Source organism: Campylobacter sp. W0014 (assembly GCF_020135975.1).
Classification (GTDB): Bacteria; Campylobacterota; Campylobacteria; order Campylobacterales; family Campylobacteraceae; genus Campylobacter_D.
In genome coordinates this window covers 1-83,891 of record NZ_JACHTR010000005.1, presented here as the reverse complement: position 1 = coordinate 83,891, position 83,891 = coordinate 1, and the positions used below count along the sequence as shown (strand labels likewise).

82 protein-coding genes, 5 tRNA genes and 6 pseudogenes are annotated in these 83,891 nt (G+C 29.5%); 37 read left to right on the top strand and 56 right to left on the bottom strand.

Translation table 11 applies throughout. The features are described from left to right. The 32 genes and pseudogenes from H2277_RS02925 to nspC all read right to left on the bottom strand — a co-directional run. A pseudogene (locus H2277_RS02925) lies at positions 1-626 on the bottom strand (hypothetical protein); the annotation flags it as partial. 37 nt (positions 627-663) lie between these two features. Further along, entirely contained in the window at positions 664-4,530 is a 3,867-nt protein-coding gene (locus H2277_RS02920) for a hypothetical protein (protein ID WP_337200883.1), read from the bottom strand. 211 nt (positions 4,531-4,741) lie between these two features. Next, entirely contained in the window at positions 4,742-7,507 is a 2,766-nt protein-coding gene (locus H2277_RS02915; RefSeq protein ID WP_337200882.1) for a RecB-like helicase, read from the bottom strand. Next, positions 7,504-9,867, bottom strand: coding sequence for a PD-(D/E)XK nuclease family protein (locus tag H2277_RS02910; protein ID WP_337200881.1), 2,364 nt, complete (start codon positions 9,865-9,867; stop codon positions 7,504-7,506). Before H2277_RS02910 ends, H2277_RS02915 begins: the two co-directional genes overlap by 4 nt. After that, a complete protein-coding gene (locus H2277_RS02905; RefSeq protein WP_337200880.1) occupies positions 9,864-10,385 on the bottom strand; it encodes a FixH family protein in 522 nt (173 codons plus the stop codon). Before H2277_RS02905 ends, H2277_RS02910 begins: the two co-directional genes overlap by 4 nt. After that, positions 10,378-10,968 carry a hypothetical protein gene (locus H2277_RS02900; protein ID WP_337200879.1) on the bottom strand — a complete coding sequence of 197 codons (591 nt, stop codon included), beginning with the start codon at positions 10,966-10,968 and terminating at the stop codon, positions 10,378-10,380. The genes H2277_RS02905 and H2277_RS02900 overlap by 8 nt, the downstream gene beginning before the upstream one ends. Further along, positions 10,965-11,066, bottom strand: a complete 102-nt coding sequence (locus H2277_RS02895) for a hypothetical protein (RefSeq protein ID WP_137623043.1) — start codon at positions 11,064-11,066, stop codon at positions 10,965-10,967. The genes H2277_RS02900 and H2277_RS02895 overlap by 4 nt, the downstream gene beginning before the upstream one ends. Next, positions 11,063-11,284: a DUF4006 family protein gene (locus tag H2277_RS02890; RefSeq protein WP_337200888.1), complete on the bottom strand. Its 222-nt coding sequence runs from the start codon at positions 11,282-11,284 to the stop codon at positions 11,063-11,065. Before H2277_RS02890 ends, H2277_RS02895 begins: the two co-directional genes overlap by 4 nt. Beyond that, on the bottom strand, positions 11,281-12,147 hold the full coding sequence (gene ccoP / locus H2277_RS02885) for a cytochrome-c oxidase, cbb3-type subunit III (RefSeq protein WP_337200878.1): 867 nt from the start codon (positions 12,145-12,147) through the stop codon (positions 11,281-11,283). The genes H2277_RS02890 and ccoP overlap by 4 nt, the downstream gene beginning before the upstream one ends. Further along, on the bottom strand, positions 12,147-12,410 hold the full coding sequence (locus tag H2277_RS02880) for a cytochrome c oxidase, cbb3-type, CcoQ subunit (protein ID WP_337200877.1): 264 nt from the start codon (positions 12,408-12,410) through the stop codon (positions 12,147-12,149). Before H2277_RS02880 ends, ccoP begins: the two co-directional genes overlap by 1 nt. A 4-nt stretch (positions 12,411-12,414) precedes the next feature. Beyond that, positions 12,415-13,080 (bottom strand): cytochrome-c oxidase, cbb3-type subunit II, encoded by a 666-nt coding sequence (ccoO, locus tag H2277_RS02875; protein WP_337200876.1) that lies wholly within the window; start codon positions 13,078-13,080, stop codon positions 12,415-12,417. A 12-nt stretch (positions 13,081-13,092) separates the two neighbouring features. After that, positions 13,093-14,559, bottom strand: a complete 1,467-nt coding sequence (gene ccoN, locus H2277_RS02870; RefSeq protein WP_337200875.1) for a cytochrome-c oxidase, cbb3-type subunit I — start codon at positions 14,557-14,559, stop codon at positions 13,093-13,095. Positions 14,560-14,744: 185 nt separating this feature from the next. Continuing rightward, the gene (locus H2277_RS02865) at positions 14,745-15,416 is read right to left on the bottom strand and encodes a sulfite exporter TauE/SafE family protein (protein WP_337200874.1); all 672 of its coding nucleotides are present in this window, start codon (positions 15,414-15,416) and stop codon (positions 14,745-14,747) included. Next, on the bottom strand, positions 15,413-16,531 hold the full coding sequence (gene carA / locus H2277_RS02860; RefSeq protein ID WP_337200873.1) for a glutamine-hydrolyzing carbamoyl-phosphate synthase small subunit: 1,119 nt from the start codon (positions 16,529-16,531) through the stop codon (positions 15,413-15,415). The genes H2277_RS02865 and carA overlap by 4 nt, the downstream gene beginning before the upstream one ends. A gap of 3 nt (positions 16,532-16,534) precedes the next feature. Continuing rightward, a complete protein-coding gene (locus H2277_RS02855; protein WP_337200872.1) occupies positions 16,535-17,086 on the bottom strand; it encodes a DUF507 family protein in 552 nt (183 codons plus the stop codon). A gap of 57 nt (positions 17,087-17,143) precedes the next feature. Next, positions 17,144-17,662 (bottom strand): MotE family protein, encoded by a 519-nt coding sequence (locus H2277_RS02850; protein ID WP_337200871.1) that lies wholly within the window; start codon positions 17,660-17,662, stop codon positions 17,144-17,146. Then, positions 17,655-18,083 carry a flagellar export protein FliJ gene (locus H2277_RS02845; RefSeq protein ID WP_337200870.1) on the bottom strand — a complete coding sequence of 143 codons (429 nt, stop codon included), beginning with the start codon at positions 18,081-18,083 and terminating at the stop codon, positions 17,655-17,657. Before H2277_RS02845 ends, H2277_RS02850 begins: the two co-directional genes overlap by 8 nt. After that, positions 18,080-19,330: an adenylosuccinate synthase gene (locus tag H2277_RS02840; RefSeq protein ID WP_337200869.1), complete on the bottom strand. Its 1,251-nt coding sequence runs from the start codon at positions 19,328-19,330 to the stop codon at positions 18,080-18,082. The genes H2277_RS02845 and H2277_RS02840 overlap by 4 nt, the downstream gene beginning before the upstream one ends. A gap of 27 nt (positions 19,331-19,357) precedes the next feature. After that, positions 19,358-19,452, bottom strand: a tRNA-Sec gene (locus tag H2277_RS02835). A gap of 45 nt (positions 19,453-19,497) precedes the next feature. Beyond that, on the bottom strand, positions 19,498-20,973 hold the full coding sequence (putP, locus tag H2277_RS02830) for a sodium/proline symporter PutP (protein ID WP_337200868.1): 1,476 nt from the start codon (positions 20,971-20,973) through the stop codon (positions 19,498-19,500). A 40-nt stretch (positions 20,974-21,013) separates the two neighbouring features. After that, positions 21,014-22,036: a selenide, water dikinase SelD gene (selD, locus tag H2277_RS02825; RefSeq protein WP_337200867.1), complete on the bottom strand. Its 1,023-nt coding sequence runs from the start codon at positions 22,034-22,036 to the stop codon at positions 21,014-21,016. A gap of 8 nt (positions 22,037-22,044) precedes the next feature. Then, positions 22,045-22,617, bottom strand: a complete 573-nt coding sequence (gene yedF, locus H2277_RS02820) for a sulfurtransferase-like selenium metabolism protein YedF (protein WP_337200866.1) — start codon at positions 22,615-22,617, stop codon at positions 22,045-22,047. Between the two features lie 78 nt (positions 22,618-22,695). Then, the gene (locus H2277_RS09280) at positions 22,696-23,136 is read right to left on the bottom strand and encodes a methyl-accepting chemotaxis protein (protein ID WP_407928553.1); all 441 of its coding nucleotides are present in this window, start codon (positions 23,134-23,136) and stop codon (positions 22,696-22,698) included. Between the two features lie 1,008 nt (positions 23,137-24,144). Then, positions 24,145-24,570 (bottom strand): annotated as a pseudogene (locus H2277_RS09275) (methyl-accepting chemotaxis protein); the annotation flags it as partial. A 319-nt stretch (positions 24,571-24,889) separates the two neighbouring features. Continuing rightward, positions 24,890-25,621 (bottom strand): winged helix-turn-helix domain-containing protein, encoded by a 732-nt coding sequence (locus H2277_RS02810; RefSeq protein WP_337200864.1) that lies wholly within the window; start codon positions 25,619-25,621, stop codon positions 24,890-24,892. Beyond that, positions 25,614-26,396 carry a formate dehydrogenase accessory sulfurtransferase FdhD gene (fdhD, locus tag H2277_RS02805; protein ID WP_337200863.1) on the bottom strand — a complete coding sequence of 261 codons (783 nt, stop codon included), beginning with the start codon at positions 26,394-26,396 and terminating at the stop codon, positions 25,614-25,616. Before fdhD ends, H2277_RS02810 begins: the two co-directional genes overlap by 8 nt. Positions 26,397-26,416: 20 nt before the next feature. Further along, the gene (locus H2277_RS02800; protein ID WP_337200862.1) at positions 26,417-27,313 is read right to left on the bottom strand and encodes a formate dehydrogenase subunit gamma; all 897 of its coding nucleotides are present in this window, start codon (positions 27,311-27,313) and stop codon (positions 26,417-26,419) included. Then, a complete protein-coding gene (gene fdh3B / locus H2277_RS02795; protein WP_337200861.1) occupies positions 27,310-27,951 on the bottom strand; it encodes a formate dehydrogenase FDH3 subunit beta in 642 nt (213 codons plus the stop codon). Before fdh3B ends, H2277_RS02800 begins: the two co-directional genes overlap by 4 nt. Beyond that, positions 27,948-30,746, bottom strand: a complete 2,799-nt coding sequence (locus tag H2277_RS02790; RefSeq protein ID WP_337200860.1) for a formate dehydrogenase subunit alpha — start codon at positions 30,744-30,746, stop codon at positions 27,948-27,950. Before H2277_RS02790 ends, fdh3B begins: the two co-directional genes overlap by 4 nt. Further along, positions 30,746-30,934 (bottom strand): twin-arginine translocation signal domain-containing protein, encoded by a 189-nt coding sequence (locus H2277_RS02785; RefSeq protein ID WP_337200859.1) that lies wholly within the window; start codon positions 30,932-30,934, stop codon positions 30,746-30,748. The genes H2277_RS02790 and H2277_RS02785 overlap by 1 nt, the downstream gene beginning before the upstream one ends. Further along, positions 30,921-31,604, bottom strand: a complete 684-nt coding sequence (locus H2277_RS02780; RefSeq protein WP_337200858.1) for a molecular chaperone TorD family protein — start codon at positions 31,602-31,604, stop codon at positions 30,921-30,923. Before H2277_RS02780 ends, H2277_RS02785 begins: the two co-directional genes overlap by 14 nt. A 277-nt stretch (positions 31,605-31,881) precedes the next feature. Continuing rightward, the gene (nspC, locus tag H2277_RS02775; protein ID WP_337200857.1) at positions 31,882-33,027 is read right to left on the bottom strand and encodes a carboxynorspermidine decarboxylase; all 1,146 of its coding nucleotides are present in this window, start codon (positions 33,025-33,027) and stop codon (positions 31,882-31,884) included. Between the two features lie 116 nt (positions 33,028-33,143). On the opposite strand from nspC, the gene H2277_RS02770 reads away from it, so the two are divergent. From H2277_RS02770 to H2277_RS02755, 4 genes are all read left to right on the top strand, one after another. Next, positions 33,144-34,685 carry a multicopper oxidase family protein gene (locus H2277_RS02770; RefSeq protein WP_337200856.1) on the top strand — a complete coding sequence of 514 codons (1,542 nt, stop codon included), beginning with the start codon at positions 33,144-33,146 and terminating at the stop codon, positions 34,683-34,685. Then, positions 34,672-34,893 carry a MoaD/ThiS family protein gene (locus tag H2277_RS02765; protein ID WP_337200855.1) on the top strand — a complete coding sequence of 74 codons (222 nt, stop codon included), beginning with the start codon at positions 34,672-34,674 and terminating at the stop codon, positions 34,891-34,893. Before H2277_RS02770 ends, H2277_RS02765 begins: the two co-directional genes overlap by 14 nt. Then, positions 34,893-35,336: a molybdenum cofactor biosynthesis protein MoaE gene (locus H2277_RS02760; protein ID WP_337200854.1), complete on the top strand. Its 444-nt coding sequence runs from the start codon at positions 34,893-34,895 to the stop codon at positions 35,334-35,336. The genes H2277_RS02765 and H2277_RS02760 overlap by 1 nt, the downstream gene beginning before the upstream one ends. A gap of 193 nt (positions 35,337-35,529) precedes the next feature. Then, positions 35,530-36,720 carry a molybdopterin molybdotransferase MoeA gene (locus tag H2277_RS02755; RefSeq protein WP_337200853.1) on the top strand — a complete coding sequence of 397 codons (1,191 nt, stop codon included), beginning with the start codon at positions 35,530-35,532 and terminating at the stop codon, positions 36,718-36,720. On the opposite strand, the gene H2277_RS02750 is transcribed toward H2277_RS02755, so the two are convergent. The 5 genes and pseudogenes from H2277_RS02750 to purM all read right to left on the bottom strand — a co-directional run bounded on the left by H2277_RS02750 (position 36,710) and on the right by purM (position 40,492). Continuing rightward, positions 36,710-38,059 carry a hypothetical protein gene (locus H2277_RS02750; protein WP_337200852.1) on the bottom strand — a complete coding sequence of 450 codons (1,350 nt, stop codon included), beginning with the start codon at positions 38,057-38,059 and terminating at the stop codon, positions 36,710-36,712. The two genes, H2277_RS02755 and H2277_RS02750, sit on opposite strands and share 11 nt — an antisense overlap. Before the next feature lie 63 nt (positions 38,060-38,122). Beyond that, a pseudogene (locus H2277_RS09270) lies at positions 38,123-38,274 on the bottom strand (SAM-dependent DNA methyltransferase); the annotation flags it as partial. Between the two features lie 52 nt (positions 38,275-38,326). Continuing rightward, the gene (locus tag H2277_RS02745) at positions 38,327-39,283 is read right to left on the bottom strand and encodes a glycosyltransferase family 9 protein (protein WP_337200851.1); all 957 of its coding nucleotides are present in this window, start codon (positions 39,281-39,283) and stop codon (positions 38,327-38,329) included. Between the two features lie 79 nt (positions 39,284-39,362). After that, complete coding sequence (locus H2277_RS02740) at positions 39,363-39,506, bottom strand: hypothetical protein (protein WP_337200850.1); 144 nt, start codon at positions 39,504-39,506, stop codon at positions 39,363-39,365. Next, the gene (gene purM, locus H2277_RS02735) at positions 39,503-40,492 is read right to left on the bottom strand and encodes a phosphoribosylformylglycinamidine cyclo-ligase (RefSeq protein WP_137623076.1); all 990 of its coding nucleotides are present in this window, start codon (positions 40,490-40,492) and stop codon (positions 39,503-39,505) included. Before purM ends, H2277_RS02740 begins: the two co-directional genes overlap by 4 nt. A 60-nt stretch (positions 40,493-40,552) precedes the next feature. On the opposite strand from purM, the gene coaE reads away from it, so the two are divergent. From coaE to H2277_RS02720, 3 genes are read left to right on the top strand one after another with little or no spacing between them, the layout of a single operon-like run. Then, a complete protein-coding gene (gene coaE, locus H2277_RS02730; RefSeq protein ID WP_337200849.1) occupies positions 40,553-41,164 on the top strand; it encodes a dephospho-CoA kinase in 612 nt (203 codons plus the stop codon). Beyond that, positions 41,161-41,910, top strand: a complete 750-nt coding sequence (dapF, locus tag H2277_RS02725) for a diaminopimelate epimerase (protein WP_337200848.1) — start codon at positions 41,161-41,163, stop codon at positions 41,908-41,910. The genes coaE and dapF overlap by 4 nt, the downstream gene beginning before the upstream one ends. Beyond that, the gene (locus H2277_RS02720) at positions 41,885-42,640 is read left to right on the top strand and encodes a glucosaminidase domain-containing protein (RefSeq protein WP_337200847.1); all 756 of its coding nucleotides are present in this window, start codon (positions 41,885-41,887) and stop codon (positions 42,638-42,640) included. The genes dapF and H2277_RS02720 overlap by 26 nt, the downstream gene beginning before the upstream one ends. On the opposite strand, the gene H2277_RS02715 is transcribed toward H2277_RS02720, so the two are convergent. From H2277_RS02715 to tupB, 7 genes are all read right to left on the bottom strand, one after another. Next, positions 42,637-43,674: an ATP-binding protein gene (locus H2277_RS02715; protein ID WP_337200846.1), complete on the bottom strand. Its 1,038-nt coding sequence runs from the start codon at positions 43,672-43,674 to the stop codon at positions 42,637-42,639. The two genes, H2277_RS02720 and H2277_RS02715, sit on opposite strands and share 4 nt — an antisense overlap. A 39-nt stretch (positions 43,675-43,713) precedes the next feature. Then, a complete protein-coding gene (locus tag H2277_RS02710) occupies positions 43,714-44,616 on the bottom strand; it encodes a lipase family protein (RefSeq protein WP_337200845.1) in 903 nt (300 codons plus the stop codon). Next, complete coding sequence (locus H2277_RS02705) at positions 44,604-45,053, bottom strand: Dps family protein (RefSeq protein WP_337200844.1); 450 nt, start codon at positions 45,051-45,053, stop codon at positions 44,604-44,606. The genes H2277_RS02710 and H2277_RS02705 overlap by 13 nt, the downstream gene beginning before the upstream one ends. A 127-nt stretch (positions 45,054-45,180) precedes the next feature. Next, a complete protein-coding gene (locus H2277_RS02700) occupies positions 45,181-46,401 on the bottom strand; it encodes a glucose-6-phosphate isomerase (protein ID WP_337200843.1) in 1,221 nt (406 codons plus the stop codon). Then, positions 46,395-47,219 carry a UTP--glucose-1-phosphate uridylyltransferase GalU gene (galU, locus tag H2277_RS02695; RefSeq protein WP_337200842.1) on the bottom strand — a complete coding sequence of 275 codons (825 nt, stop codon included), beginning with the start codon at positions 47,217-47,219 and terminating at the stop codon, positions 46,395-46,397. The genes H2277_RS02700 and galU overlap by 7 nt, the downstream gene beginning before the upstream one ends. Positions 47,220-47,322: 103 nt before the next feature. Next, entirely contained in the window at positions 47,323-48,303 is a 981-nt protein-coding gene (gene tupC, locus H2277_RS02690) for a tungstate ABC transporter ATP-binding protein TupC (RefSeq protein WP_337200841.1), read from the bottom strand. Beyond that, positions 48,304-48,990, bottom strand: coding sequence for a tungstate ABC transporter permease TupB (gene tupB / locus H2277_RS02685; RefSeq protein WP_337200887.1), 687 nt, complete (start codon positions 48,988-48,990; stop codon positions 48,304-48,306). 95 nt (positions 48,991-49,085) lie between these two features. On the opposite strand from tupB, the gene tupA reads away from it, so the two are divergent. Next, positions 49,086-49,895 carry a tungstate ABC transporter substrate-binding protein TupA gene (gene tupA, locus H2277_RS02680; RefSeq protein WP_337200840.1) on the top strand — a complete coding sequence of 270 codons (810 nt, stop codon included), beginning with the start codon at positions 49,086-49,088 and terminating at the stop codon, positions 49,893-49,895. 18 nt (positions 49,896-49,913) lie between these two features. Here tupA and H2277_RS02675 read toward each other — a convergent pair whose 3' ends face one another. Beyond that, positions 49,914-50,495 carry an NAD(P)H-dependent oxidoreductase gene (locus tag H2277_RS02675; RefSeq protein WP_337200839.1) on the bottom strand — a complete coding sequence of 194 codons (582 nt, stop codon included), beginning with the start codon at positions 50,493-50,495 and terminating at the stop codon, positions 49,914-49,916. 131 nt (positions 50,496-50,626) lie between these two features. On the opposite strand from H2277_RS02675, the gene H2277_RS02670 reads away from it, so the two are divergent. Then, on the top strand, positions 50,627-51,073 hold the full coding sequence (locus tag H2277_RS02670; RefSeq protein ID WP_337200838.1) for a lipocalin family protein: 447 nt from the start codon (positions 50,627-50,629) through the stop codon (positions 51,071-51,073). On the opposite strand, the gene H2277_RS02665 is transcribed toward H2277_RS02670, so the two are convergent. Then, on the bottom strand, positions 51,074-52,150 hold the full coding sequence (locus tag H2277_RS02665; RefSeq protein WP_337200886.1) for an NAD(P)-dependent alcohol dehydrogenase: 1,077 nt from the start codon (positions 52,148-52,150) through the stop codon (positions 51,074-51,076). It abuts the gene before it with no gap. 147 nt (positions 52,151-52,297) lie between these two features. Here H2277_RS02665 and infA point away from each other — a divergent pair, with 147 nt between their 5' ends. From infA to rplQ, 7 genes are all read left to right on the top strand, one after another. After that, positions 52,298-52,516 (top strand): translation initiation factor IF-1, encoded by a 219-nt coding sequence (gene infA / locus H2277_RS02660; RefSeq protein ID WP_002781436.1) that lies wholly within the window; start codon positions 52,298-52,300, stop codon positions 52,514-52,516. 167 nt (positions 52,517-52,683) lie between these two features. Then, positions 52,684-52,797: a 50S ribosomal protein L36 gene (gene rpmJ / locus H2277_RS02655; RefSeq protein ID WP_002781429.1), complete on the top strand. Its 114-nt coding sequence runs from the start codon at positions 52,684-52,686 to the stop codon at positions 52,795-52,797. Between the two features lie 2 nt (positions 52,798-52,799). After that, the gene (gene rpsM / locus H2277_RS02650; RefSeq protein ID WP_002779545.1) at positions 52,800-53,165 is read left to right on the top strand and encodes a 30S ribosomal protein S13; all 366 of its coding nucleotides are present in this window, start codon (positions 52,800-52,802) and stop codon (positions 53,163-53,165) included. A gap of 9 nt (positions 53,166-53,174) precedes the next feature. Next, positions 53,175-53,567 carry a 30S ribosomal protein S11 gene (gene rpsK, locus H2277_RS02645; RefSeq protein ID WP_002779544.1) on the top strand — a complete coding sequence of 131 codons (393 nt, stop codon included), beginning with the start codon at positions 53,175-53,177 and terminating at the stop codon, positions 53,565-53,567. A gap of 27 nt (positions 53,568-53,594) precedes the next feature. Continuing rightward, on the top strand, positions 53,595-54,221 hold the full coding sequence (gene rpsD / locus H2277_RS02640) for a 30S ribosomal protein S4 (protein ID WP_137620237.1): 627 nt from the start codon (positions 53,595-53,597) through the stop codon (positions 54,219-54,221). A gap of 12 nt (positions 54,222-54,233) precedes the next feature. Next, positions 54,234-55,247, top strand: a complete 1,014-nt coding sequence (locus H2277_RS02635; protein WP_337200837.1) for a DNA-directed RNA polymerase subunit alpha — start codon at positions 54,234-54,236, stop codon at positions 55,245-55,247. Between the two features lie 3 nt (positions 55,248-55,250). Then, positions 55,251-55,604 (top strand): 50S ribosomal protein L17, encoded by a 354-nt coding sequence (gene rplQ, locus H2277_RS02630; RefSeq protein ID WP_134237776.1) that lies wholly within the window; start codon positions 55,251-55,253, stop codon positions 55,602-55,604. 106 nt (positions 55,605-55,710) lie between these two features. On the opposite strand, the gene H2277_RS02625 is transcribed toward rplQ, so the two are convergent. Beyond that, positions 55,711-56,871 carry a tetrahydrodipicolinate N-succinyltransferase N-terminal domain-containing protein gene (locus H2277_RS02625; protein WP_337195410.1) on the bottom strand — a complete coding sequence of 387 codons (1,161 nt, stop codon included), beginning with the start codon at positions 56,869-56,871 and terminating at the stop codon, positions 55,711-55,713. 180 nt (positions 56,872-57,051) lie between these two features. Between H2277_RS02625 and cas9 the strand changes: the two genes are divergently transcribed. From cas9 to cas2, 3 genes are read left to right on the top strand one after another with little or no spacing between them, the layout of a single operon-like run. Then, positions 57,052-60,054: a type II CRISPR RNA-guided endonuclease Cas9 gene (gene cas9 / locus H2277_RS02620; RefSeq protein ID WP_337200885.1), complete on the top strand. Its 3,003-nt coding sequence runs from the start codon at positions 57,052-57,054 to the stop codon at positions 60,052-60,054. Beyond that, entirely contained in the window at positions 60,044-60,937 is an 894-nt protein-coding gene (gene cas1, locus H2277_RS02615; RefSeq protein WP_337200836.1) for a type II CRISPR-associated endonuclease Cas1, read from the top strand. Before cas9 ends, cas1 begins: the two co-directional genes overlap by 11 nt. Then, a complete protein-coding gene (gene cas2 / locus H2277_RS02610; RefSeq protein WP_337200835.1) occupies positions 60,934-61,359 on the top strand; it encodes a CRISPR-associated endonuclease Cas2 in 426 nt (141 codons plus the stop codon). The genes cas1 and cas2 overlap by 4 nt, the downstream gene beginning before the upstream one ends. 419 nt (positions 61,360-61,778) lie before the next feature. Here the strand turns inward: cas2 and H2277_RS02605 are convergent, their stop codons facing one another. Then, the gene (locus H2277_RS02605; RefSeq protein WP_337200834.1) at positions 61,779-62,792 is read right to left on the bottom strand and encodes an aldose epimerase family protein; all 1,014 of its coding nucleotides are present in this window, start codon (positions 62,790-62,792) and stop codon (positions 61,779-61,781) included. Positions 62,793-62,920: 128 nt separating this feature from the next. Beyond that, positions 62,921-64,027, bottom strand: a complete 1,107-nt coding sequence (locus H2277_RS02600) for an Mrp/NBP35 family ATP-binding protein (protein ID WP_337200833.1) — start codon at positions 64,025-64,027, stop codon at positions 62,921-62,923. A 130-nt stretch (positions 64,028-64,157) separates the two neighbouring features. Here H2277_RS02600 and H2277_RS02595 point away from each other — a divergent pair, with 130 nt between their 5' ends. From H2277_RS02595 to prfA, 6 genes are all read left to right on the top strand, one after another. Beyond that, entirely contained in the window at positions 64,158-65,273 is a 1,116-nt protein-coding gene (locus tag H2277_RS02595; protein WP_337200832.1) for a bifunctional 2-C-methyl-D-erythritol 4-phosphate cytidylyltransferase/2-C-methyl-D-erythritol 2,4-cyclodiphosphate synthase, read from the top strand. Further along, positions 65,270-66,154, top strand: a complete 885-nt coding sequence (locus H2277_RS02590; protein WP_337200831.1) for a hypothetical protein — start codon at positions 65,270-65,272, stop codon at positions 66,152-66,154. The genes H2277_RS02595 and H2277_RS02590 overlap by 4 nt, the downstream gene beginning before the upstream one ends. Next, positions 66,135-67,292 carry a sulfate adenylyltransferase gene (locus H2277_RS02585; protein WP_337200830.1) on the top strand — a complete coding sequence of 386 codons (1,158 nt, stop codon included), beginning with the start codon at positions 66,135-66,137 and terminating at the stop codon, positions 67,290-67,292. The genes H2277_RS02590 and H2277_RS02585 overlap by 20 nt, the downstream gene beginning before the upstream one ends. A gap of 9 nt (positions 67,293-67,301) precedes the next feature. Beyond that, complete coding sequence (locus H2277_RS02580; protein ID WP_337200829.1) at positions 67,302-67,802, top strand: phosphatidylglycerophosphatase A; 501 nt, start codon at positions 67,302-67,304, stop codon at positions 67,800-67,802. A 78-nt stretch (positions 67,803-67,880) separates the two neighbouring features. Then, entirely contained in the window at positions 67,881-68,144 is a 264-nt protein-coding gene (gene rpsT / locus H2277_RS02575) for a 30S ribosomal protein S20 (RefSeq protein ID WP_137621647.1), read from the top strand. A 12-nt stretch (positions 68,145-68,156) separates the two neighbouring features. Then, complete coding sequence (prfA, locus tag H2277_RS02570; protein WP_337200828.1) at positions 68,157-69,224, top strand: peptide chain release factor 1; 1,068 nt, start codon at positions 68,157-68,159, stop codon at positions 69,222-69,224. Between the two features lie 11 nt (positions 69,225-69,235). On the opposite strand, the gene H2277_RS02565 is transcribed toward prfA, so the two are convergent. Beyond that, positions 69,236-69,991, bottom strand: a complete 756-nt coding sequence (locus H2277_RS02565; RefSeq protein WP_337200827.1) for a HugZ family heme oxygenase — start codon at positions 69,989-69,991, stop codon at positions 69,236-69,238. A gap of 186 nt (positions 69,992-70,177) precedes the next feature. Here H2277_RS02565 and H2277_RS02560 point away from each other — a divergent pair, with 186 nt between their 5' ends. The 4 genes and pseudogenes from H2277_RS02560 (at position 70,178) to H2277_RS02545 (ending at position 74,805) form a co-directional block, all read left to right on the top strand. After that, entirely contained in the window at positions 70,178-72,298 is a 2,121-nt protein-coding gene (locus tag H2277_RS02560) for a TonB-dependent receptor (protein WP_337200826.1), read from the top strand. Further along, positions 72,286-73,264, top strand: a pseudogene (locus tag H2277_RS02555) (FecCD family ABC transporter permease). Before H2277_RS02560 ends, H2277_RS02555 begins: the two are co-directional and overlap by 13 nt. Then, positions 73,264-74,028 carry an ABC transporter ATP-binding protein gene (locus tag H2277_RS02550; protein ID WP_337200825.1) on the top strand — a complete coding sequence of 255 codons (765 nt, stop codon included), beginning with the start codon at positions 73,264-73,266 and terminating at the stop codon, positions 74,026-74,028. The pseudogene H2277_RS02555 and the gene H2277_RS02550 overlap by 1 nt, the downstream one beginning before the upstream one ends. Continuing rightward, positions 74,025-74,805, top strand: a pseudogene (locus H2277_RS02545) (ABC transporter substrate-binding protein). Before H2277_RS02550 ends, H2277_RS02545 begins: the two are co-directional and overlap by 4 nt. On the opposite strand, the gene H2277_RS02540 reads toward H2277_RS02545, so the two are convergent. Then, positions 74,789-75,640: an SPASM domain-containing protein gene (locus H2277_RS02540; RefSeq protein WP_337200824.1), complete on the bottom strand. Its 852-nt coding sequence runs from the start codon at positions 75,638-75,640 to the stop codon at positions 74,789-74,791. The pseudogene H2277_RS02545 and the gene H2277_RS02540 sit on opposite strands and share 17 nt — an antisense overlap. Next, positions 75,637-76,680, bottom strand: a complete 1,044-nt coding sequence (mutY, locus tag H2277_RS02535; RefSeq protein WP_337200823.1) for an A/G-specific adenine glycosylase — start codon at positions 76,678-76,680, stop codon at positions 75,637-75,639. Before mutY ends, H2277_RS02540 begins: the two co-directional genes overlap by 4 nt. A gap of 81 nt (positions 76,681-76,761) precedes the next feature. Between mutY and H2277_RS02530 the strand changes: the two genes are divergently transcribed. The 7 genes from H2277_RS02530 (at position 76,762) to H2277_RS02500 (ending at position 79,480) form a co-directional block, all read left to right on the top strand. Next, the gene (locus tag H2277_RS02530; protein ID WP_337200822.1) at positions 76,762-77,514 is read left to right on the top strand and encodes a hypothetical protein; all 753 of its coding nucleotides are present in this window, start codon (positions 76,762-76,764) and stop codon (positions 77,512-77,514) included. Between the two features lie 52 nt (positions 77,515-77,566). After that, positions 77,567-77,641, top strand: a tRNA-Gly gene (locus H2277_RS02525). Between the two features lie 8 nt (positions 77,642-77,649). Next, a tRNA-Leu gene (locus H2277_RS02520) sits at positions 77,650-77,738 on the top strand. 17 nt (positions 77,739-77,755) lie between these two features. Next, positions 77,756-77,829, top strand: a tRNA-Cys gene (locus tag H2277_RS02515). Positions 77,830-77,850: 21 nt separating this feature from the next. Further along, positions 77,851-77,938: transfer RNA gene (locus H2277_RS02510), tRNA-Ser, on the top strand. A gap of 74 nt (positions 77,939-78,012) precedes the next feature. Next, complete coding sequence (gene ribD / locus H2277_RS02505; RefSeq protein WP_337200884.1) at positions 78,013-78,996, top strand: bifunctional diaminohydroxyphosphoribosylaminopyrimidine deaminase/5-amino-6-(5-phosphoribosylamino)uracil reductase RibD; 984 nt, start codon at positions 78,013-78,015, stop codon at positions 78,994-78,996. Further along, complete coding sequence (locus H2277_RS02500) at positions 78,974-79,480, top strand: hypothetical protein (protein WP_337200820.1); 507 nt, start codon at positions 78,974-78,976, stop codon at positions 79,478-79,480. The genes ribD and H2277_RS02500 overlap by 23 nt, the downstream gene beginning before the upstream one ends. Before the next feature lie 11 nt (positions 79,481-79,491). Here the strand turns inward: H2277_RS02500 and H2277_RS02495 are convergent, their stop codons facing one another. From H2277_RS02495 to H2277_RS02480, 4 genes are all read right to left on the bottom strand, one after another. Next, entirely contained in the window at positions 79,492-80,856 is a 1,365-nt protein-coding gene (locus tag H2277_RS02495) for an L-serine ammonia-lyase (RefSeq protein WP_337200819.1), read from the bottom strand. A 6-nt stretch (positions 80,857-80,862) separates the two neighbouring features. Then, a complete protein-coding gene (locus H2277_RS02490; RefSeq protein WP_337200818.1) occupies positions 80,863-82,137 on the bottom strand; it encodes an aromatic amino acid transport family protein in 1,275 nt (424 codons plus the stop codon). Between the two features lie 232 nt (positions 82,138-82,369). Next, positions 82,370-82,786 (bottom strand): PepSY-like domain-containing protein, encoded by a 417-nt coding sequence (locus tag H2277_RS02485; RefSeq protein ID WP_337200817.1) that lies wholly within the window; start codon positions 82,784-82,786, stop codon positions 82,370-82,372. Positions 82,787-82,850: 64 nt separating this feature from the next. Further along, the gene (locus tag H2277_RS02480; protein ID WP_337200816.1) at positions 82,851-83,588 is read right to left on the bottom strand and encodes a DUF4261 domain-containing protein; all 738 of its coding nucleotides are present in this window, start codon (positions 83,586-83,588) and stop codon (positions 82,851-82,853) included. 164 nt (positions 83,589-83,752) lie between these two features. On the opposite strand from H2277_RS02480, the pseudogene H2277_RS02475 reads away from it, so the two are divergent. Further along, positions 83,753-83,891 (top strand): annotated as a pseudogene (locus tag H2277_RS02475) (TonB-system energizer ExbB); the annotation flags it as partial.

Genomic DNA, 83,891 nt, shown 5'->3' with positions numbered 1-83,891 from the left:
CCATATTTGATCAAAATTTCCAAACAAGTTCCAATAGGTTTTTTCTCAGATCTTGCAGCTATATGTAAAAGAGTTTCCCCGGCATCGATATAACTGTGTTCATGTTCTGTTTCAATCCTTCTCATATTTACATCAGCACCAAATTGTAAAGCCACTTCTAAAAAATTTACAGACTCAGAATCACCAAGCAATATCCAAGAATGCAAAGGGGTGGCACCTTTTTCATCATAAACTTCAAATTTACATCCTTTTTTAAAAAAATAATCAATCATTTTTTTATTTTTTCCACCCACTCCAATATAATCAGTAAGGGCATTATTTCCTAAACACTCATCATCAGCTTTAAGTCCTAAACTCTCAAAATACTCCATCATTTCAAAACTTTGACTCTTATCATAAGCGATCCCTGCCCAAGCTAAAGTAGAACTAGGATTAAAAAAAGGTATAGGATGATTACACCAATATACCTTACGACGTTTCTCTAAAAATACTTCAGGCACGGGATAATCTTTTAAAAACTCTTTAACTTCTTTAAGTTTATTATTTTTAACAAGTCTAAAAAATTCCCAACCTAACTCCCTTATAGCTTCTTCATCCATAGCTTGCATTTCTTCTAAAGTTTTCATTTGTTTTTCCCTTTTTGCATTTTTAAAATGTTACCTTCTATTTCTTAAAAAAAGATGTAATTTTATCCAAAAATGATAATTGCTTGTTTTCTTGTAATGTAAATACATTATCAATCCAAACAACATCGCAATCTTGATGTGCGCTACTAAAAGACACTTCAAATTCTTTATAATTTTCATCATAAAAAAAATGTTTAAAAGCATTATTTTGCTCTATAAATTCGAAAATCTTTTTATTTCTTATTTCATGATCTTGATAACTAAGCTCCAAATCTTCCAATTCCTCCACTTCTTCTAAGCCCGCAAATTTTACAAATTCGCCTTCGTTGTCGAGGCTAGAATAAGATTGAGATTTGAATTTAGATTCGCTAGTTTTACGAAATTTGATAACCATATTCAAACTACCCGCTATATATTCATCTTCAAGGAAAGTTCTAAATACTTTCTCAAAACGAAAGCTAATATAACCTCTTTTTGATTCATCATGAATACTTATATCTATCTCAAATTCTGTATATTCCTTATCTTCTTCTTTTAAAAATTGCATAGGGGTTAAATAAATTTTCTTAAATTCTTCATAAAATTTTAAAGCATTTAATCCATCAAAAGGTTTTAAATTATCATACAAATTTTTAGCCAATTTTGCACTTTCTAAAGAAATAAAATTTTCAGATTCAAATTCATTTTTATTAATCTTTAATTTTTCTATTTGAAGCTCTTCTTGTATATAAGACGTTTTTAAACCGCAAAATGCATAAGGACTAGTAGAATAAAATTTAAATTCCTGTGTGCAAAATGGAAAATATTTTCTTATGACTTTATCGATATATTTAAAATCATATTCTAAGCTAGAATTAGTATATATCTTTTTATCTTTGCAAAACATAATATAAAGCACATCATCCTTTTCATGAACAAAAAGACTACTGCAAAAATTTGTATAAAAATCAATATAAGATGGAAATTTTTCATCAAAATAACATTTAAATTCTTCATATTCTTTTTCATCATATTTTTCTTCATATTCTTCTCCATCGTATTCATATTTTTCGCTTAGCTCTCTACCCATATAACCAACAACGATTTTTTTCAAATCACTTCTTAAATATTTTGAAAAATAATCCTCGCAAAAAGAAAAAATATGACCTATATATCTGTCGATTTCTATAAATTCATCTTTATATTTTAGAGTATAACGACCCTGATAAAAACAAGAATTTAAAGCCATTGCCCCATCTATTTCAACATATAAATTGGCCATAAATGGAAGGGCATTTTTATTAATTTTTTTCTCTCTTATAAATTTCAATATTCCAATTTCTTCAACACTAGCACCAATCAATAAAGCTGTTTTTAAATTTTTGTTTTGCTCATTTTCTATAACAAAAACTTGTAGCTCTGTGTCTGTATTTTTGAGACAAAAATTAAAATTTATCTTAAATCTTAATATTCTAAAAACTTTACTTAGATAATAAAAAATTTCATTACTATCACGGATAAAAACGATATTAAATATTTCTTCTTTCTTTAAAAATTCATCTAAACTTTGATAAAAATTCGTATTTGCATGAAATTGAGGACTTTTTATTATATTAACATCTAAAATATTATCAAATTCAGATTCTTGCACCATATTTAAATAATCTAAAATCATAATGAGAGCAAATTCTGCTTCATTTTGTGAAAATCCTTCAAATAATTCTACCGCTTGCTCTTCTATTTCTTGCTCATTGCAATCTATTTGAGTATGAGCAAGCAAACGGATCTCCGATTTTGGTTTTCGGTTTTCTTTTTTGCTATTGATAAATCGCATGCTATTGTTATATTTTGTTTCTACTTTGTCATAAATAAAAATTTCATTATTTTCATATTCCCAATTCTTAAAATCATAATTTTGTAAAAATTCTTCTTTTTGTGATGAATTTAAGTCTTTTATTTGAGTTAGAATTTCTAAAATTTGTTCTAACATTACAAAGCGTGGATGGCTTTGTAAAAAATCTTCCAAATCATCTATTTTTCTTAAATCATTTAAACAAATAAGGCCGCCTTTTCTTGTAGTACATTTTTGTCCTTTATGGATGTGCAAATATTCATTAAAGATTTTAACATTTAATTTATGCAATAAAGCAAAAAGATCCTTTGCTTCTTTTAATTGCTTTAAATGTTTTTCTGTAATAACCACGCCACATTTTAATAAAGTTTTAAAAGAATCTTGATTCAATTTAAAGGCAATGCGTTTGTCTTCAACTTCCAATGTGTAATATCTTTCATCTTCTTTTGTTTTAAAAACAGGCATAAAAGTAAGGATATTGATCTTTTTAAAAGTATTTTTACTCACACTTTTTCCCATTACAAATTCAAAAATTTGATCATGGATTAAATTATACATAGTGTCATCATCTAAAATACTATTTGCCAATGAACTCTCGCCGCACAATCTTTCAAATATATCAGAAAAGATTTTATTTATAATCTTTTGGTGGAAACTTTCAATATTTTTACTTTCATCTAAATTCAAAATTTCTCTTATATTTTTTTGTTCTTCAAAACTTAAAGGAATGAATTTAATATCATCGTTTTCATCTTTGGAATCTGAATTTTGATTATCTTCATTGTCTAAATTTATATCTTCATTATCTTTAAGCGGATCTGGATCGCTTTCTTCTTGAAAACGTTCGCTTAAAAAAGTTTCTATTGTATCAAAATTAAATTTCTCTCCAAATTGCTTAACTTGTTCTTTAAAAATATCGATTTTTTGGTTTAGTTCTTCTTCGCTTAAATTTAAATCATATACATCATAGGCTATAAGTTTTCTTCCATTTTTATTATCTGCTATAAAAACTTCTATATATTCTTCTTTGTCCCAATCTTCATATAAATCTTCAATATCATCAAGCATTAAAATACGATTTTTACCTCGTGTTACCAGACAGCCTTGCAAAGCCAAATTAACTTTATTTAAAATTTTATAATTAGGCAAAGAGGAGCAAAAATCTTCAATTAATTGATTATTAAATACTGAAGCTTTCTTTTTTTCATTGTATTTCTCACAAAGCTCTCTTTGTAAAAAATAATAAATATGTGATACTGTTGCAATCCTTTCAGAATCTCTAGCATATACAAATGCGCCAGCTTTTAAAAGATCAAAAAAATACTCTTTAATGTTTTTTGTAATAGAATTTTTAGATTTTATGAAATTTGTTTCAATATTTAATTCTTGCATTAAAGGTTTTACTTTAAACACCGTCAAATCAGCATCATCTATTTTGCAAATATCAAGATGCTTTAAAACATCCTCTTGCAAAGCTTCATCGATATAGTCTTGCACTCTTTTGAAATCTTTTGAAGAAAGTTTGATAAATTCCTCTTGAGTAAGATTTAAAGCACCTATTAAAGCATTGTGTTTATGATTTTCTAGATAATTTCTTAAAGATTTTTCCTTAGGATCCATTTCTTCATTTTGTTCAAATTCATCTTGATAATAATTCATCATCTCATCCATTTGTCTTGCAAGCTTAAACATGTCCTTTAAGTCAATGCTATGTAAATGAGTTGGCCCATGAAATTCTTTGAAATTATCAACATCACTGTAATTTTCATTTTCTTCATTATCTTGTTCATCATGTATTTTATTTTCTTCTTCGAAAATTATTTTGTAATTTTCCAAAGCAAACTCGATTGTACCTTTAGCAAAAAGTGATGACTCTGCAATAATGATATTTTTTTTATTTTCATAAAGCCAAGTAATTTCAACGGAATTGATTGTTAGTGTATTTTCTCCTTCTTTATGCACATTAAATACACTTTTTTCACTCATAAGCTCCAAAAAATCTTCAAATAGATTATCCCCTTCTATCTCGAAATAAAGCTTACCATTTTTTTCATGCATGGTATAAAAATCCATATTCATCCTTTTTTCCAATTCAATTTTTACTCATTATTTAAGATTTCAAATAATTCATATAAGATTTATTCTATCATCTTTTTCTAATTATTTTATAAGTTTTAAAATCATTTTTTATTTATATTTAAATGATATTTAACTTTAAATTTGAAGTATTAATGTGGCTTCGGAAAACTTTTAATTTTTCAATCAATTTTAAAATATGGATATTTTAGTTTTTAGCAAACTCTTTAATTAAGATTTTATCTTTTAAACAATAAACAACAAAAGCTCTTGAATTTTTTTTCAAGATTTCATCTACAGCAAGTTTGTATTCACAAATTTGCTCTTTGTGTTTATCCTCCATTGCAAGGCTTGTTTTATAATCTATAATTATCGCTTCCTTATCATCTAAAGCAAGTAAATCTAGTCGTTTGATTTCTCCTTGAAAACTCAATGTTTGTTCTTTGAAAAGTTTTTTATTTTCAAGGAGGTTTTGAAATTCTTTGTTATTGAGTAAATTTTTAATTATTACAAACAATGTTTTAAATTCTTTATCATCTAAAAAATACCTAAATTTACTCTTAGTATTTTGATAAGCTGATTCGATATTTTCTCCATATGGTAGTTTTAAATTTTGCATAAAAAAATGAAAAGCGTTTCCAAAATAAATTTCTTTAGAATCTAATTTTTCATTATGATCAATTTCTTGCAAACCAACCTTTTCAAATTCTTTCAAAGCAGGAGGCAAAATTTCCTCTTTTTGCTCATATAAATCTTGAAATTCTAATGTTCCAATTTCTTGCTCATTGATTTCAAGCATTGAATTTAAATAACTAGGATAACTCCCATGTTTAAATTCACTATTTCTTTTAATGACAATCAAAGAATCTCTGGCCCTAGTAAAAGCCACATAAAGTTTGTTCATATCATCTTCATAATCAGCCTTGGTTATATTGTCTATAAAAGCTTGATAATTATGCTCTTTGGTTAATTTGCGTATATTATCTCTTAGATGAAGTTGCCAACCTTGATTGATATCATATTCTAGCATGATATTATCGCTATTTGTATTATTTTTTGAAAGACTGTCTATCAAAATAACGTGCTTAAATTCCAAACCTTTGGATTTATGCACAGTCATAATGCTTATCCCCATATTTTGTTCATTGATAATTTTTAAAGGACAAGGTTCAAATAAAAGTTTTAAAAAATCCTCTTTTTCTCTAGCATATTCTATAAATTGGATTAAAGCAATATCGCTAAGATCAAGTCTTAAATTTTTAATCAAATAAAGTAAATTTTCTATAGCACTTCTTGCTAAATCAAGATTTAATCTCAAAGGTTCAAATCCTAAAAATTCTTTTAAAAAATGCAAATAAAACTCATCCCCAAAAATACAATATTTTGCATATTCTAAAACAACCCTCACGCTAGCTTTATTTTCAAGTAAAATATTGCTTTGTGTAAATGCTTGAATTTTGTGTTCTTGTAAAAATTCTAAAATCATATCTGCATCATTATTTTTCCAACATAAAATACAAATATCATTCAAGGAAACATTTCTATCTTTTAAAAAATAAATTTGCTCTAACAAAGTTTCAAATACTTTTTCTTTTATTTCTTGAAACTGATCTTTAGCTTTAGTTTCTTTTGTTTCAACAACGCGTACAAAGCCTCCTTTTTTATCCTCCAAAGAAAGCTGTGGCGTATAATCTTTTATTTTATTTTTAAACACTTCATTGACAAAATAAACCAAATTTTCCTTAGAACGATAATTGACTTTAAGTTGATCTTTTTTGATTTGCTTAAAATCAAACTGCAATAAATCAAAAAGCTCTTTTTTGCCTTTTCTAAAACGATAAATACTTTGTTTTTTATCTCCAACGTAAAAAAAAGTTCTATTTTTTTTCACACCTTCGCCTGAAACTAATTCAGCGATCAAAGGATATAAAATCTTATATTGTATAACGCTTGTATCTTGAAATTCATCGATAAGCAAATGAGAAATATATCCGTCCAAGCGAAAATAAATCATATCCTTAAAATCACTTGTGATTAAATCAAAAACTCTTCGACTAATATCACTAAAACTTAAAACATTTTTTTCTTTTTGTATAGAATTTTTTGCCTTACTATAATAATTTAAAAGATTCATTAAATTAGCAATTTTATATTGCTCAAGCTCAATAGCATAATCATTTAAAGCATTGATAAATTCTTCTCTTTTTAATTTAAATTTTGTATCCTCATCGTTTAATTTTTGCAAATATTCCGTTTCATCAAATTTTGACATAAAACTTGTTTTGATAAATTCATTTAAATCCAAAGTTTCATTTTTAAAATTTTGTATTAAATTTGTATATTTTTTAACATGGGTTAAACTTAAACAATACGTTCTTAAATCATTGTAAGCTTTATTTATTTTTGCTTTTGATGGATTTGGAATTTTTACACAATCTTTATGGTAAGCGTTTTCATAAAATCTTTCTAATTCATTATAAAAATCTTGATTTTCTTCTATATTGACCAAATAATAGGCTAAATCTTTTAATTCTTCTCTATTTAAAAGCCTTAAAAAAACAGCCTTAATATCAAGTTTTTCTTCGCTAATATTAAAATCACTACTAAGCCCCAAATTTAAAGCAAAAGCTCTAACGATCTTGCTAAAAAAAGCATCAAAGGTGCTGATTTTTAACTCTTGTCTTAAAAATTCTTTTCTTTTAGCATCTCTTAGGGCTATAAGTTCTTTTTTCTCCACATCTAAAAGTCGGCATAATTCTTGAGATTCACTCTGCTTTTCTTCACTTTCTAAATTTAAAAAAGTATCAATGATTCTTTTTTGCATTTCATTAGCAGCTTTTTTGGTAAAGGTTAAAGCTAAAATTTCATTTATTTTTGCATTTTTTAAAATAAGAGCTATAAAACGAACACTCAAAGCAAAGGTTTTACCGCTACCAGCACTTGCCTCTAAGGCTAAAAAAGGTTCAAAAGTCATTTCACTTCCTTTTTATAAATCAACCTATAAGGGCAATATTCATCTTTTTTGTTTTCAAACTCCATTTCTTCTTTACTTTCATCTAGTAAATTTTTTAAACTTTCTTTCAAATCAGCCAAGCTTTTAGCCTTTTCTTTTGTAAATTTCATACATTTTAAATCATAAAAAAAAGCTTGAGCATTCTCATCATAAAGAGCTTGATAAAAGGCTAACTGATAAGAATTTGTAGGAATTTTTCCACTTTTATAATCGATGATAAAATTTTCACCCATACAATGATCAATTCTATCAATAACTCCTATTAATTTTATAAATTCTTGTTTAAAATTTAAAACTTTAGAAATAGACAATTCTAGTTTATCAACCTTATATCCTTCATCAAAATGCTTTTGTTCGTTTTTGTAAAAATTTTCAAATCGTATTTTTAAAATTTCTAGTTCCAAATCACCAATGCCATATTTTGAACTTTCCCTTTGTAATAATTTATTAAAAATACTGCAATCAAAATAATTTTTTGAATTTTCTTTATAGTAAATTTCTAAAATCTTATGGATAAAATTACCCTCATTTTTAAAATTGCTTTCATAGCTTAAGGCTCTAGCTTCTTTTAAATTTAAAATATAACGATAATAATAAGTTCTTTTTTGATTTAGGAGTAAGTTAAAGCGAGTAAAAGATAAGGGTTTTTCAAACGAATCGTGCTTTAAAATAGGAGCTTTAATAGGCTCTAAATTTAATCTTACACTCTGATAATCAAGCTTTAATGCATCTAAATAAGTTTTAGAATTTGGTTTTTCATAAAAATATTTTATATTAAGATCATCTAAAAAACGTGATTTTCTTTGCTCTTCATTTTCAACATAAGAAATGCTTACTCTTTTGGCATTCTTGATTAAGTTTTCATAATAAAATCTTTGCAAATTCTCTCTTCGTTCATAGCTGATTAGTCCTGCTTTTTTGCGAATTTCATTGTTTAAAAAAAGTTCATTAATACTTCTTTTAGGAATCACATCTTCATTAAAATCTACAATTACAACTCCATCAAAATGAAGTCCTCTGCTTTCTAAAAGCCCCATAACGGTAATTTTTCCACCACCAACATAACTTAAATTTAAATTTGAAATATGTATAAAAAAAAGCTGGAGCAATTCTTTAAATTTCAAAGACTGATTTTTTAACAAATCCTTGATAAAATACAATTCTTTTTGGATGATACTGATAAGTTCTGGTTTTTCATTTTCTAAAAACTGAATTATTAAATTTTCAAACTGCTCAAAATTAAATTGTTGATCAAATTGACTCTTAAAATTTTCAAAATCAAGATTTAAATAATGCAAAAAGGTATTATGATAATCAAAAATTGTATCTTCATTTAAAAAATAATCTTCTTGCTTTTGGTAATAAAATGATTCAGAAATTGCAGAATCATAAAGTATTTTTAGTTTTTGATAAAATAAACTCTCTTTGATATTAATACCACTAGCAAAATTAAACATATTGTTTTTATCAAACAATCTTAAAAGATCACAAAAGCTTTCATCTGGTGTTATAATAACTATATTTTCAGGCTTTAATCCTTCCCTTAAAAAATGAGAAACTTCATCCATTGCAAAGGCACATTGCAGACTTCTAATTTCAAAGGATTTGACTTTAACTTGTGAATTTTGAGTATAAATTTTCTCTTTTTTAAGAATTTTTCCTTGACTTAAACTCACTTCATAGTAAAATTCTACTTCAAGATCTATCTCTTTTAAAAAATCAAATTTGGAAAAATACTCATAATTAAACCGGCTCACTCTAAAACATAAAATCACTTCTTTATAATTAGCAATTTGTAAAAACAAATCTTCTTCAAATTTACTCAAAAAACCTTCTAAATCATAAATAACAACATCATATTCATCTATAAAATCAAAATTAATCAAGTAATCTTTCACTAAAGATAAATCATCATGAAGATTATTCTTTTTAAGCAAAGTAAGATAGTGATCAAATACTTCTTTTAAAATTTCTAAATGCTCGTTATAGCTTGCATAATAATCATTATTTTTAAGATCATCAATACTTTTTTTCTCTAAGCTTAGCTCTTTAAAGAAAGAAAATAAATATTCATTATTTTTTAAAAAAGTAAAAAAATCAGTACTAATTCCTAATTCTTTCTCTAAATTTTTACTTTTTAAACATGCTTCTTGCATTAAAAGCAAACTCTCATAAGAACTCGCCTTATGAGAATTAACTAAACATATTCTCTCTAGAAAATCTTGTATGCTTATAGCATTATCAAGCAAAGCATTTAAAACTTTACTTTGCTCGTAATATTCTTTAATCTTTCTAGTGGAACCAAATATTCTAAGCTTCATTTAGCATATAATTCATAGTTAAAAAAGCCTATTGTTTGAGGATTTTCAATCAGCTTAAATTTTAATTGCCATCTACCTTCTTCGATTTTAGAAGGAAAAGTGATGCTTAAAATTCCTTGTTTTATTTGTCCTTGTAATTTTTGATCATCTTTTTTTGTATGAGGTCTAGTAAGTAAAATTTCATATTTTAAATTTTGAACATCTGCCTTTCCTAAAGATTCTATTTTAAAATTAGCTACATAAGAATTAGAATCGATAGTATAAACAGGAATTTTCCTAGCACCTAGCAATTGTAAATCTTTATTTTCAAAATCAACCTTAAAAAGTTTATTAAAATTGTCTTGCTGCTTTTGAATTTCGTTATAGTTATTTTCTACATTTTGATAAGAGTCAAAATAAAAATCATCTTCATATACAGGATAATCGCTTGAAATTACAACTGTGGCAACAGAAGCTCCTATAATCAATAAAAAAGCAATCAATAAACCATAAGGCCAAAAAGTTTTTTTCTTATCCATTTCTTTTCCTTTTCATTCTTCTTTGCACATAATAAAGCAAAGCAAAGCAAATGAAACCATAAATTAAAATTCGTAAAATATTTATTGTATTGCGATTTGCATTACCTATGGAAGAATTTAATGTAATTCCTCTAGCTTGGGTTATACGATCGACTATATCAGCATAGCCATTTAAAACAGCAGCATTATAAATATCGCCTTTTTGTGTCGCTAAAATTGGTAAAATCGAACCTGTTCCTGGATAAGGACTTAATACAGCCTCTTTATCGATCAAATTAAGAACACCTTTAGAGCCAACTATATCAACTCTATGCGATTTTTTAGATAAAATAATAAGAATATAAGACTTTGGTAGTGTTTTTTGCATATTAAACAAAGTTTCAAAATCTGTACTATCGCCTACAACCACTCCTGCAAAAATTTGACTCTTTTCTTCTAACTCTTTGCCTATTAAATTAATTTCTTGAACAACTTTTGGACTCAATACACCTTCATTAAAAACCACATGATCAAGAGCAAAAACTTTCAAAGGAAAAAACAAAAAGATAGCTAAAAATAAGCTATCTCGTAATATTTTTTTCATCCTATATGCAAGTGATTGGCGGTTAATACTGACCAAGCGGTAATTACCGCAGTAGTGATAAGCCCAATAACAATTAAATACTCTAATGCTTTACTCATTGCACATCCTTTATAACTCTATGATCTTGCTCTTTTGAACCTAGCATTTTTACACTTTGAATATCTTTAAGGCTATAAGGTTTTTGCATCACTTCTTGTTGAGCTTTGATACCAAAAATAGTTAGTACTACTAAAATAGCAATCAATAATACAGTCGCAATAAGCATTCCTGTAATACCTGAAAAAGAAGATACGCATCTATTTGTGTTTTCCATTATTTACCCCTTGAAAGAGAAATTACATACTCACTAACGGCTTCTTTTTGCACGTTATTTAAAGTAGGAAATGCTGGCATAGTTCCTATAAAACCTTTTTTACCTCTATTTAAAACATCCACTACAAATTGCGCTGAACCATATTTTGTAAGATCAGGAAACATTCCACCTTCTCCTCCTTTTCCATCAGCTCCATGGCAAGCAGCACAAGTTTCATAAACTTCTTTTCCTCTAGCCACTAACTTTTCATTTTTAGTTTGTTTAATAGCTGAAATTTCTTGTGCAACATAGGCAGCAACTGCCGGAATATCTTCTTTTGCTATACCTAAAGCAGATGCATCTGGCATTTCTCCACCTTCATAATTCATCCCTTTAGAACCATGCACAATTGTATTAATAATTCCTTCTTCGCTACCCCAAATATTTAAATTTTGAGCTTTACCATTGATTCCATCAGCGGTAATGCCGTGGCAAGCAGAACATTGAACTAAAAAAATATTTTCGCCCATATCTTTTTTATCATCAGCAGATAAATTTTTAAATGTTTTCTCAAATTTAGAGTTATAAGCTTGGACTTCTTCATTGTATTGACCTATACTTGAAAAAGATCTTAAAGGATATCCCCACAAGAAATACCAAATTGCCCAAACAATAGTAAGACAAAAGACAATAGCCCAGCCTAAAGGAATAGGATTTTTATACTCTCCTATTCCATCCCATTCGTGTTCACTAAGCTCAGCTTCACCTTTTTTTTCTTTCATTTTGCTAAACATTCTGCTTACAATTATAAGCGTGATTAGAACAATAAGAACAGCTCCAATCAAAGACAATAAATTAGTATTATCTTTTAAATTTAACCATTGCATCAAGCACTCCTTTTATTTTCTAAAACACAATCATTGATATTATCATCTAAAACAAGATTTGCGTATTTTTCGTAATTTCTTTCGCCTTTTTTCTCTGCTTTGTAAAGATGATATAAATATGAATACAAAACCAATGACAAAAACACAACAAGCAGGAAAAATCCATAACCTTGAAAAATTTCCCACTCATGTTTATTAATTTCACTCAAATTAAGAGTAGTTAATTTTTTAATCACATCTAGTAAAATTAATAAATGTTCCATCATCTTACTTCAAGCTATTTAAATAAGCGATCAAAGCAACTATTTCTTTAATTTCACCTTTAGCAAAAGCTTTTTTCACTTCTTCATTTTTCATCTCATCAACTATAGTTTGTGCTTCCGCTTTTACTTCTTCTTGAGCATCTTTCCAAGAACCAAGTTTTACGCCACCTGGCACATCATAAGGCACATTAAAAACTTTTTTTACAGTCAAAGCTTCAGCATAAGCTGTTTCTATATCAGCATCATTTTTAAACATATGCTTATAAGCTGGCATAATAGAATGTGGAACTACTGAAGTAGGCTCCCACATATGATTTTCATGCCAATCAGTTGTTCTATAACTTCCTACACGCATTAAATCAGGACCTGTTCTTTTTGAACCCCATAAAAATGGTCTATCATAAGCAAATTCGCCACTAACTGAATACATTCCATAACGATCAGTTTCAGATTTAAACGGACGTATAAGCTGAGAATGGCAAGCATTGCAACTTTCTTTTATATAAATTTGACGCCCTGCAAGCTGTAAAACAGTATAAGGTTTTTTTCCTTCGATAGGTCTTGCATTTTCAGCAAAATTAGGCAAAACTTCAACAATACCAGCATAAGCAATTACAACAAAAACAGCCACAGCAAAAAAGAATGGATTTTTTTCTAACCAACTAAACATTTTTCCTCCTTTTTACACTGCCATAGGTGAAGCACTTTTTGGCTCTTTATCTAGCACTCTTCCGCAAGCAATTGTTTTATAAATATTATAAGTAAATATAAAGAAACCAATAAGGTACAATAAACCACCAATAGCTCTAATCCAATAATAAGGTATTATAGACACAACTGTATCGATAAATGAATAAAGAAGATTACTGTATTTATCAACTGCGCGCCACATCATACCTTGTGTAATACCTGCAATCCACATTGAACTGAAATAAAGCACTACGCCTGTAGTTTGGATCCAAAATTGAATTTCCATTAAAGATTTGCTATAAAGTTCTCTTTTAAATAATCTAGGTGTCATATGATAAAGCGCAGCCATAGTCATAAAACCTACCCAACCTAAAGTTCCATCATGAACGTGACCTGGAATCCAATCAGTAAAATGCGCTAAAGCATTAACAGATTTTATAGAAAGAATAGGTCCTTCTAATGTTGAGAACATATAAAAAGTTGATGCCAAAATCATAAATTTAATCAATGGACTTTCTCTAAGCTGACTCCACTCGCCTCTCATTGTAAGCATAATATTGATCGCTGATCCCCAAGAAGGTAAAATAAGTACTATTGAAAATACAGAACCCATAGTTTGCATCCAATCAGGAACAGTTGAATAAATTAAATGGTGTCCACCTGCCCAAAGGTATACAAACATTAATCCCCAAAATGCAAATAAAGAAAGTTTATAAGAAAAAATTGGTTGACCGCTTTCTTTTGGTAAAAAGTAATAAATTTGAGCAATAATACCAACAGTGAAAACAAAAGCAACCGCATTGTGTCCATACCACCATTGAACTAAAGCATCATTGGTTCCTGCATACATTGATACACTATGCCACCATTTTCCCATACCGGCAACAAAATAAGTTGGAACTTCCATATTGTTGAAAAGATAAAGCATAGCAATACCTAAAAAAGTTGCTATATAATACCAAAGAGAGATATAAAGAGTTTTTTCACGTCTGATTCCAATAAGACCAAAAATACTCATACCCCACAATACCCAAACAATAACAACCAAGATATCTAAAGGCCACTCAAGCTCTGCATATTCTTTAGAAGTTGTAATTCCTAAAAATAAAGAAATAACAGCAACAATCATCGTAAACATATAAAGCCAAAAATGAAGCTTTCCTACCGCCATTAAAAATTTTGATTCAGCCATACTTACCTTAAGAACACGTTGTCCTATATAGTACCAAGTGGCCCAAATTCCAGAAAGCATAAAACCAAAAATAACCCCTGAGGTGTGAAGAGGTCTTAATCTTGAAAGGGTTGCATACTCTCCTGCTAAATAATTTAAATCAGGATATGCCATTTGAAAAGCTATCAAAGTTCCTATGGCCATACCAATAATACCGAACAATATAGTCGCAAACATAAAATATTTAGCAACCGTATAGTCATAACTTAATGCATTACCTGGATGCATAGTTTTTTCTCCTTAAAATTTTTAGTTCATTAGTAGTATTATAGACTATTAATTATACATTTTTTCTTAAAAGAGATAATTTTATTTATCGTATTCTAAGAATAAAGAATTTATAGATATTTAAAACGTTTTAATTCAAAAAATAAAATAAAATTTTGTAATTAAATTAAAGAATATAAATAAATTTATTTTATAAAAGTAATAAAACCTATATAACTAGCATGCAACCCATATACAATAATAATAATATAAGCCACATAATTAAAAATAATTTTTAAAAATTCGCTTAGAATTTGAGATAATCTAGCAAAAAATAACATAGCAGGAAGCGTTGAAATTCCAAAAATAAACATAATAAACATACTTTCTAAAATATTTCCCCTTTTAAGGGTATCCGTTAAAAAAAAATAAACTAAACCACAAGGAACAAAGCCGTTGGCAAATCCTAACATCAATGCAGATTTAACACCTTTAAACTTCATCGATTTTTGTACTACAAATTTAAACAAAGAATGAATGATTATATTATTTTCAAAAAAAGCTAAAAGATTACCTCTAAAAATTAAAGTACAACCTAAAATAGCCATAAAAATACCAATAATAAAAAATGAAAAACTTTGAATTTTGGAATTAATCGCTAAAATATTTCCAAAAATCCCACAAAGTATTCCTAAAAAAATATAGGCTAAAATTCTTGATAGTTGATATAAAAAGGTTAGCAAAAATAAATGTTTGTGTGAAGCATTTAACCTCATAAAAGCTAAAGTAAAACCTCCGCACATAGCATAGCAGTGTCCAAAGCTTGATAAAAAAGCAACACTTAAAATAACAAAAAAATCAATATTTAGCAAAATCACATCAAATCAACAAATTCTTTAAAAATATATTTGCTCTCATGAGGACCAGAAGAGCTTTCTGGATGATGTTGCACTGATATAATAGGATAATCTTTATACTTAACACCCTCTACATTATCTCCAAAAAGATTACGATGAGTAATATAAGCAACTTCACAAAGTTCTTCGGGAACATTATAATTATGATTTTGCGCTGTAATTTCAACGCTTTTATTGTTTGAATTAATAACAGGATGGTTTGAACCATGCTGACCAAATTTCATTTTATACGTTTCATAACCAAAAGCATTACTTAAAAGTTGATGTCCTAAGCAAATTCCTAATATAGGAATCTTTGCTTTAGCCATTTTTTGAATTTCTGTAATTTCTTGTTTTAAAATTTTTGGCTCTCCAGGGCCATTAGAAAGAAATATTCCTTGAATTTCGCCTTTTTTATAAAGATCTATAAGTTCTTGCGCTTTAACATTATAAGGATAAACCTCTACTTCTAAACCAGCTTCAACAAGCTCATTTAAGATATTGATCTTGACTCCATAGTCGATAACTGCTACTTTTTTCGCGCTTCTTTTAGCTTCATTGTAACCTTGAGTTGTATGATTCCAAACACCTTGTTTATGAATATAAGATTGTTTTGTGCTGACTTCTTTAACAAAATTAACTTCATCAATTTTTGCTGATTTTTCCAAAGCACTTTTTAATTCTTCTTTGTTTGAAATTTCAGTTGATACAACAGCTCTTAAATTTCCAAAATCTCGAATTGTTTTCACTAAAAACCTTGTGTCAAGATTACATATCCCTATTTTTCCATGTTTTTTTAAATACTCATCCAAACTTTGCTTGGCGCGGAAATTGGAAAAAGTAGAACTTAATTCTCGTATCAAAATGCCGCTAGCAAAGACTTCTTTGCTCTCATTATCATAGTCATTAGTTCCTACTATACCGATCTCTGGCATAGAAAAAATGATAAATTGCCCCGCATAAGAAGGATCTGAAATAATTTCTTGATATCCAGTTAAAGAAGTATTAAAAACCAACTCTCCAAAGAAAGTTCCATTCTTACCAAAAGCTTCAGCAGTTAAAAAAAAATCATTTTCTAAATAAACATAAGCTTTCATAATTTAAAACATTCCTCTTTTTCTAAGTTCTTCTTGATAAAGTTTTTCAAAGATTAATTCATATTCTTCACTACCTGGAATTGGCTTAGTTTTATAATTGCTTATTTTTTCATACACTTCATCTTCTAGATTTTCATAAATTTTAAGATAATTATCAATACTAGAAAAAATTAAATTTTTCACTCTATTTTCACTCACGATAAAATTAATAAAATCATTTTCTATAAGTTCTTCTAAAATTCTATGTGCTAAACGGTTATGTCGATCTTCCAAATTTAAAATAACATCAAATTGAGGAGCGAGTTTTTTCTTCACAAGCCAAAACATATTTTTTCTATCAACTTGCATAAGCTCCATTTCATCTTCTTGTTCTTCTAGAAGTTCTTTAGCTTTTTCATCTAATTTTCTTTCACTTAAGACATCATTTTCTAAGATCTTTGCGACACAAGGGTTAAGCTCTTCTATAGTGCTTTTAATTTCAACAAAAGAAGAATTGGCTAAATCTAATACTATTTTATTTGTGATATAAGGTACATGTGGTAATTTTATACGCATTTTCAAACCTTTAAATTATAATTTAAAATAATAATATATTTATGTTAAAAAACAAATTTAATGAGTCTTATTATTATCCAAATTTTTTAACAATAAGGTTAATTCACTTGCTTTTTTAGGATCCATTTTAGAAAGAACTCCTGAAATTTTACGCGAATCAAGTGAAAACATAATTTTGCTAGCATCATCAGCATCCATTTGACTTAACACATCAGCTATAGCTGTATCTTTCATTTGAGAATAAATTTCTTTGACTCTGCCTTCTGTTTTTTTATTGATGGAATTTAAAATTTTTTGCTGCTCCTCTAAAAGTTTGGCATTTTGATCTTTTAAAGATTGAATTTGTACTAAAGTAGCATTTACTTCCGCTTCTTTTTTTACCAAAGCATCCATTCTTTCTTTTTGCAAAGCCTCAAAAGAAGCTTTATAAGCCTCCAAAGATTGTCTAGCTTCATCAAATTCTTTTGTTTGTAATTCTAGTTGCGCTTTTTTGGATTCAAAATATTCTTCGCAATTTTGATCAGCTCCAAAAAGCGCAGTCAAGCAAAAAATTAAAAAAATACATTTTTTAGTCATTTTTATCCTTTTTAAAAAAGCGACTGATTGCAATTTCATCGAGAAATTTTTCTTCAATTTTGGCAAGTGCTTTTTTCTTCTGTTTGATTTCTTCAGCCTCTAAGACCTTCATTTTTTCATAATCTAAATGAGCTTTTTTATACAAAAACTGATAATGCATCATTTCTTTTTTAGAAAGCTCTACTTTTTCTTTAGCTCTAGACATTGCTTCTCTGCCAATTTGTCTCATTGATAAATTAGATCTTAATTCATTTACAGATCCTGATTTTGGCAAAACGCTTAAATTTTCACATTCCTTTCTTGAAAGCTCTAAAAGTCTTTCATTTTCAAGCTGTCTTTGCTTGGCTTGATTTAAATTAGATTCAGCCTTATCAAGTTGCTGTTTTTTGACCTTGACAACAGAATTATATTTGCTTTTCATAAAACAATCGTATCTTCTCTTTCTGGACTTGTAGAAATGAATTTCACTTTAACCCCACAAAGCTCTTCTAATCTAGCAATATATTTTTTGGCATTTTCTGGCAATAAATCATAATCCCTGATTCCAAAAACTTTATCCCAACCATCCATTTCTTCATATATAGGTTTAGCATTTTCTAAATCACTTGGCATATAATCAATTTCCATTCCATTATACTCATAAGCACGGCAAATTTTTACTTTTTCAAAACCATCTAAAACATCAAGTTTCATTAAAGATAAAACATCCAAGCCATTTAACCTTGCTGTATATCTTACCGCTACAGCGTCAAACCATCCACAACGCCTTTTACGTCCAGTGCTTACTCCGATTTCTTTTCCAATACGCGCAATTCTTTCTCCATCTTCGCCTTTATCTTCAGTAGGAAAAGCTCCATTGCCTACTCTAGTTGCGTAAGCTTTTACTATACCTATGATATTTCCTATTTCTTTAGGATTTAAACCAAGTCCGATTAAAGCACCGCCTGAAATTGTGCTTGAGCTTGTCACATAAGGATAAGTTCCATGATCAATATCAAGCATAGAGCCTTGAGCTCCTTCTAAAAGGACTTTTTTATCCTCATCTAAAGCTTTCCAAAGCATTCTAGTTGTATCTGTAATATAAGGGGTTAAAATTTCACTAAATCTTTTAAGATCGTTTAGCAAATCATCACTATCAGGAATTTCAACACCTAAAAATTCTAAAAAACTTTTATTTAATTCAAAATCTTTCATTAAAGCATTATGAAGTCTTTGAGGATCTAAAAGCTCTCCAACCCTATGTCCTGTGCGGTTAATTTTATCTGCATAAGAAGGACCTATTCCTTTCCCTGTTGTCCCTATAGCATCTTTACCTTTAAGCTTTTCTTTTGCAATATCTATCAAAGAATGATGCTTTAAATTAAGATGCGCTCTATCACTTATATATAATCTGCCCTTTAAATTTTCAAATTGTGCCATTTCTGCAATTAAAACTTCAGGAGAAACGACAACACCATTACCTATAATATTAATACACTTTGTATTTAAAACACCACTTGGCATTAAATGAAGCGCATATCTTACACCTTGAACCCAAATGGTATGTCCTGCATTATGTCCGCCTGCACTTCTGCAAACAAAATCATAATTTTCACATAATTTATCAACTATTTTGCCTTTGCCTTCATCGCCCCATTGGATGCCAACAATAATATCTGCTTTACTCATGACCCTATTCCTTCAATCTTTAAACGGCGAGAAGATGAGAGAATCGAACTCCCCAAAGAATAGCCAGCTACCCTTTCATCTGATTTGAAGTCAGTGGCGATCACCAGATACGCTAATCTTCCAAGAAATTCTAATTATAGCGATTTTTATTAAAAAATAAAATAAATTTAAGATTGGGGAATTTCATTAATCATTTTTTCATAAGCTATTTTTGAGCCAGAACTTACCTCAGTCAATAAACTCCCAAAAACAATAACTAAAGAAGCTGTTAAAAAACCAGGTATCATTTCATATAAATTAGAATCAAAACAATTTTTCCATAATACCACCACTAAAGCACCTGAAATCATACCGGCAATAGCGCCAAATTTTGTCATTCTTTTCCAAAAAAGTGAAAAAATAATAACTGTGCCAAAACTACTACCAAAACCAGCCCAAGCATAAGAAACTATATTTAAAACACTTGAATTTTTATCCATAGAAATAAAAAAAGCAATCAAAGCCACAGTTAAAACACCTATTTTTCCCAAATTTAAAACCACTTTACTAGATGCATTTTTCTTAAAAATTTTTTTATAAAAATCTTCAGCTATAGTCGAACTTGATACTAAAAGTTGCGAACTTGCAGTACTCATAATGGCAGCTAAAATCGCAGAAAGTAAAATTCCAGCCACCCAAGGATTAAACAAAAGCTGAGACATGAGTATAAAAATTTTCTCAGGATCTTGCAAGCTAAGTTGAAATTTATAAATATAAGCAATACCTAAAATCCCTATCAAGCAAGCACTAAATAAACACAAACTCATCCAAAAAATTCCTATAAAGGTGGCAACAGGAATATCCTTGACAGATCTAATTGACATAAAACGCACTAAAATATGAGGTTGTCCAAAATATCCAAGCCCCCAAGCAAGGGCAGAAATAATACTTACAAAACTCACATGATTTATAGATAAAGCTTCAGGTTTAATTTCTTTTACAATAGTAAATGCCTTAGAAACACCTCCTAAATGATAAAGCATAACCGATGGCACGACGATTAAGGCTCCAAGCATCAAAAGTCCTTGAATCATATCTGTCCAACAAACTGCTTTGTAGCCTCCTAAAAAAGTATAAATAACAATAATTAGCGTTCCAGTAATTAAAGCATAATCATAACGAATTTGAAAAACACTTTCGAAAAGTTTTGCCCCGCTCACAAGACCTGAAGAAATATAAAAAGTAAAAAAAACTAAAATAACAATAGCACAAATCACACGTAAAACGTGTTTATCATCATCAAAACGAGTTTCTAAATAATCAGGAATCGTCAAGGAATTTGCAACAATGCCTGTATAAATTCTTAATCTTTTTGCTATAAAAATCCAATTTAAAGTTGCACCAATAATCAAGCCTATCATAATATAAAAATTGATCAAACCACCAATATATAAAGCTCCTGGTAAACCCATTAAAAGCCAACCACTCATATCAGAAGCACCCGCACTTAAAGCAGAAAGAGCAGGTCCTAAAGATCTTCCACCTAAGAAATAATCCTCAGAGCTTTTGTTTTTTCTATAAAAATAAAAACCTATATAAAGCATTAAAAAAGTATAAACTGAAAACATTGTTATAATAGCCATGTTTATATGAACAACTTCCATCTTTTTCCTTAAAAATATTAAACTTAATTATTACATTAATTTAAACAAAAATAAATTTCTTTTCTGAAGCTAAAACACACTGAGCAACAATGTTTGCCTCAATACCTTCATCCCTTAACTCATTAAGGCAATGCAAGGCTTGATTTTCATCTATAGCAATCAAAAGTCCTCCTGAAGTTTGAGGATCACAAAGCAATAAATTTTCCTCATTTAAATCAGAATCCATCTCTTGAACGAATTCTAAATTTTTATACGCTCCAGCTGGAATTAAACCCATGTTATAATAATTCAAAGTTCCATCTAAGTAAGGAATTTTTTCCTTAAAAATTTCAAAACCAATTTGATTATTTAACATTTCTCTTAAATGTCCTAAAAAGCCAAATCCTGTAATATCAGTCATGGCATGGACTTTAAATTTTAAAGCAATTTGACTAGCTTTAAAATTTAAAGACATCATACTTTCAACCATAGAATTTAAATGTTTTTCTTCTAAAAAATCTGCCTTTAGAGCAGTGCTTAAAATTCCAACTCCTAAGGGCTTGGTTAAAATGATTTTATCTCCCAATTTTGCACGATTATTAGCAATAAAACGATCAGGATGGACTTTTCCGGTAACACTGAGCCCAAAAAATAATTCCGAACTTTCAATTGTATGTCCACCAACAATCAAACCCTTACATTCATTTACCTTATCATTAGCACCCTCTAACATCTCCTTTAGTATTTCTAAAGAATAATTTTTAGTATCAAATCCCACTATATTTAAGGCATTTATCACTTCAGCTCCCATAGCAAATACATCGCTAAGGGCATTAGCTGCGGCAATAGCACCAAAATGGTAGGCACTATCGATCACAGGAGTGATAAAATCAAGAGTTTGAACAAGAGCTAAATCGCTACTAAGTTTATAAACACTCGCATCTTCATTATTGCCGATATCGCTAAGTAAAGCTGGAGATTTTTGCATAAAATTTAAAATTGTTTTAAGGCCACCCGGGCTTATTTTTGCTGCTCAACCTGCCGCTTTTACAAAATGGGTTAAATTTTGTTTTTTATACTCCAAATTTTATCCTATAAAGTAATGATTTTTGCTTTTCCAAAAAGTTCATTAACGATCTCATAAGCATTTCCAATGGAACCAATTTTTAATTCTTTAGTTTTTCCAAAAAATTCCAAACAAGCTCCACAACTTATAATTTCAACTCCTAAATTTTCCAATTCTTTCATTATTTTATGTGCTTTATGATTTTCATCAGTATTTACTAAAACACTTTCATTAACGCAAATAATTTTATCAGGAATATTTTCAATATCTTTTAAAGTATCTAAAAAACCGACAAATAAATTTTCTCCTAACTCTCCATGACCTACTTTATCGGTTTTTAAAAACAAAACACTATATTCATTAGGATTAGTTTTATTTAAATCAACTTCTTTTTTTTTAACACAAATGATAATTTCATCCTGATATTCTTTAAAAGTCGGATTTAAATTTAAAGAGTTTAAAAATTTCAAAACATTATTTTTAGAGATAATGGAATTTAAAACAATTTCTAAGTTTTCTTCATTATTTAGATTCTCAAGAGCTTTTTTTGTTTCAACGACAGGTTTAGGACAATCAAGATCTTTACAATCAATTCTCATTGCTTTTCCTTAATAAAATTATACTTAAAAAATTAAGTATAATTTTATTTAGATAATCTTGTAATTACTCTTAAATTTTTAAAATTTCTTTTTATTTACGTCTTCTAAAATAGCACCAGCTATATGATTAACCTTACTTGTAATTTGATTAGTTGCATTAGCAATTTCAGCATTTTCTTTTGTAACAGCTTCAAGTTGCATGATGGTGTCGTTAATTTGAGTGATTCCAAGGGTTTGTTCTTTTACAGACTCTGCAACTTCATTGATATTTTGAACCAATATATTAATATTTGCCTCAATTTCATTCAACGATTTTGCAGTTCTTTCAGCAAGTTGTCTTACTTCATCAGCTACAACAGCAAAACCGCGTCCATGTTCTCCAGCACGTGCAGCTTCTATAGCTGCATTAAGTGCCAAAAGATTCGTTTGCTCTGCGATATCTTTAATAACACCAGCTATATTTCTAATATCATTAACTTGACTTGTAACTTCTAAAGTTCTACCATTGATATTTTGCATAGAATGGCTTATTTGTTCTATAGTTGCAGCACTTTGCTCAAGTGACTGCGCTTGAGTATCTGAACTTTCTGTTAATTTTTGCATTGAAGCTTTTAATTCTTCAGATTGAGAAGCCAATTCTTTAGAAAATTGCGAAGACGTTATAAGCATTTTTCTAATTTCTTCCCCTAAAATATTTGTTGTCAGTTCAACTTGTCCTTGAGCATTATCCACTGAAATGCTAAAATCAAGCGCCTTATAGCTATCAAAGACTCTATTAATTTTATTCATATCGGAACCAATTTTATTTTGCAATACATCGAGCATTCTATTTAAAACATTTTTAAGTTCGACTAATTGAGGGTTAATAGGAATTTTAGAAATTCTTGTTCTAAAATTTCCACCCTCAATTTCTTTAACAGTTTGAACAGATTCATCAACTGCTTCTTGATCTTGCTTTAATGAATTGCGAGTTTTTTCAACATTTTCATTAATCATTCTTCCCATAGAACCAATTTCATCATTAACATAAATTTCTATAGGTTTAAGTTCTATTTTTTCATAATTTAAAAATTTAAAGAATGATTCTAGGGATTTTAAAATAATTGGAAGTCTAATTCCAACAATTCTCCTAACACAATAATACACTACAGCTAAAACTATAAGAACAAAAGCTACAGAAGATCCAATAATAAGCATTTGAAGTTTTCTTAAAGGCGCAAAAATAGAATCTTTTGGTGCTGTTACCATGATACTCCAGGTAGAATCTCCGGCCTTAAAGCTGCTTAAGCTTGCGTAAGAGTCATCATTTGTCGAAGCAACATAATTAAAAATTCCATTTTTTCCCTCAGATAAAGCTCTATAAACTTCTTCTGTTTGTTCTCCTCTATTGTTAACCTTTATAAGATTTTGAAGAATTAAATTTTTATTAGGATGTACGGCTATATAACCTTTAGAATTTAATAAAACATTTAATTGTCCATTAAAAAGGAATGATTTCTTATCAAGTAAATAATTTGCGATATTTTCAAAATCTAGAACTAAACCTACAACACCTACGAGTTTATTTTTTTTGCCAAAAATTGGCATAGCCAAATTCATACCATCAAAAGGTTTACCACTTAAATTCATTTTTATGGCCTGACCGATATAAATTTGATCTTCTCCATATTTAGCATTTTTTATAATATCTTGCACCACAGAAAAATTTACAATATCATCTACAGATTGTAAAACTTCAATTCCTCCACGTTTTTTAATATCTTCATCTGTATATAAAATAACAAAATTACCATTTTTGGTATTAAAAAATTTACTTTCATCTTTAAAGTATGCTGGTGGATCTAATAAATAAAGATAAGTATAGCTTGCATAAGCACTATTATCAAAAAGATTAATAAGAACATTTGTGATGCTATCGATATCCCAATCATCTTTATCAGTTGATTTAAACATATCTGTTAATGTATAAGCTTCACTTTTATTCAAAGCTATCATTTCATTAAATATACCTTGAGTATGGGTGGCATATTCTTTAGAAGTTGCAGAAATAATGCTTTCAGTATTTTTAGCAATATTCTGACTTACTTGATCTGTAATTAAAAAAATTAAAAATATTAAACCTAATATCACAACAATTGCAACTGACAAAATAAGTTTTGAAGCAATATTTAAAGACTTAAACATTTGATTTACAACCTCATCTAAATTATATTTAAAAATTTATAGTTAAATTATATTATTTTTTATAACAAAATAAGCTTAAAAGAAAAAATTAATTTTTTTTATGTTTTAAAAATAATTCCTTAAAACGTTTATTAGCATATTCTTCTATATCTTTTTGCAAAAGAGCAAAATTCTCCATCAGTTCTATAGCCCTAGGAGTTAATTTTGTCCCTGATTCTTTCGATCTTCCTTGTCTTGTACTTACTAAAATTTCTTGAGAATTTTTTTGCAAAACCTGTAGATGCATCCATGCTTTTTTATAATTTATTCCCATCAGTTTAGAAGCATGCAATAAACTTCCCGTTTGTCCTATTAGTTCCAAAAGTTCAGTTTTTCCTTTACCAAAAAGCAAGTCTCCGTCTGAATTTTCAATCCAAGTTTTAGTTCTAATAATAAATTGCTTCCCTTTTTTCTCCTTGAAACAACCGAGTTTGCAATATTTCACATCAATTTTATATGCCTTTAAAGCCGAACGCATGCTTTTTAAACCACAACTTTTTTGAGCAATATCTCTAGCTTCTTCACAAAAAATTCTTCTTTTATGATCAAGCTTTGGTTCTAATTCTTTTAAGACTTCAATTTTTCCTTTTTCAAAATCCAAATGTCCAAATTGACCCAATTCACAATTATCAATTCTGATATTATTTTCATTGGCAAGTTTGCCTATTTCTTCAATATTTTTTGAGAATTTTTTTGCTATTTTAAAAGCTGTTCCGCAATCTAATTTTTCATTGCTATTTAGCATTTCTTTCATATAAGAGAGTATTTTTTTATCATCCATGAATTCGAAAATCTCCACTATAAATATTGATCTTATCTTCTCTTGCAAAACCACAAAGGCTTAAGTCAAATTTTCTTGCTATCATCACACCCAAGCAAGTAGGAGCCGTTCTTGAAACCAAAATCGGTACTCTATGCATAATCGTCTTAGCAACCATTTCAGAACTCAAGCGACCGCTTACCATTAAAAAACACTGATCAAGATTAACTCCAGCCAATCTTGCCTTTCCTAAAGCCTTATCTATGGTATTATGCTGAGCGATATCTTCTCCGATAAAAAACGTTTTTTCATCAAAAAAAAGCTTAGCTGTATGCACACATCCTGTTTTTTCATATAAATCACATTGAGTATAAAATTGACTCATTTGTTTTAAAATATAATCTTTACTAAATTGAGCTTTAGAAGATATTTTCATGGCTTCAATATTTTCTATATCAATATTAGCTGTATGTGCTCTCCCGCAACCACTGATCACAACTCCTTGGGAATTGAGTTTAGCAAGATTTTCTTGATCAATTTTTGCTTCAATATATACACTCATGCCATCATCTTTACTTTCAATTTTTTGAATATCCTCCACTCTAGCAATGATGTTTTCACTCATCAAATACCCAACCGCTAAGGCTTGTTCATCAACAGGTGTTGCCATTAAAGCACCGATTTTTTCACTATTGATAAAAATTTCAAGCTTGATTTCACGTACTAAAGTATCATCACAAGTAAAAGCTTCATCGCCTTTGTATTTTAAAATTTGAGTTGTAAATAAAGGTTCCATCAATACTCCATAAAAAATTATCAAACTTTCTTTTTATCCTCAAGTTCTTTATACCAATAATGATGCAAAATATAAACCTCTTCTTCTTCCTTATAACCAGTGATCATAGAATGGATACTTCCTTTGATTGCAAAAACAGCCATGTAAATATGCACTCCAAAAAATACTACACATACAATGCCTAAAATATTATGCACTATAGCAGAAATCCTTAAAAGTTCTATTTGAGTTAAACCTAAAAAATTTTGAATCACAACAGAGTCAAAATCCACAAAGTACATAAACAAACCTGTAACAATCATCAAAAGGCCGCCAAATACAGCAATATAATACCAAGTTTTTTGACCAAAATTAAACTTACCTGCAGGAATTGGCTTTTTAACTTTGCTTAAATAACCCCCAACAATCATAAGCCATTTAATATCATAACTTGCGGGAAGCATTCTTCTAATCCAGCATAAAAACATTGGAATGATAGAAATGATAAATAAAATCATCGCCAAAGCATGTAAATTTTTACAAATTCTAACAAAATTTCCGCCCCCAAAAGTAGATCCAAACATCATAATTAGCCCAGTAGGGATTAAAATAATCCAAGAAAGAGCCGCAATAAAATGAAAAATTCTTTCAAATAAGCTAAAAGTGTAAATTTTCTTCCTATTATGAGAAAATTGCTTTGGTCCAATCACCATATAATGCAAAGCAAAAGCACTCAAAGCAGCGATAATGGCAATTAAAGCAATCGTTGCAATATATTCTCCTTGTAAACTCGTCCAAAATTGACCAAAAGTATGATAATTTGGAATATTACTGATTCGATGATGATCCCATATTTGTGTATCTTGTCCCATTCTTTCTTCGCCATAAGCTAATAAATTTACAAAACAAGAAAAAAGCAAGATAAACATTTTTTTCATAAACGTTCCTTTCCTATATAGGCGATTTTCCATTCTATACTTTCTTTAGGTGAAGCAATGCCATAGTTTCTATTATTAAGTCTATTTTGATAAATTTCTTCGATTTTTGAACTTTCGCCCACCAATAAAGCCTTAGTTGAACACATAGCTGCGCACACCGGTACTTTACCTTCTGCGATACGATTTTGTCCATAAAGCTCTCTTTCTTTTTGTGAATTTGTTTCTTCTGGACCACCTGCGCACATTGTACATTTATCCATGATGCCTTTATTGCCAAAAGCACTATCTTTTGGAAACTGTGGAGCACCAAAAGGACAAGCATACAAGCAATAACCACAGCCTATACAAATTTCTTTATCGTGCAAAACAATACCATCAGCACGTATATAAAAACAATCCACAGGGCAAACAATAGAGCAAGGTGCATCATCACAATGCATACAAGAAATAGAAGTTGAAACTTCTTTTCCTTGCACGCCTTCATTAAGAGTGATCACGCGGCGGCGGCGGATATTAATAGGAAGTTCATGAGCCTCATCACAAGCAACCGCACAACCATTGCAATCAATACAACGTTCATTATCGCAAAAGAATTTTAAACGATCTTTTTCTAAATTTATAAAATTTTCTTTACTCATTTTCCATCCTTAGAAATGCGACAAAGTCCGCCTTTGGTTTCTGGAATTTGACACATAATATCATAACCATAATTTGTAATTGTATTGGCACTCTCTCCGCTCACATAAGGCTTAGTTCCTTCAGGAAAATTATGGGTTAAATTCACCCCTTGCATTACTCCAGTAAAATGAAAAGGTAAGAAAATCATTTCTTTTGCAATACCTGGATTGAGCTTCACCCTAACATGAATTTTTGTTCCCTCTGGAGAATGAATCCAAATCATATCCCCTTTTTGGATATTTTTTTCTTTTGCAAGCTCTGGATTGATCTCACAAAACATTTCAGGCGTTAAACGTGAAAGATACATAGAAGCTCTATTTTCCATACCCGCACCATTTAGATTAACAAGTCTTGCTGTGATAAGATTGAGTGGAAATTCCTTAGAATAATCCTTAGCCTTTTGCACAGAAATAAATTTTGTATCCACGCGATAAAGTGCCTTTTGATCTTCAAAAGTAGGATATTTTTGCACCAAATCATTTCTTGGAGAATGAAGAGGTTCTCGGTGAAGTGGAATTTTATCTTTAAAAGTCCAAACAATAGCTCTAGCTTTAGCATTACCATAAGGAACTATGCCTTTTTCCATACATTTATTTGCGATAATATTACTATCATCATAAGACCAAGTTGCGCCCATTTTTTCTTTTTCTTCAGCACTTAAAGTAATTCCTAAAATTTTTTCAATATTTTCTTTAGTGATTTGTGGATAACCTGTATCAATTGGAGAATTTAAAGGTGCATTTTTAGCCAATAAACTCTCACCTTCGTATTCAAGCCCAAAATTATTTCTAAAGCCCATACCGCCTTTTGCTACTTCAACATCTACATTATAAAGTACAGGAGTTCCTGGGTGTTTATCACTCCAGCAAGGCCAAGGAAGTCCGTAATATTCACCATCAACCTCATCTTTTCCCTCTAAAGTGACTTCGTTAAATTTATCCCAATTTAAAGTATGTTTTTTAAGTCTTTCAGGACTCCAACCATTTAAACCTATACTTCTAACCGCTCTAGCAATTTCTTTTGTAGCATTTTCAGGCCAAACAATCTCGCCTTTTTCATCTCGCAAAGTTTTAGTGAAATCTTCATAAAAGCCAAGCTTTTTAGCAAGTTCAAATAAAATTTCTTGATCTTCCATGCTCTCATAAAGTGGATCAACAACCTTAAATCTCCATTGCGCACTACGATTAGTCGCAGTTACACTTCCACTGGTTTCAAATTGAGTTGCAGCCGGTAAAAGATAAATTCCATCTTTTCTTTCTGCGATAATACCTGCTTCATTTACAAAAGGATCTGCTAAAACCAAAAGTTCTAAAGCCTCTAAACCTTCTTTGACTTTAGCTTGCTGTGCGGTTGAAGTGATACCATTTCCCAAAACAACTAAAGCTTTTAAAGGCGTTTCTGCATTATCAACTTTATCATTTCCATCTTTGCCATTTAAAGCTGCTGCCCACCATCTAGCAAGAGAAAGTCCGGTTTTATGCATCCAATCTTTGCTGACAAAATTTCCTAAAAGCCATTCATAATCCACGCCCCAAATTTTAGCGTAATACCTCCAAGTCGCTTCATTTAAAGGATAATAACCTGGTAAATTTTCACTCAAACAAGCCATATCCGATGCACCTTGAACGTTATCATGACCACGTAAGATATTAACCCCGCCGCCAAATTTACCTATGTTTCCAAGTACCATCTGTAAAATAGGAGCTAAACGCGTATTTGAAGTTCCTACAGAATGTTGAGTTAAACCCATGGCCCATACTAAAGTAGTCGGTTTATTTTTAGCCACTTCATGAGTGATCTCTACCAAAAGCTCTTTAGAAATTCCTGTGACATTTTCAACTTCTTCCGCTGTCCATTTTGCAGCTTCTTCACGAATTTTATCGATTCCAAAAACCCTTTCATCGATATATTTTGTATCCTCTAAACCCTCATCAAAAATAATCTTTAACATTCCATACATAAAAGCTATATCAGTTCCTGGACGAATTCTTGCGTAAATATCCGCCTTTGCCGCACTTTTTGTAAATCTAGGATCTACAACAATAAGCTTAGCACCCTTTTCTTTAGCTTTTAAGAAATGCCTAAAACCTACTGGATGATTAACCGCAGGATTTGCGCCAATAACAATAATGCACTTACTTTTTTGTATATCTCCAAGATGGTTTGTCATAGCGCCATAACCAAATGTATTCGCCACACCGGCGACTGTTGCGCTGTGTCAAATTCGAGCTTGATGATCTACGTTATTGGTTCCAAAAAATGCTGCAAATTTCCTTATATAATAAGCTTGTTCGTTATTGAGCTTAGCAGATCCCAAAAACATCACGCTTTCTGGATTTTCTTTACGATAAGCGGCAAGTTTTTCTCCGATCTCACTTAAAGCTTGTTCATAAGAAATGCGTTTCCACTCTCCATTTTCTTTTTTCATAGGATATTTTAAACGCACATGAGAACGTACCATATCAATCATATCAGATCCTTTACAGCAGTGCCCGCCTAAACTTATTGGATGATCTTGAGCGATTTCTTGACGCACCCAAACTCCATTTTGCACTTCAGCAATGATGCCGCAACCTACAGAGCAAGCTGTACAGATTGTCTTAATTTTTTTGCTTCCCTCAAACGCTTCTTTTAATTCAGCCTTGCTTGCTTCTCTAAGATTTTCACTTCTTGCAAGCAAAGGGGTAGCTAAACTTGAAAGAGCCGCCATTTTTAGAAAATTACGACGATTAAGTTTTATATCAACACTTGACATTATTCAGCCTTTGTATAATAATTTTCCCAATTTGCACTTCTTTGAAAAAGTACTTCTTTTTTCTTACTTCTACCTTTTACTACATCTTTATTTTCTTCTTTAGCAAAAGCTAAACCGGCACTAGGCAATAAACTAGCACTTCCTAAAGCCAAAGCGGATTTTTTAAGAAATTCTCTACGATTTTGCACTCATCCTCCTTTTTTTATTGGTTTCTCTTCTTAAAATTTCAGATCTTGAAAGATCGTTTTGAACTTTTTTAGAAGTGGTTTTTAAAACTTTACCAAGATCAAAACAAGATCTTTCAAATTCTATAAAAGTTGCAAGTATCTTGGCTATTTCTTTATATAAATACGCTTTTTTATGCTCTAAAATTAGCGTGATAAATTCATCAATATTTTGATGAATAAGTTTTTGAAATAACTCCTTAGCCAAATCGTCTTCTTTTAACTTTAAAAACTCACTCATTAATAAAAAACAAAATCCTACATTATCTTCACTCTCTTTAAATTTCATTTCATTGCGTCTTAAAATACTTTTTGAAAGAATTTCTCTTACACAAAGTAAGGCTTTTGAATTTTCAAAACCTTCTTCAAGATATGAAAATGTCATAGGAATAGCACTTTTTAAAGATAAGAAAAGCTCTTCGTATTCTTTAAAAAATAACTCCAAGTTTTTTTGCGAATTTTGCAATAACAAATCAAAACTATCCAACAAATTTTCATCAAACAAATTTTCTTTCATTACTTCCAAACAACGATGTAAAGAATCTAAGTGCTGTTTAGAAAAAGAAAAAACAAAAAGATCACCAAAAAATTGATAATAAAGACTTCTTGCCAATCTCAATTGCTCTAAATTCATAAATCAATCCCTAAGAAAATTTAGATTGTAGAAATAAAACAGGCTTTATTATGCAAATACGACTTAATATAGTCTTTTAAATCCTATTTTAATAGATTTTATCTTATTATGATTTGAGTTAAAAAAAACTGAATTTTAAAAATTTTTAATACAAACAATCGTTAAAAATAAGAAAAATTCATTGTTTATAAAAGTATAAAATATCAAAAATCAAAATAAAAAAAATATCAGTACATTTTAAAATAAAAAATATTTTATGCAAAATAGAAATAATAAATTAATTCCTTTTTGCATAATCTTCATAAGTAAATTCCCTTATAGTTTTTAAATTCTTATTTTTATCTAAAAATATCAAATTAGGCAATCTTATGCCATTAAAAGTTGTATTTTTAACGATAGAATAATGAATTTGATCCAAAAAGACAACCTTATCGCCCCTTTTTAACTCTTTTTTAAAAGCATACTCTCCCATCACATCACCGGCTAAACAAGTATTGCCTGTTAATAAATACGCTATCTCATCTTTTTCTAAAGAAGAGATGCTTTCTCCTTCTCTTGTGTTTAAAATTCTAGCGTCTTGAACTTCGCTTGTATAAGGCATGATAATAGTATCTGGCATATGTGCTTCACTTGAGGTATCTAAAATAGCAATTTTCTTTTCATTTTCTATAAGATCAACCACGCTGGATACAAGCACACCTGTTTGCCAACCCACAGCTTCCCCTGGTTCCAAATACACTTGAACGCCGTATTTATCACTAAATTTCTTACAAAGATCAATAAGCTTTTGAACATCATAACCTTTTTTTGTGATATGGTGACCTCCGCCAAAATTCACCCATTTCATCTTTTTGATCCATGAAGAAAAATTATTTTCAAACACCTTTAAAACTTGTTCTAAGGCCTGTGCGCTTTCTTCGCAAAGAGCATGAAAGTGCAAACCCTCAATACCTTCTAAATTAGCATACATTAAATCCTTAGCACGAATTCCAAGTCTAGAGTATCTTCCACAAGGATTATAAAGCTCTTTTGGGGCTAAAGAAAATTCAAGATTGCAACGAAGTCCAAGGGAATTTTTAACGCATATATTTTTATATTTTTCAAACTGATATAAAGAATTAAAAACAATGTGATGCGATAAAGAAGAAATTGTTTTGATCTCATCATCTTTAAAAGCTGGGGAATAAGTATGAATTTCTTTATCCATGTATTCTTTAGCAAATTGTGCTTCCCAAAGTCCGCTACAAGTGCAACCTTGCAAATATTCTCCGACAATCTTCATCGCTCCTGAAAAAGCAAAACCTTTAAGGGCTAGTAAAATTTTTGCCCCACTTTCTTCGCCAACATAGGCTAAAAGTTCGCAATTTTTACGTAATTTATCTTCCTCTAAAATATAAGCTGGGGTTTGAATTTTTTCATACATAAGCACTTCCTTATAATTTGCGAAATAATACCAAAAACAAGCCAAATTTTAAATAATTTACTGAGCTTTTAAAAATAATGATTATAATATGATTTTACCATTTTAAGGAATTTATAATGAATAGAAGACAATTTTTAAAATTTAATGCTTTAAGTTTAGCAAGTATTGGCATCGCTTATGGCTCACCTATGCATCAAATGCATCACAATAATACTCCTAATGCCATCAACACTTCTTTTATCAATTTTGCGCCTAATAATCTTAAACTTCTTAGAAAGGATCAATTTCCAAGTGGAAAAAAACTAAAAAAATTAACTTTGCTTAAAAATGAAAGCAAAGAAAAAAATTTTTTCCGCGCTACTATAGAGATTAAAGAAAGCCAAATAGAACTCATCAAAGGCAAAAAAACCAAATGCTACACTTACAATGGTTTAATCCCTGGCCCAAAAATAGAAGTTTATGAAGGCGACACGGTTGAAATTTTAGTCAAAAATCAACTCAAAGAACCTACAACTATACATTGGCATGGCGTTCCTGTTCCGCCTGATCAAGATGGCAGCCCACATGATCCTATTTTAGCCGGAAAGGAAAAAATTTATCGTTTCACATTGCCTTTAAATTCTGCAGGCACATACTGGTATCATCCTCATCCTCATTATATCACCTCTAAACAAGTTTATATGGGACTGGCTGGAATTTTTGTGATCAAGGCTAGAAAAGATACTTTATCTCATTTTAATGAAAAAGACTTGGTTTTTAGTGATTTAAGACTTGATGAAAACGCGCAAATTCCTGAAAATACTTTAACAGATTGGCTCAATGGAAGAGAGGGTGAATTTGTCTTGATCAACGGACAATATCAACCTAAAATTTCTTTGCAAGGTGAAAGAATTCGTCTTTATAATCTTTGTTCGGCAAGATATTTAAACTTAAAAATTCAAAATGCCAAATTTATCTTAGTGGGAACTGATGGTGGGCTTATAGAAAAACCTATAATCAAAGAAGAATTATTTTTAACTCCTGCTTCAAGAGTGGAAGTTTTTATACAAGCAGATAAAAAAGGGGAGTTAAAACTAGAAAGCATTTATTATGATAGAGATAAAATGATGGTTAAAGAAAAAAAAGAAAATTTATTCTTAGCCCATGTTAATATAGAAAAAAATCCTAAAAATCTGCCTTCTACTTTAAGAAAATTTGAAAGCTTAAAAGAACCTCAAGATTTCAAAGAAATCATAATGAGTGAAGATCATCACAAAATGCACGGCATGATGAAAAAAAGCAAAGAAGAGCAAAAAGCTGCTTTAGCTTCTATGTTTTTAATCAATAAAAAAACCTACGATCTAAACCGCATAGACTTGATTTCAAAGGTTGGGGTTGTTGAGGATTGGATCGTTATCAATGACTCACACATGGATCATCCTTTTCACATACATGGAACGCAATTTGAACTTATTTCATCGAAACTAAATGGTACCATAAAAAAAGCTGAATTTAGAGCCTTAAGAGATACAATCAACGTTCGTCCAAAAGAAGAATTAAGACTAAGGATGAAACAAGATTTTGTTGGACTTAGAATGTATCATTGTCATATTTTAGAACATGAAGATTTAGGCATGATGGGCAATTTAGAAGTAAAGGCAAATAATGATAAAAATTGAATTTCTAGGACCCATTAACAAAGCCGGTTTGGAATTAGAAGTTAAAAATTTAAAAGAATTAAAAGAGTTTTTAAAACAAGATGAAAGTTTGAAAAAATGGCTTGATCTTTGTGCGGTAGCCTTAAATGATGAAATCATTTTTGATGAGAATACAACTTTTAAAGATGGAGATAAAATAGCGCTTTTACCTCCTGTTGGTGGTGGTTAATGGAATACTTTTCACTCCATAAAGGCCCTTTAAATATCCCTGAAATTTATACAAAATGGTATGAATTTAGCATCAAACAAAATTGTGGGGCTTTAATCACCTTTTGCGGCATAGTCAGAGATGATGATAAAGTAGAGGGTTTAAGCTTTGATATTTACGAGCCTTTACTCATTTCTTGGTTTAAAAATTGGCAAGAAAGACTTCAAAAAGAGCCTGCTTATCTTTTATTTGCGCATTCTATTGGCGATGTAAAAGTTGGAGAAAGTTCATATTTTGCAGGTATTTTAAGCAAACAAAGAAAATTAGGCTTAAAACTTATAAATGACTTTGTAGAAGATTTTAAAACTAATGCGCCCATTTGGAAATATGATCTTAAAAATGGTGAAAGAATTTATGCCCTAGATAGATCAAGTAAGCTTTTAGGGGCTGGAATTTTATCATGATCAAACAAATTCAAGAATTTGCTATTTTTGGAGCAACAGATTTAAATGATAAAAAATTAGAAAGCGATAAACAAACTTGAAAAATCTTTCCTTTATGGAAAGATTTTCATCGCGTTTTTGACACTCCTGATGAAATTTATAGTGTTTATTATGATTATAAAGATTTAGAATTTAAATTGGTAAAGGATAATCAATGCTAATTTCTTATGAAGAAAGTTTAAAAATTTTACATTCTCATATAAAAAGTCATGAAAGAATAGAAAAAATAGCACTCACTCAATGTTTAGGACGTATCTTAGCTTGTGATATTAAAGCGCTTAAAAATGAGCCCCAAATGGAAACTTCGGCTATGGATGGCTATGCGATTAAATTTGAAGATCAAGATAAAGCTTTAAAAATTCTAGGTACAACCCCTGCAGGCACCATGCCACAATTTGAAGTTGTAAATGGAACTTGTGTTAAAACTTTTACGGGCTCTTTGATGAGTTTGGGAAGCGATACACTTATTCCCATTGAAAACGTCCGCATAGAAAAAGATCAAATTTTTATAGAAAAAAGCGTTAAAAAAGGTTTTGCGGTTAGAAAAATTGGAGAAAATTATAAAAAAGATGAAATTTTACTCAAAAAAGGCACAAAATTAAATTATAGTGAAATTGCACTTTTAGCAGAATTAGGCTTTTTTCACATCAGCGTTTTTGTAAAACCAATCATTGGAGTTTTAAGCAGTGGTAGTGAAATCAAAGATCTAGGAGAAACCTTGGACAATCCTGCTCAAATTCGCTCCTCCAATCACATCGCTATTGCTAGTTTAGCTAAAAATTTAGCTTGCGATACAAGGGTTTTTCCACTTTTAAAAGATGATGAAAAAGCGACATTAGTAACTTTAGAAAGTGCTTTAGAGTCCTGCGATATTTTGATCACAACAGGTGGAGTTTCTATGGGGGATTTTGATTTTTTAAAAAGTGCTATTAAAGAGTATGAAATCATCATTGATAAAGTAGATATCAAACCGGGACGCCACATCAAAATCGCTAAAGCAAATCATAAATTCATCATTGCCTTACCTGGTTTTCCATACTCTGCTATGGTGATGTTTAATCTTTATGCTAGAGAGATTTTAAATTCTTGGTTGTGTCAAGAAAAAGATTACATCATTAAAGCTTTCTTACAAGGAAGTTATAAGAAAAAAACGCCTTATTTGGAATTCGTTGCTTGCAATGTAGAATTTAAGGAAGGACGTATTTTAGTCAATTTAGAAGGGAAAAAAGAAGGCTCTAGTGCGATCATTAACAACCTTAATCACAAGGCTGCATTAATGATCGTTCCTAAAGAATGTGAAATTTTAGAAAATGAGAGTTTGGTTGATATAGTTTTTATGCCTTAGGCATAATTTTTATCTTCAACCGACTCCAAGCAACAATAGAAAGGATGATATAGATACAATTTAAATTAATACGAAAATAAGTAAATTTTTCTAGATCAAAAAACACTATAAAACTTTTTAAATAAACTTTTATAAAATTAGTTTTTAAGCCAAAAAATTTTATAAGATATTCTAATTGAGAAATTACCAGCACATTATCTCTTGGGTAAAAATGATAAGCAAATAAAAAAATAAAAACTACAAAAAAGATTTTCATTCCACTTATTTTGACTAGTTCTTTAAAAAAGAAAAATGCTGATGCAATACTTAAAATTAAAATTAAGGCACTACAAAGAAAAAACCCATATAAAGATGTAAAATAATCATATAGCGGAATCAAATGACTACCGATACAACCAAAAACCATCCACGAAATAAAAAACAATAACATTTTATACGATCGTATCTTTTTACAAAGTAATAAAATAGATATAAAAGAAAATATACAAAAAAGATATTCTAAAACAATTGCAATTGCTTTAGGGGAAAAAATCGACTCGAAATTAAAAACTTCTATTTCTGAGAAAAAAATATAAGGGAAAATAAAATCATAAACAATCCGAACACTAGTGTTCAAAAGAAAATTTAATATTAAAGCAAAAATCATTATAATTTTAATAAGCTTTAATCCTTGAGTAGTTGTTGTATAATTTTCTTCTTTTATCCCTTCATCAAAGCTTTCAAAATTTAACCAAGCTAAAGCATGATAAATAAACCCTATAATTAAAAATAAAGCTGCTATAAAAATTAAGATTGAAGCACCAATTGAAAAAAAGGCACCCCCACTAGATGCTCTATTCAAAAGCACATCAAACATATAAAAAAAAGAAAAATTAACATTTAAATTTAATAAAAATAAACCTATACTCACACTTACAACAAATATAAATAAACCTATAAAAAACAAATTAAAAGCTTTGATAAAATATTTTTGATGGGTTACTCTTGCGATTTCATAAAATATATTCTTGACAAATTTATAAGATAATAAACAATCAATAATCATACATACTGCAATTATTTCCACTACATGTTCAAAACTTATATGACCGGTTGGATGCAAAATTAAAATAACAAATAAAAAGAAAATTAAATTTATAAATATGGCAATAAACAAATTACTAAATAAATTCTTAGCACCGGCATGAACTTTGAGTTTATATAAAACAATGATATATAAAATAGAACTAACTAAACTAAAACATAAACCTACCATAGGAGTAAAACCTAACAAGCCAAACGTTAAACCTATAAGAGCAAGAATTTTCACATTTCTAGCGATTTTTTGTCGATCTTCCATAAATTTTCCTTGTAAAAAAATAATTTAAACTTTGTATTTTATATAAACCATTTTAAATCTAGTTTATCTTATAGTTTTTAAGATGCCAGCAAATAACTCTTTAGCTTTTTCTTGATTTTGTTTTAATTCCTCTAAAATTTCTTCCACTTCACGCAAAAATTTTTCTTCTTTAACATTTGGATTTTAGCGCTTAGATCATAATTTCTATTTGACAAAGTATTCCAATAAAAATTATCCAGAAAATCTCTATATTTTAACGAACAAATTTTAATCAAGTAATTGCTTTAACCTGTCCAAACATTCCTCAATGATTTCATTAATCTCTTGCTTACTTAACTCTTTTTGTGGTTTTGGGATAAAAACATAATTTTTATTAAAAGTTGGCCATTGCACATCATCCTTATAAGGATATAAACCTATGCTTGGAATTTCAAGATTGGTAGCAAGATGAATCGTTCCTGTGCTAGGACTAATCAGACATTTAGAGTAATTAAGCAAGGCGACTAAATTTAAAATATCCTCATTATTTTTAAAGATAAAAATTTGTTTATTCAACAAAGTATCTAAGCTATTTATTTGTTCCATAAATTCTTGATGGACTACTTCATAAGTAGGAATGATAACTTTTTTCATCAAACTGGCTTTACAAATTAAAGTGATGTAATCTTGAATGCTTAGATTATATGAAGTTGTGATAGCAAAAGGATTGATCACAATAAAATCTTTTTCTTTTAACTTGTAAGAATTTAAGAAATTTTGAATAAAAATTTGATTTTTAGTTGGAATTTTGATCCTAGTATCAAAACATAGATTTTTAATTTTTTCATCAAAAAGTTTTGGATTGATTTTTCTTATGCAATGTGGCATTCTTGTTTTTATACTTTTATTTCTAAAAAATCGCTTCTTAAAACTAAAAGTAATACAACGCGGATGAAAAAAACTTATCCATTTAAGCCTAGCAATGATGTGCTTAGCATTACTTTGCAATAAGAATTTAATTTCAGAAGATCTAGAATGATATGGAATAATATAATCAAAATAATAAGAATTAATTTTTTCTAAAATTGAAGTTAGATTTTCACTTTTAAAAGGATTAATCACTTCAAATCCATCAACAAAATCTAAACTTTCTACAAGAGTTTGGATATTTTTTCTACAAAATATAATCACCTTGGCATTAAAAATTGCTTTGAGTGCATAAAGCATTTTTAAACTTGCAATCATATCTCCTATAGCATAAGGACAATAAAATCCTACGCAAAGTTGCTTATACCCCCCCCCGTAAATCTAAATTTTTCATTCTTTATCTCCTTTCCTTAATTGATACATTCACATAAAACATTTCACTTGTATCATCTTTAGCAATTTTATCAAAATTTTTGGAAACTTTTGCATACAAAATTTCATACATTTGGGCACATAAAGCATTGTAATAATTTGCTTTCACTCTAAAACTATACCTTCATTGATCACAATTTCACCGATGATAAAAGCATCACTTGCCTCTAAAACCTTGCTTACATTTGATGGATCAACCACCATCACTAAACCAACACCCATATTAAAACTTCTATACATTTCATTTTCTTCAACCGCTTCGCCTATAGTATAGAAAATTTCAGGGGTTTTAAGATGATGTTTTCGGATGATTGCTCCCATTCCACGCGGTAAAACACGCGGTAAATTTTCAACCAAGCCCCCACCGGTAATATGTGCTAAAGCATTGATAAAAGGTTTTAAAGTAAGAAATTCACGCACATAAATTCTTGTAGGCTCCAATAAAACATCGATTAAATTTTTCCCTTCTACTTTATCATCAAACTTCATCTTTAAACTTTCAAAAAGCACTTTTCTAGCTAAAGAATAGCCATTAGAATGAAGTCCAGAACTTGGAAGTGCCAATAAAATATCACCATTTTTTACAAATTTGCTTCGATCGATTTCATCTTCTTCAGCCATACCCACAGCAAAACCCGCAAGATCAAAATCATCTTTTGCATACATTCCAGGCATTTCAGCAGTTTCACCGCCGATTAAAGCACAATTTGCCAACTTACAACCCTTAGCGATCCCTTCAACAACGACTTTTGCAACATCCACTTCTAATTTAGCCGTAGCATAATAATCCAAAAAGAATAAAGGCGTAGCAAAATTACAAATAAGATCATTCACACACATCGCAACCAAATCTTGCCCTATGGTGTCGTATTTTTTTGCGTCTATAGCTAAGCGAAGTTTAGTCCCAACTCCATCTGTAGCACTTAACATCACAGGCTTTTTAAAGCCACTTGGCATTCTAAAAGCACCTGAAAAAGATCCTATGCCACCGATAACATTTTCATTAAAAGTTTCTTTTACAAGTGGCTTTATAGCCTCAACAAAAGCATTACCGTTATCTATACTTACTCCAGCATCTTCATATGAAATTTTCATTAATTTTCCTTTAAGAAATAAAAAGTTATTTTAACGAAAAAAGTTTTAATAAGGCATAAGATGAAGAATGCTTTTTTTGTAACCGCTTCAATCGCTTGCGGCAAAAGCACTTTTATACAAATTGCAAATTCTATGGGATTTCAAAGCATCAGCGCAGATGAAATCGCTCATGAAATTTTAGATCAACACTCTTTAGAACTTGCACAAATGTTTTCAAAATTCAATACAAAAAATCAAAAATTATTAAAAGAGAACAAAAAAATCGATAGAAAAATTCTTGGTGGTATCATTTTTAACGATCAGGAAGCAAAAAAAATATTAGAAGATTTTACCCACCCAAAAATTAGAATGCAAATTTTAGAGCAAATGCAAATTTTAGAAAAACAAAATAAACCCTATTTCGTTGAAATTCCACTTTTTTTTGAAAGCAAGGCTTATGAAAATTTAGGCAAAGTGATCTTGATATATTCTCCTAAAGAATTAAGTCTAAAAAGACTTATAAAAAGGGATAATTTAAATTTAAAAGCTGCCAAAGAAAGGCTTTATTCTCAAATGGATATCGAAGAAAAACTTAAAAAAGCGGATTTGATTATAAAAAATACTGGCTCTTATGCCGATTTTGAAAAAGAATGCATACTGACAATTAAAAAAATCTCCAAAGGAATAATTTGAAATTTTATAAATATTGTGCTAATGGCAATGATTTTATCATTACAAATGCTGATAAAAAAGAAAATAGAAGTGAATTAGCTAAAGAAATTTGCGATCGCTATAAAGGCATAGGTGCGGATGGTTTTATCGTGATCTTGCCTCATGAAAAATACGATTTTGAATGGGAATTTTATAACAATGATGGCTCTTATGCAAGTATGTGTGGCAATGGCTCAAGAGCTGCGGCACATTTTGCACATCATATCAATAAAACGCCATCAAAAATGACTTTTTTAACTGGAGCAGGTGTGATCAAAGCCGAAGTTGAAAATGATTTGGTAGAAATTTCATTTGGACAAGTTAAAAATATAAAAAGCCCATTTGAAGAATTTGGAAAAACTTGGCAAATTTGCGATACTGGAGTGCCACATTTAGTACATTTTTGTAAAAATTTAGATGAATTTGATATCATACTTTGTGAAAAAATGAGAAAAAAGTATAATGCAAATGTCAATTTTGCAAAAATCATAAATGAAAATTCCTTAAAGGTACGAACCTTTGAACGCGGTGTCGAAAATGAAACTTTAGCTTGTGGAACAGGAATGGGAGCTTGTTTTTATCTTGCATTTTTAAAGCAAAAAATTCAAGATAAAGCTAGCGTGTTTCCAAAAAGCGGAGAAAAAGTTGATTTTAGATTAGAACATGAAGAATTGTTTTTTAAAGGAAAGGTAAGATACTGTTTTGAGGCGAATTATAATTTTTCTTAGTCTTTTTTTGAGTCAAATTTTTGCTACATCAAATTTAGAAGATGGCTTTGGGGAAGATTATTATAACTTAAGCATAGAAGAAAAAAGGCAAGTTTTTTTTGTCAAAATGAATGCGATGTTTGATGAAAGTTTTAAAGAAATTGCTAAAGAGCAAGATTTCATCGATGCATTTTTTAAATACGAATTTCAAAATGGCTTTAGATTGGCTAATCAACAAGCTTTTGCCAAACTTTTAGAACTCAAAGAAAAATATCGAGTGCAAAATCTTTTTGATTATCATGAGTATAAAAAAAGAATCGCTCCTATCCCAAAATCTATGGGCATAGCACAAGCTTTAGTTGAAAGCGCAACCGGCACTAGTCGTTTTGCAAAAGAAGCAAACAATCTTTTTGGGGAATGGACTTGGGGCGATAAGGGCTTGATTCCTGATCTAAGACATCCTAATAAAAAGCATAAAATTAAAATTTTTGATTCTTTGCAAGATAGTGTTAATTCTTACGTTTTAAATTTAAACAGACATTTTGCTTACGCTAATTTTAGAGAAGCAAGGTATCAAGATATGAAAGAAGGTAAACTTATAAAAGGCTCTGAGGCTATAAGAACCTTGCACGCTTATTCAGAACGTAAAGATTTTTACATCGATATCATAACAAAGGTCATGGATAAATATCATCTTGAAAAATACGATAATCTTAATTCTAAGCCAAGCTTAGATCTTTTTAAAAATTAAAAACCAAGCGCAAATTTATCAAAAGGTAAAATTTCAAATTTAACCCCTTGCTCTAAAAAACTATTTTCACTCGAAAGAGTGATAAATATCACATTATAAATTCCTAATTCTAAAGCCTTAGAAACGATTTTTCTTGCGCGAATTTTAATCAAATCAATATCCAAAGTCGGACTAGAAATATAAGCGATTTTCAACTCTTTACTAAAAAAATGAAAATATTTATTGTAAAAAAAATCTTCTTGAAATTTAAAAAGCTCATTTAAAATCACATTTTCAAATAAATGCGCAAAATCTTTATAAATGCAAAGATTATTTCTTAAGCCAAAATCTCTAAAATAAATCTTTTGAAGTTTTTTTTCACTATGCATAATAGGATAAATAATATAGCGATTTTCAAGCTCTTTTATGGCATGATAAACGCTATCTTTTGAAGTTTTTATTTTTGTTTTAAGCTCTAAAAATAACTTAGAAATGCTAATTTGCTGCCCTAAATTTTTAGCTAAATATTTTAAAATTTCGAGCTCTAAAAAGTTAAAACTTTGCCTTAAAAGCTCATTTTTTTGGCTCAATTCACTGCGTCCAGTTTGCAAAAAAAGCCCTACTAAGTGATTAATGGGAAGATTTTTTTTATTGATACTTATAAATTCTTCAAAATCAAAATAATCAAGCCAAAGTTCTTTAAAATCTTTAAAATGCAAATCCTTTTTATCTGTGCTTACTATAATAGGAATTTTGATATCTTTCAAATCCAAAGTAAAATCAAGATCATAAAGACAAAGAATTTTGATTTGATGATGATTTTGCAAAAAAACTCCAAGTTGCTTTAAACTCTCTTTTTCAAAACGTATATCGCTTAAATTTAAAAATAAAATTTCTTCGGGTATAAATTGAGATAGATAATTAAAAATTAAAGTTTTTTTGCCTGATTTTTTGGGACCTTTAAGGATGATATTGGCTTGTGAAATTTGCACTTTTCTTTCATAGCTTATTTCAAATTTGGGTGCATTTTCATAGAAAAAATTCAATATTTTCATTTTTTTCCTTTTAAAAAGGATATTATAATAATTTTTTCTTCATAAAAGTTTTAAAACTTTATAAATCATCGCAGGACAAAGTTTTGGGTGATGTAACCTTGTTCCTAAATTTAAGATGATCTTATTTCCCTTCTTAGAGTGCAAGGCTTGGATAAAATTAAAATGATGCCAACAAATTTGCTCCTTAGGTAAATGATGGGTATAAAAATGATAAGAATTATTTTTTGTATGCAAGCTGTTATTTTTTATATTTTTAGAAAGTCCAGGAGCTTGAAAGGTATAAATTCTATCTACAGCAAATCCTAAACGCGCCATAAAAATTTGCGCTAAATATCCGCCTAAAGAATGCCCTACTAGAGTGATTTTTTTAAATTGAAATTTTGATTTGAGTTTTTTATAAAAAGAGCAAAGAGATAAATATTGTGCTTTAGGGATTTTGTGATTTAAAATTAAAAAATCACTCCAAATATCTCCAAGATCAAATTTAATCGGCCTTAAATCACTCCCAGCAATGGCTAAAATAAATTCTTGAGTGTTTCTATCTTGAAACAAACTCGCTCTAAAACCGCCTTTAGATTCTAAGAAATTTTCATTAATATGAGCGAGTAAAACGAAATTTTTTATAAAATAAAATGCTATAAAAGGATCAAATTTTCCTATGGCTATACCATTTTTATAAGAAAAATTTGTCAAAACCTTAAAGAGTTCTTTTTGGCTAACTTTAACAAAAATATCTTTTAAATCTAAATTCAAATAAGCAGCATGGGAAAGCAAAGAATAATGATACATTTGAATCAAATATTCTTTATTTTCTTGAAATTTAGAGTGTAATTTTTCTTTGAAATTTGATTCTTGAAGAGTTAAAGATTTTTTAGATGATAAATTTAAAAAAGTATCAAAATCATAAAGGGGTAAAAACCCCTTTTTAATTACATTTTGCAAGTGTTTTGTAAAGTAGAGCTAAGCATCCAAAGACTTTTTTCATATTTTGCAATATTTTCTTGTGCAAATGCGGCTGTAGTTGTGTCTCCTGCTTTTTCTGAAACCTCATTTAACTTTTTAAATTCAGCTAAAAGATACTCATAATCTTGTTTAATTAACTCAATCACTTCAGTTGGTGTAAAGCAATCTTTACCCACTTTAGGACTTTTTGCATTTTCCATTAAAACTTTTTGACAAGTGATTGCTTTTTCACCAAGTTGTAAAACTCTTTCAGCACAATCATCAAAAAGTTCTGCCATTTCTTCATAAGCTTTTTCTGTATATTCATGGATTGAAAAAAATTGCAAACCTTTTACATTCCAGTGATAATTATGGAATTTAATCCATAAGTGATGAGCATCCGCTTGCATTTGTAATAATTGTTTAACAACTGACATTTTAACTCCTTTTTTTATTTTTTAAAATTATAACATAAAATTCTTAAATAATAATTATTATTAATTAAAAATTTATATTATAAAATTTATTTAAAAATTATTATACTCTTTTTATTTAAAAAAATAGTTAGGATTTTAAAATATTTTTTAAAATCAATTTTCCCACCTCAACGCCAGGCTGATTATAGGTATTAATACCGAACATTATGCCACAAGCTGAAGTAAAAAGTTCATAATAATACATCAAATAACCAACATGCCAAGCATCAAGTTTTTCCATTTCTATAACATCTACGCTTAAATTTTCAGAAATCAAAGCATGCATTGTCGCATCGCATTGTGCGTTTAAGAGATCGTGTAAATTGACTTTATTGCTCAAAGAATCTAAAAATTTAAAATGAATATCAGGAATTATAGGCGATTTTTCATTGTCTTTTACTTTTAAAAAAGTGACGGTTTTATTTTTTGGGCCATCCATGATTAATTGCAAAAAACTATGCTGATCTCTTGCACCTATTAAAGCAATAGGCGTAAGTCCTATGCGTTTATAACCTTGCTTTTTTCCAAGACTTTCTGCGATTAATTGGATATACCACTCATTAAAACCCTTAAAAACATCATCATAGGAAAAAAGTACATTGATATGTGCATTTTTATGTGTACAATAATGATAAGCCTTTTGTAAAATTTCTTCTCTTTTATGGATAAAAAAATCATCAAAACAAGCCTTAGCACCTTCTAAAAGAGCTTTTACATCATAGCCACAAAAACAAAGTGGCACAATGCCAACAGCTGAAAGAACACTAAAGCGTCCCCCAACATTTGAGGGGATAAAAAAACTTTTAATACCTAAATTTTCACCTTCTTGATGCAATTTAGAATTCTCATCCGTAACAAAAACAAAATATTTTTTTAAATTAGAATTTTCAATCTTAAAATAATCAATGATCAATTTAAAAAGCGAAACAACCTCTATAGTGCTACCTGTCTTACTTGTGATTAAAAATAAACTTTCTTCCAAATTGAGTTTTTCTAGTACAGAAAATAAAGAATAAGTACTTGTATTATCAAGGATAAAAAGCTTTTTATCCTTGCTTTTTTGATTTAAAAGCATATCTTTTAAAGCCTTAACCCCGCAACTTGATCCGCCCATTCCAATCAAAACAATATTTCTAACATGATCTTGTTTTTTGATAAATTCTAAACTTTCTTCAATGAGTGGCAAACTCGTATTAAAAAGATGATAATACCCTATTTCACCGCTTTGAACCTCGTCATTGATGCGATAGGCATAAGAAGTAATGGTAGAAAATTCTACTTTTTTAAAAAAAATCGAATTTTTTAACATTTGCTCTTCTCATAAAAATAATTTGTCGCCTCAACAAAACCTTCAACACTACCGCAATCAAAACGCCTTCCCTCAAATTTATAAGCCAAAACCATACCATTGGTTGCTTGCGTTAAAAGTGCGTCGGTAAGTTGAATTTCTCCATTTTTACCCGCGTTTGTATTTTCTAAAATTCCAAAAATATCCGGAGTTAAAATATATCTTCCAATGATAGCTAAATTACTCGGAGCTTCATCAGGATCAGGCTTTTCTATCATAGAATTGACCATGATCAAATTCTCCTCTACTGTATTTCCAGCGATCACTCCATAATTACAAACTTGTTCTTTTGGTATCTCCATAACCGCTATAACAGTACAACGATATTTTTCATAAATCTTAACCATTTGCGCCATTACATTTAAGCCGTTTTCATTCACGCATAAATCATCAGCTAAAATAACCCCAAACGCTTCATCTCCTGCTAAAGGCCTTCCTTTAAGCACAGCATCGCCTAAGCCACGCATTTCATTTTGACGTGTAAAAGTAAAAGTGCATTGATCGATTAAAGATCGTATGTCTTTAAGTAAATATTCTTTTTTTGTCCCAGAAATTTGATGTTCTAATTCATAAGAAATATCAAAATAATCCTCTAAAGCTCTCTTACCTCTTCCTGTGACAAAGCCCATATTATCCATTCCAGCTTCTAAAGCCTCATCAACTCCATAATGGATTAAAGGTTTAGTAAGTATAGGCAACATTTCTTTAGGCAGACTTTTTGTAGCAGGTAAAAATCTAGTCCCATAACCAGCCGCAGGAAAAATACAAGTTTGAAGCATAATAATCCTTTATTTTAAACTAAAATCAATAATGATTTTCTATTAACATTTTTTAAATTAAAATTGAATTTTAATCTTAAAAAGCGATTTTACAAAAATTATGTTAATCTAAAAAATAAATAGCATCTTGATTAAACGCAAGAATAATTTCATCATATAAATTTAAATCGCTTTGGTTAAATTGATCTTGATTTAAGCCAAATTCTAAAATTTTATCTTGAGTTTTAATACGTATAAAAACAAAATCTTTTCTAGTTCTTAAAGCTATAACTAAACATTTATCAATTATAAAATCAAAAGCATGATCTAAATTATCTTTTTCTTTTGCAAAAGAAATTTTATAAGGATTGATGGCTATTTTACTTGAATTTTTTTTCATATAAGGACGAAAATCCATAAAATGATCAAAATAAATTCCTTTATTTTCGAGATCAAAAACATTAGTATTTTCAAATTCCAAAATTTCACCAGAATGCAAATAATATCTTTTTTGCGCTAAAGAATCTAAAAAAACTTTATCGTGACTTGCAATTAAAAAGCCACTATTGTAATTTTTTTGCATAAATAAAATTGCTTTTTTAAACAAAATGGCTGTTTTTTGATCTAAAAAAGCGCTAGGCTCATCCAATAAATAATACTTCGCACGAACACTCAAAGCTAAAGCAAAGGCAAGTTTTTGACTTTGTCCTGAGGAAAGTTCATTGGGATGTTTTTTAAGTAAGCTTTTATCAATCTCGAGCAAATTAAAAGTTTCATCGATACGATTTTTTATTTCTTTTAAATCGATTTTATAAGTTTTTAAAAGAAATAAAAAATTTTTTTCAATACTGCGATTGAGAAATACAGGTTCTGGAAAAAGAAGATAAATTTGACGCTTTTCATCTGAATTTAAATGCGTTTTTCCAAAATAAGAAATATTTTCAAAATCCCCTTCAAGAAATTTAAGTATTCTTAAAAGTGTGGATTTTCCACTCCCATTTAAACCCATTAAAATACTGATTTTACTAGTATCTAAAACTAATTTTTTAATATTTAAAATATTTTTTTGATCATAGCTAAAGCTAAAATTATTAAGCTCTATCACTCAACGCCTTTTTAATTTATAAATGATGCAATTTAAAACAAAAGCAATTGAGATTAAAACCAGAGCAAGAGCAATGCCACTGGCAAATTCGCCTTTATTGGTTTCTAAAGAAATTGCCGTTGTAATCGTTCTTGTATCGTATTTAATATTCCCACCCACTATCATGGCTACACCCACTTCAGCCACAATACGCCCATAAACTAAAGCTATTACACTGATAAGAGAAAATCTTAATTCATGGATGATAATCATAATAAGCTTGATAGAATTTAAATGGAACGATTTAATAAGCATTAATTGCTTTTTACTGATATTTTCAACTAAATTCGCAAAAAGAGCTATTGCTATAGGCAAGGCGAGTATAAATTGACCCAAAATTAAAGCTTTTATAGTAAAAAGTAAGCCAAGTTCCCCTAAGGGCCCACGATTTGAAATCAAAGCGTATAAAATCAAACCCACCGCTACAGTTGGAAAAGAAAGGCTTGTATCGATCATAAGCCTTAAAAAACGTTTAAATTTAAAATTAAAAAATCCCAAAACAAAACCCAAAGGAAAGCCCACCAATAAAGCTAAAACTACAGATATACTAGAACTTAACATGGTTGTTTTTATGGCTGAAATCACACTATCATCAGCGTTTAATAACAATAATAAAGCTTGTTTAAAACCATCAAAAATATATTCCAAATTCACAAGTCCAAAAAAATAAATTAAGAAATTTTAGCATAATTTATGTTAAAATATTTCTACATTGATTTTTAAAAATTCTTAAAGGAAAAAAGATGAAAAAAACGATATTTTTAGGATTGTTTTTAGCTTTAAACATTCAAGCAGCAGAATTAAGAATGGCAACCACAACAAGCACCGACAATACAGGCTTACTCGATGGCTTAAAACCTCTTTATGAACAAGAAACAGGCAATACTTTAAAATGGGTTGCTGTTGGTACAGGCGCGGCTTTGAAAATGGGTGAAGATTGCAATACAGATGTACTTTTTGTGCATTCTCCAAAGGCTGAAAAGGAATTTATCAAAAAAGGCTATGGAGTTGATAGAACCCCTGTAATGTATAATGATTTTGTCATTATTGCGGATAAATCTTTAGCGCCAAAATTTAAGGGTAAAAATTTAGAAGAGAGTTTAAAACTTATAAGAGATGAAAAATTAACCTTTATTTCAAGAGGGGATAAATCAGGCACCGATAACAAAGAAAAAAGCTTGTGGAAAAGTATAGGCAAAGTTCCAGAAAAAGAAAGTTGGTATCAACAAAGCGGACAAGGAATGCTTGCAAGTATTAAAATCGCTGAAGAGAAAAAGGGAGTGATTTTAACCGATCGTGGCACTTATATCAAGTATGAATTTAATGAAAAAGGAAAACCAAATTTGATCATCGTTAATGAAGGTGATGATAGATTGAAAAATTTTTATTCTGTAATCGCAGTAAATCCAAAACATTGCAAAAATGTTAATTACACTGAAGCAAAAAAATTCATCAATTGGCTTACAAGTGACGATACTTTAAGTTTTATTGGTGGATTTAAACTGCTTTATAAACCTTTATTTAAAGTAGATGCTAAAACGAGAAAAGAGTAAAGCAGGAAATTTCCTGCTTTATCTAAAAACCTTTTTCAAATGTACTTCATAATTGCTTAGGTATTTTTCAACTTGTGGATTTTTTATGACATCATTACATATAAAAGTTTCTAAGGCTTTCATACCTAAAAATTCATGAGCTTTATGCAAGTGCCAATACACCATATCTACGCCCTTACCCTCAAAAAATTCATTTTGATCATCAAAAGCTTCAATAGGCGCATTCCAAGTTAAACTAAACATATATTTTTTATCTTTAACCAAACCACCTTTTCCATAATTTTTTGTAGGATTTTCATGACTTCTTCCATCGTTAGCATAAAGTTTGCCATGTCCTGCGGTAAAAACTTCATCGATGTATTTTTTAACAATCCAAGGCTCACCCATCCACCAAGCTGGCATTTGATAAACAATAACATCAGATTTTAAAAATTTTTCCAATTCTTCTTGTATATTATAACCTTTATCAATGTGTGTTTGTAAAATTTCAAATCCCAAATCACTTAAAATTTTAGCAGCATGATTGTGCAAAGTAAAATTAAGTTTGCCATTGGAATGTCCAAACTCCTTTGCTCCATTGAGCAATAATATCGTCTTCATCTTTATTCCTTTAATCAATTTTTGTGCTAAAATTATATTTTAACTATAAATAATAATCAATACAAAAAAAATAAAGTCTTATCCTAGAAACCATGTATAAATAAGATGAAAATCACAAAAAAGGATAAATTATGATAGAACTTATCGGCGATATTAATTTACAAAATTACATGGGCGAATGGCTTGAAATCGCTAGAAAGCCTAATTTTTTTCAAAAAGCTTGTCAAAGCTCAAAAGCCAAATACACATTAAAATATAAAGGCGAAACTCCTTATATAGAAATAGAAAATTTTTGCCAAAAAGAAAATGAGATTTCAAGCATCAAAGGTAAAGCAAAGCTAAATGCTAATCGAAAATTAGCTGTAAGCTTTAATTTTTTTATGAATCTTTTCAACAAAACCAATTATGAAATTATTTTCATCGATACAGAATATCAAGTGGCTATTGTTGGAAGTCCTGATAAAAAATATCTATGGATTTTAGCAAGAAAAAAATTAGATGAAGCAACCTTGCAAGAACTTTTAAAAATAGCCAAAGAAAGAAATTTTGATATCAGCGATCTGATTTTTGATCGCTGATTATTCTTTTGTCATATCGATTACGTAACGGAATTTTGCTTTTCCAGAAGTTAAATTTTCATAAGCTTTATCGATTTCTTGTGGAGTGATTAGCTCGGTTTCTGGATAAATTTTATTTTTAAGTGAAAAATCAAGCATTTCTTGAGTTTCAGCTATTCCGCCTATTAAAGATCCATAAACCCTTTTACCTGCTTTATGGATTAAAGCATTAATTTGAATTCCTATTTTATACTCAACCGGTGGAAGACCCACTATAGCCATTTCTCCTCCAAATTTAAGCAAATCTAGATAAACAGAAGGATTATAAGGCGTTGGAATGGTTGAAATGATCAAATCAAAACGCTCTTTAACCGCATCTTTATCCGTGCTTGTATAAAAAGAACTCACACCCATTGCCAAAGCGTCACTTTTTTTATTTTCATTTCTCGCAAAAACACTCACTTTTGCACCCATTTTAATCGCATATTTTACCGCCATCATTCCAAGTCCGCCAAAACCTGCTATAGCCACTAAAGATCCTTCTTTAATTTTTGAAAATTTCAAAGGAGAATAAGTTGTAATACCCGCACAAAGTAAAGGTGCAACTTTTTCAAGAGGTGCATCCTTAGGAACACAAAGTGCAAATTTTTCACTTACGACTATATTGTTAGAATATCCGCCGTAAGTGATTTCATTATTATGAAAAATATCTTTGCTGTTATAGGTATAAATTGTTTTTCCATTTTCGCAAAATTGCTCTTGAGAGCGTTTGCAAGCTTCACACTCCCCACAAGAATTAACCATACAACCTACACCCGCATAATCACCTACTTTAAATTTAGTCACATTTTTACCTACAGCGATAACCTCTCCAGTAATCTCATGACCAGGAACACAAGGATAAATAGTCGCTCCCCACTCACTTTTTGCAGTATGCACATCACTATGACAAATTCCTGCGTATAAAATTTTTATCAAAATATCATTATCGCCTATAGCGTGACGAGAAAATTCAAAAGGGGTAAATTTCGCATCTTTACTAAGCATGGCATAGCCCTTGCTATGAATTCTTCCATTGTCTAAAATTTTATAGTCAATCATTATTTCATCTCCTTTTTATAAAGATTAGTTGTTTTTATTTTATCAAAAAAATATCAAACGATAAATAACAAAAAAATAAGTAAATTTTTTAATAATTTTTGATAGAATAATTTTTACATTTTAAAAATTAAAAGGAGAAAACTTTTGGCAAAAGATGATGTAATAGAAATCGACGGAACAGTACTTGAAGCATTACCTAATGCAAATTTTAAAGTAGAATTAGACAATAAACATGTCATTCTTTGTCACATTGCAGGAAAAATGCGTATGCATTATATAAGAATTATGCCTGGTGATAAAGTTAAAGTAGAACTCACACCTTATAGTCTTGATAAAGGACGCATTACTTTTAGATATAAATAAGCTAATTAAAAGTTTTTTTTCGATAAAATTAGCGTTTTTGCGACACTTTGTATCGAACTATGAAAGAAGTATTTTTAAAATTCACCACTTATTTTAAAAATAGTTGGTTATTCATAAAACCTGATGCAGTCGCAAATCAAGTGGAATTTACTTAAAAGGAGACGCTCATGAAAGTGAGACCATCTGTTAAAAAGATGTGCGACAAGTGCAAAGTAGTTCGCCGTAAAGGCGTAGTTCGCATTATTTGCGAAAATCCAAAACATAAACAAAGACAAGGATAAACATGGCTCGTATTGCAGGTGTTGATTTACCAAAGAAAAAAAGAATTGAGTATGGACTAACTTACATTTATGGTATAGGGCTTTTTACATCAAGAAAAATTCTTGATAAAACAGGAATTTCTTACGATAAAAGAGTTCATGAACTTAGCGAAGATGAAGCAGCAGCAATCAGAAAAGAAATCCAAGAAAACTATATGGTTGAAGGGGATCTTAGAAAACAAGTTGCTATGGATATCAAAGCTCTTATGGATTTGGGAAGTTTTAGAGGTTTAAGACATAGAAAAGGCTTGCCTGTTCGTGGTCAAAAAACAAAAACAAATGCTAGAACTCGCAAGGGTAAAAGAAAAACCGTTGGTGCAAAATCATAAGGATAAAAAATGGCTAAAAGAAAAATTGTAAAGAAAAAAGTAGTTAAAAAAAATATAGCAAAAGGTATTGTATATATCAGTGCAACTTTTAACAATACTATGGTAACAGTAACTGATGAAATGGGAAATGCGATTGCTTGGAGCAGCGCGGGTGGTTTAGGATTTAAAGGTTCTAAAAAATCAACCCCTTATGCAGCACAACAAGCAGTAGAAGACGCTTTAAATAAAGCAAAAGAACACGGAATTAAAGAAGTAGGTATAAAAGTTCAAGGACCTGGAAGCGGTAGAGAAACTGCTGTAAAAAGTGTAGGCGCTATGGAAGGAATCAAAGTTACTTTCTTAAAAGATATTACTCCATTAGCTCACAATGGTTGTAGACCACCTAAGCGTCGTCGCGTCTAAAATATAAGAAAAATTTAGGAGATTATTATGGCAAGATATAGAGGACCAGTAGAAAAATTAGAAAGACGCTTTGGTGTTAGCTTGGCATTAAAAGGAGAAAGAAGATTAGCTGGAAAAAGTGCATTAGATAAACGCCCTTATGCACCAGGACAACACGGAGCAAGAAAAGGTAAAATTAGCGAATATGGACTTCAATTAAGAGAAAAACAAAAAGCTAAATTTATGTACGGAGTTAGCGAAAAGCAATTTAGAAGACTTTTTGCAGAGGCAGCTAGAAAAGATGGAAATACAGGAGTTTTGCTCATCCAGCTTTTAGAGCAAAGATTAGACAATGTAGTTTATAGAATGGGATTTGCAACAACTCGTCGTTTTGCAAGACAACTTGTAACTCATGGACACATTTTAGTTAATGGTAAAAGAGTGGATATCCCTAGCTTTAGAGTAGAAGCAGGTGCTAAAATCGAAATCATCGAAAAAAGCAAAAATAATCCTCAAATTACAAGAGCAATAGAGCTTACAGCGCAAACCGGTATAGTAGCTTGGGTTGATGTAGAAAAAGACAAGAGATTTGGAATTTTCACGAGAAAACCTGAAAGAGAAGAAGTTGTCATTCCGGTAGAGGAAAGATTTATCGTTGAGCTTTACTCTAAATAATAGGGGCTAAATATGAGAAAAATTACAACATCCGCTTATACGCCAACAGAATTTACGATAGAAAATATTAGCGATACTGTGGCTAAAATCAGCGCTTGGCCTTTTGAAATCGGCTATGGGATCACCCTAGCCCATCCTTTACGTCGCTTGCTTTATACAAGCACTGTAGGCTACGCTCCAACTGCAATTCATATTGATGGAATATCTCATGAATTTGACAGTATGCGTGGTATGTTTGAAGATATCGCGCTTTTTATTCTTAATTTGAAAAAATTACGTTTTAAGATTAAAAATGATTCTGATAAAGAAATTGTAGAATTTAACTTCAAAGGTCCTAAAGAAATTTATGGCAAAGATTTGAACAATGATCAAGTTGAAGTGGTAAATACTGATGCATATTTAGCGACTATTAATGAAGATGCAGATCTTAAATTTACTTTGATTATAGAAAAAGGAATTGGTTACGTTCCAAGTGAAGAAATCAAAGAATTTTTAGATGATCCTAAATTTATAGCATTGGATGCTTTCTTTACACCTGTAAGAGAGGCAACTTATGATATCGAAAAAGTTTTATTTGAAGACAATCCTGATTATGAAAAAGTGGTTTTAACTATCACTACAGATGGACAAATCACTCCAAATGAAGCTTTTCAAAATGCTTTAGAAGCTATGTATAAACAATTATCGGTGTTTGATAAAATCACTAATGTTAGAAGTATCATTAAAAATCAAGCCACTAGCAATGAATTAGAAAATACTAAATTATTGCAAAATATCACTGACTTAAATTTAAGTGCAAGAAGTTATAATTGCCTTGAAAAAGCAGGAGTTGTTTATATAGGCGAACTTGCTTTAATGAGTGTGAATGAACTTGCAGGACTTAAAAATTTAGGTAAAAAATCACTTGATGAAATCAAAAGCATCATGGAAAGCATAGGTTTCCCTGTAGGAACTTCTAAATTAAGTGATAATAGAGATATATTAAGCAAAAAAATCACTGAATTAAAAGCACAAAATGAAGGATAAAAAATGAGACATAAACACGGATATAGAAAACTTGGCAGAACTTCATCTCATCGTGCTGCTTTGTTAAAAAATTTAACGATAGCTTTAGTTAATAGCGGTAAAATAGAAACAACTTTACCAAAAGCTAAAGAATTAAGAGGATATGTAGAAAGACTTATCACAAGAGCAAGATTAGGCGATTTTAATGCACATAGAGCTGTTTTTGCTTCATTGCAAGATAAAAACGCTACTAACAAATTAGTCACAGAAATCGCTCCAAAATTTAAAGAAAGAAACGGTGGCTACACTAGAATCATTAAAACTAGAATTCGTCGTGGTGACGCTGCTGAAATGGCTTTTATTGAATTTGTAGCTTAATAAAATCCTAGCTTATGCTAGGATTTACTTCCTATCTAAAAAAATAATCCAAAATATTTTTTATTGTTAAAAAATAAATCCCAAGCTAAGCTTGAGAATTTTTATCTTAATGTAAAGCTTCGTTGAGTTTGACTGCTTTTTTATTTAAAGCAACGATCATCACTCCCGTTGTAGAATCTTGACGGAAATGAAGTCCGTTTAAACCTTGAAGTTCTAAACCTTTGTATATTTCTTTATCAAAAGTGAAATTTGGATTAAGCTTTGCGAGTTCTTGTGCATCTTTTAATAAAAATTTAGTTCCCTCTAGCACTGCAATTCCTGCATCAACGATACAATTATCGCCCAAAGGAACGCCGGTAACAGAATTAGCGCCTAAAAGACAAGCTTTACCTATGCTGATCGCATTTCCACTTGTGCCGCTTAAAACTCCTAATATAGAAGCTCCTCCGCCTATATCAGATCCTTCTCCTACGACTACACTTGAGCTTATGCGACCCTCCACCATACAAGCTCCCGTTGTTCCTGCATTGAAATTCACATAAGAAGCGCCTGGCATAATCGTTGTTCCCGCTGCCAAAGAAGCACCCATTCTTACCTTTGAACTTTCTAAAATTCTTGTATTATCTTCAGGTATAATATGCGCTAAAAATCTTGGGAATTTATCAACAAAATCAATTTTTGGATATTGATTAGTCATTTTTAAACGCATTTCATTTTCTCTTAAATAATCAAGCTCTATAGGCTTATCATCACTCCAAGCAACATTGCTTAAAAGTCCAAAGGCGCCATTTAGATTGATACTTCTTAAAGGCACTTTTTTTGTAGAAAGCAAATAAAGTTTAAGATAAACGCTTTCAACACTCAAAGGCTCTTTATCTTCAAAAAGGCATACAAAAGCAAATTCATCGTCTTTAAATTTCTCTTTAATCAATTTTAACAAGTCGATATTTTTATGCCCCTCTTCTTCTAAAAAAGGTTTGAAGCAAGATAAAGCAAATTCAATATCTTCCATTTTTAAAACTTGAGTGAATTCGCTCGCATTAAAATCGATCTCGATTCCCCTTTGCATAAAAGATTCAAGTATGATCGCAGCTGAACTAAAATTCTGCTCATAATTTACCAAAGCAAAACTCGCTTGTAAAATTTTATTTTTATTGATTTGTCCCCTATCAAGTCTTGCTATACCAAAAGCTTTAGGCTGTTTATAGCCACTTTTTTGTTCTATTTGTTTGATTAAAAGTAAAAAATCTTCTTTAGTATTCACCAACATTTTTTTCCTTTATTGTTTTGTTATTTGAATAAATGATTATATCAAATAAAACTTGAAATCTTATTTTATATTTAAAACTAAAAAATTTATAAACAATAATTAAATAATATCAATTTTTAAGCTTATGCTGAAGAATACTGATACATTATAATAAACTCAAAAAAATAAATTGGAATGATTATGAAAATTTTAGGTTTTGATATAGGAATTAGCTCTATAGGTTGGGCTTTTCTTGAAAACAATGAATTAAAAGATTGCGGGGTTAGAATTTTTACAGCGGCAGAAAATCCAAAAACAAAAGAGTCCTTAGCATTGCCAAGGAGAAATGCTAGAAGCAACAGAAGGCGTCTTGCTAGAAAAAAATCAAGACTCATTGCATTAAAGCATATTATTTCAAAAGAATTCAATCTCAATTATAAAGATTATTTAGCCGAAGATGGAAATTTACCTCAAGCCTATCAAGGAAAACTTGAAAGTCCTTATAGATTAAGATATCAAGCTCTAAATGAAAAACTCGATAAAAAAGACTTAGCAAGAGTGATTTTGCATATAGCAAAACATCGTGGCTATATCAATAAAAATACTAAAAAATCTAACGATAATGAAAAAGGCAAAATTCTAAGTGCCTTAAAAAATAATTCTTTAAAATTGCAAAATTACAGAAGCGTTGGGGAATATTTCTATCAAGAATATTTTCAAAAATTTAAAGAAAATACTAAAAATTTTATCAAAATACGCAACACAAAAGAAAGTTACGAACATTGCGTTTTAGCAAGCGATTTAGAAAAAGAACTAAAACTTATTTTAGAAAAACAAAAAGAATTTGGCTTTAAATACAATGAAAAATTTATAGATGAAATTATAGAAATTGCTTTCTTTCAACGCCCATTGAAGGATTTTTCTCATTTGGTTGGCTTATGCACTTTTTTTGAAAACGAAAAAAGAGCTTGTAAAAATTCTTATAGTGCTTGGGAATTTGTAGCCTTAACTAAAATCATCAATGAGCTAAAAAGTCTAGAAAAAATTACAGGTGAAATCGTTTCTAGTGATCATATTGAAAAAATTCTTAATCACATTTTAGAAAAAGGCAATATCAGTTATAAAAAATTTAGAGAATACATCAAACTTGATGAAAAAATAAAATTTAAAAATCTAAAATACGATAAAGAAAATGCCGAAAATACCAAATTTATAGAATTTAAAAAACTGACTGAATTTAAAAAAGCGCTTAAAGAGCATTCTTTAAATCAAGAACAACTTGATGAAATAGCCTCTCACATAACCTTAATAAAAGATAATGACAAACTTAAAAATATTTTGGAAAAATACAATCTAAGCGAAGAACAAATTCAAGCTTTATTGGAAATTGAATTTAACGATCATATCAATCTTAGCTTTAAGGCTTTAAAAATGATTTTGCCACTCATGAAAAAAGGGTTAAGATATGATGAGGCTTGTAAAGAACTTGGCTTAAAAACAAAATCTAATGATCAAAAATTTAACCTACTTCCACCATTTTGCGAAAGCATTTATGCGCAAGAGCTTAGCAATCCTATTGCCAATCGCGCCATAAGCGAGTATAGAAAAGTTTTAAATGCTCTGCTTAAAAAATACGGAAAAATGCACAAAATTCACATAGAATTAGCCAGAAATATAGGAACAAGCAAAAAATTAAGAGAAGCTATAGAAAAAGAGCAAAAAGAAAATCAAGAAATCAATACTTGGGCAATTAAAGAATGTGAAAAATTTGGTCTAAAAGCCAATTCTAAAAATATTTTAAAATTAAAACTTTGGAGAGAACAAAACGAATTTTGTATTTATAGTGGAAAAAAAATCACCATAGAGCATTTAAAAGATGAAAAAGCTTTAGAGGTTGATCACATATATCCTTATTCTAGAAGTTTTGATGATTCATTTAACAATAAAGTCTTAGTTTTTACCAAAGAAAATCAAGAAAAACGCAACAAAACACCTTTTGAAGCTTTTAAAGACAATCAAGAAAAATGGAATACAATCACGATCTTAGCACAAAAACTTCCTTATAAAAAAAGTCAAAAGATCTTAGATGAAAATTTCAAAGACAAAAAACAACAAGAATTTATCTCAAGAAATTTAAATGATACAAGATATATTACTACTCTTATAGCTAAATATACAAAAGAATATTTAAATTTTTTACCTTTAAGCGATGATGAAAATCTTGATTTATCAAGCGGAGAAAAAGGAAGTAAAATTCACGTTCAAACGATCAATGGAATGCTTACATCTGTTTTAAGACATATTTGGGGATTTTCCAAAAAAGATAGAAATAACCATATCCATCATGCCATAGATGCTATTATAATCGCTTATAGCACTCCTTCTATGATAAAAAGTTTTTCTGATTTTAAAAAAAATCAAGAACTTTTAAAGGCGCAACTCTATGCTAAAAAAATTACAGATGAGGATTATAAGCATCAAGCTAAATTTTTTGAACCTTTTGAAAACTTTAGAAAAAAAATTGAAACAAAAATAGATCAAATTTTTGTTTCAAGGCCTCCAAGAAAAAGAGCAAGAGAGGCTTTACATGAAGAAACTTTTTTATCCCAAAAGCAAGTTATAAAAGAGTATGCTTCAGAAGAAGGAGTTAAGAGAGCCTTAGAATGTGGGAAAATCAGAAAAATTGGAACAAAATATGTCAGAAATGATACTATGGTAAGAATTGATATTTTCAAAAAAGAAAATAAATTCTATGCTATTCCTATTTATACTATGGATTATGCTTTAGGAGTGTTGCCAGATAAAATAGCGGTTTCAGGAAAAGAAAATAATATTCCAAAAAAATGGAAAACAATAGATGAAAGTTATGAATTTTGTTTTTCTTTATATAAAGATGATTTGATATTGATTCAAAAAAGCAAAATGCAAGAGCCAGAATTTGCATATTTTAAAAGTTTTGGTATCAGTACTGTAAGTATTTGCATAGAAAAACATGACAATAAAATCGAAAATTTAACCCTAAATCAAAAATTATTATTTACCAATGCAAAAGAAGAAAACGTTCAAGCAAAAAGTTTAGGAATTCAAAATTTAAAAACTTTTGAAAAATATATCATAACACCATTAGGAGAAAAAATAAAAGCCAAAATCGAACCAAGACAAAATATTTCTTTAAAAACAAGTAAAAAATATGGCTTATGATGAAGCTTTTAAAAGCATTTTGATCGCAACTCAAGCAAAGCTAAGCTTAGAATATAACCATCTTGTAATCAAACAAAAAGAAAAAGAGGCTAAATTTTTTCTAAAAGATATCAATTTTATTATTTTAGAATCCTTACAAGCTAGTCTTAGCTCGAGTTTGCTAAATGCCTTAGCCGAAAATAAAATTATACTCTTAACCTGTGATGAAATGCATAATATAAATGGAATTTTTTCTCCATTTTTAGGGCATTTTATAAGTGCAAAAGTAGCTAGAGAGCAAGTAGCTGTTAGCTCACAAAGAAAAGCTATTCTATGGCAAAAAATTATTAAAAATAAAATTTCAAACCAAGCTTATGTTTTAAAATTATTTAATCATATGCAAGAATACAAAGAACTTATAAATTTGTGTAAAAAAGTGAGTTTAAATGATGCTAAAAATGTAGAATCTACTGCAGCATCTTTATATTTTAAAACCTTATTTGGAAAAAATTTTTATAGAAATGAAATTTGCTTTGTTAATTCTGCTTTAAATTATGGCTATGCTATTATTAGATCAAATATTATTCGAGCTGTATGCATCAGTGGTTTATTGCCATGGCAAGGTATAAAACACAATAATATCTATAATAGCTTTAATCTTTGTGATGATTTAATAGAAGTTTTTCGCCCTTTAGTTGATATTTGTGTATTTAATTTAAAAGATACCAAGGAAAGTGAATTTTTAGATAAGGAAAGTAAGCAAAAACTCATTCAAATTTTACAAGAAGAACTTATCTTAGAAAATAAATCTTATCCCTTAAATAGAGCTATCAACTTTTATGTGCAAAATTTTAAAAATGCTTTATTAGAAAACCAAGAGCTTTTTTGGGTAAATTTAAAATGATAGAAGATAAATTTATGAGAGTGCTGCTGATGTTTGATATACCCACTAAAAGCAAAAAAGATCAAAAACATGCCTCTAAATTTAGAACTTCATTAATAAAACTTGGATTTTTTATGATGCAATTTAGTGTTTATGTAAAAATTTGTAAAGGATTAAGTTCAGCAAAAAGTACTATAAAATCTATAAAAAAATTTCTACCACCCTACGGAAACATCAGAGTTTTAATCATAACAGAAAAGCAGTTTGACAATATGCAAATACTTTTAGGCGGAATTTCTTTTAATGAAAAAATGAATAATGATAAGAATTTAGTTATTTTTGAGTATGATGAAAAGAGTCAAAATTTTAAATACAATACCGAAAAAATACAAAAACAAAAAAGAACAAAAACTATCAAGCAACAAAGCTTATTTGAATTTTAACGGTTTTAATGGGATTGTAACCCTGCGTGGATAACCGAAAACCACTTATTTTAGCCTCTTTTTAAATTTCTTAGGAAAAATCATAGCATATTTTTTTAAAAATTTCTATATAAAAACCTTATTTTCCTTATATTTGATAAAAATGTATTTTATCATAAAGAAATTTAAAAAGAGGCTAAAACAAAATGATAGCACGAATCCGTATTCTAAAGATTTTATCATAAAGAAATTTAAAAAGAGGCTAAAACAAAATGATAGCACGAATCCGTATTCTAAAGATTTTATCATAAAGAAATTTAAAAAGAGGCTAAATAATACATAAGTATATCTATACAACATAAAAGATTTATAAATTTTCTAGACGTAAAACTAAAAAATTTCCTAAAAGTATTTATTTTCAAACTAATAAATTTCACTTTTCAATCATTTTTAAATATAAATGATATATTGTAGCTTTGCTTACTATGACGTGGCAATACAATATCACCAAAATTTTCATGATGAATCGCATCAGGTAAAGTCTGTGCCTCTAATGCAATGCCTTCATTTTTATTTGCCAAAGCGCCTTTATCTCGGCTAAATGAAATGTTTTGCCCTTCGATCTTTTCAGGCGTATAAACAACAAGTCCATTACGATCAGAATGCACGATAATTTGACGCTTGCTTTCTTTATCTTTTAAGATGGCAGCTAAATTTGTTTTAAGCACATAAGCTGTATCTAGTCCTTTAATTTCTTTAAGCACGGATTCTACATTTTTAAAATGACGAAAATCATAAGGTGTGTTATCAACAGCGAGAAATTTTCCAGTAGGGATTAAATACTCATCAATTTCTAAAATATGATCGCTATTGATTTGTAATTCATGCGTTGTCAAATCGCGACGATTGCTCAGATTAAAATAAACATGGCACGTTGGATTAAACAGAGTATCTTCTTCGCCACCTATTGCGCTATATACAATGCTTACTTTATTTTGATTATCCAAGGTATAAACAATACTAGCTTGTATCTCTCCAAAAAAGCCATCCATACTTTCATCGATCTTTTTTTGAAAAGTCACACTCACACTATTTTCATCAACCGAAGTTGAATATTCCCAATTCCAAGTTGAAAAGCCATGTGGCCCACCATGAAGAGTATTACCATGATCATTTTGTGGCAATTTATAATGTTTATAAGATGCATTTTTGATCCTTCCAGCAACCCTGCCAATTGATTTGCAAATATTTTGAGGATTTGAGTAATAATCGTTAATATTATCAAAACTTAATAATAAATTTTGATGCTCTTTATCCTTAGTCGGAACTAAAAACTGATACCAAATTGCCCCCATACTAAGGCAGGAAATTTCTACATTATTATCATTGATCAAACGAATTCTCGTTACTTTTTCATCATTATACTCGCCAAATGTTTCTTGCAATATTTTCATTTTTACACTCCAAAAATTTTAATATAAGTTTGACACTAATTCCATAAATACTTTATAAGAAGTAATAAAAATTTAAAAGCAATTAAAAAATAAGAAGTAAAAAAATATTTAGGGAATAACCCTAAATATTAGTGAGAACAAGCGCTTTTTCCATTCATGATAGGCTGAATTGCAGAATTATCCGCACCGCCTTCATTGTTAATCTTTTCTATGAAATTCCAAATTTTATCAGCCGCCATTAAATAGCGCTTTGAACTCACGCTTTCAGGATGATAAAAACTCACTGGTTTTCCATCATCTCCACCTTCTCTAACGATCATTTCAATAGGAATTTGTGCTAGAACTTCGCTTTTGTAAGCTTTCGCCATTTCTTCAGTAGTTCCTTTGCCAAAAATATCATATTCTTTGCCATTATCAGGGCATAAAAATCCACTCATGTTTTCTACGATACCTGCGATTGGAATATGAAGTTTGTTAAACATATCAAGCGCTCTTTTGCTGTCATCTAAAGAAACGGTTTGTGGAGTGCTTACGCATACACCTGCAGTGATTGGGATACTTTGTGCGGAAGTGATTTGCGCATCACCTGTTCCTGGAGGCATATCCAAAAATAAAACATCAAGTTCAGGCCAAATCACATCAGCGAGTAATTGCTCCATCGCTTTCATGATCATCGCGCCACGCCACATAAGTCCTTGTCCTTCTTCGATCAAAACCCCCATACTCATCATATAAATTCCATGAGTTAAAATAGGCTTTAATCTTTGCCCAACCACTTCAGGTTGAGTTTTGGTTTCTCCAAGCATTCTTGGGATATTTGGCCCATAAATATCCGCATCCAAAATCCCTACTTTTTTACCCATTTTTGCCATAGAAATAGCTAAATTTACGGTTGTAGTTGATTTACCCACGCCACCTTTACCGCTTGAAATCATGATGAAATTTTTCACTTGAGGAACAATATTTTTACCGCTTCTTGAATTGCTTTTTTCTTCAGGAATTTTTGGTGTGATGATATTAATTTCTATATTTTTTAAATTTAAAGATGATAAAACTTCGCTAACATTTTTGCGAATTTCATTAGAAACTTCAGGATTAGACGAAGCGATTTCGATATTGATAAAAGCTTCATTATTTTCTACTTTAACTTCTTTTACAAAATTAAAGCTAACTATATCTTTTTCAAAACCAGGATATTTAACGCTTTTGAGTTTTTCTAAAATTTGTTCTTTCATGATTCTAATCTTTCCTTAAAAAATTAAAAATTTATTTTACTAATAAAAATCTAAAATTTAGCTTTTTGTAAGTGTATAATATGGTAACATTATACACATAGATAAAATTATAAATTTTAAAGGAATAAAAGTGCAAGAATTAAGTCTAATTATGCTAGCAGCTGGAAATTCTACACGTTTAAATATGGAAGTTAAAAAGCAATTTTTACGTATAGGAGAAGATCCTTTATGGCTTTATGCGACAAAAAATTTAAGCTCTTTTTATCCGTTTAAAAAGATAATTGTTACTTCTGGTAATGTTTCTTACATGAAAAAATTTACAAAAAATTATGAAATAGTAGAAGGTGGAGACACAAGAGCACAATCTTTAAAAAAAGCTTTAGAATTAGTCGAAACAGAATTTGTTATGGTTAGCGATGTTGCAAGAGTTTTTATCAGTAAAAATTTATTTGATCGTTTGCTTGAAAATATCGATAAAGCAGATTGCATCACCCCTGCTTTAAAAGTTTGCGATACCACGCTTTTTGATGAACAAGCCATACAAAGAGAAAAAATTAAACTCATTCAAACGCCACAAATTTCACGCACAAATTTACTCAAAAAGGCCTTAGAGCAAAATTCTGATTTTACAGATGATAGCACGGCTATTGCAGCTTTAGGGGGTAAAATTTGGTTTATAGAGGGTGAAGAAAATGCTAAAAAATTAACCTTTAAAGAAGACTTAGTTAAATTAAATCTCCCAAAACCTAGTTATGAAATTTTTTGTGGAAATGGTTTTGATGTCCATGAATTTGGCCAAACAAGACCTTTAATCTTAGGCGGTATTGAAATTCATCCTAGTATGGGCTTAAAAGCACACTCAGATGGCGATGTTTTAGCGCACTCTTTAACTGATGCGATTTTAGGTGCGGCTGGCTTAGGCGATATAGGCGAACTTTATCCTGATACAGATATGAAATTTAAAGATGCTGATTCTATGGAACTTTTAAAAAAGGCTTATCAAAAAGTCAAAGAAGTCGGCTTTGAGCTTATAAATGCTGATATTTGCGTTATCGCAGAAGCTCCAAAACTACACAAATTTAAAGAAGAAATCAGAGCCAATATAGCCTCAACCCTTAATATCAGCGAACACAGGGTCAATGTAAAAGCCACCACCACAGAAAAACTAGGATTTATCGGTCGCAAAGAAGGTATAGCGGTTTTAAGCAATGCGAATTTAAAATATTTTGATTGGACAAAGTTATGAAAGTTTTAATCATAGAAAATGAAATTTACTTAGCACAAAGTATCGGTATAAAGCTTAATAATATAGGTTATGATTGCACTATTATTAATTCTTTTGACGAATTTAATGAAGAAAAACATTATGATATTGTCTTGCTTTCAGCTAATACGAGTAATTTTTTAAAAGCTGTGGAGCATTTTAAAAACAGTATTATTATTTTGCTAATTTCTTACATAAGCACTGATGCGGTTTCAACTCCTTTAAAAATGGGTGCAAGTGATTATATACAAAAACCTTTTATGATAGAAGAATTAATAAGAAAAATAAAACACTATCAAGATTTTAAAAAACTTTTAGCAGTGAATAAAACCTATGAAAGTTATATAAAAACTCGCATAAAAATGATAAAAATTTCAGAATACAATTATAAAAAAATAAAACTCCCACTCATTTTAAAATCCAATCTTCAAAATTCAGCTGATGCCTTTGTTTTCAAATATCTTTATGAACACAATATGACCTTTGCTTATATTGACTTAGCTTCTACCAATGCCGTTGAAAAAGTAATGAATTTTCATTTTGAAAATTCTCTTTTATTTTTGAGCAATTTTCAAATTTTAAAAACTTCAGAAAAAGAAGTTTTACTTAATTTTGTAAAAAATAAACCTGTGATTTTACACACTAATTCTCAAATAGAAAATACAAATTTCAATCAAATAAATCTAAACGATCAACAAAAAGGTATCATCGGTGATGAAATTTTAACTATAGATGAGTACATAAGATACATAGTTTTAAACTATCAAAATGTGCTTTCTGATACAGAGCTTTCTAAAAAAATAGGAATTTCTCGCAAATCCTTATGGGAAAAAAGGAAAAAATATGACCTCAAAAAAAAATAAAATAATCACAATAGATGAAAATGAACTAGGCATTTTTTCTCTTATAGAAGAAGGCCTACTAGGAAATTGTAACTACTTAATGGATGAAAACGAAAGTAAAGAAATTTTAAAAACTGGTAAATTAAAAGGAGAAAATTTTCCCTATCCTTTCACCTTTGCCCCTAAAAATGCAGAAAAAATTTTAAAAAATCTCAAAGAAAATGATAAAATTGAACTCATTTGCAATGAAAAAATAGTGGGGTATATAGAACTTAAAAATAAATTTAAAAATGATAAAAATTTTTCAAGTATTTTTAGCTCTAGAACCTGTTCTTTAGAAAACAATGGAAAAACTTGCATCAGTGGAAAAATAAAAATTTATGACTCCCCTATAAAAACCATCAAACAGCAATTTCAGCTCGCAAAAGAAAAACTCAACGCTCAAAAAATCACTGCTTTATTTGCAAATCTTGATCCTTTGCATAGAGCACATGAAAGAATGTTTCGTTGGACTATAGATAAAGCAGATTTAGTGGTGATATTTTTAGTAGAATCTTTTGATGAAAATGGCTTTGAATTTAATTTAAAAGAAAAATATTTACAAAAACTCATACAAAACTATTTACCGCTTGATAAAATTTTTGTTTTTCCTTTAAAAAAAATTGATCTTTTTCATTCTCATTTAAATCCTGCACTTGAAAGCATAGTAGCAAAAAATTTAGGCTGTACTAAACTTATAGTGGGGCAAAATCATACGGGACTTGGGATGTTTTATGATGAAAATCAACCTAAATCGATTTTAGACGAATTTTCTAAAGATTACGGTATAGAAGTGATTATTTTGCCTGAATTTGTATTTTGTAATGTTTGTCATATGATTGTAAGTACTCGATCTTGCCCTCATGGATTCCATCATCATTTACATTATAATTCTCAGTCTTTGAAAAATTTATTAAAATTGGGTATTATTCCACCTGCGCTTTTTATGCGAAAGGAAATTTCAAGTATAATTTTATCCTCAATCTTTCCAAAGCGTTTTAAAAATTTTCAAAAAATATATAACGATCTTTTTGCCACAGATGGCATTTTAGAAGATAAAGAAGATGAAGAATTTTATAAAAAACTTTTAGAAGTATATCAAATGTCTTATATCGTTTGAAAGGTAATAATGCAAAAAATTTTCTTAACTTTTTTTTATTCAGGTTGCACCCCAAAAGCATCTGGAACTTTTGGAACTATCGCTGCTTTAATCCCTGCTTTTTTTATTTTAAGATATCTAGGAAGCACCACATTAATACTACTTAGCTTTTTAATTTTTCTTATCAGTATACGTGTAATTGATAATTATGAAAAAAACACTGGAATTCACGATGATAAACACATCGTAATTGATGAAGTCGCGGGAGTTTTTTTAGCTTGCGCTATAGCAGCTAATACATCGAATTCTTTATTGAATTTTATCATGGCTTTTATATTTTTTCGCTTGTTTGATATCACTAAACCTTCTATTATAGGAAGGATTGATAAAAAAGTTAAGGGTGGCTTAGGAGTGATGCTAGATGATATGGTAGCAGGTTTATTTGCCGGACTTCTAAGTGCTGTAATCTATGGAATTTTAATCAAATTCGATCTATTATTTTGGGATAAAAAATTAATATATTTATTTTGAAATTTTTCTTAAATTAATGAAATTTTAAATTTTATTCTTATATAATTAATCCTTAAAATTTCAAAAAAGGAATATTTAATGGCAAACCATAAATCTGCTGAAAAAAGAGCGAGACAGACTATTAAAAAAACAGAAAGAAATAGATTTTATAGAACAAGACTTAAAAACATCACAAAAGCTGTAAGAGAAGCAGCTGCTAAAAACGATAAAAACGCTGCAAATGAGGCTTTCAAAATAGCCAATAAAAGCATTCATGCTATGGTTAGTCGCGGTTTTCTTAAAAAACAAACTGCTTCACGCCGTGTAAGTCGCTTAGCTCTTTTAGTTAATAAAATTGCATAATTTTATTTTTTAATGTTAGCTGATAAACTAGACCCTTTTTTAAAACGCTATGAAGAGTTAAATTCTCTTCTTAGTAACTCTGATATCGTTAATGATATCGAAAAGATGACTTCTCTCTCGAAAGAACAAAAAAATTTAGAACCTATTGTTTTAAAAGCTAAAGAGTATTTAAAAACTTTAGAAAGCATAGAAGACAACAAGACTTTACTTAACGATAACGAACTTGGAGAGCTAGCTAAAGAAGAATTAAAAACCCTAGAAGAGCATAAACCAAAACTTGAAGAAGAACTTAAAATTTTACTCTTACCCAAGGATCCAAACGATGAAAGAAATATCTTTTTAGAAATTCGTGCTGGTACTGGCGGAGATGAGGCATCTTTATTTGTTGGCGATCTTGTAAAAGCTTATTCAAGATATGCAGAAAATCGCAATTATAAATTAGAAATAGTCAGCTCAAGCGAAGGAAGCGTTGGAGGCTTTAAAGAAATCATAATGTTAATTAAAGGCATGGGGGCTTATTCTAGACTTAAATATGAGGGTGGAACTCATAGAGTTCAAAGAGTCCCTCAAACAGAATCTCAAGGAAGGGTACATACTTCTGCAATTACAGTTGCTGTTATGCCAGAAGTAGATGATGTTGAAATACAAATCAATCCCAATGATCTAAAAATTGATGTAATGCGTTCTTCAGGCCATGGCGGACAAAGTGTTAATACCACCGATTCAGCCGTTCGTATCACTCATATCCCTACTGGTATAGTTGTGGTCAATCAAGATGGAAAAAGTCAGCATAAAAATAAAGAAAGTGCTATGAAAGTTTTAAAAGCTAGACTTTTTGAAATGCAAGAAAGTGAACGCTTGGCGCAAGAAAGTGAAGTAAGAAAATCTCAAGTGGGAAGTGGAGATAGAAGTGAACGCATACGCACTTATAATTTCCCTCAAAATCGCATCAGCGATCATCGTATAAATCTAACCTTATACCGCTTAGATTCTATCATGCAAGATGGACTTTTTGATGAAATTATCGAACCTTTAATTGCTCATTATCAGGCTGAGTCTTTGCAAGAGCAAAATTTATAATTTTGCTCTTTTTAGTGTTTATGTGGAAATTTATGTGGATTTCCATTAGCTCCTGCAAAACTAATCACACTTTGATTGATATCATAAGCTTGCCCAAAACCTTTAACAAATCTTCCTTTTTTTAAATCAAGTTTAACCAAATGAAAATCAAGCATTTTTCTTATAGTTTTTATGCCACCTTCTGCACCTGTTTGCCTTTCAAATTCATCATAAATTTTATCAAATTGCTCCCCTCTTTCTATAAAACTTGCATCAACTCTGTAACGCAATCTTTTTCGAAGTATCACAGAAGCGGCTTTGCTTTCATCCTCTAAAAACATTAATTCTATATTATTTGGATTTGCTTTGATATTGTTAAAATGTTCACTTACTTCACTGATGTAAATATAATTTCCTAAATCTGTTGCTACAAAAGGTGCATAAGAGCAAACAACTTCATTATTTTCACCTAAAGTGGCTAAACATACAGAGTTAAAACTTGATTTAAATTCCTCAATTTCCTTGGCCACTCCACTAAAATCTTGCTCAGGTTTTGCACTCATGCAAAGAGAAATAATCGTATCTTTTAAAGTCTCTTCATTGGCCTTTTTAGGAAATTCTATACGCAAAGTTTCATCATCATTATAAATTATATCCAAACCCTCAAAATCAACATGACTTAATTTCACATCTTTAACTTCTTTTACACCTCCAAATTTTCTACAAAGATCAACCAAATTTGATCGGTGATGCTCATTCATGTGAGAAATAATGCTTTCTAAATTCATTTTTATTCCTTTTGATTAAAAAATTTTAACTCTAAAATGATATCAATTATCAAATTAAATAAATCTTAAAGACTAAGCCAATATTTTTAAAATCAAAAATTTTATTTATTTTTAAGATAATAAACGATAAATTTCTTACTTTATATTATGATATACATTATCATTTAATCTCTTAAGGAGTCAATCTTGCATAAAAAAACAACTCTAATAAAATTTTTTACCTTATTTAATTTTTTACTTATCGACATCAATGCGCAAGAAAGTAATGAAGAAGCTAAAATTAAACTTGATGAAGTTGTCGTTTCTGCAAATCAACAAGAATTTGATAACAATTTAAGAAATGTCATCATTATCAATGGATCTAAATTACAAAAAAAAGGTTTTAATTCTATAGAGCAGGCTTTAGAAAGAACAGCTGAAATTAATTTTGTTAATTTTGGGTTAGGAAGAAATATCGATATGCGAGGACAAGGTGATAAATCTAATGTCGCTGTTAAGGTTATGATTGATGGAAAATCGATTAATATGCTTGATAATTCCCACGGAGTAACTCCACTAAATAGTATCAATCTTGATAATGTTGAACGTATAGAAATTATTCCAGGTGGTGGATCTGTACTCTATGGAAATGGTACTCGCGGAGGTGCGATCAATATCATCACAAAAAAACAAAAAGAAGATTTATTTTCCATAGCTATAAAAGGAAATGGATACAATCAAAACAGATTAGGTGGCAATTTAGAAATCAATGCGGCCAAGAAAATCAAAGAAAACCTAGCTTTTAGTTTTAATATAGAAGGCTTTAACCAAGATGGCTATCAGGATGGCTATAATGAAAAAGGCTATTTTATAAACACTAAAACCTATATCAACCCTAATGAACAAAGTGATTTGATTTTTGGTTATAATTATTTTAAAAGTAAAAATACAGGAAGTGGATATTTAACAAAAGCACAAATTGAAGACAATCCTAAACAAAAAGGCAATGGGGAAAATATCACTTCTATTAATAGACCTGAAATCACTTTAGATTATCATTACTATCTTGATGATACTTGGGAATTTGATCTAGAAACTTTCTGGCAAAATCAAAAAATCAATTATCTCAAAGATGTTTCCATGATGACTGTTATGGGTATAACCTTACCTGTATATCAAAATGGAAGCAGCTTTGAAGATACCCTGACAGGGATAAATCTTAAAAGTAGATACAATTATAAAGACAATTCTTATATTATCTTTGGTTATGAACTTGCCAATCATGATGCTAAAAGAACAAGTGTTATCCATTATGATGTAAATATGCCTAAATTTTCAATCAATCACACCATGACAACCCTTATGGATATGAAAAAGCAAAGCCATTCTTTATTTGCGCTTGATTCTCATGAATTTAATGATATTTTCAGTATTTCTAATGGGTTAAGATATGAACGCAGTTTTTATAAAACCGATAGAAACTATACAAGCAAAATGCTTATTTTTAATCGACCTAAAAATAATACCGAAACCTTCAATACCAAAGATCAAGGCAATAATTTTGCCTTTGAAATCACTCCAAATTTTAAATACTCAAGCACAGGAAGTTTATACCTTAAATATGAAAGAGGCTTTATATCTCCTTCGCCAGCACAATTTGTCAATAAAGATCAAAAAACACAAAAATATTATTCTTCAAATTTAAATTCTGAAATTTTTAATACCTTTGAATTAGGAGTCAATGATCTTTGGTGGGATTTTTATGGATTTAATTTAACTTTATTTTACACCTTAAGCAAAAATGAAATTTCATATCTTGGAAATCCACATTCTGAAGCGGGTGCTTTTTGGAAATATTACAATATCGATCAAACTCATCGTATTGGCGCGGAATTAAATTTCGATCAAAGCTTTTTAGATGATATGCTTATATTTAGACAAAGCATAGCCTACATAGATGCTAAAATTTCAAAAGGGATTAACAAAGGAAAAAGAATTCCTTATGTCTCAAAAATCAAAGCTAGCGCGGGTATAGAATACACTATTAATTCAAATTTTAGCACCTTTTTAGATCTGACTTATTATTCTCGTGCTAAAGACGGTGGAATGATAGATGAAAAAACCGGAAAAATGAGTAAAAACGCTTGGATAAAAGATTACGCTTTGACAGATATTGGCTTAAGCTATTATTATAAAAAATTGCAAATTTCTAGCGGAATTAGAAATCTTTTTAACAAGCAATACTATACCTATCAAGACAGCCTCAATGATGAATATTTATCAGGAAGTGGTAGAAATTATTATTTAGAGTTAAAATATGTTTTTTAAAAAAAATTATTTGGGTTATAGGTATTTTTATTATTTCTTTGGGAGTTATCTTTATATCTCTTTGCCTAGGAGATGAAAATTTAAGCCCTGCTCAACTTTTTTCTCATCTTATTACAGAAAATGAAATTTTACGCCAAATTATAATCGATGGACGTTTGCCAAGAATAATAATGGCCATTTTAATTGGAATGCTTCTAGCAAGTAGTGGGGCTATAACTCAAAATGTTTTTTCAAATCCTATAGCCGATCCTTATATTATAGGTATAGCTTCAGCAGCAACTTTTGGTGCAGTCCTAGCTTATTTATTAAAATTGCCAGATTATTTTTATGGAATTTTAGGATTTTTTTGCTCTGCTTTTTTTTACCCTAATAATCTTTAAAATTTCATCAAAATCTTCTATAACTACTTTGCTTATTATAGGAATAGCAACTTCATCTTTTTTGGGAGCCTTTACTTCATTTTTTACCTACCTTATAGGAGAAGATTCTTTTAAAATAGTTGCTTGATTAATGGGAAATATTGGATCAACTTCTTGGCATGAAGTTGCTATTTTGATACTTCCGCTATTTTTATCTTTGTTATATTTTTATATACATAGAAATGAACTTAATATTATTTTAAGTGGTGATGATGAAGCTAGAAATTTAGGAGTGGATGCAAAAAAACTTAAAATTAACTTACTTATAATTTCTTCTCTATCTGTATCTTTTGCTGTATCTTTTACAGGATTAATTGGTTTTGTAGGTCTTATTATTCCTCATGGAGTAAGAATTTTATTTAAAAACTATAATAATATTTTAATAATACCTTTTTGTACAGTTTTTGGAAGTATTTTTTTGCTTATTTGTGATACTCTAGCTAGGACAATTATAGCACCTATACAAATTCCTATAGGAATTTTAACTGCTTTTATTGGATCACCAATTTTTTTATACTTAACTTTGAAAGCTAAAAGGTTATTATAATGCTTGAAATAAAAAATTTAAATTTTTCCTATAATAAAAAAATGCTGCTAGGAAATATTAATATAAATATTGAAAGTCAAACGTTTATAGGAATTTTAGGTCCTAATGAATCAGGTAAAAGCACTCTTTTAAAACTTATGCTTAAAAATTTAACTCCAACAAATGGTGAAATAATACTTTTTAATAAAAATATTAAAGATTTTCAACTTAAAGAATTTGCTAAAATTTGTGGCTTTGTTCCTCAAAATTCAGAACTTAAAACACCATTAAAAGTCATAGATGTGCTTTTAATGAGTAAATATATTCATTTAAAAAATTCTTTTAATACATACTCAAAAAAAGATATATTAGAAATTCAAGAATTAGCCCAAATGATAAAAATAGATGAATTATTACACAGAGATATATTGTCTCTAAGCGGAGGAGAATTTCAAAAAATATTATTAGCTAGAGCTTTACTCAAGCAACCAAAAATTCTATTTTTAGATGAACCTACATCTGCACTTGATTTAAACCATGCTATTGAAATTCTAAGTTTTTGTGAAAATTTAATTCAAGAACAAAAAATTACCATTATAGCAGTTCTTCATGATCTAAATCTCGCATCGCTTTTTTGCAATAAATTACTTTTTTTAAAAAAAGGAGAAATAAGATATTTTGGCAATACAAAAAAACTTTTAAAAAAAGAAATTTATAATTTAAATTGCAAAATTATTTATGAAAATTCAAAACCTTATATTTTAGCTTTAAAGGAAACAAAATGAAAAAAATACTAATCTTATGTTTTATACTTACAATAACACTTCAAGTAAAAGAGCGTATTATATCTCTTGATCCAGCAAGTGTTTAAACGCTTTTTATGTTAAAAGCAGATGATCAAATTATAGGTGTTGCCTCCTTAACACATTCAGATATTTATCCAAAAGAAAAAACTTCTAAAATTACAAGTGTTGGAACATTTACAAATCCATCAGTTGAAAAAATTATTTCCCTTGATCCAACTTTGGTAATTTTAAGCTCTTATTCTCTTAACTTAAAACAGAAACTTGATAATTTTGGCATCAAAACTATGGTTTTAAAAGCGCAACATCTTAATGATGTAAAAGATAATATAAAAATTCTTGCAAAAATAACACAAAAAGAAAAAGAGGGGGAGAAAATTTTAAAAAATTTTGAAGATGGATTAAAAAATTTAGAGAAACATCCTTTAAATAAAAGTGCAATTTATTTTTATTCTACTAATCCTTTAATGGCTTTTAGTGATAATTCTTTAATTGCTGATATTTTAAAACTTATCGGAATAAAAAATTTAAGTCCAAAAAGCAATATAGCACGTCCAATAATATCAGAAGAATATATACTAAAGCAAAATCCTGATTTATTTATTTTTGGAATTAATGCAACCGATAAAAATCTGCTAGATAGCAATTCTTTATTAAAAAAATACATATTTACTGTTACGCTTAAGTCCTAAAATTATAGATAGAATTAAAGAATTTAAAGCGGAATTAAAAAAAGCTGATTCTACAGTCTTACCTTGAAAAATTCACAACTTTGACAAAGCTTTTCGATGCGTTTATCTTCCTCGAAAGCTTTTTTCATCACTATTAAACGCTCAGAATTTAAAAGATTTTCAAAGCCATCTTTAAAAACATTGCCTAAATTTATATCCCCTTTAGCATCCAAACAGCAAGGAACTAAAGTCCCGTCGCTTAAAATTCCAATTTGATCTTTTAAAGCGTAACATTTTCCATGAAAGTATAAAGGCGTATCATCGAGATTTGGCCACTTAAAAAGCTTATTTTGATGAAGGATAATGTATCTTGCTAAATAATTTTTTGCTAAAGTAAAATCAATATTTTTTTGAAATTCTTTAGATAAAAACTCATAAATGATAAAATTTTCTTTAGGCGCTTTAAAATCAGTATCTAAATTCCAAAGCCTAAAATTAATAAAACTTGTTTTTTGGTTTCTTACATGTTCTTTGCAAAATGTTAAAATAGGATCAAAATATTGCCTTAAAGAAAATTTGCTTTGACTTAAAAAAGCCATCAAAGAAATATTAATCTGATGGATATTTTCATAATTTAGCAACAAATCACGATTTTTAACATCAAAATAAAAACCGCTCGTCGTAATTTCAAGTTTCATATTATAATCTTTAGCAATATCTAAATAATCCTTTAAATCCGGCAAAAGTAAAGGATCGCCTAAAAGATGCAGAGTAAAAAGCTTAGATTGATCGTGAATTTGCTTTGCTAAAGTGATAAAATTTTCTTTAGACATAATTTTTCGCGTTGCTTTTTGCGAAGGACAAAAATCACATTTTAAACCACAAATATCACTTAATTCTATATAAATTTTTTTAAATTTCATTCTTTTACTTTCAAAAGTATATTTTTTGATTTATAAATTTCAAGAGCCTTTAAAGAAAGTGCTGAAAGTGCGATGTGGCTAAGTTCATTTATTTTTTTAAACTCAAATCCCGTTTGATCTTTTAAAATTTGACAATAAATCTTTATATCAAGCCTATACTTAGTATAACTGTGTTTAAACTCTCTTAAAAATATCATATTTTTTTGTTTTTTAAATTCATTTTGCTTAAATAAAGGAAAATTATACATATTCTTATAAAGTTTTTCTTGACTTTTTTCAACAGCAATTTGATCTTTATAAATATAAAAAACAAGAGCTAAATTTAATTTTTCATAAACAATTTTCTTATTTTCTGGATAAGAATGTGGGTTAAATTTAGCTTTGCAAAAATCATACAAAGGGCAAATTCCACATTTTGGATTTTTTGGCAAACAAATCAGGGCACCTATATCAAGCAAAGCTTGATTGTGATTAAAAGCATCATTTAAATTTAAAATTTTATATGCTTTTAATTCAAGTTCTTTCATATTCGCATTTTTTAAAGTAAAAAGGCGAGAAAGCACACGGCGTATATTACCATCAACAAAAGCTACCTTTTGATCATAAGCAAAACAAGCAATTGCACCTGCTGTATAAGCACCTATACCGCTTAAGCTTTTTAATTTCTCAGGCTCTTTAGGTAAAACACCGCCAAATTTCTCCATACATTCTAAAGCTGCTTTTTTTAAATTTCTAGCTCGAGTGTAATAACCAAGCCCTTGCCAAGCTTTTAAAAGCTCGTCTTCATTGGCACTAGCTAAACTTTGTAAGGTAGGAAATTTTTGCAGAAATGGAAAATAAAATCTTTCTAAAACGGATTTCACCTGAGTTTGCTGAAGCATAATTTCACTGATATAAACCCCGTAAGCTCTATCAATTTGTTTTAATCTATTATCACAACGAGTACTTTGTAAATTCCGCCAAGGTAGATCTTTTCGCCCTTTATCTTCGTACCAAAGAAGTAATTTTTTTTGAAGTTTATCAACGGTTTGTTTTTGCATAAATCAAAGTATATCAAAAAATTTTAGATTTTTTTGATAAAATAAACAAAATCGATTCTTTAAAAAAAAGGGGGGGGGAATATGTTGGCTTTTTTTAAAGGTTTAGGTGTAGGATTTTTATGTCTTTTGCTTTTTGTGGCTGGAGTGATTTTTAATGTTGAATTTTTAGAGAAAAAACATTCAAATCAAGCTTTAAATTTTTCAAGAAATATAGAAATTAGCACTCATTTAAAACCTGATGAGTTCTATACAAATATTAATTTTTGGGCTAATGAAAATCTTGATAGTAAAATCACTTTAAGCGATAATGAAAAAAAACAAATTGCAGATACTTTCAATCAAATCATACAACGTACTCAAAAAGATAATTTTTGCAGCGGAGGAAGCTTTTCTTTAGAGCCTAATTTTTCTTATAAAGATGGTATACAAACCATAAAAGGACAAAAATTAAATGCAAATTTAGAATGCATTATTAAAGAAAATGATCTTGAAAATTTCAATCATTTTTTAAATGATTTAAATGCTATAGTTAATAAAAGTTCGTTTGTGGGAGTTTCTATACCTTCATTAGAACCTAAATTTTCAAAAAAACTTTTACAAGAAAATAAAGAAAAACTTTATAGTCAACTTTTGCAAAAAGCTTATTCTTATGAGGTAATTTATTCTAAAGATTTAAATAAAACTTGCACATTAAAAACCTTAGATACAAATTTAAATGCAAATATATCACCAAGATTTTTTGCTGCAAAATCCAATGATATGCAATTATCCCTGCCGGTTGTTAAAAATACAGAGCAAGGCTTAAGCGCTTCAGCATCATTTATATGTAAATAGCAAAATAAACTCATTTTAAGTTTATTTTGCTAGAATTTCATCTTTAAACTTTGCGGGAATAGCTCAGGGGTAGAGCACAACCTTGCCAAGGTTGGGGTCGCGAGTTCGAATCTCGTTTCCCGCTCCATATCACCCGCCCGGGTGGTGGAATTGGTAGACACAAGGGACTTAAAATCCCTCGGAATTTTTCTTCCGTGCCGGTTCAAGTCCGGCCTCGGGCACCACTTTCTAAATTTATCAGGGCGACATAGCCAAGCGGTAAGGCATGGGCCTGCAAAGCCTTGATCTCCGGTTCGAATCCGGATGTCGCCTCCAAAAAAGGCACAAAATTATAATCGGGAGATGGCTGAGTGGTCGAAAGCGGCGGTCTTGAAAACCGTTGAGGGTAACACCTCCAGGGGTTCGAATCCCTTTCTCCCGGCCACTAACTTTTTAAATACTCTATACAAAAACATAATAATATTATATAATCTCCTAAAAAGAATTTTAATGGAAGCAATGAAAGAATTTTACATGCAATTAGCCTTAAATGAGGCTTGGAAATATCAATTTTTAACCTACCCTAATCCTGCAGTAGGCTGTGTGATTTTAGACAAAAATGAAAAAATATTAGCCATAAAAGCACATGAAAAAGCAGGTTTGGCGCATGCAGAACTTAATGCAATTGCTCATGCTTTTAAAAGACTAAAGCCTGAAATTTCAATGCCTAAAGAAGCTAATGCCTTGCATGATTTTATTTGCAAAAATCATCAAAATGTATTTAAAGGAGCTATTGCTTTTGTCACCTTAGAACCTTGCTCTCATCAAGGAAAAACTCCTCCTTGTGCAAAGCTTTTTAGCGAACTTGGTTTTAAAAAAATTTTTATCAGTGTTAAAGATGAAAATGATATCGCAAAAGGCGGAGGAGATTTTTTAAGAAAACAAGGCATAGGGGTAGAATTTGGCATACTCGAAAAAGAAGGAAAAGATCTTTTAAAACCTTTTTTAAAATGGCAAAAAGGACAATTTAAACTTTTCAAATTGGCCCTTTCTATGAATGGATCAGCTTTAGGAAAAATCGTTAGCAATGAATTAAGTAGAACTTATGCTCATAAAATTCGTTCAATCATTGATCTTTTAGTGGTAGGTGGTCAAACCATAAGAAAGGATAAACCAACTTTAGACGCAAGACTTTGTCAAGGAAATGCGCCCGATCTTTGTATTTTAAGCCATGAAAAATTAGAAAATTTTGATCACAATATTCCTTTATTTCAAATTCCAAATCGCCAAATTTATACTCAAATTTCAGAAAAAGCTAGATTTTTAATGTATGAAGGAGGAGAAAATTTTTTAAAAAGTTTTAAAAATGAAATGGATTTATTTTTAATTTTTCAAAGTTCCATTTTAAATGATCAAAAAAATGTTACAATACCTTTAAATTTAAAACCTCTTTATAAAAATTTTTTAGGAAATGATACCTATGGCATTTATGAATCTGAATAAAATTTTTCGTATAGATTATGATTTTAATTTCTTTAAAATTGAAAAGAAAAGTGATATTAAAAATATTATTTTAAAAGATTATATTTTAAAATCTTACAAAGATGAACTTAACCCAAATGGAGAAACTTTTATCTATCAAGGAATAAAAGAGCAAGTTTTTAAAGAAAATGATGAAATTCTTATTTTAAATATTGGTAGAAAAATCATATTTTTTAAAAATTTAACCCAAAATTCAGACAATCTTGGCGAAATTCAAACAAAGCAAAGTTTGCTTTTATCTTTTTTATTTTTTGGAGGTTTATTTTTTGCTAGCTTATTTTTAATACAATTTAACATAACTGATTTGCTCTTTCTAATCTTATGTATTATAGTATTAATCGCAAGTTCCATTAGTACTAATCTACTTTTTAAACATATCAATTTATTAAAAAAATTTTCAAAAAAAGAAATAATAGAATTTTTAAAAAAAAAGAAAAAATGTTAAAGCATAATGCTTTAACATACAGTTTTTAAATTCGTAGCAAGACCACCTAAAGAAGTTTCTTTGTATTTATAATTCATATCTTTACCGGTTTCATACATTGTTTCTATCACTTCATCAAGAGTAACTTTAGGGGTTGATTGTCGAGTCATAGCCATTCTTGCTGCACTGATAGCTTTAATCGCTCCAAAAGCATTTCTTTCAATACAAGGAATTTGAACAAGTCCTGCAACAGGATCGCAAGTTAAACCTAAATGATGCTCCATTGCTACTTCAGCAGCATTGCAAGCTTTAAAGGCATTAGCACCCAAAACTGTAGCCATTGCGGCAGCAGCCATAGAACTTGCACTACCAATTTCAGCTTGACATCCAGCTTCAGCTCCACTAATACTTGCATTTTTCTTATATAATGAACCAATTAACATGGCCGCTAATAAGAAATTTATGGCCTGTTCATCATTAAAACCTACAGTGTGATTTTTAAGATAAAGCATGACAGCAGGAACAACTGCACAAGCTCCATTTGTAGGAGCTGTAACTACTCTAGCACCACTTGCATTTTCCTCTGCGACTGCTAGCGCATATAATGAAATAAAATCAATCATTCCCATAGGATCAGTCGTCATAGAAATACGCTCGTGTAAGCCTTTGGCTCTGCGTTTTAGATTAAGCTTCCCAGGTAAATACTCTTCGGTAGGATGAATTCCATTATAATAAACTTCTTGCATCACTTCCCAAATTTCAAGGCAATAAGACCTAATCTCTTCTTTTGTATGAAATTGCAATTCGTATTGATAAGAAAGCTCTGCTAAATTCCAATTATTTTTCTCGCAAAATTCAAGAACTTCTTTAGCGCTATTGAGTTCGATTTCATTTTTGCTTGATAAGTTTTGACCTAAATTTTTATTTCTTTTTTCTAATTCTGCAGCAGTTAAAACAAAACCACCGCCTACAGAATAATAGGTTTCTTCATCGATAAGTTCATCTTTTTCATTAAAAGCTTTAATTTGCATTCCATTTTCATGCAAAGGTAAAAAATCTTTAGAAAAAATCAAATCTCTTTCATAATTAAAATTTAATTCTTTTTCTCCACATAGATTGATTTTACCTTTTTCTAAAGCGTTTTTATTGGCTTCTTCTTGTATAGAGGCACTTAAATTTTTAGCTTCTAAACCATTTAAGCCCCAAATTACAGCCTTATCACTTAAGTGTCCTTTGCCAGTTAAAGACAAAGAACCATAAAGAGTAACTTGAATTTTAGTTATTTCATCAAGTCTTTTCGCAATCTTTTTGCAAAATAAATTTCCAGCAAGCATAGGTCCTAAGGTATGCGAAGATGAAGGACCTACACCTATTTTAAAAATACTTAAATTACTCATTATATACTACTTTACAAAATATTCTAAAATAAGATTATGCACAACAGCTGAAATAGCTACTATTCCCATAATAGCAATAAAAATATCTAAACCTTTACTGCGGAATTTTGCCAAAATATCAAAACGATAAATACAATAAATTGGCATCAAGAAAAGTAAAATTGCTAAAACTGGACCACCTATAGTCTCGATAATACCTATAACACTTGGATTTTCATAAGCTACATACCAAGCAATAACAAAAGTGATAATTGCTGTTAAAGTTTGAGCTAATTTACCTTGAATTTTTCCATTACTTGCTTTATATAAAATACCATTTAAACCTTCTTGGGAACCAAGATAATGTCCTAAGAAACTTTTACTGATCGCAACAAGAGCAACAATAGGCCCAACATAAGTTAAAACAGCTACTTGAGGGAATTTATTTGCAATAAAAGTTAAAATATTAACATTTTGAGCTTTTGCAGAAGCAAATTCTTCAGGAGTAAAAGTCAAGGCGCAAGAAAAAATAAAAAACATAACCACAAAAACCATTAAAACCACAGCTGAAGAAATAATTCTTCTAGCACGAAACTCTGCATTGTCACCATACTCTTTTTTACAAAAACATGCCAAAGATGAAATAATCGGAGAGTGATTAAAACTAAATACCATGACAGGAATTACAAGCCATAAAGTCACCCAAAAATTACTTGTTTGAAATACCGAAAAATCTATATTTGTAAATAAAGCTGTATTCCATTGAGGAATTAAAAGCAATGAAAGGATAAACAAAAATATAATAAAAGGGAAAACAAGAAAACTCATAGCTCTAGTAACTACACCTTCGCCAAAAATTGAAACAAGAACTAAAGCGCCTACGATCAAAAAGCTTATCCATATACGAGCTCCGTGAAGTGTTGCTGCATCATAATGAAACTGGTTGATTAAAAATTCAATCAAAGTTGTTGTAAGATTTGCACTATAAACAAGCAAAATAGGTAAAATAGCAAAAAAATACAACACAGTAATTAAAAATCCACCGCCTTTACCAAAATAACTTTGTACAACAAAAGTAATATCATCTTTTGGATTGGAACTTGAAAGAACAAAACGACATAAATTTCTATGAGCCAAATAAGTCATAGGAAAAGCTAAAACAAGTATAACTAGTAAAGGAATCAATCCACCAAGTCCTGCACTTATAGGTAGCAAAAGCACACCTGCACCAATTGCTGTTCCAAAAAGAGATAACACCCACCTTATATCGTGGCTAGTCCATTTATTGTTAGAAGTATTCATCTGTATTTTCCTTTTTAACGATAAAATAATTAGGCCATTATATCAGATTTTTGTAAATATTAAAGATACTTTTATTATATAATTAAATTTTTATAAAACATTTTATTAATTAAAAATTAATAAAATAATAAGAATTTAGAAGATGTTATCAAAGTATAGAAATATTCTTTCAGTTTTAATTAAAATATTTGAATTTTTTCAAATATTTTAATTATTTTTTAACACTTTACAATTAATGATCCATTTTTTGCCCTAAGATGTTACCTTGAGCATCTGTATATATTTTCATATAATTATTTAATTCAAATTTATATCCATTCACTTCTTTACTCACCTCTAGAATTTGTGCGTTTGAAGAAGTGCTTATCTTAGGCATAATGTTTGGCAAAATACTGTTAGGTAATGCTTGATATTTTCCATCCACTTCTTTCCATTCCCCATTGATCATAAAGTCTATCTCTGTTCCATTATTTAAAGTTACATCAAAAGAATCAATATCTTTTTTAACTAAAGCAATTTGAGCATTTTTAAAATTTGTATTAATAAATTCTTGCGCATTTTTTGGAAGAGTATTAGCAGGAACAATAATATCTTTAGCTAAAAGCACTGTAGCTCCTAATAAAGCCGCTAAACCTAATTTTATTTTCATTTTTTCTCCTTTTTTGTTTTGGTTGCGAGAATTAAATCTAATTTTTGTGAAGTTAATGTGAAATCTAAAAATTTATTTTTAGACTATCTCCTTCAACACTCACTCCTTTACTTTTTGAAAAATTAATATTTTTTCCATCTTCAAATTTCAAAGTGTCTAAATCTTTTAATTCGATATCATAAGTTAAAATATGTAAAATAATATCATATAAAGAAAAAAACAATTCCTTTTCATCCATTTTACTTTCACAAACTTCAAATTCTAAACGGTCAAAATTTCTTAGCCCATAAGTATAAGCATTAACACCATTTTCGCAAGGATATACACTTACATAAACCCAATTATAAACTGGCAAACGATTTTCTTTTAGCATATTGGCATTTTCTATATAAAATTTAGGCTCTAAAACAACCCCACCGGTATAAAATCCTAAAGCATTTTTATCTTGCAAACATGCGGATGAAACTTGAGTGAAAAGTTTAGCTTGCTCAAGTTTACTTTCACTTTGACTTAGTACAGCAACCAAAAGATGGGCTTTGTGCTTTTTTGTCTCTTTTAAAGCATCTTTCCAGATAAAATTAAAATTCGCATAATACTCAGCTTCTTCATTAGGTATAGGATTTTTAATCAAACTTAGAGTCACAAGCATATTTTTGTGATAAAAAATAACACCATCTTGATTAAAATTCTCATCTGGAATCAAAATATCAAATTCATTTTTAAGCAAATTTTGCAATTTTAAAAAGTCAAATTCATCATCACTTAAAAGCACAAAAGAAGTAAAATTATGGTTTTGTTGCATACTTTTTTCCTTGGAATTCATTATTTAAAATTTATTATATCTTAAAAAATTCATTTTTTAGGGTAGAAATTTTTAAAAATTATGATAATTACTATTAATTATAGTTTTATTTTTCTTGTAGTATAATCGTGCGGTTTTAACAAATATTTAATGGGATTTATATAATGGAATTTTTAAGAGATTATATTGATTTAATTATTTTTTTAATTTTAGGAATAATGGCTTTTATAGCACTTTGGTGTGTTATTGAAAGATTATTATTTTTTAGAAAAATTGATTTTAAAAATTATAAAAATCAAGAAG

Bases quoted from the DNA above. Each gene is read 5' to 3' on its own strand.
- H2277_RS02920 (WP_337200883.1), bottom strand. From the start codon at position 4,530: ATGGATTTTTATACCATGCATGAAAAAAATGGTAAGCTTTATTTCGAG.
- H2277_RS02915 (WP_337200882.1), bottom strand. From the start codon at position 7,507: ATGACTTTTGAACCTTTTTTAGCCTTAGAGGCAAGTGCTGGTAGCGGT.
- H2277_RS02910 (WP_337200881.1), bottom strand. From the start codon at position 9,867: ATGAAGCTTAGAATATTTGGTTCCACTAGAAAGATTAAAGAATATTAC.
- H2277_RS02905 (WP_337200880.1), bottom strand. From the start codon at position 10,385: ATGGATAAGAAAAAAACTTTTTGGCCTTATGGTTTATTGATTGCTTTT.
- H2277_RS02900 (WP_337200879.1), bottom strand. From the start codon at position 10,968: ATGAAAAAAATATTACGAGATAGCTTATTTTTAGCTATCTTTTTGTTT.
- H2277_RS02895 (WP_137623043.1), bottom strand. From the start codon at position 11,066: ATGAGTAAAGCATTAGAGTATTTAATTGTTATTGGGCTTATCACTACT.
- ccoP (WP_337200878.1), bottom strand. From the start codon at position 12,147: ATGCAATGGTTAAATTTAAAAGATAATACTAATTTATTGTCTTTGATT.
- H2277_RS02880 (WP_337200877.1), bottom strand. From the start codon at position 12,410: ATGGAACATTTATTAATTTTACTAGATGTGATTAAAAAATTAACTACT.
- ccoO (WP_337200876.1), bottom strand. From the start codon at position 13,080: ATGTTTAGTTGGTTAGAAAAAAATCCATTCTTTTTTGCTGTGGCTGTT.
- ccoN (WP_337200875.1), bottom strand. From the start codon at position 14,559: ATGCATCCAGGTAATGCATTAAGTTATGACTATACGGTTGCTAAATAT.
- carA (WP_337200873.1), bottom strand. From the start codon at position 16,531: ATGAAAGCTTATGTTTATTTAGAAAATGATTTTTTTTTAACTGCTGAA.
- H2277_RS02855 (WP_337200872.1), bottom strand. From the start codon at position 17,086: ATGCGTATAAAATTACCACATGTACCTTATATCACAAATAAAATAGTA.
- H2277_RS02850 (WP_337200871.1), bottom strand. From the start codon at position 17,662: ATGACTAAAAAATGTATTTTTTTAATTTTTTGCTTGACTGCGCTTTTT.
- H2277_RS02845 (WP_337200870.1), bottom strand. From the start codon at position 18,083: ATGAAAAGCAAATATAATTCTGTTGTCAAGGTCAAAAAACAGCAACTT.
- H2277_RS02840 (WP_337200869.1), bottom strand. From the start codon at position 19,330: ATGAGTAAAGCAGATATTATTGTTGGCATCCAATGGGGCGATGAAGGC.
- putP (WP_337200868.1), bottom strand. From the start codon at position 20,973: ATGGAAGTTGTTCATATAAACATGGCTATTATAACAATGTTTTCAGTT.
- yedF (WP_337200866.1), bottom strand. From the start codon at position 22,617: ATGAGAATTGATTGTAAAGATCTTGATTGTCCTAAACCTGTCGTTGAA.
- H2277_RS09280 (WP_407928553.1), bottom strand. From the start codon at position 23,136: ATGCAAAATATCAATGGTAGAACTTTAGAAGTTACAAGTCAAGTTAAT.
- H2277_RS02810 (WP_337200864.1), bottom strand. From the start codon at position 25,621: ATGGATGATAAAAAAATACTCTCTTATATGAAAGAAATGCTAAATAGC.
- fdhD (WP_337200863.1), bottom strand. From the start codon at position 26,396: ATGGAACCTTTATTTACAACTCAAATTTTAAAATACAAAGGCGATGAA.
- H2277_RS02800 (WP_337200862.1), bottom strand. From the start codon at position 27,313: ATGAAAAAAATGTTTATCTTGCTTTTTTCTTGTTTTGTAAATTTATTA.
- fdh3B (WP_337200861.1), bottom strand. From the start codon at position 27,951: ATGAGTAAAGAAAATTTTATAAATTTAGAAAAAGATCGTTTAAAATTC.
- H2277_RS02780 (WP_337200858.1), bottom strand. From the start codon at position 31,604: ATGAATTTAGAGCAATTGAGATTGGCAAGAAGTCTTTATTATCAATTT.
- nspC (WP_337200857.1), bottom strand. From the start codon at position 33,027: ATGTATGAAAAAATTCAAACCCCAGCTTATATTTTAGAGGAAGATAAA.
- H2277_RS02770 (WP_337200856.1), top strand. From the start codon at position 33,144: ATGAATAGAAGACAATTTTTAAAATTTAATGCTTTAAGTTTAGCAAGT.
- H2277_RS02765 (WP_337200855.1), top strand. From the start codon at position 34,672: ATGATAAAAATTGAATTTCTAGGACCCATTAACAAAGCCGGTTTGGAA.
- H2277_RS02760 (WP_337200854.1), top strand. From the start codon at position 34,893: ATGGAATACTTTTCACTCCATAAAGGCCCTTTAAATATCCCTGAAATT.
- H2277_RS02755 (WP_337200853.1), top strand. From the start codon at position 35,530: ATGCTAATTTCTTATGAAGAAAGTTTAAAAATTTTACATTCTCATATA.
- H2277_RS02750 (WP_337200852.1), bottom strand. From the start codon at position 38,059: ATGGAAGATCGACAAAAAATCGCTAGAAATGTGAAAATTCTTGCTCTT.
- H2277_RS02745 (WP_337200851.1), bottom strand. From the start codon at position 39,283: ATGATTGCAAGTTTAAAAATGCTTTATGCACTCAAAGCAATTTTTAAT.
- purM (WP_137623076.1), bottom strand. From the start codon at position 40,492: ATGAAAATTTCATATGAAGATGCTGGAGTAAGTATAGATAACGGTAAT.
- coaE (WP_337200849.1), top strand. From the start codon at position 40,553: ATGAAGAATGCTTTTTTTGTAACCGCTTCAATCGCTTGCGGCAAAAGC.
- H2277_RS02715 (WP_337200846.1), bottom strand. From the start codon at position 43,674: ATGAAAATATTGAATTTTTTCTATGAAAATGCACCCAAATTTGAAATA.
- H2277_RS02705 (WP_337200844.1), bottom strand. From the start codon at position 45,053: ATGTCAGTTGTTAAACAATTATTACAAATGCAAGCGGATGCTCATCAC.
- H2277_RS02700 (WP_337200843.1), bottom strand. From the start codon at position 46,401: ATGTTAAAAAATTCGATTTTTTTTAAAAAAGTAGAATTTTCTACCATT.
- galU (WP_337200842.1), bottom strand. From the start codon at position 47,219: ATGCTTCAAACTTGTATTTTTCCTGCGGCTGGTTATGGGACTAGATTT.
- tupA (WP_337200840.1), top strand. From the start codon at position 49,086: ATGAAAAAAACGATATTTTTAGGATTGTTTTTAGCTTTAAACATTCAA.
- H2277_RS02675 (WP_337200839.1), bottom strand. From the start codon at position 50,495: ATGAAGACGATATTATTGCTCAATGGAGCAAAGGAGTTTGGACATTCC.
- H2277_RS02670 (WP_337200838.1), top strand. From the start codon at position 50,627: ATGATAGAACTTATCGGCGATATTAATTTACAAAATTACATGGGCGAA.
- rpmJ (WP_002781429.1), top strand. From the start codon at position 52,684: ATGAAAGTGAGACCATCTGTTAAAAAGATGTGCGACAAGTGCAAAGTA.
- rpsM (WP_002779545.1), top strand. From the start codon at position 52,800: ATGGCTCGTATTGCAGGTGTTGATTTACCAAAGAAAAAAAGAATTGAG.
- rpsK (WP_002779544.1), top strand. From the start codon at position 53,175: ATGGCTAAAAGAAAAATTGTAAAGAAAAAAGTAGTTAAAAAAAATATA.
- rpsD (WP_137620237.1), top strand. From the start codon at position 53,595: ATGGCAAGATATAGAGGACCAGTAGAAAAATTAGAAAGACGCTTTGGT.
- H2277_RS02635 (WP_337200837.1), top strand. From the start codon at position 54,234: ATGAGAAAAATTACAACATCCGCTTATACGCCAACAGAATTTACGATA.
- rplQ (WP_134237776.1), top strand. From the start codon at position 55,251: ATGAGACATAAACACGGATATAGAAAACTTGGCAGAACTTCATCTCAT.
- cas1 (WP_337200836.1), top strand. From the start codon at position 60,044: ATGGCTTATGATGAAGCTTTTAAAAGCATTTTGATCGCAACTCAAGCA.
- cas2 (WP_337200835.1), top strand. From the start codon at position 60,934: ATGATAGAAGATAAATTTATGAGAGTGCTGCTGATGTTTGATATACCC.
- H2277_RS02605 (WP_337200834.1), bottom strand. From the start codon at position 62,792: ATGAAAATATTGCAAGAAACATTTGGCGAGTATAATGATGAAAAAGTA.
- H2277_RS02600 (WP_337200833.1), bottom strand. From the start codon at position 64,027: ATGAAAGAACAAATTTTAGAAAAACTCAAAAGCGTTAAATATCCTGGT.
- H2277_RS02590 (WP_337200831.1), top strand. From the start codon at position 65,270: ATGAAAGTTTTAATCATAGAAAATGAAATTTACTTAGCACAAAGTATC.
- H2277_RS02585 (WP_337200830.1), top strand. From the start codon at position 66,135: ATGACCTCAAAAAAAAATAAAATAATCACAATAGATGAAAATGAACTA.
- H2277_RS02580 (WP_337200829.1), top strand. From the start codon at position 67,302: ATGCAAAAAATTTTCTTAACTTTTTTTTATTCAGGTTGCACCCCAAAA.
- rpsT (WP_137621647.1), top strand. From the start codon at position 67,881: ATGGCAAACCATAAATCTGCTGAAAAAAGAGCGAGACAGACTATTAAA.
- prfA (WP_337200828.1), top strand. From the start codon at position 68,157: ATGTTAGCTGATAAACTAGACCCTTTTTTAAAACGCTATGAAGAGTTA.
- H2277_RS02565 (WP_337200827.1), bottom strand. From the start codon at position 69,991: ATGAATTTAGAAAGCATTATTTCTCACATGAATGAGCATCACCGATCA.
- H2277_RS02550 (WP_337200825.1), top strand. From the start codon at position 73,264: ATGCTTGAAATAAAAAATTTAAATTTTTCCTATAATAAAAAAATGCTG.
- H2277_RS02540 (WP_337200824.1), bottom strand. From the start codon at position 75,640: ATGAAATTTAAAAAAATTTATATAGAATTAAGTGATATTTGTGGTTTA.
- mutY (WP_337200823.1), bottom strand. From the start codon at position 76,680: ATGCAAAAACAAACCGTTGATAAACTTCAAAAAAAATTACTTCTTTGG.
- H2277_RS02530 (WP_337200822.1), top strand. From the start codon at position 76,762: ATGTTGGCTTTTTTTAAAGGTTTAGGTGTAGGATTTTTATGTCTTTTG.
- ribD (WP_337200884.1), top strand. From the start codon at position 78,013: ATGAAAGAATTTTACATGCAATTAGCCTTAAATGAGGCTTGGAAATAT.
- H2277_RS02500 (WP_337200820.1), top strand. From the start codon at position 78,974: ATGGCATTTATGAATCTGAATAAAATTTTTCGTATAGATTATGATTTT.
- H2277_RS02495 (WP_337200819.1), bottom strand. From the start codon at position 80,856: ATGAGTAATTTAAGTATTTTTAAAATAGGTGTAGGTCCTTCATCTTCG.
- H2277_RS02490 (WP_337200818.1), bottom strand. From the start codon at position 82,137: ATGAATACTTCTAACAATAAATGGACTAGCCACGATATAAGGTGGGTG.
- H2277_RS02485 (WP_337200817.1), bottom strand. From the start codon at position 82,786: ATGAAAATAAAATTAGGTTTAGCGGCTTTATTAGGAGCTACAGTGCTT.
- H2277_RS02480 (WP_337200816.1), bottom strand. From the start codon at position 83,588: ATGCAACAAAACCATAATTTTACTTCTTTTGTGCTTTTAAGTGATGAT.